Origin of the sequence: Edaphobacter aggregans DSM 19364 (genome assembly GCF_000745965.1) — a bacterium.
Classification (GTDB): domain Bacteria; phylum Acidobacteriota; class Terriglobia; order Terriglobales; family Acidobacteriaceae; genus Edaphobacter; species Edaphobacter aggregans.
Genome location: NZ_JQKI01000014.1, coordinates 57,672 through 163,579, shown reverse-complemented (window position 1 = coordinate 163,579; position 105,908 = coordinate 57,672). Strand labels below are relative to the sequence as shown.

Here is a 105,908-nt window from a genome sequence, read left to right as displayed (position 1 = left end):
GCGCGAACAGTCGGTCCGTGCTGAGTTACAGGCAATCACTGACCAGGCCGACGATAGAGCAACCTTCCTACGCCTCGCGGAGACCCTCACGGCGTTCCTCGCCCGCCTGCACGATGCTGCTGATACGCTGAGTATCGAGGAGCGCCAGCGAATCGTACGGCTTGTTGTGAAAGACGTCTTGATAGGAGAAGACACCATCACCATTCGCCATAGCATCCCAGTCCTGCAGAGCCCCCCGCGAGGCGGTTGCATACCGCCAAGCCAGACAGGCGACCCAAATTACCTTTTGTGTAAGGGGAGTGGCCGCGCCAATTTGGTGGAACTTGAGGCGGATGGCCCCGGAGGTCACTTCGAGGGTCTGAACCTGCGTCTATACAATCCCGTATCCCACCAGTGGAGCCTTAATTTCTCCGGCAGCAGTAGCGGCACCCTAAGCCAACCCACGATCGGCGAGTTCAAGAATGGGCGGGGTGAGTTTTTCGACCAGGAAACACTGAACGGGCGAGCGATTTTTGTTCGATTTGTGATATCGGACATCACCCCGAATTCGTGCCGCTTTGAACAGGCGTTTTCGGAAGATGGAGGCAAGACTTGGGAAGTCAACTGGGTGGCGACAGACACGCGGGTGAAAGACGAAGCTGATGAAGCGCATTGAACTCCACGGCAGACCGAACCGGGGATCGCGCGACTTGGGATACGACCAAGTTGCGTCTTGGAACACCTTGGGAGGTTGGTCTGCACGATGTGATTTCCGAAACCACGAACGCGGGGGCAAAGCAGGTTGATTTTCTCCAGGGCGAGTGGAACGCCCTCTGCCACTTTCCTCTGCCCGATGGATCCTGAGGATTACCGCAAATCGGGATTTGGGACAGCCCTTCGAAGCAGCCAGTAAAGCTTCATGTGTTCCGGCACATTTCGCGCGATGCCGCGGGCAGCAGGATACGAAACCGGAATAGATTTCGGGTTCCCGTGTCTTATCTTCAGAGACGCAAGATGTGCTAGAGCGGCCACCGATCGCATGCTGAAGTCGCTCTACGATTCCGTTGTGACGGCCGGCGATATGTCTGCACCACGTCATCGCGGCCGCTGGTTATATTCGGTCTCGCAGAGTCGCGACGCAGCTCGGCCAGACTTTGCACGGTGTCTACAGAGTTACAGTCTTTCGCAGGTAAGGAGTGAATCGGATGAATGCTGTGTCACAGTCGTACTCAGGGACTGAGGGCGAGACCGGAGGCAATTCGCAAGGGAATCTAGAAGCGCTTTCACGGTATCGTCGCGTTCTTTCTCTAGTCGCGTACCGTGTACTAGATAATTATGAGGAAGCCGAAGACGCCGTGCAGAACTGCTTACTGGCAGCATCCTGTAACGTTCCACAGTTCGAAAACGAAGGCGCTTTCCGAAACTGGCTGGTAAGAGTCCTTATCGACGAAGCTTTGGCTATTCGCTACAAGGATAGGATCGAGTCGACAACATTGTCAGAACCTATTCTGGACTCGCTCAACTTTTCACCACCCAAGAATGGAGAACAATGCACCTCAACAAGCGGAAACTGGCGATGGTAATTGCTTTCACCATCATCGGGACCAACGCGGCGCGCGGACAGGGCGCAATCGACCGGCTTCAGCCGCTGGTGGAGACATCGGCGCGCAGATTGCTCATCGCAGAACAAGTAGCACTAGCGAAATGGGACAGTGGAGCGTCGGTTGAGGATCTGCCTCGCGAGGCACAGGTCATAACGGGCGCGGTCAAGGACGGCGTTTCGAGAGGATTGGACCCGACATCGGTATCGAACTTCTTCAAAGCCCAGATCGAGGCTAATAAGGTCATTCAGTATTCGCTGCTAGCGGATTGGCGTCGTGCCGGCAGAGCGCCCGCCCACGCACCGATCGATTTAGTCGCCACGATCCGGCCGGAACTGGACCACGTGCAAGCAGCACTGATCGCAGAATTAGCGGACACGGTGGCCATCCGTGCAAGCACGACATGTCGTGCTGACGTTGCAAAGGCCATAGGCAAATACGTCTTAGCGCACAAGCGTGATGTCGTGCCTCTTCAGTCGATCGCGCTCGACCGCACTCTAGCTGCTAGCTGCACGCATGACTAGCTCATGGCAGGTCCCCCGGCCCCCTTGGGTAATTGCTGAGCTTTGTGGACAGGTGCGTTCACAACTAGCAAGATTAGTGGCGGACCAAAGAATCCGCGTTTGGCGTCATTTGTGACCATGTGTACGCCCTCACTTTACAGAAGGACAAACCTTGCCACCAGTGACCTGCTCATAGAAAACGCATTTGTGGTGATCCGCAACGAGCATAGCTAGCCAGACGAAACAAGAAGCACCGGAACGGTTCTTCATTTGCAGCCCTCCGTAGTAGGCGGATCTGTTCCATCAGCTATGAGGCGCCGGCCGAATGCATCGGAATCCGAGGTGGTTTGTGCCGGTGGTCACTTCGCCCTTGCCTCGCGTTCCAACCATGTAGCGAGAGCAGTACTGATCGGTGCACAGAAAGGAGCCGCCGCGCATCGTGCGCTTCTTGACGCCGGGTTCCTCAGGATCGAAGGGAGAGTCGGGGCCAATGGGATTGCGTGTTACGCCACCCTGCCTGGCGAGCATCCGGTAGTAGTCCGGACGATACCAGTCCGAAGTCCACTGCCACACATTGCCGGCCATGTCGTAGAGACCGTACCCGTTGGCAGGAAACTTTGTGACCGGCGAGGTCGTCGCATAACCATCAGTGACGCTATTCGAGTTCGGAAACTTTCCCTGGAAGGTGTTCGCCATGGACTTGCCGATCGGCTGAAAGCTGTCGCCCCACACGAACGGCTTGCCGGCGAGGCCACCTCGCGCCGCGAACTCCCACTCCGCCTCGGTGGGCAGCCGCTTCCCGGCCCACTTCGCGTAGGCGACAGCGTCGTCGTACGAGACCTGGACGACGGGATAGTTCTCCTTGCCCTTGATGTCGCTCCCCGGCCCTTCGGGATGGCGCCAGTTTGCGCCCTTGATGTACGTCCACCATTGAAGATGGTTATTGAGGGGGACTGGGTGATCGGGCGGGGCAAAGACTACTGATCCGGCGACCAGGTTCTCCGGCGGCGCATCGGGAAACTCTTCCGCGGTCGGCGTTCGTTCCGCCTGCGTGACGTAGTGCGTCGCGGCGACGAACCTTGCGAACTCAGCGTTGGTTACATCGGTCTTATCCATCCAGAAGCCATCGATGTAGACGCGGTGGATGGGTCGAGAGTCTACGGTTGCCTTCATCCCAACGTGATCGCGCTCCTTGTCAGGTGGGTCCTGGGCTCCCATCGAAAATTCGCCGCCCGGAATCCAGACCATCCCCACTGGAGTCTTGCCCGGTGCGGGTGACGAATTTGGCATCGTCGGCTCAAAGAGGCCCGCCGCGGTAGCCATGTGTCCAGCATGATCGGCCTCAGGCTCCGGAATCGCGACATTGGACGTTACAGGCGGCTCGACCACGGGAGCCGCGGCAGCCTTCGTTGCGGCGGGGGCCGAGGCAAGCTTCCACGCTACGACCGCGACTATGACTACGAGGAGAACGCCCGCCACGACAAAGCGCCGCAGATTGTATCTGCTGGATGGTGTGGGGACCGTTGCGGCTCTCTTCGCTTTTGGCATCAGGCACCTTTGACTGCGAGGCCCTTAGACGGAAACGGCGATCGTGCGTGCTGCGACCCGAGTGGATCGGCACTTAGAAACGTTCGCCAACGCTACCACATTGAATCAGAGCTTTCAAACCCTACCAAACCAATATTCACGAATCTGTAACTCATCCTTTGAGGCTACTCTCTAGACTTCGGGCATGGACGACGCACCACTGACATACAGCCGGGCCACCGGTGAACGGGAAGGCCTGGTCGTAATCAAGCTGACCGGACCGCTGACACTTAAGAACATCTTCGAGTTCCAGAAGAACCTTGCGGCAGACCCTCCACAACTCACCGTCTTTGACCTGAGCGATGTGCCGTACATGGATTCAGCGGGCATCGGGGTGCTGATCAATTACTACGTCTCGGCGGAGAAGCACGGTCGGCGCATGGCGCTGGCCGGCGTAAACGAACGGGTCGAGGCCCTGCTGGATATGACCAAGGTGCGCAACCTGCTGCGCAGCTTCCCAACTACGGCCGAGGCAGAGGCGCAGGTCTAAGAGAGCAACCGGGCACCTGACCGTTTCACCTGCTTCTGTGAACAAGCGGTCTTGCTCTATGCTGGGCGCGCACGAGGTGTTGAGCGAGATGTCGATTACCCGCAGAGAGTTCTCACGACTTGGAGCCCTGGCTCTTGCGGCACAGGCCTTTCCTTCTGTGTCCGGCGTTGCGCAAGGGGCAGATCGCAGGGTGGGATACTGCGTCATTGGACTGGGACGCATCGCGAATCACTTCCTGCGGGGCGTGGCGGAGAGTTCGACATCGAAGATCACCGGCCTGGTCAGCGGCCATCGCGGCAAGGCGGAGAGAATCGCCCAGCAGTACGGTGTGCCGAAGAGTTCCATCTACAGCTACGAGGAGATGGACCGGTTCCGGGACAACAAGTCGATCGACGCGGTCTACGTCGCGCTGCCCAACAGCATGCACGCGGAGTACACGATCCGGTCGGCCAAGGCAGGAAAGCATGTGCTCTGCGAGAAGCCGATGTCGGTCGCGGTGAGCGAGGCCGAGGCGATGATCGCTGCCTGCAAGGCGAATAACGTGAAGCTGATGATCGCGTACCGGCTGCACTACGAACCGATCACGCTGAAGACGATCAAGATGATTCGCGACGGAGCGATCGGAACGGTGCAAGCCTTCGACAGTTCGAACGGCTTCAACATCGCGCCGGGCGAGTGGCGCTCGACGAAGGCGCTGGGTGGCGGGGGGCCGCTGATGGACGTCGGCATCTATTCGCTGAACGCCGCGCGGTATCTGACTGGCGAGGAGCCGGAGAGGTTTACGGCAGTCGCTTCGACGATCGATCATGACGGCCGCTTCAACGATGTCGAGGAAAATCTCTCCTGGACGATGCGCTTCCCTTCCGGCGCGGTCGCGAGTTGCTCGACGACGTATGGAGCACCGATGCCTGGGTATTACAAGGTCTTCGGCTCGAAGGGGTGGCTGGAGGTGGCTTCGTTCGGCTACCAGGGCCAGCACCTCCGGGCGAGTTATTCGCCCGGAGGACGGGGGACGCCGGCGACTACGGTGGACGAGACGAATCCGGAGCAGGATCCGATGCACTTCGTTCGGCAGGCGGATCACTTCAGCCGCTGCATTCTGGAGAATCAAACTCCGGACACTCCGGGCGAGGAGGGCCTAAGGGACATGCAGCACATCCAGTCGATCTATCGCGCTGCCGGCATCTCTATGGGGTGACCGCTAGCTGGCCGGAGGCCAGAATGCGGGTTCCGGGGCGCACATTTTGCGGGGCGCGGACCTTTGTGCCGGGCAGGCTGGTTGAGAAGCGGATGTCGACGAGGTTCGAGCGCGAGCTTGCGTTGAAGGTGGCGACGTAGCTCTCCGCGATGGAGTTGCGGAACTCGGTGAGGAAGGGCGTGAGCGAGACGGGGCTGCCAGTGCCCTGGAAGTAGGCTCGTCCGCCTGTTGCTTCGGCGACCTGGGAGAGGTAGTTCTGTCCGCTGAAGCTGGCGGCTCCTCCGTGGAATCCGGCGTCGCCGTAGTAGATGGAGTAGACGGGAACGCCGGCGCGCTGGGCGTCGCGGATGGCGTTGTCGACGTAGACGCTGTTTTGATTCATTGGGCTGACGCTGCCGTTGTAGGGGTCAACTCCGTTGGTAAGCATCATGACGAAGCGAGCCTTCTGGGTGCCTCCGCCGGTGGCCTCCTCAGGCCACTTCTGGATGAAGTCGGAGAGGCAGAAGTAGGGGCTGGCACTTGCTCCCGGCGTTCCGAGCGGGATGCGGAGGTTCTGGGCGGCGGCGGCGTGATCGGTGGTGAAGTCCTGTCCGGAGTCGACGCGTCCGTTCTGCATGTAACCGACGAGGATCTCGGTGCCGGCGGGGAGCGAGGTGATGAAGTTCTTGAGGTCGTTGAGTTGGCGGGCGACGCTTGAGCGGAGGCCGTCGTCGATGAGCAGGGCGACCTGGGCTCCGTTGGACGGGACCTGTACGACGCTGGCGAGGGGTGTTTCGTGTCCGTTGACCTTGATCTTCAGGGTCTGGGCGGAGAGCTTCTGTGGGGTCTTCGAGTCGGCGGTGACGATAGTCTGGGTTGCGACTGGGCCCTCCTGCTGTGCGAGAACCGGGGAGGCAAAGAGAGCAACTGCAAGGAGAATCCTGGATTTGATCATTCGTTCCTTCCTTGCTGATTAGACTGTCCGTGACCTCCCCCCGGTACTTTTTTGTGCAAAGTCTTCGAAAGATTTTACTTAGCTTGGTACTTGGTACGCTCTAGGGCAAAAACTATGGGCTCCCTTGCGGGAGCCCCTCTTTGATTCTTAAGTTAATTGTAGCAGTTGGGTGGCAATTAATCGGCAACTCGTAAGCGTATTGTTTTCTGTTGTTTATGCAGCATTGGGGCTTGACAGTATTTGAACAGGCTTGCTGAAGGCGGTTCGAGCTTCGCTCGAATGAACCCACGTCTCAGGAGCGAGAGGTGGGGCACCCAGCTCTGTGGAACTGCGATCGAAATGCGGGGGTCCTTCGTTCGACCCACCCCCGATAAGACTGGGGGCGGGTCTCTCTCAGAATGACGTTGTAAGTATCAGCTCGCCTTAATCTCCTCCTACGCGGACTTTCAGGCCAGTGCGGAAGGTGAAGGGCAGGCCCGGGTAGCCGATGGGGCCGATGTGCTGTTGGCTCAGGAGATTGCCCAGTTCGGCGAAGACGGTGACGTGGTGGGTGGCGGCGTAGGTTCCGTAGGCGTCTAGCTTGGCATAGCCGAAGTCGAGGTTGCGGTTGGGGAGCAACAGGGTGTTGTCGCCGTTGATGTCGGAGTAGGAGAGGAAGGTGGAGTCGTCGGCGCGGCTGGAGAAGGCTCCCTTGAGCGTGGCAGACCACTTTCTGCCCTCGTAGAGCGCGGAGAAGAAGCCGGTCTGGGGCGGGCGGCGGAAGGGTCGCTGGCCGACGAGGGGGCTGGAGGCGCCGATGGGGATGCCGGGGAGGTTGGGGTTCTGGGCGGCGGTTCCGTTGGCGATGGCGTCGGTGGAGAAGGACTGCTCGACCAGCGAGGCGAGGTAGGTGTAGCCGCCGCGGACGAGGATGCGGGAGGTGGGGGCGTATTGCAGTTCGCCCTCGAAGCCCTGGGCGCGATAGGCGAGGGTGTTCAGGAGCGCGCCGTAGATGAAGGCGGTCGAGGTGTCGATGCCGAAGACGTGGAGGAGGGTTCCGGAGTCGACGAAGTCGAGTTGATGGGAGAACTGGTTGTGGAAGTAGCCGGCCTTGAGGATGAGCTTCTGGTTGAGGATGTTCTGATCGACGCCTACGTCGAAGGTGCGGGAGCGCAGGGCCCGGAGGGGCTGGACGTTGTAAGAGGCGATGAGATCGGGCCGGCCTGCGTCGGAGAGCTGCTTGTAGAGGGAGTTGAACTCGGAGAGGAGCGACGGCTCCTGCACGCCGGTGGCGGCGTTGGCGCGGAGTTTGGTTCCGTGGAAGAGCTGGTTGCCGGGGCGGACCGGGACCCAGGCGAGGCCGAAGCGCGGCGTGCCTGCGGTTCCGTAGAGGTCGTTGCGCTCGATGGCGCCGCCGACGGAGTAGAAGACGCGGTTGAAGAAGTCGCCCTGGAACTGGAGGGTGTACTGGTAGTTGGTGCGCTTGATCTTCTCGAACTGGAAGAAGGCGGGATTGTTGTAGGAGCCGCGTTCGTCCTCGTAGCGGAAGCCGAAGAGGGCGATGATGTGGGGCGAGAAGGTGTAGTCAGACTGGAAGTAGAGCTCGTCACGGAGCGAGGACTGGTCGTTGCCCTGCGGGTAAGTTCCGCCGTAGTTGATGGCGCCGCGGCCGGTGGCGGAGTAGCCGTTGGCTCCGCGGATAGTGACGGTTGAGCCGAAGTACTCATCGAAGCCGAAGACGGGAATCTTCTCGCCGACGGGATAGAACTGAGTGAACTGCTCACGCTTGCGGGCGATGCCGTAGCGGACGAGATTGTGCCACTTATTGTGACGATTTTCGAGCGTCGCGCCGGAGTAGAGGTTCTGGTCGGCCTGCTTGGCGGCGGCGGAGATTCCGAAGAAGTCGTGCGCGTTGGGAACGCCTGATGCAGAAACGGCGTTGCGGATGGTGAAGCGCAGCGAAGTGTTCCCGGTGATGTTGTAGCCGAGATTGGCTGCGCTGGTGGCGGAGTGGTAGCGGTCCATGGGGAGCGCGTTTGAGGAGTCGAAGCGGGAGAAGGCTCCGTAGTAGTCGAGGCGGTTGCGGGTTCCGCCAAGTGTGACTTCGTTGCGATACGTGTGGAAGTTGCCGGCATCGCCAGAGTAGTTGAGGACGGGGCGGAGGGATGCTCCGCGCGGGGTGGTGAAGTTGACGACGGAGGCTACAGCGTCGGAGCCGTAGAGGACGGAGTTGGGGCCGCGGTAGAGCTCGAAGCCATCGAGCGCAGTGGAGGAGACGGTTCCGAAGTCGAAGCGGCCGCCGACGTCTTCGGAGGTGACGCCGTCGATCATGACCTTGTTGGCATCGGAGTTTCCGCCGCGGACAAAGATGGAACCGACGCCGCCGTACTGACCTTGTTGAACGGCGTTGACGCCGGGGGACTGCCGGAGGTCGTCCATAACGCCGACGCGTTCCTGAAGGGCGCTGAAGGGGATCAGCGTGATGGCAGAGCTTGCCTGCTGGAGGGGCGTGGGGATTCCGGTGGCGGTGACGGTGACCTGAGTGACGACGGAGGCGATCTCGAGGGTGACGTTGCGGGTGACGAGGTCGGTGCGTCCGCCGTAGAAGTTCTGGCCGAAGTTGGGGGCGAAGGTGGCGGCGGAGGTGAGGAGGGTGAAGCGACCGGAGGCGGTGCTGCGGATCTCGAAGGAGCCGTCGGGGCCAGCGATGGCGGTGCCGGCGTTGGACTTGCCCTGAAGGAGAGTGACTCGGGCGCCGGGGACGGTTGCGCCGAGCGGATCGGTGACGGTTCCGCGAACGATGACGGCGTTGGCCTGTAAGCAGGCGAGCGTGAGAGCGACGGCTGAGAGAAGACGAAAGACTGGCGAGACCGCAGTGCGGCGCGCGAATGCGTGCATGTAGTTGAACTCCTCGTTCCCCCCTCGGGAACGTGGCTGATGTGCGACAACGAAACCGGTCTCCTGACTGTCGCGATGCATGCCTGCGTGTCGGCGGCTCTTCCCTTCCCGATGGTGTCAGTGGGAACGGCCTTGCGGGCATTCACGTCGCCTGGGGCGATGTGCGCGAATCACAGTTGCGGGGCAGTGGCGGAGTCTCACCGCGCTTCCCGAGCATTTCGTTGTGGAACAGCTGAGGTTGTACGGGCTTTGCGCTTCGAGGGGGAAGCTAGGCGTCCGCAGGTTTGGGGCGAGATTTAAGTGTGCGGCATGGAGGAGGCGAAGTCAAAGGAACGGCTCGTGTGCGCGGGGTCGGAGGTGTACTGCGGATGGCGTTAGGGGATGAGGAGGAGCTTGCCGGTGGTCTTGCGGCCTTCGAGGTCGCGGTGCGCGTGTGCGGCGTCGATGAGGGGGTAGATGTGCTCGATGCGGAGCTTGAGGGAGCCGTCGGCGACGGCGTTGAGGACGGCGGAGGCGCGGAGCTCGAGCTCGGCGCGTGTGGCGGTGTGGTCCTGGAGCTTGGGGCGGGTGACGTAGAGGGAGCCGAGCTGGGAGAGGCGGATGAGGTCGAAGGGAGGGACGGCGCCGGAGGAGCCTCCGAAGAGGACGACGATGCCGCGGCGGCGGAGGACCTCGAGGGACTTCTCGAAGGTGGTCTTGCCGACGGAGTCGTAGACGGCGTTGAGGCCGGAGGGGACGAGCTGCTTGATGCGGGCGGCGAAGTCTTCGTGGGTGTAAAGGATGACCTCGTCGGCTCCGGCGGAGCGGGCGAGGGCGGCCTTCTCGTCGTTGGAGACGGTGGTGAAGACGCGGGCGCCGAGGGACTTCGCCATCTGGATAAGGAGGAGGCCGACGCCGCCGGCGCCGGCGTGGACGAGGACCTGGTCGCCGGGCTGGATGGCGTAGCTGGAGTGAACGAGGTAGTGCGCGGTCATGCCCTGCAGCATGGCGGCGGCGGCCTGCTGCGAGGTGACGTGATCAGGAACGCGGATGAGAAGGGCGACGGGAGCGACGGCGAGCTGGGCGTAGGTTCCGGGAAAGCTGGTCCACGCGACGCGATCGCCGACCTTGAGGTCGCTGGAGGCGGTGTCGTCGCCGAGGGCGACGATGGTGCCGGCGGCCTCCTGGCCGAGGGTGAAGGGCAAGGGCGTGGGGTAACGGCCCTCGCGCTGGTAGACGTCGATGAAGTTGATGCCGGAGGCTTCGATGCGGACGAGGGCCTGATTGGGGCCGGGTGTTGGGGTTGGGAGGTCGCGGAGAGTGAGGGCTTCGGGGCCGCCTGGCTGGAGGATCTGGATCGCCTGCATGGGTGTTGGATGCCTCGGTTGGTCGTTTCGTCTCAGAAGGATAGCAGGAACGGTGCGAGGCACAGGTGTAGCGTCCCTGCTGCGCGCGGGTGGCTTGGCGTCAGGTGGGGATTTCGATACGGCTAGCTGATGTCGTTCGTGGTGGCGATGGGACCGTTCTTCTTAACCGACTCGATTCCCTTCTCCATGGCTCCGGCGGAGGTGTAGGTCTCGCTGCGGCCGATGATCTCGTAGTTCTTCGCCTTGAGTATGAAGTAGGGCTGGGAGGAGGTGGACGTCTTGCGTTCGAACTGTTCGTCGTGAGGAGAGTTCTTTTTGACGGACTCGATGCCGTTGAGCGCGGCAAATTTGGATTTGTAGGTTTCGCTGGTCAGGATGGTCTCGCCGTTAGCTGCCTTAAGGTTGAAGATGAACTGATTGTATGGTGCTGACTTCAATTCATAATGCGCAGACATAAGGTACTCCCGTTTCCCCAAGGTGATTGGACACCGGCTGGCCCGTAACGACACACGGCTTACGCCGTCTTGAAGGTGGCAACACTCTACCCGAAGTTGGAAGCGGTTGTGGGAGATTATTTTCGAGCGAAGAGAGCAGGCGCGGCGCGAGAGGTTTGTGGCGTCTGCGACGCGCAGTGAGGTCTACTGAAGAAGGCTTTCCTCGGAGCGAAGCCGAAGGATGCGATCGACGGCGTAGGGAGCACGATGCGAGGCAGTATGGAAGTGCCGGACCTGCAGCTCGCCGAGCAGCCCGATGCCGATCATCTGGACGCCGGCCAGGATGAGGACTCCGGCGACGACGAAGAGTGGGCCATGCTGGTCCATGACGTGCTGCCCGGTGAGGAGCTTGAGGATGAGCAGCCATGCCGCGAGTCCGGAGCCAGTAAAGGCGCTGACGGCGCCGATGGTACCGAAGAAGTGCAGGGGGCGGGTCATGTACTTCAGCAGGAAGCGAATAGTGAGCAGGTCAAAGAAGACCCGGAAGGTTCGCGAGATGCCATAGTGGCTCTTTCCGAACTGGCGGCTCGGGTTGGATATGGGAATCTCGCAGATGCTGGCGCCGTACCAGGATGCGAGGGCCGGGATGAAGCGGTGCATCTCACCGTAGAGCGGTATGTTCTGGATGACCTCGCGGCGGTAGGCCTTGAAGGTGGTTCCGAAGTCGTGGATGTCGACTCCGCTGAGCGTGGCCATGAGCCAGTTGGCTGCACGCGAGGGGATGCGGCGCATGATGAAGTTGTCGCCGCGCTGGGCGCGCCATCCACTGACAACGTCGTAGCCCTCCTCGAGCTTGGCGAGGAAGTTGGGGATCTCGTTGGGCGAGTGCTGGAGGTCGCCGTCCATAGCGAGGATGAACTCGCCTTGCGCGTGGTCGAAGCCTGCGGCGAGCGCGGAGGTCTGGCCGAAGTTGCGGCGGAGCTTGATGACGAGTACGCGGGAGTCGACGGCGGCGATCTCTTCGAGCAGACGGTAGGTGCGATCGCGCGAGCCATCGTCGACGAAGACGAGCTCGAAGGTTTCGCCGACCTGCTCCATGACGGCCTTCAGGCGGTCGTAGAGTGTGGTGACATTGTCTTCTTCGTTATGAAATGGGACGACGATAGTGTATTTCGGCACATCTCGATGATACTCCTGTTCGGGCCATGGTAACGAGATAGTAACGATGAAAGGGACACATTCTTTGGCCGAGCTGCCGGTTGGGAGCGATGATGGAGGTGTATCGAAAGCAGGATAGATTCATTTATACCATTGCCGGGCCGACGCTTATGATGTAGGCGAAGCACGAATGCAAAGCGTCGCTCGGGAAAGTGGATGGGCCAGAAAGGGAGTATGCGGAAAGGGGTCCTCGTAATCGTACTGCTGGCCGTGGTTGCCATGCTCGCTTATGTCGGCTATCACTCGGACGACAAGCGGCGCGCCGGGACTTCGGGAGAGGTGTTTTCCAACGATTCAGCCCTCGACCGGGCAAAGAGCGAGACGAGCCGGTCGTCCTCTGGCGCCGTACAGGCGGAGAGTGCGGCCCAGCCGCAGGGGAGCGAGACGATCGTGTACCCTGCTGCCGGATCGCACGCATCCTCCGCCGGTACGGATGGAACCGCACCGCTGGTGACGCAGTCGCAGCAGGCGGCCCCGGCGACGGCTCCGGGCGGCGACACGATCAGCCCGAATCCACCAAACGGCATGGCCTTCGCGGGAACGGGACGGTACCAGGTCTATCGGCAGGGCAACATCACCTGGCGACTCGACACAGAGACGGGCAGGAGTTGCATCCTGTTCGCCACCGACGAAGAGTGGAAGAAGCCTCGGGTGTATAAGGCCGGGTGCGGCCGAAGCTAGTCATCGCGGCTTCCCCGCGGGTCCTCTGGTACGGGCAAGAGTCTAAATAAAGTCTTCTGGGTCGATATATCGACGTGTGCTAACGGTCTTGTTATTGCGAGCGTTCCGACGAGCGGAAGGACGAGCGGTAAGCTCCGGAAAAATCTGCCTTTGGAATTCCCCGAGAAAGCCTCCAGGGAGATTCCAGGATTGGCAAACTACATTCCTCTGAAATATTATGCGCGTCGATTCAACGACGCGCCAAGGAGGTCTCATGAAGAAACTCAGAAGAATCATTCTCGGCTTGGCAATTGTGTGTCTCATGCCTACCATCCCGGCGCTGGCACAGATTGAGAACGGACTGGATTTCACAACATCCTTCCCCTTCTACGTCGGTAACGCAAAGATGCCAGCGGGCTCTTACAAGGTTACTCAGGCCGACATCGATGCCGAGACCCTGCTGATCGAAAGCACCAACGGATCACACTCCGCGTTGATCGCGTTCATTCCCACACAATCGTCTCAGCCCCACGCTAAATCGGATGTCACGTTCCATAAGTATGGAGATACTGAATATCTGAATCGGCTCTGGGTCGAGGGACAGAAGTTCGGAATGAAGCTCGAGCCCACTAAGGTCGAAAGCAAGTTCGCAGCAAAGTACAAGCCGGTGGAGCACTCTGTGACTGGTAAGAAGCACTAACTCCTGCGACTCCCCTGGGGCCGGGTGCCGCTGAAGCCGGGACCGATGTTTTATTGGGACACTATCCGGAAGATTTCACGGAGGGCGTAGACTGTCGCGGTGACGTCGGAGAGACGCGATGCGACTTGCTCCCACGGGGAAGAATCTCCGGTTTTACCAGCGACGGTTCCGGCAGGCGCGCATGGTGGCGCGGGCGATCCAGTCGAAGCATCATCCGGTGCTGGCGCACATCATTCCGATGCGGCGATGCAATCTGTCGTGCTCATACTGCAACGAGTACGACAAGGTCTCCGAGCCAGTGGCGACCGGGGAGATGCTGCGGCGAATCGAACTGCTGGCGCGGTTGGGGACGCAGATCATCACGATCAGCGGAGGCGAGCCTCTGCTGCATCCGGAGCTGGATGAGATCATTCGCGGGATACGGGCGCAGGGTGCGATTGCGACGATCATCACGAATGGATACCTGCTGACTCCGGAGAGGATCGCGCGGCTGAATCGCGCAGGGCTGGAGCAACTGCAGATCTCGATCGACAACGTGAACCCGGACGAGGTCTCGAAGAAGAGCCTGAAGGTACTGGATAAGAAGCTGGAGTGGCTGAAGGAGTACGCGGACTTCGACGTGAACATTAACTCGGTGGTGGGGGGAGGGATCACGCACCCCGAGGACGCGTTGACGATTACGCGGCGGGCGGTGGAGTTGGGATTCGAGACGACGGTGGGGGTGATCCACGACCATGGCGGGCAACTGGACCCGCTGAAGGCGGCGGAGCGGTCGGTGTACGACCAGATTCTGGCGGAGCGGAAGCCGGGGCTGTTCGCATTTGCCTACGACAATCTATTTCACCGGAATCTGATCCAGGGCCTGCCAAACGAGTGGCAGTGCGGCGCGGGAAGCCGATACCTGTACATCTGCGAGGACGGGCTGGTGCACTACTGCTCGCAGCAGCGCGGCTATCCGGCGATTCCGCTGGAGCAGTACACGCGGGAAGACATCGATCGGGAGTACTCGACGAAGAAGGAGTGCGCGCCCTTTTGTACGGTGTCGTGTGTTCATCGCGTGGCGATGATCGACATGATTCGCAATCAGCCGCGGGAGTCGCTGTTCCGGCTGTTTCCTCCGGAGCAGCCGGGTGGACCGCCTTCGCTTCCGCCCAGTGTGCGGTTGGCGACCTCAATCTTTCTTCCGGAGAACGGCCGGGAGGCCAGTGGGGCGCGGAGGCTGGTGCGGCGTGCGGCGATGCGTGTGCTTGGGCTGAGGCGCGGCGATGGCGGGACTCAGAGGTAGCGGTAGCTGGCGAAGAAGACGAGGAGCGGGACGAGGGCTCCGAAGAGGACGTCGAGCGCGTAGTGGTAGCGGCCGATGACGGCTCCGAGAGAGATGGCGATCGCAAGGAGCAGGAACAGCAGGCCTGCGGGAAGCGAGTAGCGAAGAAGAATGAATGCGATGGCGAAGGCGGAGGCTACGTGCGCGCTGGGGAAGGAGATGGCGTGGATGCTTCCGTGGCGGAGAATCCAACGGTTGAAGATACGGCCCTTGTTGGCTGATTTTGTTGGATTTGCTGGCGTGACTGGGTCGTTGACGAGAGAGCGTGGGGGGAGTGCAGGGACGAAGGGTGTGATGGCATAGCAGAGGTAGGTCGCGATGAGGACGATGAACCAGAATGCAGCGACGTGGGAGCGCTGGCCGGTGATGTAGATGGCGAGGAGGCCTAGGGGGACGAGCGGGTAGCAGGAGAGGTAGGCCATCTCGAGGATGAAGCCGACGCGGGTGCGATTGGTTCCGGAGGTTCGGGCGATGCCGGGGAGCAGGCGCTGGTCGAATGCGAGGAGACGGCGCTCGATCGCGGGATTGGGCTGAAGGAAGAACTGGCCGGTCTGCCAGTAGGGGATGAGGAAGAGCGCGACGGTGAGCCAGTCGCGGAAGACGGCGGCGACGGCCGGCGGGAGATGGGTGGAGATTTTGATGGCGCAGGCTACGGTTGCGGTGGCAATGAGGGCTAGAGCGGTGATGGTCCAGCGGCGGCGTGCTGGCAGGGAGGCGATCCAGGCGGCGAGGGCGAGGATGGCGGCGAAGCCGATCTGAATCCATTCGGAGGTTCGCATAATGGCTGTTTTGGCAGTCGCTAATGGAGGTCCCTGGACTTCTCCTTCGGCTCGCGTCGCTCGTCAGGATGACAGATTTTGGGTGCAGCGGAGATTGAGGAAGCGATAAAAAATCTTGCAGGTCGAACAATGAACAGGTCATTGGCTGGGCAGGTCGAAGATTGCGGGGAGGGTTTGGGCGGCTGTGCCGAGGATGATCTGGTTGAAGGATGCGGCGTTGGATGGCTCCTCGGGGCCGACATAGATGGTGCAGATGTGATGCTTGCGGGCGATGTCGACGAGGCCGGCAGCGGGGTAGACGGAACCTGAGGTTCCGACGACGAGGAGGGTGGTGGCGCGGGCGAGTTCGGCATAGATGTCGTCCATGTCGAGTGGGATCTCGCCGAACCAGACGATGTGGGGGCGGATGAGCGAGCCGCAGTCGCGACAGGTGGGGAGAGTGGCGGTTTCGTAGAAAGCACGGTCGGGAAAGGGCTGGTCGCAGCGGACGCAGCGGGATTCAAAGAGCGAGCCGTGCATGTGGTGGATGCGACGGGAGCCGGCGCGCTCGTGGAGGTCGTCGACGTTCTGGGTGCAGAGGTAGAAGCAGGTGGGATCGTTCTGGGTCAGGTGTTGTTCGATGCGGGCGAGGGCGAGGTGGGCGGGGTTGGGCTGGGCGGCGAGCGCGTTTCGGCGGCGCGCGGAGTAGAAGCGCCAGACGAAGGAGGGGTCGGCCTGCCAAGCCTCCGGAGTGGCAACCTCTTCGACGCGGTGGCCGTTCCAGAGACCACCTGAACCACGGAAGGTGGCGAGTCCGCTCTCGGCGGAGACTCCGGCGCCGGTGAGGACGAAGAGGCGGTCTTGAGGGGTGAGGTGCATGAAAGCATGAGACGCGAATACGGTCCAGAGAGTCGCAGAATACTGCAAATCCCTGCAGGAAGAGGGGCAGGTTATGTGCAGTCTTTTGCATATCTCAAGGGAACTCCCGGGGAGATAGGACGGGAGGTCAGGCAGAACTCGGGAGAGGAGGAAGCTGATTGCGGGGAGGTTAGCCACATTTGATGCAATTGGCAGGTGACTTGCAACCTTTTAGGATGCATCACATTGCTTACCGGAAAGGCCGTAGCTGGAAGGAGAGGACCACTCTTATGGCGTCGACATCACTGTTTACATGTGTGTGCGGAGTCCAAAAGAAGACGAGCAATCACTGGGTTCTGGCCAAAGTTGCACTAGGAGGGATTTGCTTCATGCCTTGGGACTCTGAGATGGCTCATCGTGACGACATCATCGTTCTCTGCGGCGAGGGATGCGCGACCGCTCTGCTGAGCCGTTCGCTTGGCGAGTGGAAGCAGGCAGAGGCTGTGGCTGAGGAGTTGACGGCGGCGTAACCGTCTCCGCGAAATTGGAATTTTCAAGCTGAGCATTGCCCATGACGCACGTGTGCGCTGGTGCGGAGGGCACTCACGTGGTTGCGGGTTGCGCGACAAAGTGAAGATTGTCCACAGCGTCGTTGATGGTGGATTGCCAACCTCCGGGTGGGGTGACGTTGGCCATGACCTGTGAGGGGGCGCCGAATAGTCCCCAGGTGTGGGGGTCGTAAGGGTAGACGGGCGTGTTTGCCTTGAGGACGGGGTCGACGATGCGCCAGGCCTCTTCGACGTAGTCCTGCCTTGCGAAGAGAGTGGCGTCGCCCGCCATGGCGTCGGTGAGGACGCGCTCGTAGGCTTCCATGTCCTGGGTGCGGGGATGACGGCAGGCCTCGAGCTCGACCTGTTGGCGCAGATCGTGGTCGTGGGGTCCGGCGACGGAGACGGCAAGGGCGATGGTCATCTCGGGGCTGACGCGGAAGCGCATGTAATTCTGCGGGGTATTGGGTTCGGTGATGTTGGTTGTGGGCGGCTTGCGGAAGCGGGCGATAACCTCGGTGCAGGTGGTGGGCAGGTTTTTGCCGGCACGGATGTAGAAGGGGACGCCGTCCCAGCGCCATGAGCGGATATCAAGGCGGAGAGCGGCGAAGGTCTCGATGGTGGAGTTGGGGGCGACGCCCTTTTCCTGGAGATAGCCACGGAACTGGCCGCGGACGAGGTGCGAGGGTTCGATGGGCGGGATGGCTTTGAGGACCTTGACCTTTTCGTCGCGGATGGACTCGGAGTCGGAGCGCGCGGGGCACTCCATGGCGAGGTTGCACATGACCTGAAAGATGTGGTTCTGGATCACGTCTCGTAAGGCCCCGGTCTGGTCGTAGAAGGAGCCGCGACCCTGGACGCCGAAGTCTTCGGCCATGGTGATCTGGACGCTTTCGACGTAATCACGGTGCCAGAGGGGTTCGAGGAAGGTGTTGGAGAAGCGGAAGGAGACCATGTTATGCACCGGACCCTTGGCGAGATAGTGGTCGATGCGGAAGATGGCCGACTCGGGGAAGGCGGAGAGCAGAATACGGTTGAGCTCCTGCGCGGAGGCGAGATCGTGCCCAAAGGGCTTTTCGACGATCATGCGGGCGCCCTGGGCAGAGCGCGATTTGACAAGCTGCTCGACGACGGTCTCGAAGAGCGAGGGTGGGATGGCGAGATAGTGCGCGGGGTGCTGGGCGGAGCCTAGCTGATTGCGGACGGCGGCGAAGGTGGCAGGGTCGGCATAGTCGCCGTCGACGTAGCGGAGGAGGGCGCAGAGCTTCTGGAAGGCTGCGGGGTCGAGGCCGCCGTGGTTTTCGAGCGAGTCCTGAGCGCGAGCCTTGAACTGGTCGAGGTTCCATCCGGCTTTGGCGACACCGATGACGGGGACGCTGAGCGTGCCTCGTTTGACCATGGCCTGAAGCGCGGGAAATATCTTCTTGTAGGCGAGGTCTCCGGTGGCTCCGAAGAAGACGAGGGCATCGGAGTGGGGAGGGGACTGGAGTGCGGTCGGTAGCGTCGTCAAAGGGATTGTCTCCTTCTCTGGTGCAGTTTACTTCGTGACGGGCTTTTCGAGATGGCCGCCGAACTCATAGCGCATGGCGGAGAGGAGCTTGTTGGCGAAGTCGGCGTCGCCGCGCGAGCTGAAACGCTCGTAGAGGGCTGTGGTGAGGACAGGGATGGGGACGCCCTCGTCGATGCCGGCCTTGACGGTCCAGCGGCCCTCGCCGGAGTCAGAGACGCGGCCGCTGAATTGAGAGAGCCGGGAGTCTTCCGCGAGAGCGGATGCGGTGAGATCGAGGAGCCAGGAGGCGATGACAGACCCACGACGCCAGACCTCGGCGACAGCGGCCAGGTTGAAGTCGAACTGGTAGTGCTCAGGATCGCGGAGAGGCGTGGTCTCGGCGTCGATCTCGGCGGTGTGCTTGCCGATGTTGGCTCCTTGCAGGACGGCGAGGCCTTCAGCGTAGGCGGCCATCATTCCGTACTCGATTCCGTTGTGCACCATCTTGACGAAGTGTCCGGCGCCGCTTGCGCCGCAGTGGAGGTAACCCTGCTCGGCGGTGCCGCCGACTTTATCCCAGCCGGGAGTGCGTGGGATGTCTCCGACGCCAGGGGCGATGGCCTGAAAGATGGGGTCGAGGTGCTGCACGGCAGAGTCGGGGCCCCCGATCATCAGGCAGTAGCCGCGCTCGAGTCCCCAGACGCCGCCGCTGGTGCCTACGTCGACGTAGTGGATACCTTTAGGAGAGAGATCGCTGGAGCGGCGGATGTCGTCGATGTAATAGGAGTTGCCACCGTCGATGAGGATGTCGCCGGATTTCAGAAGAGGGACGATCTGTGCGATGGTGTCGTCGACGACTCCGGCGGGAATCATCATCCAGATGGCGCATGGTCGTGCGAGTTTGCCGATCATGTCCTGAATAGAGGATGCGCCGGTGATTCCCTTCCCTTTCGCCAGCTCTGCGACGGCCTGCGAAGAGCGGTCGTAGACGACGCACTCGTGTCCGTGGGCTGCAAGCCGGCGAACCATGTTCGCGCCCATTCTGCCGAGACCTACCATTGCGAGCTGCATTGGACTGCTCCTTTAGCGTGCGGATAGCGGCGACGCGCTGCTGCTTATGTTGGAGGAGATACTACACTCCGGAGTGGACGGACTCACCCCCCATGTTTATGTGCATCATCTTTTCTCATTCTTGAGAAAACTCAGGGAAAGCTCCTATGTATTGAGGAGCCGTTTCCTTACGGGTCAACAGACCCCACTCGCGAAACAAGGTCGTCATGAGTGGGGTCTGTGAATCGCTGATGGCTACTCGCCAAAGTTGACGGATTCGAGGCCGAGGAATTCGGCCGCCTGACCCAGCTCTTCTTCGATGCGGAGGAGCTGATTGTACTTGGCGATGCGGTCGGTGCGCGAGGCGGAGCCGGTCTTGATCTGCCCGGCGCCGGTGGCGACAGCGAGGTCGGCGATGAAGGTGTCCTCGGTCTCACCGGAGCGGTGGCTGATGATGGAGGTGTAGCCGTAGCGGCGGGCGAGTTCGATCGCCTCGAGGGTCTCGGAGACGGTGCCGATCTGGTTGACCTTAATCAGGATGGAGTTGGCGACGTTCTCGTCGATACCTTGCTGCAGGCGCTGAGTGTTGGTGACGAAGAGATCGTCGCCGACGAGCTGGACGAAGTCACCGATCTGCTTGGTGAGGAGCTTCCAGCCGTCCCAGTCGTCTTCGGCGAGGCCGTCTTCGATGGAGACGATGGGGTACTGGCGGACCCATGACTCCCAGAAGGCGGCCATCTCGGCGGAGGTCTTCTCGGACTTGTCGGATTTCTTGAAGATGTACTTGCCGGAGGCCTTGTCGTAGAACTCGCTGGAGGCGGGGTCGAGGGCGATGGCGATGTCTTCGCCGGCTTTGTAGCCGGCCAGTGCGATGGCTTCGAGGATGAGCTCGATGGCCTCGGCGTTGGACTTGAGATTGGGGGCGAAGCCGCCTTCGTCACCAACGGCGGTGTTGTAGCCCTTCTTCTTGAGCACGCCCTTGAGGGTGTGGAAGGTCTCTGTTCCCCAGCGGAGGGCGTCGGAGAATGTCTCAGCTCCGACGGGCATGACCATGAACTCCTGGAAGTCGACGTTGGAGTCGGCGTGGGAGCCACCGTTGATGATGTTCATCATGGGCGTGGGGAGGATGTGCGCGTTGACTCCGCCGAGGTAGCGGTAGAGGGGGAGCTTGAGGGCCTCGGCGGAGGCGCGGGCGACGGCCATGGAGACGGCGAGGATGGCGTTGGCGCCGAGCTTGCCTTTGTTCTCGGTGCCGTCGATGGCGATCATGGTGGCGTCGATGAGGCGCTGGTTCGAGGCGTCCATGCCGGTGAGCTCGGGGGCGAGAATGGACTCGACGTTTTCGACGGCCTTGAGGACGCCCTTGCCGAGATAGTGCTCCTTGTCGCCGTCGCGCAGCTCGACGGCCTCGTGCTCGCCGGTGGAGGCTCCGGAGGGGACGGCGGCACGTCCTCGTGCTCCGCCGTCGAGGACGACGTCTGCTTCGACGGTGGGGTTTCCGCGTGAGTCGAGGATTTCGCGTGCGTGGATGGAGACGATCTCGGTCATGTTGCTCCTGTAGCTGGATGGTACGAAATGTTGTTGGACGACGCGATGGGCGAGGCGCTCGTTGAGCTTGGGGCGGCGATCGACAGGGACGGAGTGTCCGCTGGCTGCACCGATAGAGTGAACTATATTCGCGCCGGAAAGCTTCACCTGATGGATTTTAGCAAAGCGTTTCAGCTGCCAGCGCGAATGACGCATGAATGCGTCAAAAGGTTCGAGACCCGGTGCTCGGGCGTATAGTAGCAGGGTCGATTCCCTCCCCTAGAATTTGTCGTCGCGGCGGATGGGAGATTTTAGCCTTGAGTGAGGGTTGCGTGAGCGCCCGGAGGTTGTGATGAACAGACGGCTTTCTCGAGCAGCGATTTTTGTGTTGGCAACAGTTCCGATGGTTGCGCAGCAGCAGGGCGCGCGGACGGGGGTTTCGAACCCGGAGCCGGTGGCGATCGATGCGAATAACCAGGAGACGACTGCTACTCCAGCAGCGGAGACCACGCGACGGCCGATTACGGCAGCGAAGCCCTCGGCGGCGAAGACCGAAGACTCGGGCGAGGTTTATGGGGCTTATGTTCCGTACACGGGACCGGCTGCTCCGGGCGCTGCGCCGGTGACGGCTCCGCAGGCAGCGACGAAGGCCGATGCGGATGCGCAGATTGTGATGAGCGTGCCGGAGGTGGAAGGCGAGATCAGCGAAGGCACACTGCTGCGGGTGAAGATGCGCGATGAGCTTTCGACGGCGACGACCATGTCGGGAACGAAGTTCACCGCCGAAGTGATGGAGGCGATCACGAATAAGGGCAGGGTGATCATTCCGATCGGCAGCGTACTGGAGGGCCAGGTGACGGCGGTGCACGCGGGCAAGCGGATCTCGGGTGCGGCGTCGCTGCACCTGGAGCCGAGGAGCGTGACTCTGCCGGATGGAACGATGTATGTGATTCATGCGCAGCTGATCGATACGACGCTGAATAGCTTCAATGTGGACCGTGAAGGCACGCTCAAGCGCAGAGATCAGGTGAAGAAAGACCTGGCGGTGGCGGCGCTGACGACGGGAGGCGGCGCGGCTGCGGGAGCGCTGCTCGGTGGCGGCGTAGGCGCCGCTGTGGGCGCGGGCGTGGGCGCGGGCGCGAGCACGGTGATGTGGCTGAAGCAGGAGCGGCAGGCCAACCTGACTAAGGACTCGCGGCTTGTGTTCAGCCTGACGACTCCGCTGATCGTGAAACCGTTGCATGCGGGAGTGCGGACGGCGATGAAGGCTTCGGTCTCGGAGTAGATTTGGTGTTGTGCGTGAGGGGGCGGGCTTCGGCTCGCCCCTTTTTTATTTATGGGCTCGTCGAGAAGGCGCTTTTCAGGCCGTCGGCTGACAGTGGCGGCACAGACAAAATGCGGGATTCTTCTCCTCGCTCAGAATAACGGCAAAGGTTATTCGGACTTCGGCGCTTCAGTCGCGGACCTGAGCGAGGAGGCGCTTCCAGTTCTTCTGGTTGCGGCGGTAGCTCTTCTTGAGGTCTTCGAGAATGCGCTCGAAGTCGGCGTGACCGGAGAGCTTACGCCATGCGGGATTTTTGCTGAACCAGGGGTAGTTCTCGTTGCCGAGATAGATGGCGCGGCGGAGCCAGTGGAGGGCCTCGGACTCGTCGCCATCGAGGGCGAAATACGTGGCGAGGCGATAGGCCATCTCGGAGTCGGCCTCGGCTGCGGAGAGGGTCTCGTCGACGATGAAGGAGGCGGCCTTTTCGCGGTCGCCCAGCTGGACATAGCAGAGGGCAATGGTCGGGAAGACGATGCGCAGAGACTCTTCGTCCCGAATGACATTTTCGAGGGTCTCGATGGCGGCGGGGAGGTCGCCGGTGCGCATCTGCTGGTAGCCGAGAGAGATTCGGAGAAGCGGCTGGCGGGGCTCGAGGGTGAGGCCCTTTTCGATCTCGTCGGCGGCGAGCTCGAGCTGATTCTGATACTGGTAGACGCGGGCGCGGTGGTTGTAGATCATGGCGGCGTTCGAGGGGTTCATGCGCAACGAAGTACTGAACTGATCGAGAGCCTCTTCATACATGCCGTCGATGCGGAGGGTGATCCCGGCGACGAGGCGAACGTTCCAGTCGTTGCCGGCGGTCTGGAGGAGGTGCTCAATGCCGTGGCGGGCGGACTCCTTTTCGCCGCGGGAGAGGAGCATGTAGACGCGGTAGAGATTGGCTTCGACAGAGCCGGGATCGAGCTGGAGGGCTTTGTCGAAGGCGCGCCGGGCCTCGAGGACGTGCATCTGGCCGCCGAGGCCGTGGCGGGTGTACTGGAGATGCGTGATGCCGAGGCCGGACCAGGCCGGGGCGTAGTTCTCGTTGGCTTTGATGACGGAGTCGAAGAGCTCGCGGGCGCGATCGAGGTCGGAGCGGCTGCCGGTGCGGGTCATGAAGGAGGAGAGCAGGGCCCGGGCCTGGAGGTACTCCTCGGAGAGGTCCTGGCTGAGTGATGCCGCAGTGGGCGAGGTTGAGAGCGAAGACGCGCGATGGTTGTTGTCGTACCGGGAGCTAAGGCCGCCGGTTCCCTGGAGCGTGCTGAAGACCTCGTCGCAGATCTCGGTCTGGACTTGGACGAGATCGAAGGAGGCGACGTTGATGGCACCACCGGCGCGAACGCTTTGTCCAGGGACGTCGAGGAGCTGCCAGTTAAGGTCGAAGCCTTTCTCGGAACGGAGGAAGTTGCCTGCGAGGACGAAGTCGACGAGGAGTTTTTTGCCGACGCTCAGGGGGTCGAGCTGCTGGGTGGGGATGGACATCAGCGAGCTTGAGGGCCGAACCACGAGAGAGCTCATGCGAGCGAGGCGAGCGCCGATGGCGTCCGCCAGGGCGTAGCCGTAGAGGGGAGCAACGTCTGCGGGACCGTAGTTGATGAAGGGCAGAACGACGATGCTGTTGGCCTGTTTGCTGGAGGAGGAGCCGGACTCACGGAAGCGCTCGGCGAGCATGGAGAGGATTCCTGTGGTGCGCTTCTCTTCCTCGGGTGTCTCGAAGGCGCGGCGGCCCTGGGGCAGGAGCGAGAGCGACTCGCCGCCGGGCATGAGGGCGGAGTCGAGCTGCAGGGAGCGCATGATGATCTTGAGCGACTCGCGGACGTCGGCGGCGGTGGCGAAGCGTGCGGCGGGCTGCTTTTCGAGGCAGCGGAGGATGACACTTTCGAGCTCGACGGGGAGATCGGGTGCGATCTCGCGGAGCGCGGGCGGGTCGGCGAACTGGGTGGCGCGGATGGTCTGGAAGTCAGGAGCATCGGGCCGGTGGAAGGGATGGCGGCCGGTGGCAAGTTCGTAGAGGATGAGGCCGAGAGCGAAGATATCGGACTGGACGGAGGACTGGCCGGTGACGAACTGCTCGGGCGCCATATAGGCGATGGTGCCGCCGCGCGCGGTGTAGGTTGCCCCGAGAGGAGGAAGGTTACGAGCGTCTGCGGGGCCGGAGGGGTCGAAGTCTGTCTTGTCGAGGGAGAGACGCCGGGCGAGGCCGAAGTCGAGGATCTTGATGAGTCCACCGTCGGTGAGCATGACGTTGGCAGGCTTGAGGTCGCGATGGAAGATGCCGAGCGAGTGCGCGGCGGAGAGACCGTCGGCGACCTGGATGCCGGCGGAGAGGACGAGCTGGAGGCTGGAGGGTCCCTCGGCGATGAGCTTGTCGAGCGACTTGCCGGGGATGTACTGCATGACGATGTACGCCTCTTCCGAATCACCGGATTCGGATGGGGCTTCGCCGACGTCGTAGATGGCGCAGACGTTCGGGTGGTCGATGGCGGAGGCGAGACGGGCCTCGCGCAGCTGGGTGGCGCGCATCTGCTCGATGGTGAGGTTGCCGCGCTTGAGGAGCTTGATCACGACGGGGCGCTGGAGCAGGGTGTCGTTAGCGAGGAAGACGACTCCACTGCCGCCGGTGCCGATCTTGCGGACGAGCTCGTACTGCCTGATGATGCGGCGCTTCATATCTCCCATTATTGCAAGGGAGTGCGTTGGAAAGATTACGGAGGGGATTATTTGGGAGGCGCATGCGGAGTAGGCGTTCCCGAGTTGAGACGGCAGATCATATCGCGGCGTCTGAGCTATCGGCCCAGAGTGTAGCTGAGCCTGATGACCTGGTTGTCGACGCCGGGGTTCTGTTTTCCGGTCCAGGCATTGGACAGATGGTGAAGCTTGTACTCGGCCGACCAGGAGTGATGGCGGTCGTGGAAGAGCTCGATGCCCGCGCCGAACTCAAAGGTGAAGTTGAAGCGGGACGAGTCGTTGACGGGCACATCGCCCGGGGAGACGAGAAAGCCGGCGTTGAAGGCAACGAAGGGCTGGAGACGGTGGCGCGGTGCAAGGTTAATGCGCTGACCAAGTGGGCTGAGGCCTCCGGCGTAGGTCCAGCGAGCGCCGCAGGTGCGATCGATGACGACTCCGGAGAAGTGATTGGCGGGATCGGATGGAAAGACGATCCTGCTGGGGCGACACGCAGCAGCTGTAGGAGCGGAGAACGTACCTGTGGAGCTGCTGGAGACGATGGTGTAGTTATCGACCGGATCCTGAATGAAGACTAAGGGAAGGAGCTCGGGCGCGTAGTTCCAGTCGGCGTAGCGCGAGTGAAGGAGGCGGCGGGAGTAGGTCATCCCGAGAGCGACGAGGCGGCGATTCTGCGCGACGCCGAGGAAGATGTGGCTGGAGGTGTTCGAGTACTCGGAGAAGGCTGAGAAGGACTGGCGGAAGGAGTAAGGGTGCGATTCCTGCGCGTGCGACAGCTCTGCGCTTATGCCGAGGAGAAAGAGAGCCAGCAGACGGAGAGGGATCATTGGATGGGAGAGCTATCGGAGGGGGATGAAAAGGCGATTGACATGCGCGGCAAGCTAGTGCCTCGGCGCTCCGCCGCTGCGCTCCCAGGGACGAGGAGTGACGGGGTCATCCTGCCACTTCTGTCGCCGGCCGATGACGAGCATAATGAGGCCGAAGAGAAGCATGATGACGCCCCACACGAGGTTGAGGTTTACGTCGAGCGATTTCTCGTAGATGGCCGAGTGGCGGGTGAAGAGGCCGAAGAGGCTCATGATGCCGCCGATGATGAGGAAGATCAGGCCGAGGGGGATGCGAATGTCGAGTCCCATGTGTACTCCAGTTGCAGTTTGTCAGTTGCAGGTTGCTAGTCGTTGCTGATCGGTTGCTACCTACCAGCAGCTGACGGCTTTTCTTAGGCGAAGACCAGGTTGAGGATGACGAGCATGGCGAGGACCGCGACCGCGAGGGTCGAGGGCTTCTGGTACCAGCTCAGGTGGTGATCGAGGGGCTTGGGTGTGAGCGAGTAGACGAGTCCTACGAGCTCGTTTTCGTCGCGCGGCTTCGTCATGAGGCTGACGGCGATGGTGACGAGAAGGTTGACCGAGAAGGCGAAGATGGCAGTCCAGAAGTTCTGCGCCATGTCGCTGGGGTAGTGGTGGACGATAGTGATCCATCCCCCGTGGATGCCGGGGGCGGCATCCACGGGGAGGGTGAGGCCGTGGTGAAGCAGCGCCGCGAAGGTGCCGGAGAGGAGTCCGGTGAAGGCTCCGTGGCCGGTGGTCCGCTTCCAGAACATGCCGAGCAGGAAGGTGGCGAAGAGCGGCGCGTTGACGAAGGAGAAGACGAGCTGCAGGGCGTCCATGATGTTGTTGAAGCTGGTGGCGGCGTAGGCAGCGGCGATGGAGAGGGCGATGCCGCCGATGGTGGCCATGCGGCCCATCCAGAGGTAGTGAGCATCGGTGGCGCGCTTGTTGATGTAGGCCTGGTAGATGTCGTAGGTCCAGACGGTGTTGAAGGCGGTGACGTTGCCGGCCATTCCGGACATGAAGCTGGCGAGCAGTGCGGTGAGGCCGAGGCCGAGAATTCCGGTCGGGAAGAAGCGGAGGAGCATGACCGGAATGGCTAGGTCGTAGTTATAGACGGGCTGGCCGTTGGAGTCGAGGACGGGCTGGCCGTTGAGGGGGTTGGTCTTCTGGGGGATGATGCCGTGAGGATGCTCGTCGACGAGGGGGACCGAGCCTGAGGTGGAGGCAATGGCAGCGGCGGGATTGGGGGTGATGTGAGACGTGACGCTGACGGCGATGAGTCCCGGAAGAATGACGAGGAAAGGGAAGAACATCTTCGGGATGGCGGCGATGAGGGGGACGCGGCGGGCGGAGCTCTCGGAGTCGGCAGCCATGGCGCGCTGGATGACGAGGAAGTCGGTACACCAGTAGCCGAAGGAGAGAACGAAGCCGAGGCCCATGGCGAGGCCGACCCACTCGACGCCGAGGGTATTGGTGGACGCGTGGGTCATGCCGCGCCAGGAGTGAGTCATGGTCGCCGGGAGGGTTTGCTTGATTCCCTGCCAGCCGCCGACGTTGCGAAGGCCGATCCAGACGAGCGGGGCGAAGCCGGCGACGATGAGGAAGAATTGCAGTACCTCGTTATAGATCGCGCTGGTGAGACCACCGAGGAAGATATAGCCGAGGACGATGATGGCGGAGACGAAGACGGAGACGTGAAAGATGTAGGCGTCGGGGATGACTCCGCGGAAGAGCCCGAGGGTCTGGATGAGCAGCGCCATCGCGTACATCGAGATGCCGGAGGAGAGTACGGTCATGAAGGCGAAGGTGAAGGCGTTGACGGCGCGGGTCTTCTCGTCGAAGCGGAGGCGGAGGTACTCGGGGACGGAGCGGGCCTTGGATCCATAGTAGAAGGGCATCATGAAGATGCCGACGAAGACCATTGCGGGGATGGCGCCGATCCAGTAGAAGTGACTGGTATTAATGCCGTATTTGGCTCCCGAGGCGCCCATGCCGATGACCTCCTGCGCGCCCAGATTCGCGGAGATGAAGGCGAGCCCGCAGACCCAGGCGGGGATGGAGCGTCCGGCGAGGAAGAAGTCGTTCGAGGTGCGCATATAGCGCTTGAGGGCAAAACCTATCCCCAGAACGAAGGCGAAATAGACCAGCATGATCAGCCAGTCGACGATGGACAGAGTCACGGTTTGCCTTTGGTAATGCGTTCAGTGTTGACGTTCTTCGGCCAACTGTAAATCGTTTGTTCCCCTTCGTCTAGCGGGACGCGGGAGAGGGATGCGCGGGGAAGGGCACACCAAAGTGGGATGGAAGGAGAGATAGCCGCGAGCGTTTACTATGGCCGGAGAAAACTAAACGGCAGCATTGCAGCATCTATGAAGTCATACACTGCAGCGTCTGACTGTTTTGATGACAGGCATCCGAATAGCAAAACAGATGCTGATGATACACGGATCGCTCGCGCGAGCTTTACTTTTGCGGTCCGCTGACCGATTTTACGGGACCCTTTTTCTCCGTCTCAATCCGTAGATCTCGCTGGAGAAGAACGCGTCCGGATGCACGATGACTGGCCTTTCTCCCTGGAGTTGTAGATGCAGAGCACCCAAGCGATTCTTCTGGTAGACGACAATGCGGTACAGGCTGCTGTGCGACAGACGATTCTGCGGCGCTGCGGGTACTTCGTTATTACGGCTCTCAATCCTGCCCGTGCCCTTGAGCAACTTCGGCATGGGGACTTCCTGACGGAGGTTCGTCTGATCGTCACCGACCACATCATGCCCGGCATGAGCGGCAATCGGTTCGCCGGGGAGATTCGCAAGATCATGCCAAGTATCCCGATCCTGGTGATCAGTGGGTTGGAGGCCGAGGACGAGTACGAAGGCATGGATGTGGAGTTTCGACTGAAACCGCTTCACCCGGACTCTCTGTTGGCCTGTGTTCGCAATCTGATTGGGCCGCCAGCGACGTTTGAGCACGAAGAGGCCCAATCCGCTCTTCCGCCTGCGCGATAAAACGTCACGCTCTCTCTCCTGTTTGTTGCCGTTCCGGCGCGCCCTTGAGAGAATGGGAGAGAGGAATCCATGCGAAGCCATCCTATGCCCGAGTTTGGGAGTTTTGCGCTGCTCCTGGCTTTGGTCCTGAGCACTTATACGCTGATTATGGGGGCAGTTGCGCTCTGGCGATCCCGCTCGGCCGCGGGCATGACCGCTGGAGGCGATGGCGCCGGAAGGCTGGGCGAGACGGCGCGCCGGGCGGGCATTGCGAGCTTCATTGCGTTGAGTTTTTCCGCCTTTGCGCTGGTGTGGGCGGCGTTCACCAACGACTACTCGGTGAGCTACATCCTGCACCATACGAACCGGGATCTGAACACGGCCTATAAGTTTTCTGCGCTGTGGAGCGGGCAGGAAGGCTCGCTGCTGCTTTGGGCGTGGCTGCTGAGCGCGTACGGATTTGTGCTGCGGATGCGGCACAAGGTGGATGTGCGGCTGTCGGCGTTTGCCTCGACAATCCTTGCCGGGATTCAGGTGTTCTTTCTTTTGCTGCTGAACTTCGCGGCTCCTCCGTTTGCGATTCAGCCGGGGCCAGTGGCGCAGGATGGCTTCGGCCTGAATCCGCTGCTGCAGTATCCGGAGATGGTGATTCATCCTCCGATGCTGTATCTCGGCTATGTCGGGTTCTCGGTACCGTTCGCATTTGCGCTGGGTGCGCTGATGATGCGGTATCCGGGCGAGAAGTGGATTCACATCACACGGCGATGGACGATGGTGACGTGGCTGTTTCTGACCTGTGGAATCTTTCTGGGAGCGCACTGGGCTTATAGCGTGCTGGGCTGGGGAGGATATTGGGGGTGGGACCCGGTGGAGAACGCTTCGCTGATGCCATGGTTGACAGGCACGGCGTTTCTGCACTCGGTGATGATGCAGGAGAAGCGCGGGATGATGAAGACGTGGAACGTCTGGCTGATCTTCTCGACGTTCCTGCTGACGATTTTGGGGACCCTGCTGACTCGGTCAGGCATCGTGTCGAGCGTTCATGCGTTTGCGCAGTCTGCGATCGGAGGGTGGTTCTACGGGTTCATCCTGGCAGTGTTCGCGGTATGCCTGTTTACCTTCTTCAAGCAGAAGGACCACCTGAAGAGCGAGAATAGGCTGGAATCGCTGGTGAGCCGCGAGTCGAGTTTCCTGTTCAACAACCTGATCTTGCTGGTGGCCTGCTTCACGGTGCTTTGGGGAACGCTGTTCCCTGTTCTGAGCGAGTATGTGCAGGGCTCGAAGGTGACGGTGGGCGCTCCGTTCTACAACCGCGTGAACATTCCGATTGGGCTCTCTTTGCTGTTCCTAACCGGCATTGGGCCGATTCTGGCCTGGCGGGCGACGTCGCTGCGGTCGATACGGCGGAATTTTGTGCTGCCTTCGATGGCGATGGCGGTGGCGTTTGTGGTGGTGATTATCGCCGGAGTACGGCCGTGGAGCGCAGGCGATGACATGCATGCGGAGGTCTTCTCGCTGGTGACGTTTACGTTGGCGGCGGGGGTGATTACGGCGATCGGCTCGGAGTTTCTCCGCGGTGCCTCGGTGGTGCGGACGCAGACGGGCAAGAGCCTGTTCGCCTCGACCGTGATGCTGGTGCGACGAAACACACGCCGGTACGGCGGCTATATCGTTCACTTCGGCATTGTTGTGATGTTTATAGGGATTGCCGGAGGGGCTTTCAACCAGTCGCACGAGCAGGAGATGGGCTTTGGCGACGAGGTGAAGATGGGGCCGTACCGGCTGGTGTGCCAGAGCTTCTCGCAGGACTCGAATGCGAACTACGACACGGAGTTTGCGCTGCTGGACGTCTTCAAGGGCAACAAGAAGATTACACAGCTTGCGCCTGAACGCAGGTTCTACAACGCGAGCCAGACGACCTCGACGATGGTGGCGCTGCACTCGACGCTGGCGCAGGACTTGTACGTGATCTATGAGGGCAAGAACCCGGACACGGATAAGCCGATCATCAAGGTGTTCATCAATCCGCTGATGAACTGGATCTGGATCGGCGTGCTGATTGTGGTGCTGGGGACGTTTGTTGCGCTGGTTCCGGCCCTGACACCTGCTGCGGCACGGGCGCGGGCGGGGGTTCCCTCCCCTGTCGGTGTCGAGGTTGAGGTTCATCATGCTTAAGCGATGGTGGCAAGGCGCGGCGGTCTGCTTGGTTGCGCTCGTGATGCTGGGGGCGGATTCGAGTTCACGCTTCGGCAAGCTTGGCCACGAGATGATCTGCGTGTGCAGCTGCGGGCAGATTCTGCTGGAATGCAACCACGTGGGGTGCCCGGAGTCGGACCGGATGATTAGCGAGTTGCGTGCGCAATTGGCCGGCGGCGGAACGGATACAGCGATCCTGAATTGGTTTTCTGTGAAGTACGGGCCAACGGTGCTGGCTGCACCGATTCGCGGCGGATTCGATAATGCTGCGTGGATCGCGCCGATGGCGGTGTTTCTGCTGGCGATTGTGGGGACAGGTGTGCTGGTGGTGATGTGGCGGAAGCGCAGTGTGCCGCATCCTGTAGCCGGTATGCCGGCTGAGATGACGGGGCGCGATGACGCTCTGCGCGAACGAATCCGGCGGGAGACGGAGTACTGATGGGAACGATTGCGGGACTTCTGTTGACCGTGGCGCTGTTTGGGTTCATCTTCTGGCCGGAGAAGAATCCGTTCTTCCAGGCAGACAAGACGCGAGTGGACTATCTGCGCGAGCGCAAGGACGCGATCTACGAGAACCTTCGCGATCTGAACTTTGAGTACCTGGCGGGTAAGTACCCGGAACAGGACTACGCGGAGCAGCGGGCGGCGCTCGAAGACGAGGCGGCGCAGGTGATCGCCGAGATGGAGAGACTGGAGCGGCACGGGGTGCTGCGTGGTCGGACGTAATACCCTTTCAAACAAGACTGCCGAGAACAAGAAGGTATCTTCAGGGGATGAAGTCCCAGGCCTGCCTAGAAGCAAATGTTTCGTAAGTTGCGGCGGACGAGTCCGTGCGAAGAGTTCAGGCGACGCCGTTTGGCGTAGACTTAAGGCGTGATCTTATCCATCTTTACATTTACAGATTCGGGCGTACGACGTTTGGCAGCCCTTGCCGCTATGGCTGCTGCTCTCTCCGGTTTCGCAGCCGCGGAGTCCATTACCGGCACCGTCATCAACAAGACCAATAACAAGCCTGCGGCGGGCGATGATGTTGTGCTGATCCGTCTGGCGCAGGGCATGCAAGAGGCGACGCGCACGAAGACGGACGCGAAGGGGCGGTTCACCCTGGACGTGCCCGATGCTGGAGTCCATCTTGTTCGCGTTACCCATGACAAGGCGAACTACTTCCGGCCGGCGCCTCCGGGAACGCAGTCCGTTGACGTGGAGGTGTTCGACTCGGCGCCGAAGGTGGCCGGTGTGAGCAGCGAGGCCGACGTGATGCGCATTCAGACCGACGAGAGCGGGAAGTCGCTGCGTGTGGTGGAGAACTTCTTTGTGAAGAACGAGTCGAATCCGCCGAAGACGCAGTTTGGCGAGCGACCGTTTGAGTTCTATCTGCCGGCGGGTGCCGTGGTCGAAGGCTCGGCTGCGCTGGGACCGGGAGGAATGCCCGTGCAGGCGTCGCCAGTTCCGCTGGGAGATCCGAATCACTTTGCTTTCATCTTTCCGATTCGCCCGGGCGAGACGCGGTTTCAGATCACTTACCGTCTTCCCTATTCAGGCAACCTGAAGTTCGCTCCGAAGCCGACGATGGTGACCGATACGGTTGCGGTGATGATGCCGAAGAGCATGAGCTTCCAGGCTGGACCCTCGGCTCCGTATGCTCCCGCAACAGAGGAGACGACGGCGCAGACGTTCGTGGCGCGCAATGTTTCGCCCTCGCAGCCGCTGGAGTTCACGGTGTCCGGAGCAGGACAACTTCCGCGGGACAATGCTGCGGCCAGCGCGGGCGAGAGTGCTTCAGCAGGCGGACCGCAGGCCGGAGGCAATGCGTCTGCGGCAACGGATACGCGGCCAGGCGGAGGATTGGGAACCCCTATCGATCCGGAGGGGACGAACGATCCGTGGGCGAAGTATAAGTGGTGGATTATCGGCGGACTTGGGCTGGCTATGGCCGCGGGCGCCGGCGTGATGCTGAAAAACAGCAGCGGCCAGGCAACCACTGTGCTGCCCGCGGCTCAGGCGGTACAGGTTACGGGCCCAGCCGCATTGCTGGCCTCCCTGAAGGAAGAGCTGTTCGCCGTCGAGACAGACCGGCTGGAGGGCCGTCTGGACGAGGAGGAGTATGCTGAACAGAAGGCCGCGCTCGAGGTAGTTTTGAAGCGGGCACTCTCGCGAAGAGGCGGCAGCGAAGCCCCCGCAAAGGCAACCCAGGCAGGTCTCTAAAGGGGTTGAGCGATGAATACGTTCAAATCGACGCTTCTGCTGGTGGTGCTTACCGTATTCCTGATCTTCATCGGAGACTGGTTTGGCGGCCGCAACGGCATGGTGCTCGCGTTTGTGCTGTCCGTCGTCTTTAATTTCGGAACGTACTTCTTCTCGGATAAGCTGGCTCTCTCGATGTACCGCGCGCAGCCCGTAACGCGCGAGGAACTGCCGCGCGCCTACGAGGTGGTGGAGCGGCTGGCGGCGAAACAAGGTCTGCCGATGCCGAAGATCTATGTCATTCCAAGCGAGAGCCCGAATGCGTTTGCGACAGGACGGAATCCGAAGCACGCGTCCGTTGCCGTGACGCATGGGATTCTGCGGCTGCTCGACGACGAAGAGCTGGAGGGCGTGCTGGCGCATGAGTTAGGACATGTGCGAAACCGCGACATTCTTACCAGCTCGATTGCAGCCACACTAGCCGGCGCGATCACGATGGTAGCGCGCATGGGCTACTGGGCGTCTCTTTTCGGAGGATACGGTGGGCGCGATGAGCGGGATCGCGGAGGCGGGCTCGGCGGACTGTTAATGATCATCCTGGCGCCGATCGCAGCGTCGCTGATTCAACTGGCGATCTCCCGTTCGCGCGAGTATGAGGCGGACGTCACGGGAGCGCGGGAGACGGGCAATCCTTATGCGCTTGCCCGCGCGCTGCAGAAGCTGGATGACTACTCGCGGCGCATCCCGATGCAGGCCTCGCCGACGACGGCGCACCTGTTCATCGTGGCCCCCCTGCTGAGCAGCGGAGGCATTGCAAACCTGTTTTCGACGCATCCTCCGATCAAGGAACGGATACGACGGTTGATCGGGAGGGATCTGGTCTAGTGCTGGAAAAAGTTCTTCGGGCTGTGCGTTTGCTGGCGATGGTGGCATGGGTGGGCGGCCTCGCCTTCTTTGCATTTGTGCTGGCTCCGGTGGCGTTTCATCGGCTGCCGAGCGCGCATGAGGCGGGGCTGGTAGTGGGCGGAACGCTCAGCATCCTGCATGGGATCGGGCTGGTCGGCGGCGTTTTATTTTGCATCGCTACGGGGATTCTGTGGCTCCGCGCTGAGGTTCCCGCTCGCGTGGCCTTTGCGATTGAGATGGCATTGACCGGCGTGATGCTGGCGGCGACGGCGTACTCGCAACTTCGGGTACTCCCAGCGATGGAGCGGGACCGTGCGCAGGCCGGCGGGGCGATCGCGGCGGTCGATGTCGCGAACCCGGCGCGGGCGGACTTCGAACGTCTGCACGTTCTTTCCGAACGTCTGGAGGGCCTGGTGCTTCTCTGCGGTATCGGTGTGGTGCTGATGCTGGCGCGTGAGTCGCAGTGGCCGGAGACAGGTAAAATCAAGAGGATATGAGGATCGGACCTATCGCGACCTGGGCTCTTCGGCCCAGCCGCTTCCTTGTGAAGGGCGGCGGCACGCTTCGGCGCGCCCGGAACAGGTAGCCGATGACCTCACTATGGTTGAGTCTCACGCTGGGCGCGGTAGCGGCTCTGGCAGACTATGCGGGCGGAGTGCTGCTGGTGCGACGGTCGCCCTCGGCGCGCGCGCTGCGCTACTTCGTCGCGCTGGGTGCAGGCTTTATGCTGGCGGCCGCCGTTCTGGAGATGGTGCCGGAAGGCTTGGCGTTGAGTCCGCGATGGGCTCCGCTACTGGTGCTTGTAGGCTACTGCGGTGTGCACCTGCTGGAGCATACGCTGGTGCCGCACTTTCACTTCGGCGAAGAGACGCATCATCACGAGTTCCTCTCGGCGAGAACAAGCTACTCCGTGCTGCTGGGATTGGCAGCGCACACCTTCTTCGATGGCATTGCGATCGGGTCGGGCTTCGCGATCTCTCACTGGCTGGGCTGGATCATCTTCGTCGCGGTGTTCTTGCACAAGCTGCCGGAGGGTTTCACTGTGGCGAGTGTGATGTTGGCGGGCGGACGCAGCAGGAGCGCGGCGCTGAACTCGGCGATGTTCCTGGGCGCGACGACGCTGGCCGGCGTGCTGTTGATCAATCTGCAGCCGTCGTGGGTGCGAGCCGGACTGCCGTTGTCGGCGGGAGTGACGATCTACGTGGCCGCGACAGATCTCGTTCCCGAGGTGAATCGTGAACCGGGCATTCGCATGGCGCTGGTCTTCTTCGCGGGCGTTGTGGTGTTCTTTCTGCTGAAGCTGCTCAGCCCGTTTTAGCTTGGGGGCAGCACGACCAGCGTGACGGTCGCGGTGTGCTGAAGGGGTGTGCCGGTGGGGCTGGTCGCGGTTCCGGTGACGGTAATGGTATAGGTCTTCGAGGCATCCGTAGTGCGGCTGCCGGTGTAGATGCGATCGCCGCAACCTACGCAGAACAGAGGCGCCAGAAGAATCAGGACAGCGAGCAGTGAGCTGGGGCTGCTGGTTCGCGAACGACGGAGTACAAACGATCCCAGTGGGAAGAACAAGAACGCGAGAATCGCGTAGGTGGCTGGGTGGTTGATCTGCTGATCGAGTCGGGCCGTCTTAGGGGTTGTGATCGTTAGAGTGAACGTAGCTGATGCGGAGCCGGGCGGGATGTAGGCAGGGTTGAAGGACGCAGTCGCCAGGTTGGGGAGTCCGGACGCAGAGAGTGAGATGGGACTCGACAGGCCGTTCTGCATCGAGGTTCCGAATGTGAAGCTGGAAGAGGCCCCGGAGGCAATGCTCTGCGTTGTGGCACCGGTTGGGGTGAGGGTAAAGTCAGCGGGCGTCTGTGAACCGTTGACCGGGAGCGCCGCCGCGGACGAGGTGCTGGTTTTGAAGTTCGCGTCTCCGGAGTAGAACGCAGTGAAGCTGTGCGAACCTGCGGTGAGAGTACTGGCCGTGAAGACCACGTCGCCTGCCGAATCTACCTTGCCGGTAGCGAGCGTGGTGGAGCTATCCAGGATCGTTACCGAACCGGTTGGCGTGTTGGTAGTCTGGCTGGCGACATGCACGGTGAAAGTGACGGGATCGCCTGCGTTGACCGTTGTGGCAGGAACCAGAGGCGCCGTCGTGACCGAGAGTGTCGTGACGGTTGTGGCGGGTGTGATGGTGAAAGCCGGGGATGCGGCGATGGTGTAGTTTCCCTGCTGCCGCGCCTGCGAGCGTGACGGTAACCGGGTACGAGCCCGCGGGCGACAGCGCAGCCGCTGTTGTCGAGAAGGTCGCCGAGACCGAGGATTGGTCGCGCGGAAGGATACCGCTGAGGGAGCCGGCGATCGAGGAGATCGTCTCGCCATAGCTGATGGAGGATGGAGTGATGACGGCAGTGAGCGGGAGCGGGCTTACGGTGAAAGCGAAGACGGCGCTCTGCGCTGCACCGTGCGTGGAGTCGCCTGCGTAGGGTGCCGTGATGGCATGCCCGCCTGCGCTGAGTTGAGATGTGTCGAGGGCCGCACTGGTGCCTGCGAGCGGGATCGTGGCCGCCGTGGTCGACGAGCCAGCGTAGCTATCAAGGAAGGTAATGACTCCGGTGGCGCTTGACGCCGTCGTGAGCGTTGCGGTGATGTGGCCGGAGCCGTAAGAGACGACGGCGGGACCGCCGATAGTGAGCGCCCCAGAGATGGTTGTACCGAGGCCTCCGATGGTCTGGAGCGATCCGGCGGAGGCGATCTGGCGGAGGCGCTGGTTGCCGGTATCGGCGATGGTAGTGGAGCCTGTGGGAGAGACGGCCACGCCGCGTGGAGTGTCGAGGCTGGCCGATGTGGCAGCGCCGCCGTCGCCGGAAAAACTCTGGGTTCCTTCGCCCGCGATTGTCGTCATGTCTCCGGTAGCCGCGTCGATTCGGCGGATGCGGTGATTCGCGGTATCGGCGATGTAGAGGTTTCCCTCCGGATCGACCGAGATGCCGTGCGGGAGAGCGCGGCTTGAGGTGGCCGCTGCGTTCGAGTCTCCGGCGAATCCGAGCGCGCCGGTGCCCGCTACCGTGGTGATGGCTCCCGTCGTGGAGTCGATGCGGCGGATGCGGTGGTTGTGGGTGTCGGCGAGGTAGAGGTTGCCGTTTGCATCAACGGCGAGTCCTTGAGGGGAGTCTATCAGCGCGGCGGTAGCGGCTGCGCCGTCGCCTCCGAAGCCCTGCGTGCCGGTTCCCGCCACGGTTGTGATGATGGCTGTGACAGCGTCGATACGGCGAATACGGTGAGCTCTCACGTCGGCGAAGTAGAGGTTGCCCTTGCTGTCGAGGGCGAGGGCCGTTGGAGCATCGAGAGTCGCGGCGGCCGCGGGACCGTTGTCACACTGAAGACCCGGCGAAGGAAGTTCCTGCGATGGTCGTTATGATGCTGGTGGCGAGCTGAATTCTGCGGATGCGATGGTTGTGGGTGTCGGCGATGTAGAGGTTCGCGGCGTTGACGGCGAGTCCCTGAGGGGAATCGAGCAGCGCGGACGCGGCGGCTCCGCCGTCGCCGGAGAATCCCTGCGTGCCAGTACCTGCAACCGTGGTGATGTAGCTTGAAGCGTCGACTTTGCGGATGATGTGGTTGGCGGTCTCAGCGAAGTAGAGATTGCCCTGATTATCGAAGGCAATGGCGGATGGAAGTACGAGGGGAACTGTGGTCGCAAGTGTCTGCCCACGGATCGTTGCGGCAAGCAGCAGCGCCGTCAGGAGGACGAGCAGCGGGCGGGCGGAGACACCGCGACGGGGTTGAAGAGTGCTGCGAACCCATGGGGAGTCACCGCTGAGATTACACGATGAGAAGCCGCTTGCGTACTGTACGAGAGTTGCAGAACGTTGCCGCGCTACGCCATTGTCCGATGGCGCGGCGCGGCGACCGGGGCGGCGCTGAAGGACTACTCGGCTACTGTGGGGTTGCGCAGCCTGCCGAGCTTTTCAATGGTGATGACCATCTCTTCGTTCGGCTTGAGCCAACGCTGCGGGGTGCGGCCGAGACCCACACCCTCAGGGGTTCCGGTGCTGATGACGTCGCCAGCTTCAATCGATGTGAGGCTCGAGATGTATTCGATGAGCGCGGGAATCTTGAAGATAAGGTCGCGGGTGTTCGATGACTGCATCGTCTCGCCGTTGATGGTAAGGGAGATGTCGAGCGCGTGCGGATCGGGAACTTCGTCAGCCGTGACGATCGCGGGGCCGAGGGGGGAGAAGGTGGGGAAAGATTTGCCGAGAGTCCATTGCGAGGTGGCAAGTTGGATGTCACGCGCGCTGACGTCGTTCACGATGGTGTAGCCGAAGACGTACTCCTGCCAGTCAGAGGCGGGAATCTGGTAGCCAGGCTTGCCGATGACGACGGCGAACTCAGCCTCATAGTCGGGCTGTGTGCTGACCTTGGGAAGGATGACTGCGGTGTCAGGCCCGACGACGGAGCTTGAGAGCTTCATGAAGACGGTCGGGACTTTCTGGACTGCCATCTTCGACTCCGCGGCATGGCTGGCGTAGTTGAGGCCGACGGCGAAGATGCGCGGGGGACGAATCGGCGCGTGGAGGGTGACGTCAGCGAGAGCGATGTGAGGCGCCTTGTCTAGTTTGTCGGCGACTTCCTTGAGCGCGAGCTGCCCGCCTTCGATGATCGCGAGAACGCTGGAGTGGGCGAGGCCGGTGAGGCCAATAACCTCATCGCCGATGAGCACGCCCGGAGTGGGGATGTCGCGGCTAAGAACGGCCGAAGGGTTCAGCGTTGAGGATTTCTTTCCGGAAAATGTAACGAACTTCATGCCTTCGTGCTCCAGGCCTCGCCCTCTGGATAGGCGAAGCGGTTAAGAGACTCTCTACGAATCTCGATGCTGTATCCCGGCTCGGTCGGCACAAGGTAGTGGCCGTTGCGGATGTGGACGGGGGTGACGAAGTGATCGTGCAGATGATCGACGAACTCGATCACGCGACTCTCCATCGTCGCCGATACGCAGAGAAAGTCGAAGATCGAGAGATGCTGGACGTACTCGCAGAGTCCAACCCCGCCTGCGTGGGGGCAGACGGGCTTGCCGAACTTCGCTGCCAGCAGAAGAATGGCGAGGTTCTCGTTGACACCGGCTACGCGGCAGCTATCGAGCTGTACGACGTCGATGGCGTCGGCCTGAAGGAACTGCTTGAACATGACGCGGTTGTGACAGTGCTCGCCGGTGGCGATGCGGACCTGGGGGACCTCACGGCGGATGCGGGCGTGGCCGAGGATGTCGTCGGGGTTGGTGGGCTCCTCCATCCACCAGGGCTTTAGCTCGGCGAGCTGACGGGTGCGGTCGATGGCCTCGAGGACGCCCCACTTCTGGTTGGCGTCCACCATGAGCTTGTTCGTCCAGCCGATCTCACTACGCACAATGTGGCCGCGGCGGAGGTCTTCAGCAGGTTCGCCGCCCACCTTGAGCTTGAAGTGCGTCCAGCCTTCGGCAAGGGCTTCGTGGCAGAGGCCGCGAATCTTATCGTCGGAGTAGCCGAACCAGCCGACCGAGGTAGTGTAGGCGGGATAGCCTTTCTCGCGAAGCTGTGCGAAGCGCTCCGCCTGGCCGGTACTGCGCGCCTTCTCGAGGATCGCGCGGGCCTCCTCCGGGGTTAGGGCGTCGTCGATGTAGCGGAAGTCAACCGCCTTGAGGATTTCGCAGGGATCCAGATCCGCAAGCAGCTGCCAGAGAGGCTTGTTCTCCGCGCGGGCGTAAAGGTCCCAGACGGCGTTGATGAGAGCGCCGGCCGCGAGGTGGATGACACCCTTCTCCGGGCCAAGCCAACGGAACTGGGATTCGTCGGTAAGCTGGCGCGAGAAGGCGCCGAGATCGTCCGTAAGCGAGCTGAGTGTGCGATTGGCGACGTAGCGCGAGAGGTGTCGCGCGGCCTGCACGACGAGATCGGTGCCACGGCCGAGGGTGAAGGTGAGACCGTGACCCTCGAGGCCGGAGTTCGTCTCAAGAATGCAGTAGGCGGCCGAGTAATCGGGATCTCTGTTGACGGCGTCCGAACCGATATGTTCGCGCGATGTGGGGAAGCGCAGATCGATGACACGAACACCAGTGATGAGAATTTCGTTCAAGGCTGGTAAGGATTCCCTTCGTCAGTAGTGAGCGGTGCGTTTTAAGAGTGGTTCAGGCGGCCGTCCATCCGCCGTCGATAGGAAGAACAGCGCCGTTGATGAACTCTGCCTCCTGCGAGCAGAGAAACCGGATCAGGGAGGCGATGTCCTCGGGAGTGCCGAGGCGGCCGATGGGCTGTCGAGCTACTAACTCGGCCCGGATCTTCTCCTTTTCATGAGCGTGATACTTCTCAAGATAGCCCTCGACGAATGGCGTCTGCACGGTTCCGGGGGCGATGCAGTTGACGCGCAACTCTTTGGGATAGTCGACGGCGAGCTGGCGCGTCATGGCCTGAACGGCTCCTTTGCTGGCGCAGTAGGCGAAGCGCTGCTTGACGCCGACCGATCCTGCGACCGAGCCGATGTTGACGATGGATCCGCGCGTGGCAAGCAGAAGCGGGAGAGCCGCCTTCGTCACCAGGAAGACGCTGTTCACGTTGACCCGCATCAGGCGCTCGAAGTCCTCTTCAGCGGTATGGGCGATGTCGCCGACCAGACCGATGCCCGCGTTGTTGACGAGAATGTCGAGCCGCTGGACGCCATCGAGCGCGAGCGCGATCGAGGCAGAGTCGGTAACGTCCATCCTGACAGCGCGCGCGTGGGGCAGCTCGGCTGCGAGCGTTTCGCCGGCGACGAGATTCAGATCAGCGATGATCACGTGCGCTCCGGCGCGCGCAAGCTCACGGGAGGTCGCGGCGCCGATTCCGCTGGCTCCTCCAGTGATCAAGGCAACTTTGTTTTCCAGGTGAAAAGCGTCACTCATAGGTTGAAATCCGGTTTCTATAAAGAAGGATACCTCTTTTTTTCTTCCGGATCTGAAGCAACCTGAGATTAGGAGACTGCCGGTACACTGGAAGGCACTCAAACGGCAGAGGATTGGGTCGCAGGGACGATTTGTTCACGTCATCTCGTCTGCGCGGTTCTATATAGGATGCCGAGAGAACTAGCGGAGGAAGCATGCCACGACATTGTCTTACGCTCGATCTGAAGGATGATGCAACTGCGATTGCCGAGTACAAGCGGTATCACGTAAAGATTTGGCCTGAGGTCCGGCAGAGCCTGCTCGATGCCGGGATCATCGACATGGAGATCTACCTCGCGGGGACGCGATTGTTCATGATCATGGACGTCAACGATTCCTTCTCGCTCGCAGCGAAGGCGGCCGCGGATGCGGCCAATGCGAAGGTACAGGAGTGGGAGGCGATCATGGGACAGTTCCAGCAACCACTGCCGGAGTCGCAACCAGGCCAGCGCTGGGTGGTGATGGAGCGCGTCTTCAATCTCGCCGAGCAGTAGCTGGCGGAGCGACGTACAGGTGGAGGGCATTCTAAGTCTGGCTGCCGATTCAAAAACGAAGAGCCCCGGATATCTCCGGGGCTCTTCATTTTGGTTTGCAGTGATGCGTTAGGGCAGGCGTTGGAAGCGGCCGTTGGAGAGACCGAGCGCGTAGGGTTGATAGATGGGTACGGCAGCGCCGACGATCTCGGTGATGGAGTTGCCCGATGCGCCGTCTCCAGCAACCCAGACGTTGCCGGAGAGATCGATGACGGCTGCGCGGCCGCCGGAGAGGAAGTTCGACGCGAACTGCCTTCCCCCGGCAGTAGTGCCGCTCGGCATAATGGCGTTGCCGAGATAGCTGACTGCGCTGACGCTATCCAGGCCGCTGCCAGAGTTTACAGTATTATTGGTCGCCCAGACGTTCGCACGGCCGTCCAATGCGATCGCAGTGGGGTTATTCAGTCCCGCGAGTCCTGCCGAAGTTGGCCAACCCGCAGCGACCGAGAAGCTGTTGCCACTGCCGGTGAGATAGGTGATGCCGCTGTTGGCGCCGTTTGAAGTGACATAGACGCCGGTGCCCAGCGAGTTCACAGCGAGACCATAGCTATCGGTCGGCACCGAGAACTGCGTGGTCGTGTAGCCGTTGAGATAGTTCGGATCGCCTGCTGTTCCAGGAGCGATATGTGAGATAAAGTTGGTTCCCGAGGTGACCCAGACCGCTCCGGTCGGGTCGACCATGAGGTGAGAGGGGCTGGGGCCTACGATCGAGGAAATCTGGACGGGGGCGGTAGGTGTCATTGCCGTCGCCGTCGCTCCCTGGGGGATCATGTAGACCGAGGTGTCTGCATCGCTGGTGAAGAAGATGCTGCTGTTCTTATTCCCGGCCACACCGCCGTCGGCGAAGATAGCCACCGGAGCCGCACCTGCAACGGTGAAGCTCAGCACGCTCTGGTCCGTCGGCTTGTAGCGGTAGACGCTGTTGGTGGAGTGAGAGGCGTACCAGATGTTGCCAAGCGCGTCGACGATGACGCCGTGTGAGTTTCCTCCGCCGAGGAAGACGCAGGAGACCGGCGCTCCGCTGAGGCTGATGGCGGAGAGATTTCCGGTGGCGTCCTGACCGTTGCCGATCCACACGTTGCCAAGACCATCGAGGTTGATGTCCTGGGCCTGGTCGATGAAGTTGCCGCTGCTCGATCCGCAGGTGTCGCTGCTCTTGTAGTTAATCGCTACTGTCCAGTCGGTAGGAGCGGAGGTAAGCGTCGGCTGGAAGGCTGCGCCCACGGTGGGGATCAGGTTGTAGAGGTTCTGCAGGTTCGTGGTGCTTCCATTGGTCGGGTTGGAGAGCATGTAATAGAGCGCCTGCAGGACATCGGTCGGAGCCGAGAAGGGCGAGGAGCGATACGGCCGGCCGGTCAGATTGACGTCGGGCGGAGTTGCATTCGCAAACAGCCTATTGCACGGCGAAGCGGTTGCGGCGGTGTTGTTGACGCACGAGGCGATGATGTTGGCTAGTGCGTTGATCTTCTCCGTCTCGGGTGTCGCCGTCACGCTGACGCCGCTTACGCTGCCGGTAATCACCTTCGAGGTGATCGCGTTGCCATGAGACATATCCGCCAGATTGGAGATCGTATCAAGCGCTTTCATCAGCGAGTACTTGTGCACACCGATGCCGTCGGCGCCGACGCTCTCGGTGACGGGATTGAAGTACTGCTGCAACGCGACCATGGTCGCCACGGTTGTGGCTTCGTTCATGACGACAATGTTGCCGGCGGAGACCTGACTGCAGAGTCCATACATCGCGATGAAGGCTGCGGCGGAGTTGTTGACGGCAGGATCGTGCGTGTTGAGCGTGTTGCCGCCGCGAGCGACGACGTAGACCAGAGGGTCGGTTGCGGTGGGGCAGGAGAACTGATTGCCGGAGGAGGGCTGGTCGTTCACGGGGTTCTTCTGAAAGGAGAAGGAACCGTTACCGTCGTCGGCGGAGGTAGTGACGGCAGCGACGATCGGCGCACCCAGGCTCGGGCCGGCAGCGAAATCGCCGGAACCTACACCGTTCTGACCGGCGTAATAGAGCGTGACGGTGGAGAAGGCAACAGGCTGGCTGCCACCATGCACCGAACCGCTGATGGAACCCCCAGTGCTTTGAGGCGCCACCGTCGGAGCTGTCGTCGCCAGGTTCGAGCAGCCGGCCATGAAGACCGCGCTTGATGCCAGCAAGGCAAGCAGGTTCCGCCCTGAGCCTGGCCGTCGAGCAATGTGGTTGCCGTTCATCAGATAATCCCTCCGAAAGGTAAATGGCGCTGGAGTGCGCTCAAAAAGACTGGTTGCTGGAGATCCATGCCCACCAAAAGGTTCATGTAGGAGAAACAGTAAAGGAGGTGGCCTCTGCTGGACCGCTGAGAAGAGTTATCTCGGCCTCGGTGGAAACGCAGGCCGGGGTTGCGGCAGACGACTCCTTCAAGCGATGCAGCCATATCCAGCAGGAAGCGTTCATAAGCTCAGGAGGAGCATACCCGCCGCGCCTTGAAATCCTCATGGCACTTTTGGGTCATCGGCGGCACTAAAAGGAATCACGTGCCACGTGCTGCTGTGGGCTGATATCGTGATCTCGGATTCAATATCTATGATGAAGACCACAGCCAGCCCAATCGGCGCCTCCGCGATTGACGGGGCGAATCGCAGTTACAACCGGTTTCTTCTTCTGGTGGCAGGACTGGGCGGCCTGTTGTATGGGGTCGATGTCGGCATCATCGGCGGCGCGCTTCCCTACCTGGAAGCGACGTCGCGTCTCAACGCGGGGCAGCTCTCGATTATCGTTGCGGCCGTATTGCTGGGCAGCGTCATCTCAACGCTGTTTGCCGGTCTGCTCGCCGACTGGATGGGACGCAAGCCGCTGATGGTTCTCAGCGGCCTCACCTTCGTGCTCAGCATACCGATGATTGCGCTCGCTCATGGTTATGGGCCGCTCTTCTTCGGGCGGCTGCTGCAGGGCATCAGCGGCGGACTGATTGGAGTGGTCGTGCCGCTATATCTCGCGGAGTGCCTTTCGGCGTCGCATCGCGGCAAGGGCACAGGTGTCTTCCAGTGGCTGCTGACCCTGGGCATCGTCTCGGCCGCAGTCATCGGAATCTATTACAGTTATCGCGTGGAGGCCGTCGCGAGGAGTGCCGACGCGGCCGCGGTGTTTACATTCAAGGACCAGGCGTGGCGCCGTATATTCTGGGTGTCGCTGCCCCCGGGTGTCCTCTTCGTGCTGGGCAGCCTGTTTGTGGCCGAGTCGCCTAGATGGTTGTTTCTGCGCGGTAAGCAGGACCGGGCACTCGCCTCGTTGCTGCGGTCCCGTTCTCCGCAACAGGCAGAGATTGAGCTTAAGGAGATGGATCAGATCGCGGTTGCGGCCAATGCGGGGCCAGGGAGGGCGGTCAAGGACTCTCTGCTGCGGCGGAAGTACGTGATTCCCTTCCTTCTGGCCTGTGTGATTCTCTTCTGCAACACGGCGACTGGAATCAACTCCATTATTGGATACAACACCAGCATCCTGCTGCAGAGCGGGCTGTCCGATCTACATGCGCACTGGGGCTACGTTGTGTTCACCTTCGTCAACTTTCTGATGACGATCGGCGGAATGTCTCTCGTGGATCGCAAGGGACGGAAGTTTCTGTTCATCCTAGGAACTTCGGGGATCGTCATCTCGCTTGTCTTCGTGGGCCTGCTGTTTCTGTCGACCGAGAAGATGAACCGGGACTGCCAGGGTGCCGTGCAGGCGATGGTCGAGCCGGACCAGACTCTCACTCTCCCCTTTCATCCCGCCGAGGCCAAGCAGCTGTTGAGCGCCGCGGGCTACCAGGGAACCGAGATCGAGAGCGACCGTGCCTCGCTCGCCGTGATCTATTCGTACGGCGACTTCACTGCGGCGACAAGCTTCGTCCGTTCGGACGACCCGTCCGCCGCTCCCATCCGGATTACACGGGAGAGCGCTGTGCCGGCGAATAAGGTCGAAGCCTTTTTCAAGAACCCGTTCGGCAATCTCGACGCCGCCCGTACGGCGCCGCTGAGGATCGAACGAGCCGTCGTGGGGCGCGTTCCGAATGCCAGCCACGGCTGGCTGGTCGCCATCGGGCTGTACCTGTTTATGTCGTCGTTTGCCATCGGACCGGGGGTATGCGTTTGGCTAGCGCTGTCGGAGCTGATGCCGACGCGCATTCGATCAAACGGCATGAGCATTGCACTGGTCATCAACCAGATGGTTTCGACAACGCTGGCGGGAATCTTTCTTCCCTTCGTCAGTAAATATGGTTACTCATCGATCTTCTTCCTCTTTGCAGGCTTTACCGTGATCTACCTGACGGTGGTGACCTTCTTCCTTCCTGAAACCAAGGGAAAGACTCTGGAGGAGATCGAACAGTACTTTGAGACAGGCGGAAAGAAGGCTGAGCCTGTCCGGTAGTTGCATTACGCGTAAACTCGGGACGGGGAGACGAGCGAGACAACTCTGCCCAGCCAAAGCCAGTCTATGGGGAGTATATTTCTAGCCAAACTTTCAGCCTGCACATCCGGAGACGACCCACAATGCGTGTAAAGCAATTAAATCTCGCAGCAATCCTCACACTAACGACGGCTCTTGTCCTCGGCGGTTGCAAGAGCTCGACGCCTGCGGCCCCCGCCAGCGATGCAACTGCATCTCAATCGGCCCCGGCTGCTCCTCCGCCGGCAACTGCTCCGGCTGATCAACCTGCTGCTGCTCCCGCACCAGCTTCCACTCCGGCGACGGCTCCTGCCGCGGCCCCGGCTCCGGCGCCTGTCGCAACTGCGCCGGCCGCACCGCCAGCACCTAAGGTAGTCAAGCTGACGGCACCTGTCGGTGCGACGGTTTCGGTGACGATCACCCAGCAGCTCAGCGCCAAGAACAATAGTGTCGGTGACGGATTCTCGGGCGAACTGGCTGCTCCGGTGTCGACCTCGAGCGGCGCAACCGTCTTTCCGCGCGGCGCTCATGTCGTGGGAACCGTCACGGCCGCCAAAGGCCGCGGCAAGTTCAAGGGCGAGGGCAACCTTGCAATCCAGGTGACGGAGATCTCCGGGCACCCTGTGACGACCAGCGATTACCTGAAGCAGGAGAAGGGTAAGGGCAAGCGCACGGCTGGCCTGATCGGCGGCGGAGCGGGTGCGGGTGCCCTGATCGGCGGCCTGGCGGGCGGCGGTAAGGGCGCGGCGATCGGCGCACTAGCCGGCGCGGGCGCGGGTACGGCAGGCGCGGCGCTTACCGGGAATAAGGACATCGTGATTCCGGCGGAGTCGGTCGTGGCCTTCAAGCTGGCTGCTCCCGTGACGGTCACCAAGGAGACCAAGCAGTAGCTGCTTCTTGGATCGATTGGAGGCGTTCGCTTGCGGCGGCGCCTCCTTTGTCTTTCCGGGCGGATAGACTGGAGTCATGCGGCTGCAACCGGTCTTTCTGCTCTCTGCTACTGACGCCTCGCACTTTCCTTTTGAGTCGAAGACTCATGGAGCGCCGGAGATCGCGTTTCTGGGGCGGTCAAACGTCGGCAAGTCTTCGCTGATTAATGCCTTGCTGGGGTCGAAGGAGGCCCGGGTGTCTTCGACGCCGGGGCGGACGCGAGCTATCAATTTCTTTGCCCTGCACGAAGTGGCCGGGGGGAAGCCTAGAGTTGTGCCGGCGATGATCTTTGCCGACCTGCCTGGGTACGGGTACGCAAAGATCTCGAAGTCGATCTCGGCGGAGTGGCCGAAGTTTATCGAGCCCTATCTGGCAGAGCGGGAGACGCTGGCGCTGTGCGTCTGCCTGGTGGATACGAACATCCCTCCGCAGCCGAGCGATGGGCAGTTGATTACTTATCTGAAGCAGACCCAGCGGCCCTTTGTGGTGGTGGGGACCAAGGCGGACCGGCTATCGAACAATGTTCTGGCGAAGAATCTGGCGGCGCTCAAACGGGAGCACGGGGTGGAGGAGATCCTGCCGGTGTCGTCGAAGACGGAGGCTGGAGTGAAGGTTCTATGGCAGCGGCTGATGACTGCTGCGGAGTGACCCTCCCCCGTACTTATTTTGCGCAAAGTCTTCGAAACAGGATGGTTAGGTGGGTACTTCCCTGCTGCTTCGGGTTTTTTGCTGTGGCCGTTTTTGCCACTATTTTCTACTGTAGAGAACCGAAGGTAATTAATCGGCAACTTGTATTTCTTTTGGTTTGAGTAATTTAGGCCGAAATGGGGCTTGACAGGCTTTTTCCCGCTTAGAAAAGCGCAAGCTTCTTGCCTGCCACGGTCAAACCGCAGATCCTTCGACTCCGCGCTGCGCGCTCCGCTCAGGATGACACGTGGAAAGACAACATGGGTCGATTCATGCTGTGGGCGGGCAGTTTGTCATTCCTGCGACTGTTTGAGCACTGCTATCTCGGGTTCAGTGAGCCAGAGGGTGCGGTGTGGGGGGCGCTGGCGCTGGAGGATGCGAGGGGCGGCTTCGAGCCAGCGGCGGCGGAGGGTGTCCGGGTCGTCGGGCGTGGGGGTGGGTGGCAGGAGGGCCAGGGCTTCGGCGTCGAAGTGGCGGAGTGTGGCGGGGGTGTCGAAGGTGAAGGTCTGTAGGGTCCAGCCACGGGCTTCGAGGAGTGGGGTGAGGAGGGATTGGCTGGGCTGGAATTCGGGCTGGGGGGCGGTGGTTTCGGAGAAGTCGATGAGGGCGGCACCGAGGGAGCGGAGAGTGGCGGCGGCCTGGGTGATGCGGAGGTGTGGCGGTAGGAAGATGGTGAAGAGTTGCGGGGCGAGGCCGCGCTCGAGAATCTCGTCGAGGGTGAGGATGGGGTCGGCGGAGAGGGCGACCGCGAGCGGGGTGTGTTTGCGGACCTCGTTCTTCATGGCGCGGATGGCCTCGTCGAGGGTGTTGACGGTGAAGTCGACGGCGCCGGAGAGGGCGGCTTCGCGGAGGTGGGTGGGGTCTTTGTCGATGGCGAGGGAGACGGCTCCGGCGATGTTGGCGGCGATGGAGAGGGCGGAACCTGCGGGGTCGAGACCGAGGGAGAGGATGAGTGCGCCTCCCCAGGCTGGGCGGAGCTGATGAAGGGTGGTGAAGGTGCGGAGGATGCGGGGTTGGGTTTCGTTGGGATTGGATTGAGGAGGCATTCGAAGACGATCGTATCAAGTGGCCTGGTCCAGGGTGTCGTTTCCCACCCTTCGCGATGAAACTGCGAAGGAATGGGGCACCCGAGAGACTCCGGTCGGGAAAGAAAGACGGATTGGATTTCGTGCATTGCTCACCTCAGCGACAGAAGCGTCGCGAAGAGGCACCGAGGCATCTTAGCGAGAAGCTGAATTTGGATTATATTTTTACGTTTCACTGACACCGGCCCCGTTTGGCAAGTTCAAGCTCTGTGCGAAGGAGGTGTTGTATGGAACACATGTGGATCAACATGAAAACCGCAACTAACCGGCGTTCGTTCCTGAGGAACGGGCTAACTGCAGCGGGGGCCGCAACCGCTGGGATGGGACTCCTGGCCAATAGCTCGTTGGCTTCGGCGCAAGGTCGATTTGACGACGATCGCAGTGGTCATCTCACTCGGGGAGACGCAGCCTTGCTTCGGTTCGCCGCAGCAGCAGAGATACTAGAGACGGACTTCTGGGTGCAGTACAACGAGCTGGCGGGAATTCAGGACAAGGAAGTCCCAGATGGAAGCGGGAATCCAGCCTTCAAGGAAGCTCTTGCCACGCTTGATGAAGACATGGACCAGTACATCCACGACAATACCGACGACGAATTTACCCACCAGAACTTCCTCAACGCGTATCTGGCCTCTAACTAAGGGAGCAGCGACAGTAGACCTTGAGCAATTTCGCACTCTGCAGGGCAGCACTGCGAAAGGCTCCAGCGGAAAGCTACGGCTTACAAACCTGATGCAACTCACGCTGGACACCAGTTGGTGGACTCGCTACCGCGACGACAGTCATAACCCGGACCTCGATCCGAACTTTACCTTTCCGCAGGCGATCCCGACTTTAGCCACGGGGGAGCATACGGCAATTCCCAGGACGGATGCCGATACCACCGACCCAAACTTTCTTCAGGCGATCGCCAATACTGCAGCCTTCCACTTCCCCACGATTGAACAAGGTGGGAACAGCCTTTATCCCGCGATGGCGCAGAGAGCCACAAGTGTGGAGGTCCTGCGAATTCTGATCAGCATTGGCCCCACGGAGACGATGCATTTTCAAACCTGGTCGGACAAGGCGGGCAACGCACCTTCCTTGACTGCAAAGGATCCCGTTACCGGAGTATCGGTGACCTTTCCAGATTTAAACTCTCCACCGTTCGGTGGCGAGGAGTTCCAAACGAACCTGATCATGCCTGAGCCGTGCCCGTTCCTGAGCCGCAGGCTTCCGCCATGCTCGATCATCCGACCTACAGAGACGAGAGGAATTGCGATGGGCGTGGTCAATTTCCTGACAGCGATGGGTCTCTTCAAAGGTCAATCGGCGGCGTTCTTCAATGTGCTTAAAGACCTGGCGCAGGATGCGGATGCAGCCAGGCGCGGGCTGTTATTCTGATTCGCTTTCGTCCGGCGATACTTTGACAAGAAGACAAGGGCGGTTGCAAGTTCTGTACTCGCAACCGCACCGTCGCAGTGTGTGTGCGACCGGGGCACCCGGCTTTTGATTGTCCCAGGCTGCCTTTCCTACTGCACTTTTTTGAAGAGAATCGTATCGTAGCGCAGGCCGTTCCAATTAAAACCGGGATGCATACATAGTCGAGGTTCTCAGCGAAGAGTGCTGCGTGGGGGAGGTGCAAGACTTTGTAGAAAAAATTCCAAGGGATCTTTATTTCTGAGTTATACTTCCGGGCAACACCACTGGGCCCCACTACCCAGACAAGTATTCAAGCAGTCTCCTCGATTTCCGACGAAGGAAACGTTTGTTTAAGGAACCAGGTTTCTTAGGCCACGCACGTTTGAGGGGGTTCACATGAAGTGTGTTCTTGCGACGTTGCTGCTGTTTCTGCCTGCTTCGCTTGCTGCAGGTGCGGAGCAATTGATTCCAGCCGGTTCGGTGATGCAGTGCATGGTGTCCGAACCCAATCTCTCATCGAAGACAGCACACATCGGCGATCCGGTGCTCTGCCAGGTGAGCCGCAGCGAGATGTACGGCCGATCCGTGTTTCCGTACGGGAGCTACATGGTTGGCCGCTTTGAAGACTACAAAGATCCGGGGCACTTTGTTGGCAAGGGCTGGATCGAGTTGAAGTTTGACCGGATGGTTGTGGGGAACGATACGGTGATCCCCATTTCGACTCGTGTCGTGGCAACCTCGGCCAAGTATCCCGTGGACCGGGATGGGAAGATTCATGGGACAGGACACCCGACTCGTGATGCCATCACGTGGATGATTCCGTTGCTGTGGCCGATTGACCTGGTCAACCTGCCGCGGCGTGGACCGTATCCGGTGCTGAAGCCGGAGACGCGCCTGACTGTCATGCTGCTGGACGACATCGGGATTCCGACAAAGAGCGAGGTACAGCATCAACCGCAGATGATCTCCCGGTATAACTATGCGGAGTCGGAGCCGCCGCCGCAGCCGATTGAACGGGCGCAGCCAGCCCCGATCGAACGGATGCAGCCGGTGGCGGCCGAACGGGCGTATGCGCAGCCGGCGCCGATTCAGCAGGCATATGCCCAGCCGAGTCCGACGGTGGTTGTCGTACAGGCTGCGGCACCGGCTCCAGTCGTGATGCAGCAGCCTCCGGTGATTTACGGGTATCCACCGGCTTACGCGTATCCTCCGCCTCCTCCGGCCTATGGGTATCCGCCGGTCGCATACCGGTACTATTACCCGCCCTACTAGCAGGAGCGGCTGAGCAATGAGGGGGCAGCGGGGGTTGTCCTAGGCTGCCTCTCTTATTGCGCGGTCCTGATTCTGCGAGCCTGCGTGGCGCACTCCTAGCAGGTTGAGGATCGGCGTGGTCATCATGGTCGTGATCAAGGCCATCACGACGAGCATGGAGAAGAGCGTTGGCGAGAAGACGCCGGCGTTGTATGCGATGTTCAACACGATGAGCTCGACGAGGCCCCGTGTGTTGAGCAGAGCACCGAGGGCGAGGGCGTTCTTCCAGGACTCTCCCGTCCAGCGCGCCGCCAATACCGCGCCTCCCATCTTTCCGGCAACGGCAACGGCGAGAACGACGGCGGTCCAGAACCAGATCCTGGTGCCGCTGAGCAGGTCCAGACGGGTCCGCATTCCTGTTAGCGCGAAGAACAAGGGCAGGAGGAGGACGGAGACGATCATTTCGAGATGAGCGCGAAGCTTGCCCTGCCAATGCTGCACGCGGGGGAAGCATACTCCTGCGAGAAAGGCCCCGAAGAGCGGGTGCACCCCGATGGCCTCGGTCGCTGCTGCGGACGCCAGGGTCACGGCGACGATGATCCCGAGAAGTTCATACGAGAGTGAAAATCTGCTGTTGTGCCTGACGAGCCGTTTCCCGAGCGGGCGAACGACGCCCACCATGAAGATGAGGTAGATGCCGAGCCAGAGGAGCCTGTAGGGCAGGACCATGGAGGAGGCGCTGTGGGGGATCAGCGCGAGGGCGACCGCGAGGAGAGTCCATGCGCTTACATCGTCCACCGCCGCACACATGAGAGCCGTTGTTCCGAGAGAGGTGGACTGCATCTGGCGCTCTTCGAGGATGCGGGCGAGCACGGGAAAGGCAGTAATGCTTATGGATACGCCGAGGAAGAGGGCGAAGGGGAGGGCTCCCACGCCGTCCGGAACGAATCTGCTGCGGAGCGAAGGGGCGAGGGCAGCCGCCATGAGGAACGGAAGCAGGATGCTCAATCCGCTGGCGAGCGTAGCCGTGGACTTGTTCCGGCGAAGGTGCTCCACGTCGAGTTGGCTGCCAATGAGAAAGAGGAACAGGATGAGGCCGACGGTGCTCAGTACGTCGAACGGTCCGAGAGAGCTCGGCGGGAACAGGAGGGCCGAAGCGTGGGGGGCGATCCGGCCAAAGACCGAGGGACCGAGAAGAATGCCACCTGCAATCTCACCGATGACTCTGGCCTGGCCCAGCCTGCGAGCGATCCAACCGCAGAGCAGTGTGATCAGCAGGACGACTGTCATCTGCAGAAGCAACAGTGTCATATCACTCTCTTGACCTGATGATGAGGAGATTCACGCCTGGAGATGATGATGATCACTGCTTCCGTGACGAGCAGGATAAGGCCAGGAATGAGCATGCGTGTTCCGAGCATCGCAGGCCACGAGAGTCTGAAGTCCGTGCTCCAATCGACGAAGGTGAGCGCGAGACCGCCAAAGAAGAGGATTGAGCCAGTCCATCTGCGGAAACGCGGAGAGAGGTCGCTCTCGCCGACGTACTCACGCCCCTGAATCTCGCGGATTGGCGATCCAACGAAGCCGTGGTGATCGTAGATGCGACAGCGAAGGCCCGGGCGAAGCGTGACCTGCTCGGTAGCGTATTGCTCTGCCTCGACGAGCGAGCCGAAGATGGTGCAGGTGGGACCGGAGCCGCGTGCGCTGCTCTCGAAGCTGGAATAGTGCACGGCATAATCGCCGGGGCTCATGCGCTCATTCCAGGAGCCGGGGTGTACTCCGGAGTCAAAGAGCGGCAGCGTACGTGGGTGACTCATACGTCAAGTATAGTTGTGAGTTTTTGCGACGGATGCCCCGCACGTGAGCCGCTGGCGCTACGCGGGCCACGTGCTCGGGACCCCTCAAATCGTCGTCCCTTTTGCCGAGGTGACACCAAAGGGCAAAGACGGTGGCCGCGAGACTAAGTTCGCGGCCGCCGTTATTTACGCTGAGGGCTACTCGCCGTAGTAGTCCAGGCCGAGGTGGGTGATGAGGCCTTCGCCCATGATGTGGCGTAGGGTGTTTTTGAGCTTCATGTTCTGGATGAAGAGATCGTGCTCGGGGTAAACGCCGGGGGCGGAGTCGGGGTCCTTGAAGTAGAAGCTGAGCCACTCTTGAATGCCGAGGCCTTTCAGGCCTGGTGTGCGCGCGGCGAGGTCCATGAAGAGGACGAGGTCGAGCGCGAGCGGAGCGGCGAGGATGGAGTCGCGGCAGAGGAAGTCGACCTTGAGCTGCATGGGATAGCCGAGCCAGCCGAAGATGTCGATGTTGTCCCAGCCCTCTTTGTTGTCGCCGCGCGGCGGGTAGTAGTTGATGCGGACCTTGTGGTAGAGGTCCTTGTAGAGCTCAGGGTGCAGGTGGGGCTGGAAGATGTACTCGAGGACGCCGAGCTTGGAGACTTCCTTGGTCTTGAAGGAGTCGGGATCGTCAAGGACCTCGCCGTCGCGGTTGCCGAGGATGTTGGTGGAGTACCAGCCGGAGACGCCGATGTTGCGGACCTTGAAGGCGGGCGCGAGGACGGTCTTGATGAAGGTCTGGCCGGTCTTGAAGTCCTTGCCGGCGATGGGCGCATTCATCTTGCGGGAGAGCTCGTTGAGCGCGGGGATGTCGACGGTGAGGTTGGGGGCTCCGTTGATGAAAGCAATTCCCTCTTTGAGCGCGGCCCAGGCGTAGAGCATGGATGGGGAGATGTTGGGGTCGTCTTCGACGAGGCCTTTTTCGAAGGCGGCGAGGGACTGGTGGACGGCGGTCTGCTCGAGGTAGATCTCGGTGGAGCCGCACCAGATCATGACCTGGCGATCGGTCTTGGTCTTGAACTCGGCGATGTCGTTGCGGATCTGGTTGGCGAGGTCGCACTTGTTCTTGCCCGTCTTGATCTTCTTGCCTTCGAGACGCTTGACGTAGTGCTGGTTGAAGGCGGCAGGGAGGGGCTCAATTGACTCGAGGAAGGGGCGAATCTGGTCGAGTTGGTCGCGGTCGAGGACCTGCGCGGTCTTGGCAGCGTCGTAGAGGTTGCCGCCGAAGATGTCCCAGCCGGTGAAGACGAGGTCGTCGAGCGAGGCGAGGGGGACGAAGTCTTTGATGAGGGGCGAGCGGCCTTCGGTGCGCTTGCCGAGTCGGATGGTTCCCATCTGAGAGGTGGAGCCGATGGGCCTGGCGAGTCCGCGACGGATGGCTTCGACGCCGGCGATGAGCGTGGTGGCGACGGCTCCCATGCCGGGGATCATGACACCTAGTTTTCCCTGGGCTGGCTTGATGCTGGAGGCCGCTTCGTTCGGTGCGGCTGAGGTGTTGGACATTTCTACGCGATACCCTTCTATGCTGCGATTTTTCCGCGTAGGCGGAAGGGTCAGTATCAAATAGCGGAGAAGAGGGATGCAAACAGAGTGGGCGATTTTACAGGCGTAAACGGTAAAGGAGGGTTAGCGGTTACGCGGATTTGTCGAGAGGCGTCGAGTGACAGGAGCTTTCGCTTGAATGATTCCGTCTGATACGTAAGCCAGTTGTCCGACAACCATGTCGACGGTCCAGTAATATTACGGAAACCGGAGCAGTTGAAGACTACTAGGGGAGCACCGTGGCCGCAAGCAAGTGGAGGGTAGGGGACGAGGATGAGCCGTCGGGGGGGCCGAAGTGGTTTCAAGAAAAGCCCGGCGCACTGAGGGCAGCGGGTAAGTGGTTATTTTTGTCCTTGACTTGCGGTTATTTCGCTCTAAGCTATGCTTCGCTACCGAACTTTCTGAATCTTGGGCTGTATACACAAGGACTAGAGCGCACGCCGTATCAATATCGGGTACTGCAGATGTTCGTCTTTCGTGTGCTGATGCGTATGCGGATAGTGGTATATGCCGGGACGCATCTTGCCGCGCTTTGGAATGACCCATACAGACTGGTTATGGTGGGGATTGCGTTTGTGAGCCTGTTGGTTGCCGTGCTGGCCACTGCGGCGACGATTCGCTGGCTCACTGGGGACGGGGTGTTTTCGTTCTGGGCAGCAATGCTAGTGCCTTTGATGGCACAATTCACTCTCGCGTACGCATGGGACAACCCGTTTACAACACCTTACGATGTGCCATCTGTCATGTTTTTTGCTCTGGCGATGTATTTGGTGCTGCGGCGCAGTTGGTGGGCGTATTATCCAATTTTCGTGCTCGCCGTGGTGAACCGGGAGACAGCGTGTTTCATAACGGTATTCTTTGCAGTATGGGAGTGGGTCCGGCTCGGGGGTACGGACCTAGATACGAGGACGAGACTGCGATGGATTGTTCCGCACGTGGCGGTGCAAGCCGCAATCTGGATCGCGATCAAGGTGACATTGGCACGGCACTTTGCGAACAATGTGCATGACGGAGCGTACATGGGTGGCCTGTTCATGACGCATTTCCGCTTTAACCTGAGCGAGTTGCTAAAGCCACAGCAGTGGCCACTGATGCTTAGCGTGTGTTGCTTCTCGTTGCCGTTCATTTGGATGCAGCGGCGGTATATCAGTTCAAAAGGACTGAGATGGGCGCTTGCGGTGATTCTTCCGCTGTACTTTGCATGTCTGGTCGTCGTGGGGATCGTGGTAGAGATTCGGATATTCGCGGACTGGATCGCGCTCGTTGTGCCAGCAGTTGCTCTGATCGTGTGGAACCGCTTTCGGCCTGTCGAGAGACCTCAGCAGAAACCTGAGGACTGCTACGAACTCAGCTGTTGAGGTAGACAGTGCCTGGCGTGGAGTTGATTCTACCCGCCTACGAGGGCAGGCAGGCCAGAGACCGGAATCATGAGCGTCTGACTATGCTTCTTCGATGCGGATGCGGTTCTTCCAGTGCGTGTAGACGAACCATATGATTCCGGCGACGAGGACGAGTTCGACGGCGAGATGGAAGCGGTGGAAGATCTCCTTGAAGCGCGGGTCGGTCTCCCAGTGGTCGCCGAGCTTCATGCCGACGTAGGCGAGGACGTAGCACCAGGGCCAGGAGCCGATAAAGGTGTAGGCGTGGAAGCGGAGCCGCGGCATCTTTGCGATGCCGGCGGGAAGAGCGATGAAGGTGCGGACGACGGGAAGCAGACGGCCGATGAGGACGGTGATTCCGCCGAAGCGCTGGAAGAAGTGCTCGACGCGATCGAGGTCGTGGCGGTTGAGAAGGATGTATTTGCCGAAGCGCTCGACGGCGGGGCGGCCACCCCAGGCTCCGAGCCAGTAGGCGGGGATGGAGCCGAGGTTGCAGCCGATCGCTCCAGCGGTGGCGACCCAGAGGAGCTTGAGCTGGCCGGTGTGCACGAGGTAGCCGGCGAAGGGCATGATGATCTCCGACGGCAGCGGGATGCAGGCTGACTCGATGCCCATGAGGAGGGCGATGCCGATGTAGCCTCCGGCGGAGATAACGGCGATGATGAAGCTGGCAAGGGCTGCGATGATCGTCTCGGACATGCAGGTTTGAGTATAGCCGCCGGGCGCGCCGGGGTCTGATGCGCTAGCATTAAGTTTTGAGGAGAAGACCATGTCAGAGAGCACAGTCACGCGGGCCACGGAGAAGAGTGCAGCAGCAACGGAAAGCGCCACGGCGCCAGTTTCGAGCGGACGTCCGGCTTCGAGCTACGGGGCTGGATCTCAGCCGCAGCCGCAGCCACACGATCCTTCGAAGCCTGCGGTGAAGCGGCAGATTGTGTGTTTCAGCTTCTACAAGGTGATGCCGGAGTGGCGGCGGCTGCCGGCGGAGGAGCGCGCGAAGCATAAGGAGGCGTTTGCCGAGGTGCTGGCGAAGTGGAACAAGCCGGGAGAGTTTTTGTCGCTGACGTACTCGACCATGGGGACGCGCGGCGATGTAGATATGTGCGTGTGGTCGATCGGTTATGCGGTGGAGGAGCTGAATCGGATGCGGAGCGAGTTGATGGCGACTCCGCTGGGCGGATACCTGACGACGCCGCATAACTTTCTGGCGATGACGAAGCGATCGCAGTACCAGATCGACCGGCCGGATGAGAGCGAGGGCGAGGGACGTGGAGCGATTCGTCCGGGTGGACAGAAGTACATCTTCATCTATCCGTTCTGGAAGACGCGGCCGTGGTATTTGCTGCCGATGGATGAGCGGAAGCGGCTGATGGACGAGCATATTCGCGTGGGATTGAGCTATCCGCGGGTGAAGCTGAATACGACCTACTCGTTCGGGATCGACGATCAGGAGTTTGTGGTGGCGTTCGAGACGAACTTCCCGGAGGACTTCCTGGACCTGGTGCAGCAGCTTCGCGAGACGGAGATCAGCATGTACACGCTCAAGGACACGCCGATCTTCAGCTGCGTACGCCTTAGCCCGGAAGAGATGCTGAACCGGCTGGGATAGCGCATGACGAAGACGGCGGCTGTGGGGACGAAGCGTGCGGTGAAGAAGGCTGCGAAGCGCAATCCGCTGGCACCGGAGCGCATTGCCGCGATTCTGGATGTGCTGGCGAAGACGTATCCCGGCGTGGTGTGTGCGCTGAACCATCGCAATGGGTGGGAGCTCACGGTCGCCACCATACTTTCGGCGCAATGCACAGATGTGCGGGTGAATCTAGTCACTCCGGCGCTGTTCAAGGCGTTTCCTACGCCGAAGGCGATGGCTTCTGCTTCCCTTCCCGAGCTTGAGGAGTTGATTCGGACGACGGGGTTCTTTCGCAACAAGGCGAAGTCGATCAAAGGGGCGGCGCAGGCTGTCGTCGATGAGTTTGGCGGCGAGGTCCCGCGGACGATGGAGGAGATTCTGCGGCTGCCGGGCGTGGCACGGAAGACGGGCAACGTTGTGCTGGGGTCGTGGTACGGGATTGCCGTGGGCGTGGTAGTGGACACGCACGTGATGCGGCTTTCGCAGCGGCTGGAGCTGACGAAGGAGACGGCTCCGGAGAAGATCGAGCGCGACCTGATGAAGATCATCCCGCAGGACCGGTGGATCAACTTCTCGCATGAGCTGATTCATCACGGGAGGCAGGTGTGCGTTGCGAGGAAGCCTCGGTGCGCGGACTGCACTCTGGAGAAGCTGTGCTACTCGCGAGACAAGACGTGGAGCTCGCACCCGTCGTAGAAGCCTAGCGGGTGAAGTGATCGGCGAGAGCCGCGACGAGGGCGGGGATTGTGGGCTCGGGGGCTTCGATTGTTGGCTGGTGGCCGAGTTCACGGAGCGCCTCGGAGGTGATGGGGCCGATGGAGGCGAGTGTAATTCCTTCAGACAGGGTGAGGTCTGCGGCATCGAGAAGCGCGATGAGATTTCGTGCGGTGGAGGCGCTGGTGAAGGTGATGGCGTCGGGGCCAGCGGTGGAGTTTGCGAAGAGGGTTTGAAGCGCGGAGATGGAGCCTGAGGGGATTCGGTTGCTGTAGGCAGGGGCGATGGTGAGGTCGGTTCCGGCCTGGGTGAGGGTGGTGGGAAGGACGTCGCGAGCGTCCTCTGCTCGGATGAGAAGCATGCGGCTGCCTGGGGCGTGGGGTGCGAGGGATTCGGCGAGGGATTCGGCGAGGTAGCGCGGGGGAAGAAGCGCCACGGGCAGACCGACGGCTTCGACTGCGCGGGCTGTTGCGGGGCCGACGACTGCGATCTTCGGCGTGCGGGCGTTCGATGGGTGGAGGCTGCGGCGCTGGGCGAAGGCTTCGACGGCGTTGGCGCTGGTGAAGAGGAGCCAGTCGAAGGTGTCGAGCCGGGTGAGAGCTTCGTCGAGCGAAGCGTAAGTTTGCGGGGGGATGATCTCGATGGTTGGGATGAGGATGGTGGCGGCGCCGAGGGCCTCGAGTTGGGCGGCGAGATCGGAGGCTTGCTTGCGGGTTCGCGTGATGAGGATGCGCCGGTTTTGGAGAGGAAGCATCTTTGAAGATTTTAGCTGGGCGGGATTTTAGCTGGTTACAGACTCGGAAGCCCCGGCGAGTGCCGGGGCCTTCGAGCTATTCCGTGGTTCTGCGGACCGTGCTCTTGCGGGATTTCTTGATGGGCGGCGCCGCACTGGGGGGATGAACCTTGCCGTTTCCGTTGGTGTGCTTCTGGCCCGGCGTCTCGACGACGGCACGCATCCAGTAGTTGCCCTGCTCGTCGACCTCGATGCCGTGGACCTCGCGCTCGAAGCCTGGGAAGCGCTTGCCGAACTCCTCGGTGGCGAGGATGAGGCGGATGACGGGGCTTTCCGGGCCGCCGAGCCGCTCGCCGGGCATGCACATGGGGATGCCGGGAGGATACGGCACGAGCATGACGGCTCCGATGCGACCGTGCATCTGGGTGAAGCGGATTTTTTCGGTCTCGTTGCGCAGGAGCTTCTGATAAGTCTGCGATGGCGTGAGGACGGGGTCGAAGTCTTCGTCGCAGGCATCGCCGACCAGCGTGGGCAGGTTGAGCTCGATCATTGCGGCGTGCATCTGGTCGGAGAGCTCTTTGAGCGTGACGTTGCGGTAGCGCTGAGGGTACTTGGCCAACAGTTCAGGGAGTGCCTCTTCGAGCGGAGCGTCGTTGTCGTAGAGGCGCTTGAACTCGAAGAGATTTTCGAGCAGCGATCCCCACTTGCCCTTGGAGGTTCCGACGGAGAAGAGGACGAGGACGGTGTAGTCGCCGGTGCGGGCGATCTCGACGCGGCGGGAGTCGAGGAACTCGGTGAGGATGGCGGCGGGGATGCCCCAGTCGCTGACCCTTCCCTGCGCGTTGACGCCTGGCATGAGGATGGTGACCTTGGTGGGGTCGAGCATGCAGTAGCCGTCGGCGATGTCTTCGTCGTTGAAGCCGTGCCAATCCTCGCCGAGCTTGAGGGTCCAGCAGGCGGGGTTGGAGCCGAGAAGACCGTCGGGAGTCTCCTCAAAGACATGCGTCTCACCGGTATGCGGATCGGTGACCTGCTCCGGCTGAAAGAGACGGAAGAACCAGCCTTCGCCGTTTTCGGCACGGCGGAGACGATGCGCGACCGACGACATTGCCTTGCGGAAGCTGATGGCGTCGTGAATGGTCTCGTACATCAGCGTGGGGCCGGCGGGCTCGTCCATCATGGCGGCGGCGACGTCGAGCGAGGCGATCAGCGGATAGAACGGCGAAGTGGTGCCGTGCATCATGAACGACTCATTGAACTGGTCGAACTCGAGCGGAGCGCGCGGGCTGAGCTTGATGTGGACCATGGAGCCCATGGAGAAGGCTGCGAGCATCTTATGCGTGGACTGCACGGAGAAGATGGTGGGGCGCTCGGGCAGGTCGTCGGGCACGTCCATGGCGAAGCGTCCGCGATAGATCTTGTGGAATTTGGCGTAGGCGTACCAAGCCTCGTCGAAGTGCACGCGGGGGACGGACTTCGAGAGCTCTTCAACGACGCGGTTGACGTCGTAGCAGAGTCCGTCGTAGGTGGAGTTGGTGACGACGGCGTAGGTGGGATTCTGGTTGGCAACGCCCTTCGTGAGGGGGCTCTTGTCGATGAGGCCGCGGATGAACTCGGGGCAGAAGCGCTTGAGGGGGACGAGGCCGATCATGCCGTAACCGTTGCGCGTGGGCTTCATGTAGACGGGGCGCGCGCCGGTGACGGTGAGCGAGTGACAGATGGACTTGTGACAGTTCGCGTCGGCGAGGACGATGTCGTCCTGCGCGATGACGCCGTGGCCGATGATCTGGTTGGAGGTTGAGGAGCCGCCGAGGACGAAGAACGTCCAGTCGGCGCCGAAGATGCGCGCGGCGTTGCGTTCGGACTCGCCCGGAGGTCCGAGGTGATCGAGCCATGAGCCGAGCTGCGCGGTGGAGATGCCGAGGTCGGAGCGGAGGAGATTTTCGCCGAAGAAGCGCTGGAACTCCATGCCGACGGGATGCTTGAGATAGGCAACGCCGCCCATGTGGCCGGGCGCGTCCCAGGAGTAGGCACCCTGGTCGGTGTACTTCTTCAATTCGCGGAAGTAGGGCGGGAGGAGTTGCTCGTGGTAGCGCTCGACGGCGAAGTCGACGCGGTTGGCGATGAAGGCGGGGGTGTCGCCGAAGAGGTGGATGTACTCGTGGACCTGCTTGACGACCTCGAGCGGAAGCTCACTGACGAGCGTGCGGTCCGCGATGAGGAAGATCGGGACTTTCTTGTTGCGGTGGCGGACGGCGCGGAGGATCTTCAGCGCGGCGCGCTCGTCGAACTGGCTCTCACCTTCGAGGTCCCAGTCCAGGAGGATCGCAGAGTGCGAAGGATCGGAGGTGACGAGCGACAGGCCGTCCTCCGGAGTGGACGTCCGGATGACCTCGTAGCCCTCTTCCTTGATGGCCTCGACAAGTCGTTCCATGGCTCGGTCTGAGACCGATTCTGTTCCACCCACTTCGCTCGCAATCAGCAGTACCCAACGACCTTCGTTCATTCCACCTCACAACTTCCAGTTAAGCAGTTTATAGCGATTTTCGACGCGCGAATGTGAACGCCCGGAGTATTCGACCCAGGCGCAGAGACAGAGCGAGTTAGACGATGGAGGAGGCCAGCAGATCGAGCGCGCCTTTGGATTTGAGGTCCTCGGCCACCCAGCGGCCGAGAGTCTCGGCGTCGGTAGAGGGGGAGGCTTCGGTGTCGATCTGGACCATAGATTCTCCGTCGGGAGCGATGACCTGGGCGAACATGCGCCACTTGCCGAAATCAGGGATGCAGTGGGCGCCGATGGGGAGAGAGCAGCCTCCGCCGAGGGCATCGAGGGTAATTCGCTCGGCCTCGACGCAGAAGCGCGTCTCGGAGTCATCGAGCTCCGTGACTGCTTGACGGACGTAGAGGTCGCGCGCCTCGTCGAGGACGTGACTGCAGCTGCGCGTCTCGATCGCCAGCGCGCCCTGGCCGGGGGCGGGACAGAGTTCGTCGGGAGAGAAGCGCTGGTGGACCCACTCGGTGCGGCCGATGCGGTCGAGACCTGCGGCGGCGAGCACCAGGGCGTCGCACTCGCCGGCGGCCAGCTTCTTCAGACGAGTGTCGATGTTGCCGCGGACGTCGACGAAGTGAACGTCGGGACGAAGCGCGAGAATCTGCGCCTTGCGGCGCGGACTGGTGGTGCCGATGCGGCCTCCCATCGGCAGCGTGTGCAGGCCCCAGTAGGGCTCGCAGACCCAGGCGTCCCGGGCGTCTGCGCGTTTGGGGATTGCCGCAAGAGTGAAGCGCGGCGAGAGCTTGGTGGGCAGGTCCTTGAGCGAGTGCACGGCGAGATCGATGCGGCCTTCGGCGAGCGCCTCCTCGATTTCCTTGATGAAGATGCCCTTGCCGTCGAGGTCGGCGGGAGGCACGAATCCGGGTTGCTGCATGCGGTCGCCGGTGGTGCGGATGACCTCGATCTCGGCGGCGTGGCCGGCGCTGCGGAGGGCCTCGAGGATATGGTTGGCCTGCCACAGCGCGAGCTGCGAACCGCGGGAGCCGATGCGGATGGGGGCCTGATCTTTTTTGGATGTGGTGCTCATATCCTGTCTCTAGGATACGGGATGATCCGGTGAATTTGGGATGAGGAGAAGAGGTTTTGAGCGCCCACACAAAGAAGCCATCCCGGCCGCGATGATCCGCCGCGCCGGGATGGCTTCAGTAGACGAGGCTAGCCTTAGCGGCGACCGCCGCCACCGCCGCGGAAGCCGCCTACGGCTCCATGGTAGCCGCCGGCGTAACCTCCGGCGCGATAGCCGTATCCACCACGGTAGCCGTAACCGCCACGGTAGCCGTAGAAGCCTCGGCCGTACCCGTAGATGGGGCCTCCGCCGTAGATGTAATAGGGCGAGTAGAAGCCGTAGCCGTAGGGGCTCCAGAACAGTCCGTTGCCTGGCAGCCAGGTGTAGCCGTAGGGGCCGCCGGCCCAGTACCAGCCGGGGTAGAAGCCGGACGCCCCAGCATACGTAGAGGCGAGGTTCAGGTTGGCCGTACCGAGGTACTGTGAGCGGAGGCTGCTCCACTTGTAGAGATCGTCCTCGGCCTTGTCTTTATCGAAGTGCTGCGGTGTGCCGCCATCACCCGTGAGGACGAGCTGATGGCCGCCCTTGACGGCGATGGGCTTCACCGCCGCCTGGAGGTCTTTGCCAGGAAAGACATCGGCCTCGCCGTCGAAGACGCGGACGGTCGAATTGCCCACGTCGAAGGTATAGAGGCCATGCTTGAGCAGCTGAGTCTGACCGCTCGGCAGATCGATCAGGATGGTGTTCTGCTTGTATATCTGGTCAACTTCGACGTTGGCGATGCCATGATCGAGCCGGACCTCGGTGTGGGTCAGGTTGGAAGAGATCATCTGGGCGGCGCTATTATCTCCGAGCCGGAGAAAGACGCCGGGAGTGAGGAGGATCTCCGTCTTTCCGTTGGTGGTGACGAGAATCTGTCCTGTTTGCAGTGTGGTGTTATTGGCAGAGCCGGGATCAAGCTGTCGCCCTTCGATGGACGCCTGACCTTCGACGTAATTGAGAGTCCCTGGACGGGCCGAGACCGTAGTCGTCTGTGCAAAGACTGCTGCGGAAAGAGTCGCCAGGGAAAGCAGAACAAGCGTTTTTACTTTCGACCTTGGCATTGTGGTACCTCTCTTGTTGTTTAGATGCACTAAAGATAGAAATGTCACACCCGTAACTGTTGCAGTGAATAGAGATGCGGGCGACTCGCGACACAACTATTTTGACGCTTCCGTGTTGCGTGCCTCACTCGGACGGTGTGAACTGCCGCACGCAAAGACGCACGGCTGACTCCCTCGGCTGTGCTCCGGAAGAGGTGCGATCTCAAGAAGCTACTTGTTGGATGAAGTCTCGGGCTTACTGCGCGACTGATTGGTGTAGAGGGACTCGAGCTCGGCAAGCGTCTGCGCGTCGCCTTCGCGTGCGGCCTCGCGGAGTGCGGTCATGGGAGCGTGAAGGAACTTGTTGATGAGCGAGCGAGTGAGCGCGTCGACGGCGGCCTGCTGCTCGGAGGTGAGGCCGGAGAGCCGTGCGGCGCTGCGGCGCAGCTCGGCCTGGCGAAGAGCCTCGGCGTGCTCCTGAAGACTGCGGATGGCGGGCGCGGCGTCGAGCGACTGAACACGCTGCTGGTACTTGTCGACCTCGCGGGTGACGATGTTCTCCGCGGCCTGCGCTTCCCTGCTGCGGTCGGCGAGGTTGGCGGCGGCGACCTGCTGCAGGTCGTCGATGTCGTAGACGAAGCAGCCCTCGACCTCGTTCATGCGCGGGTCAACGTCGCGGGGCACGGCGATGTCGATGAAGAACATGGGCCGGTTGCGGCGGCTGTGCAGGAAGTGCTGGCCGTGGGAGGGACCGAAGATCTTCTGCGGCGCTCCGGTGGAGGTGATGACGATGTCGGCGCGAGCTGCCTGATCGTAGAGCGCGTCGAAGGGGATGACGGTGCCGCTGAACTGAGCAGCGATCTTTTCAGCGCGCTCAAGGGTACGGTTGGCGACGAGGATGTTCGACGCTCCCTGCTGGATGAGGTGGCGGGCGGCGAGCTCGGACATCTTGCCGGCGCCGACGAGCAGAACGCTCTTGCCCTGGAGCGAGCCAAAGATTTTGCGGGCGAGGTCGACGGCGACGGAGGCGATGGAGACAGAGCTTGAGCCGATCTGGGTCTCGGAGCGGACCTTCTTGGCGACGGTGAAGGCGCGCTGAATGAGCGAGTCGAGCGAGCCGGAGACGGCGCCGACTTCACGCGCGACGGTGTAGGACTCTTTGACCTGGCCGAGAATCTGCGGCTCCCCGACGACCATCGAATCCAAGGAGCTCGCGACACGGAAGAGATGACGGACGGCCTCGCGCTCGCGGTACTCGTAGAGATGCGGCGTGACTGTGGCGGGCGCAACGGCGAAGTACTCCTCGAGAAAGCGGAGGAGGTCGGGCCCCGCAGAAGAGTTGTCTTCCTGCAGCGTGAGGAGCTCGACGCGATTGCAGGTGGAGAGGATGAGGCCCTCGCGAATGCCGGGCTGATGGACGAGGGTGCGGGTGGCGTCGGCGAGCCGGCCTGCGGGGATCGCGAGGCGCTCGCGGACCTCGATTGGGGCCGTGGTGTGGTTGATGCCGATGAGGACGAGATGGTGATTGCGGCTCATGGCGTTGTAAACCTGTGGACTGCGGAGAACTGATTGGCCGACCAGACGGCAAGCACAACCAGGAGCACGAAGGCGGAGAGATAGATTGCGCGGCGACCGCGGAGGCCGGAGTGGCGGCGGATGTAGATCATGCCGACGTAGGCGATCCACATCCCGAATGAGAGCAGAACCTTGGAATCGAGAAAGTAGCTGGGGCCAAAGAGCTGCTGGGCAATCCACGAACCGATGAGCAGACCGGCGGTCATGCAAGGCAGGCCGAAGAGCAGCGATCTGAGCGCGATCTGGTCAGTGGTCTCAAGCGGCGGAAGCCACGCGGTGGCGGGGGTCGTGTGCTTGGACTTGAGGCGGCGCTCCTGGATGAGGTAGAGCACCGAGGCCAGAAGCGAGAGCAGCAGCGCAGCGTACGCTGCAAGAAGAAGCGCGATGTGCAGAAAGATCCAGCCGGTGTGGAGTTGCGAGAAGGGCGTGGTCTCCTGGCCGGGAAGCACCGCCGGCACGAGGCTCAGCAGGAAGCAGATGGGCAGCACGAAGACGCCGAGCGAGACGGTCCGGTAGCGCCAGTAGACGATGAGAAAGGCACCGCCGAGCAGCAGTCCAAGCAGTGACAGCGTCTCGTACATATCCACGGGCAGGCGGTGGTGCGCGGCGTTGAGCATCTCAGCCAGCGAGACGAAGTGAAAGAGCAACGCAGCCACCATGGCCGGGATGGCGATGTGACGCCAGCGGGGACGCTCGTAGAGCGCAGCGGGCAGCACCGCGAGAGCGGCGATGCCGTAGAGAAGAACTGCGACTCTGAGCCAGAGGAGCGACATGAGAGTAGATTTCAGCGGTGCAGATGTGCTGAATCTTCAGTATATCGGGTGTGGACAAACGGATGGGGCGGGTTACGGTATTCTGCGGTTCTGCGATGACACAGGAGACAATGACGGGCCTGAGCGGCGAGATGGCCAGCCTTTCGCCGGCGATGCGACAGTATCGTGCGGCAAAGGATGCACACCCGGATACGCTGCTGTTCTTCCGAATGGGCGACTTCTACGAGCTGTTCTTCGAGGACGCCGTAGTGGCCGCGCGTGAGTTGCAGCTAACCCTGACGGCTCGCGATAAGGCGAAGAGCGTACCGATGTGCGGCGTGCCCTACCACGCCGCCGAGAGCTATCTGCAGCGACTGCTGCGCAAGGGCTATCGGGTCGCCATCTGCGAGCAGATGGAGGACCCGAAGCTCGCCAAGGGCGTCGTGAAGCGCGAGGTGACGCGTGTACTGACGCCGGGAACGGCGATCGACCCATCGCTGGGAGCGGAGCAGAGCAACTATCTGGTAAGCGTGGCGATGAGCGGATTGGGCGCTGCCACGGTCTGTGGGCTGGGACTGCTCGATCTCTCGACCGGAGAGTTTCGCGCAACGGAGTTCAGCGGCACAACGGCGTGGTCGCTGATGGCTGATGAGTTGGGCCGCTTGCGGCCGGTGGAGTTGCTGTACGGTGCCGGTCTGCTGGGCGGGGCGAACCTTGCGGGCGAATCGGTCGAGGAGGACGGCGCTGGCTTCGATGGCATTCGCACGAAGACCGCGGTGGAGGAGTGGGTCTTCAGCGCTGAGTATGCTCTTCCCCTGCTACGCAATCACCTGAAGCTTCACTCGCTCGATGGCGTGGGGCTGGGAGGTCATGAGACGGCGGCGATTGCTGCCGGCGCTCTGCTGCACTACATGAAGGCGACCAAGCAGGGCGGTCTGGAGCATGTGGACGGGCTGCGATTCTACGAGCGCTCGTCTTCGCTGGAGCTGGATGCGGTCAGCGTGCGCAATCTGGAATTGGTGGACCCGCTGTTCTCGGGGGAGACAGCGCAGACGACGCTGTTTTACACGCTCGATGCATGCTGCACGCCGATGGGAAAGCGCCTGCTGCGCGCGACGCTGCTACGGCCCTCGAGCGACCTTGCCGAGATCGAAGCGCGACTGGAGGCCGTGGCTGAGGCTGTGGGCGATCTGCGCCGACGCGAGGCCGTCCGGCAGGCAATGCATGGCGTGCTCGATCTTGAGCGCCTGTTGGGGCGCGTGGCGCTGGATTCAGCCGGGCCGCGCGAGGTGATCGCGCTGGGCGCGACGATTGCGTGCCTGCCGGGAGTTCTTGGCGCCGTGCGGGAACTCTCTGCTTCGAGGTGGCAATCGCTGGCGTCGGGCTTCGATGCTCTTGAAGACCTGCACGAGAGGATTGCGAAGACGATCGTGGAGGAGCCACCGGTCTCACTCGCCGATGGCGGGGTGATTCGCGCAGGGGTGAATGAGGAGCTGGACGAACTGCGCGAGCTGAGCCGAAGTGGCAGGCAAGCGCTGGCAGCAATCGAAGAGCGAGAGCGGGAGCGCACGGGGATCGGATCGCTGAAGGTGCGGTTCAACAACGTCTTCGGCTACTACATCGAGGTCACCAAGGCCAATGCGAAGGCTGCGCCTGCCGACTACGAGCGCAAGCAGACGCTGGTGAATGCTGAACGTTTCACAACGCCGGAGCTGAAGGAGTACGAGACGAAGATTCTGACCGCGCAGGAGCGGTCAGGCGAGATCGAGCGGCGCATCTTCGCGGAGCTGCGACGCGAACTGCTGGATGCCGCAAGACGCACGCGCGAGACGGCGCGTCGCGTGGCGGAGATCGATCTGCTGGCCTGCTTTGCGCACGTGGCGTCGCTGCGCGGATGGGTTCGCCCGCAGGTGGATGCGAGCGGACTGCTGGAGTTTATCGGTGCGCGCCACCCGGTGGTGGAGCGGCGGCTGGAGGAGTCGGGCGCGGGAAGGTTCGTGCCGAACTCGGTTCATCTCGATGCCGATGCAGGACCATCCGTGCTTTTGATTACAGGGCCGAACATGGGAGGCAAGAGCACTTACCTACGGCAAGCTGCACTGCTGGTCATCATGGCGCAGTGCGGCTGCTTTGTGCCTGCGGAGCAGATGAGGCTGGGACTGGTGGACCGAATCTACACACGCATCGGCGCAAGCGACAACGTTGCGCGCGGCAGGTCGACCTTCATGGTGGAGATGACCGAGACCGCGGCCATCCTGAATACGGCAACGAATCGTTCGCTGGTGCTGCTGGATGAGATGGGGCGCGGAACCGCGACCTATGACGGGCTGTCGCTGGCGTGGGCGACGGTGGAGCATCTGCACAACCGGATCGGCGCGCGGACGCTGTTTGCGACACACTATCACGAGTTGACGCTGCTCTCCGAACGGCTGGAGCGGTTGAGGAATCTGCGCGTCACCGTGAAGGAGACTGCGGCGGGAATTGTGTTTCTGCACGCGGTTGAAGCGGGGCCTGCGAGCAAGAGTTACGGCATTGAAGTCGCGCGACTGGCCGGGCTTCCGGCCGGAGTGATTGCGCGAGCCCGCGAGGTGCTGAAGCTGCACGAGCGCGCGGAGAGTCAGCAGGTTCGCGAGGCTGCGACGGATTATGCTCCGGCGATGCAGATGACGATGTTCACACCGCTGTCGCAGCGAATCGTGGACCGCATTGCGGAGGTGGACGTGGATGGCCTCACGCCGCGCGAGGCGTTGCATCTGCTGGCGGAGTTGCAGCAGGAGCTAAAGGGATGACGAAGCCGAAGAGCATGATCGTAGCTGGAGTGATGAGCGGGACTTCGGCCGATGGAGTGGACGTTGCGTTGTGCAAAATTCGTCCTTCTCCTGCTGAGAATGGACCACCTCGTGTGAGTCTGATCGGCGCCGCGGGATTTCACTATCCGAAGGCTCTGCGAAACGCTGTGCTTGCCGCGATGGATGCGAAGGCGATGGCGGTGGCCGATATGTCGCGGCTTCACTGGCGGCTCGGCGAGGTCTATGCGGACGCGGTTGCGGGCGCGGCGGAGCAGTTCGGGGTGAAGGTGGACCTGGTGGGGTGCCACGGACAGACGGTGTATCACCAGGGCTCGGCGTCGAAGTATCTCGGTGGCGATGTGCGGTGCACGTGGCAGCTCGGAGAGGCCTCGGTGATCGCGGAACGGTTGCGGATTCCTGTGGTGAGCGACTTTCGTCCTGCCGACCTGGCCGCAGGTGGACAGGGCGCTCCGCTGGTTCCGATGCTGGACTATTGCATGTTTCGCTCTGACAAGGTGAGCCGCGTGCTGCAGAACCTGGGTGGTATCGCAAACATGACTGCGATTCCTGCTGGCGGTGCCGTAGGCGATGTGCTGGCCTTTGATTCAGGGCCGGCAAATATGGTGATCGACGCGTGCATGGCGCGGCTGTTCGGCAAGGGTTTCGATCACGGCGGCGTTGTGGCTCGGCGTGGCGTGGCGATTCGCCGCGTGGTGGATCGGCTGCTGCGCGAGCGGTACTTCCTTGCCGCTCCGCCGAAGAGCTGCGGGCGTGAGGAGTTCGGTGACGCGTTCGTCGATCGGTTTCTTGCGACGTGCCGTAAGGCGGGCGCCACCGAGGCGGATGTTGTCGCTACAGCCACGGCGCTGACTGCGGCCTCCATTCTGGAGGCCTATCGCATGTTCGTGCGGAGGCATCTGGAGCGGAAAGCATCGGCGCAGGACGTGGAGTACGTCGTCGCGGGTGGAGGCGCGCAGAACGCGACGCTGATGACGATGCTGCGAGCGGGACTGGAACCCATGGGTGTGAGAGTTCGTGCGATGGATGAGCTTGGCATTCCGGCGCAGGCGAAGGAGGCTGTGGCGTTCGCACTGCTGGCGTGGCTGACGTGGTCCGGATTGCGGGGCAATATTCCGAGTGCTACCGGTGCACGTCGTCCGGTTGTGCTGGGGAAGGTCACCCGCGGATGAGCCATCGCTGGAGACTGCATTCGATGTTTCTGTTGCTTCTCTGCGTGTGCGCGCTTGCTGGATGCCGCGGCCGCGTGAGGGATCCGCGCATGGTGGTGATGATCATCGAGAGCAGCCCGAACAACCTCGATCTGCGCCAGGGGACGGATGCGCAGTCGGAGCGCGTGGGCGGCGTCATCTTTGATGCTCTGGTGAAGAAGGATGAGCACTACAACCTGAAGCCGTGGCTGGCGACGAGTTGGGAGCAGCCTGATCCGCTAACGCTGGTGATCCATCTGCGCGATGGAGTGCGGTTTCATGATGGGCGGCCGCTCGAAGCTGAAGATGCGGCGTGGACGATTCGCAGCATGATCGACGGGACGCTGATCACGGCGAAGGGTGGGGCGTTTGCTGCGGTCGAGCGCGTGGAGGTTCGGGATCGGCTTACGCTGATGGTTCGATTGAAGCGTCCGGATGCAGGCTTACTGTTCAACATGAGTGACGGGCTGTTCGGCGTGGTCCCGCGCGGCGCGGGCCGGGACTTCGGGCTGCATCCGGTGGGGACGGGACCGTTCCGGTTTGTGAGTGCGGTGCAGGACAAGGAGGTGGTGGTTGCTAGGAACCCGGACTACTGGGCCGGGGCACCGAAGATCGACGGGGTCCGGTTTGCGGTGGTTCCGGATGCGATTACGAGTGCGCTGGAGCTACGGAAGGGCTCCGCGGATCTCGCGAGCAACGTGCTGACGTTCGATATGCTGCACACGCTTGAGGAGGCTCCGAACGTGGCCGTGGAGTCTGGACCGAGTTCGGTCGCGATCTATACGAACTTCAACGTGAACGATCCGCTGCTGCGCGACCGGCGCGTGCGGCAGGCGATCGCGTGTGCGATGGACCGGCAGGCGATCGTGGATGCGATCTGGCGCGGACAGGCACGGCTGGCGAGTACGCTGCTGCCTGCGGGCCACTGGGCCGCGGCGAGTGACGCGGAGATGGTGCAGTATCCGCACGATGTGGCGCGGGCCGAGCGGCTGCTCGAGGAGGCGGGCTTTCACCGGGGCGCGGACGGCGTTCGGCTGCGGATTACGCTGAAGACGTCGACGGACGAGACAACTCGGCTGATGGCTGCGGTGCTGCAGCAGCAGCTTCGAGCGGCAGGCATCCGGCTGGAGATCCGGTCCGCGGAGTTCGGGACGTTTTACTCGGATGTGACGCGCGGTGCGTTCCAGATGTATGCGTTGCGCTGGATCGGGTCGAACGAGGACCCGGACATCTTCCGCTATGCGTATGCGACGAACTCGTTTCCTCCGAAGGGAGCGAATCGCGGACGGTACTCGAATGCTCACGTGGATGCGCTGCTGGCCTCAGCGGGCGGCGAGACGGACCAGGCGAACCGGCGCGCGGAGTATGTCGAGGTGCAGAAGATTCTTGCGGAGGACCTGCCGGGAATTCCGCTGTGGTATCCGAACAACGAGGTGGTGCATTCGCGGCGGATTGAGGGGGTCCGGCCGACGGGTTCGGGGACATTTGATTATCTGCGGGAGATTACCGTGCGGTAGCTATTGGTAGCGGTGCTTGCAGCGGTGGTAGAGAAGCAGGTTCTCCGCTCCGCGCTCCGGTCAAAATAACACCCCTTGTGAGCGCCGAGTGCCTTGGCGCCACTGGAAAATGCGGGGGTTCTTCCCCATTCGAGTTCGCTCAGGGTCAGAATGACGGCAAAAGTTATGGTGTGAGCGTTTGTGGTTGCCTCCCAGGGATTCGAACCCCGATTGATCGGTTCAGAGCCGACTGTCCTACCATTGAACGAGGAGGCAACAGGTTGGTGTGGGAGCCGCAGATTTGCTTGCCCTTCAGGCTGCAGATTTCTGCTGACGTCCGACTCTTTCGAGTTTACGGGTTGAGGACGTTTCGGTCAAACCGAAGCGGTCTAGAATGCTTGCATGGACAACGAGATCGGTGTTTTGTTTCTGAAGAGCTCGAGCACGAAACTGGAGCAGATGACGGGCTACCTGAAGACTTGTCTCGGGAAGCTTTCTGATGAGCAGATCTGGGAGCGGCATGGAGCGCATGAGAACGCGGTCGGAAATTTGGTGCTGCATGTCTGCGGCAACATGCGGCAGTGGATCATGCACGGCTGCGCGGGCGCGTCTGATGTCCGGGTGAGGGACAAGGAGTTCGCTGCGGGCGGCGGGCTGACGGCGGGGGAGCTGACCGAACACCTGGAGGCGACGGTTTCTGAGGCTCGCGAGGTGATCGATTCCCTTCCCTCGGCACGGCTGGTGGAGAGGACGACTCCGCAGGGCCGGGAGGTCTCGGTGCTGGAGGCAATCTACCAGGTTGTGGGTCATGTGCAGCAACACACGGGACAGATCATTCTGCTGACCAAGCAGATGACAGGCAAGGACCTGGACCTGACGTCGCCTCGGCCGCGGTGACCCCCTCCCCCTGAATTCGCGCAAAGTCTTCTATTCATTGGGGTTAGGTTGGTACTTCGGTTGCAAGTTTTTGATAATGCGTTACTGCACTTCGTAAACTATTGAAGATATGGCGATTAGATAAAGGAAGAGGCCCGGGATGCTGCCGGGCCTCTTCCCTTTGTCTCTGTTTCTATTGTAGCGGGTGGGTGGAATTAATCGGCACTTTATATTTCGTTTGTTTTGTGTGGGTTATGGGGTTTTGGGGCTTGACAGGATTTGAACTTCTTCCGGGGGAGGATGGTGGCGACACAAGCAAAATGCGGGGGTTCTTCGCCTTCGGCTCAGAATGACGAGCGTTGTTTAATGGCATGACGGCGTTGGCATAACGAGCATCGCTGGCGGCACGAGAACACTGGATGGAGTGGGTAGCTACTCCACCTCGTTTTTGGCGCGATAGCCGTCGCGGGCGACTACGGAGTACTTGAGGGGTTTGTGCTTTTCGTCCTGCATCTGGAGGGGGTGGCCCTCGTTGTCGACGAGCTTGACCTGGATGCGGCGGTAGCTGCCGTCGTTCTTGTTGTTGGTGGGCCGGTAGGTGAGGACGTACTGGTTGCGGATGGAGTCGTTGATCTGAGCGAAGACGTCGGGCAGGGCTCCCTGGAACATGGGGTTGAAGCTGAGGCCGCCGGTCATGCGGGCGAAGGTCTTCATCTGGTTGTCGGCCTGGAGGTAGTCGAGGCGGGCGATGGAGCCCATTCCGCCCCGGGCGTCGACCATCTCGCGGACAAGGGCGCCGGTTCCGATGGTGAAGATGGTGACGTTCTGCGTGGCTTTAACCTTGGCGAGGATCTTGTCGAGGGTGATGCGGGAGAAGGTGTCGCGTCCGGTCCCGATGAGGATGATGTACTTGCGGCCCTCGATGCGGCTGGTGCGGTCGAGCGTCTCGTAGAGGGCGTCGAAGAGGTTGGTGTCGGAGAAGCCGGGGATCATGAGTGAGGAGAGCGCGCCGCCCACGACGTTCTTGTCGTTGGTGAAGTCGGTGAGGATGTGGGTGCGGAGATCGTAGGTGATGACGGCGATGTAGTCTTCGGGCCGGAGGGTCTGGAAGAAGCTGAAGGACGCGTTCTGCATGTCCTGTATGAAGTAGTAGCTGTTGGCCGCGAACTCAAGCAGCATGACGGCGGTGATGGGGGCCTGGGCCATGCGGACGCTCTGGACCTGCTGCGGGACTCCGTCCTCGAGGACGAGGAAGTTGGGGGCCTTGAGGCCGGGGACGAACTGGTGGGTCTTGTCGAGGATGACGTTGACGTCGAGGTTGACGATGGGGACGTCGACGCGGATGGAGTAGGTCTCGTTGTTGGGGTTCTTGACCTTGGGCTCAACTGGAGCGGCGGGGGCGGGCGGAGGGGTATTACTGTCGTCGGTTTCCTTCTTCTTTTTGAGGATGATGGTGCCGGTATCGGTGTCTGGGCCGGCGGAGTCGTCGGCGGGTTTCTGTTGCTGGGGCGGGGTTTGCGGCTGCTGCGCGAGGGCGGCAGGAGGCAGAAGCGACAGGCCGAGGGCGAGGAGAACAATGGGAACCGGAAGATGAATTCGTGAGGGAAGGGTCATCATCTGCAACTTTACTCCGTCCTGTTGGACGCGGGATGGCATTGTTCGGGAGCCCTTTGTCGTGCGGGTACGTCCAAGAGGCAAGTTTCCCCGCTGGCGTTGCGGGCGGGGACGCTCTAGTCTTGTAGACGTGACGACAGCGAGAAAGACGCGGCGGCTGGCATGCAGCCTTGTGATGGCGGGCTGGGTGGCGTCGTGTTGCCCGGTGGTGCAAGGCTGGGCACAGACGGTTGGGGTCGCGAGCGTGGGTGCGGTCGCGCTGCCTCCTACGGCTGCGGCGGCGATGGGCGGGTCGGGGGAGACGAAGATCTTTCCGCTGGCCGAGGTGAAGCGCGGGATGCAGGGGGTTGCCTACACGGTCTTCGAGGGAGTGAACCCGGAGCCGATGCAGGTGGAGATTCTGGGCGTGCTGAAGGATGCGCTGGGGCCGGGGCAGGACATGATCCTGGCGCGGCTGCATGGGACGAAGCCGGAGTTTACGGGCGTGGTGGCGGGGATGAGCGGGAGCCCGGTTTATATCGACGGCAAGCTGGTGGGTGCGCTGAGCTATCGGATCGGACAGTTCAGCAAAGAGCCGATTGCAGGGATTACGCCGATCGAGCAGATGCTGGAGGTGCGGGACGGCGAGGTGCGGCCCGCTGCGGCTCGCGGAGAGAAGCGGGCGGGGCCGGCTGAGGTGAGCGCGGGCGGGATGCCTCAAGTGGGTGCGGGCTCGGGCGTGGAGATGCAGGCGATGGAGACTCCGCTGGTGTTCAGCGGCTTCTCGCAGGAGGCGGTGGAGCGGTTCGCGGATCGTTTCCGGGCGATGGGACTGACGCCGGTGGCGGGGCTGGGGAGTGCGGACGCAACGGCGAAGCAGCCGGAGCCGCTGGTTCCGGGTTCGGCGGTGAGCGCGGTACTTGTGCGCGGGGATCTTTCGGTGGCGGGGACGTGCACGGTGACGTATGTGGACCCGACTCGGCTGCTGGCGTGCGGCCATCCGATTACGCAGTATGGGCCGGTGGACATGCCGATGACGAAGGCTGCAGTGATCGCGACGCTTCCCTCTCCGCTGAACGCCTTCAAGATTGTGAACACGACGGAGACGGTGGGAGCGTTCACGGAGGATCGGGCCTCGGCGGTGATGGGGCGGTTCGGCGAGAAGGCGCGGATGATTCCGGTGACCGTGGAAGTGGTGCAGCCAGCGGTGCCGGGCGCGATGGGTTCGCAGGGCGCGACGGGCGCGGCGAAGGCGAAGACGTTTCACTTTGAGGTGCTGGACAACCGGCAGCTGACGCCTTCGGCGATGCTGGTGTCGGTGTATCAGAGTTTGCAGGGAACGAACGCAGCGGCGGCGGAGATGAGCTACCGGCTGACGGGAGAGATCGGTGTGACAGGACTGCCGCCGGTGAAGATGGCGGGGATTGTGGCGCAGAACGATCTGAATCCGGCGGCGATCAATGCGGCGCTGTTTGTGAATGATCGTCTGGCGCGAGTGTATGGAAATGCGCTGGAGCAGCCGGTGCTGACAGGTCTGAAGCTGCGGGTGCAGGGTATTCCGGAGCGGAAGACGGCGGTGCTGGAGTCGGCGCGGCTGGGGTCGATTGAGGCGCGGCCGGGCGAGACGGTGGACGTGGAGGCGACGATCGATCCTTACCGGGCGGATGCGCGAGTGATGCGGATGAAGGTGAAGCTGCCGGATGATCTGAGCCCAGGGCCGGTGCGGGTACTGGTGAGCGACGGGGCGACGGTGGACCGGCTGACGACGCCTTCGGGGGCATCGCAGCGGGCGATGGGGCTGGCCGATGCGGTGGCGCAGATGAACCGGCAGCACGCGAACGACAGGATCTACGTGACGCTGCTGAACCGGACGGCGCAGGCGGTTCTGGAGGGAGAGGCGCTGCCGGGAGTGCCGCTGTCGATGGCGAACGTGCTGGGGCCGCTGAAGGACGCTCAGAGGATGCAGCTGAACGGAGAGAGCCTGGAGGAGATGGGCTCACTCGGGACGGGGTACGCGGTGAGCGGGTCACAGGTGCTGAACCTGACGATCCGGTGAGGCTGAACGTCAAGGAATATTGAGGACGGAGCGGGTAAGAACGGGGTCTGACTCACGGAATGATGTTGTAGCATCAAACAGAGTCGCCGGCGGGGATGCCGCGCGCGAAAAGGATCCGATTCCTGATGAGTGAGATTCATGGTTTGGCTGTGCATGCGGCCGGTGCTCAACTTCTGCCTTACAAATTTGACCCAGGCGAGTTGAAGGCGAATGAGGTCGAGATCAAGATCTCGCACTGCGGGATTTGCCACAGCGACATCTACCTGATCGATAACGACTGGGGGATGAGCAAGTACCCGTTTATTCCGGGGCACGAGATTGTCGGCACGGTGGTCGCGGCGGGCGACGGGGTGAAGGACGTGGCGGTTGGTGAGCGAGTTGGGGTGGGCTGGCAGGCAGATAGCTGCGGGATCTGCGAGTGGTGCAGGCAGGGCGATGAGCACCTGTGTGCGGCGGCGCAGCCGACCTGCGTTGGACGTAACGGGGGCTTCGCGGAGAAGGTGAGGGTGAACTCCCGGTTCGCCATTCCTCTGCCGAGGGTGCTCGAGAGCGAGAATGCGGCTCCGCTGCTTTGCGGGGGGATTACGGTTTACAACCCGCTGCGGAACCATGGGGTGCGGCCGTCGTCGCGGGTGGGGATCATCGGGATCGGCGGTCTGGGGCACCTTGGGATTCAGTTCGCGAAGGCCTTCGGCGCTGAGGTGACGGCGTTCTCGACCTCGAAGGACAAAGAGACTGAGGCCAGGGACCTTGGGGCGCACAACTTTGTGAATACACGCGATACGGGCGCGCTGAAGAAGGTGGCGGGATCGTTCGACCTGCTGCTTTCGACTGCGGGCGCAGACCAGGACTGGGGAGCGTATGTGAATGCTCTGCGGCCGAAGGGATCGCTGTGCTTTGTGGGCGTGCCTCCGTCGGGCATTCAGGTGCAGGTGTTTCCGCTGATCAGCGGGCAAAAGGCGATCTCGGGTTCGACGACAGGAAGTCCGAGAGACCTTTACGAGATGCTGGATGTCGCGGCCCGGCACAACATCAAGGCAGTGACGGAGCGGTTTGCCATGGCGAAGGCGAATGACGCGGTGGCGAAGGTGAAGAAGAATCAAGTGCGGTATCGCGCGGTGCTGACGAATTAGCAGCGCGAGACTGGCAACCACGGATCGTCACGGACAGCACGGATTGAAAGCGGCGACGGATATAAAGGTGCGGGGCGGAGGCTGCGGTCTCCGCCTTCTCGCGTTCGCGTGCTTTAGACTCAGGGGACGATGATGCAACGGGAATTTGTTCTGGGATGGGTGATGGCTGCAGCTCTTCCGGCTGCGGCGTGGGCGCAGGGCACGAAGCTTTGGACGGTGGACCGCTACGACACAATGGAGCGCGGAACGCTGGACGGAGTGGCGATTCGCAACGATGGCCGGCTGGAGACGGGGCCGTCGAAGTCGCAGGTGTACGACACGGGCAAGAGCTACGTGTGGTCTCTGGGGAGCGATGCGGCGGGCAATGGTTATGTGGGGCTGGGGGGAAGCTCTGCGGGCTCGGCAGCGGTGATGCGGGTGTCGCCGGATGGCAAGGCGACGAAGATGCTGGAGGCCAAGGAGCTGGCGGTACAGGCGCTGGCAGTGACTGCGGACGGGGCGGTGATTGCGGCGACGTCTCCCGATGGGAAAGTGTACCGGGTGCAGAGCGGAGCGGCGGGCAGCGCGGGGACGGTGATCTTCGATCCTGCGACGACGGAGGAGAAGCCGAAGTACCTGTGGGACGTCGCGGTGGGCAAGGGCGGCGAGGTGTATGTGGCGGCGGGGGCTCCGGCCGTGGTGTATCGGGTGCCGGCGGGCGGAGGCAAGGCGGAGGTGCTGTTCAAGACGGCGGACCAGCATATCCGGTGCCTGATGATGGCGGCAGATGGGACGCTGTGGGCAGGATCGGATGGGGCCGGCGTGATCTACAGGATGGACACGAAGGCGGCGGGGGCGAAGCCGTTTGCGGCCTATGCGGCTCCGCGGAAGGAGATCACCGCACTGGCGATGGATACGGAGGGCAATGTATATGCGGCGGGCGTGGGGACAAAGGGAGCGATGCCGCTGCCTCCGCTGCCGGTGACGGGCAATGTGGGGGTGACGATTACGTTTGCGCAGCCGGGGTCGTCGACGGCGGCAGGGGCGAACTCTCTGGTGCCGGAGGGCAGCGAGATCTACCGGATCGCAAAGGATGGGACTCCGCAGCGGCTGGTAACGATGAAGGACGACGTGGTGTATGCGCTGTCGTTTCGCAACGGAGCGCTGACGGCGGCGACGGGCAATCGCGGACGGGTGTATCGCGTGGACGTGAAGATGCCGGGACGATTTACGGACGTGGCGCATCTGGATGCAGCGCAGGGGATGGCGTTTGCTCCGGTGAAGGACGGGCTGCTGGTGGCGACGAGCAACAGCGGCAAGCTGTTCCAGCTGAGCGATGCGGCGGCGAAGGAGTCGACGTACACGAGCGAGGTGTTCGACGCGCAGGGCTACGCGCAGTGGGGCCGGGTGGAGACGCGGGCCGATGGGCAGGGTTTCGAGTTGTGGATACGGAGCGGCAACGTGGAGAGTCCGCTGATGGGCTGGAGCGACTGGGCTCGCGTGGGGGCGGACGGCGCAGTCGCCGTGCCTGCGGGACGCTTTGCGCAGTGGAAGGCGGTGCTGCGGCCGGGCGTTGCCGATGCGGGCATCGATGCCGTGGGGTTTAACTACCTGACGAGGAACGTTGCTCCGGTGGTGGATGAGATTGTGGTACAGCCCGGCGCGAAGGTGGCGGCGGGTGGCGGGACGCCGCCGAACACGACGGTGCAGGTGGCGTTTCCGCAGGCTGCGAGCGCGTCACCGGTGGTGAGCTTTCAGCCGGATGCGAGTACGACTCCGCTGACGGCGCAGAAGGACAGAACTTCTGTGACGGCGCGATGGCTGGCGCATGACGACAACGGCGACGACCTGATGTTTGCCGTTTGGTATCGCGGGGTGGACGAGAAGAACTGGAGGCTGCTGAAGGACAAGATCACCGACCGCTTTCTGAGCTTCGACGCTTCCCTGCTGCCGGATGGGCAGTATGAGCTGAAGGTGGTGGCGAGCGATGCTCCGGTGCACACGGATTCGGAGGCGCTGACGGGCGAGCGTGTGGGGCCGGTGTTTGTGGTGGATTCGACGCCGCCGGTTCCGGGCGTGCTGACGGCGACGTTGGCTCCGACGCCGGCGGGAGCGGCGCAGAAGATTCATGCGACGCTGGAGGCTCATGATGCGACCTCGCCGATAGCGCATGCGGAGTACTCAGTGGATGCGGGGCCGTGGCAGTACCTGGAGCCGGTGGGACAGGTCTCGGACTCGCAGACGGAGCGGTACGACTTCACAGCGGATGTACCGTCTGCGACGACGCCGGTGACGGATGCGAAGGAGCATGTGATTGCGGTGCGGGTGTACGACCGCTACGAGAACATGGCGGCGGTGAAGGCGGTGGTTCGTTGACCCAGGAGATCGCGGAGCAGACGTTTGAAGGCAGGGAGTAGGGTTTAGGGAGTAGAAGGGCACGACTCGATGCGATTTGAGCTTTTCATTGCGGCGCGGTATCTGCGGGCGAAGCGGCGGCAGGCTGTTGTGGGAGTGATTACCGCGATCTCGGTCATCGGAGTTGCGGCGGGCGTGGCTTCGCTGATTCTTGCGCTGGCGATTACGAACGGGATGAGGAGGGACCTGCAGGACAGGCTGCTGGGTTCGACTGCGCATGTGGAGCTGATGCGGGTGGCGGCGGATGGGATACGCGACTGGCGGCCTCTGCTGGAGCGGCTGCGCAAGGTGCCGCATGTGACGGCGGCGGCTCCGGGGCTGTATGGGCAGGTGCTGATCTCGCGCGGGGCGCGGAGCGGTGGCGGGCTGATCAAGGGTGTGATTCCGGCGGATGAGAGGACGGTTGGGGATCTGCTGCAGAAGGTGACGGAGGGGTCGGCGGAGGCTTTGGAGCCGGTGATGGAGCAAGTCAGCAAGTCAGCGAGTCAGCGAGTCAGCGCTGCTCTTCCTCCGATTGTGATTGGCAAGGACCTGTCCGATACGATTGGGGCGAAGGTGGGGGATACGGTGCTGGTGACGAGTCCGCAGGGCGAGCTGACGCCGCTGGGGCTGGTGCCGAAGTATCAGCGGTGCTCGGTGGTGGGGATCTTCAAGTCGGGGTTCTATCAGTACGATTCCAGCTATGCGTTTCTGCGGCTGAAGGATGCGCAGCGGCTGTTCTCGGAGCCGGACCTGATCTCGGTAATCAGCTTCAAGGTGGATGATCTGTACAAGGCGGACAAGATTGGGCGCGTGATCGAACTGGAAGCCGGCCAGGGATTTCAGACGACGAGCTGGATGGAGCAGAACCGCGAGCTGTTTCGCGCGCTGAAGCTGGAGCAGATTGTGACGTTCATCGTGCTGGCGCTGATTGTGTGCGTGGCGGCGCTGAATATTCTGATTGCCCTGACCATGATGGTGATGGAGAAGACTCGGGATATCGCGGTGATGATGAGCTTTGGCGTGACCGAGATGCAGGTGCGGAGGATCTTTCTGCTGCAGGGCCTGCTGATCTCAGTGATCGGGACGGTGCTGGGGCTGATCGTCGGCTATGGGCTGAGCTGGGTGGGCGGGCACTACCGGTTCATTCACCTGGATGCCTCGGTGTACTCGATCGACTACCTGCCGTTCGCGCCGCGGGTGTGGGATGCGGCGATTGTGGCGGCGGTGTCGCTGGGGGTGAGTCTGGTGGCTACGATTTATCCGAGTGGGAGTGCGGCGAAGGTATTGCCGGCGGAGGCGCTGAGGTATGAGTGATCAGGCACGTCGGCGCTGCATCAGCATGATGATGTGCGTGATGAGCAGCCATGGGACAAAGAAGCAAGGAATGAGGACGAAGGGCAGCCGTTGCATGAGGGAGCTAACGATTGCGGGTTGAAAGGCCGGGAGAATGCCCTGATCGAGAGTGCCCATTGCGACGGCAACGACAAAGTCCGTGATACCGAAGATGTTCCAGGCCAGGAAAAGCGGGTTGTGAATAAAGCTTCTGTCCGTGGCCAGCCGCAGCACGATCCATGGAGCGAAGATGCCGGCGGTGAGATCTCCGAGACCGGCTGGCCATGCAAAGCTGCCGTCCAGAAGATGTTCGCAGTAGGCCATGATGAAGCCGAGGCCGATGAATCGCCATCCGTGAAGCGCAGCGAGGAAGATGGGGTTAATCTTCAGGACATAGTCAACGAAGGAGGGCGCCAGTCGAATCGCTCCCAGGAAAAGAAGAACAGGAGCGACGAAGGCCAGACCAACAGCCGCGGGTGGTGTTCCTGGGGGGCTGATGAACTTGTGGTTCGCCGCAAGAAGCAGGATGAGCAGAAACCACGCAACGACGAGAGAACGGACGGCAAGTCGCATCGGAGCTCCGATGTTCGTGCAGTTGTTGGATGAACCGTGCGTTAGGAAGGAGCAGGTTTCTTTCGAGCTCCATTGCTCTGTCGCGAGGAGCTGCGAACCCGATAGACTGCTGGCTATGGGAGAGCGATTGAAGGATGGAGAAGCTGCTCGCTGGAAGCGCGCAGGTGAGGGAGAAAGTTGAACGAGCGAGAGGTTCAATTCGAGGACAGCGGTTCCCTGCAGCCGTTTCCTGAGGCGCGGGGGCCGAGGGTGGTGCTGCGGGCGCAGGGGCTGACGAAGGTGTATCCGGCGGTCGCAGGTGCGGCGGCGGGAGAGGTGGAGCTGTTTCGCGGGCTGGACCTGGAGGTGCGGGCCGGGGAGATGGTGGCGATTGTGGGGGAGAGCGGCGCGGGCAAGAGCACGCTGCTGCATCTGTTGGCGGCGCTCGATAAGCCGACGGCGGGCGAGGTGTACTGCGGGGAGGCTCGGCTGAGCCGGTTTACTTCGAAGCAGGCTTCGGAGTTTCGGAATCGGGACGTGGGGTATGTCTGGCAGTTTCACTACCTGCTGCCGGAGTTTACGGCTGTGGAGAACGCGGCTATGCCTCTGCTGGCGAGGGGGATGGAGCGAGGGGCGGCGCTGCAGCGGGCGGAGTACTGGCTGGGCGAGGTCGGCCTAGGGTCTCGGGGGCACCACCGATCGGGCGAGCTGAGCGGCGGGGAGCAGCAGAGGGTTTCGTTGGCGCGGGCGCTGGTGCCGGAGCCGAAGATTCTGCTGGCGGACGAGCCGACGGGGGATCTGGACTCGAAGACCGGCGAGGCGGTGTTCGAATTGATTCAGGGGCTACACCGGGCGCATGGGCTGACGAGTGTTCTAGTAACGCATAATACTGATTTTGCAGGGAGATGCGACCGGATGCTGCGGCTGAAGGGCGGGCGGCTGGAGGAGCTAAAGCAGGCAGATTGAATGGTTTCGCGGACAATCTAAGGGTATCGGACGAGAGTTAAGCCGAACCGTGGAGGGGTTGCGGCTGGTTTCGCTCCGATTTCGAACTCTTGAAGGCTTACAGTGGCCGAATCTAATCAGGTTCGACCCTCTTGCCCCTTATCAGTTCCGAACCTCTTGACGATAGCGAGCTCGGAGACGGGTGGCCGAACCTAATCAGTTTCGAACTCTTTTTTCACATAGTGCGTCGAATGAGTATTGATGTAGTGTAAGCAGTAACTTTTGCGGGATAGAGCTTAAGTTGACGCGGCGACTACACTAGAAGCAGTGGATGGATGCGCCGTCGAAAGCGGTCGCACCCGATGTGTTCTCTTGGCGGGCAGGTTGACGCAGGGAATGGTAGTGGTAATGGCGCCATTGACGGCTCCCAGGGCCGTTGGTGGAGGCCGGGTTCGAAAGGGAGAACATGTTCGAACGCTACACAGAGAAGGCGCGACGAGTGATCTTCTTCGCGCGCTACGAGGCAAGTCAGTTCGGGTCACCGTATATCGAAACAGAACACCTGCTGCTGGGGCTGCTCCGGGAAGATAAGGCGCTGACGAACCGCTTTTTGCGGTCGCATGCGTCGGTGGAGTCGATCCGGAAGCAGATCGAGGGGCATACGACGATCCGGGAGAAGGTGTCGACCTCGGTCGACCTTCCGCTGTCGAACGAGTGCAAGCGTGTGCTGGCGTATGCGGCCGAGGAGGCCGAGAGGCTCTCGCACAAGCACATCGGCACGGAGCACCTGCTGCTGGGCCTGCTGCGCGAGGAGAAGTGCTTCGCGGCGGAGATCCTGACGGAGCGCGGACTCAGGCTTCCGGCGATCCGCGAGGAGTTGCAGCGCACGACGCAGGAGAAGGCGCCGGCGTCGCAGTCCAGCAAATCGCAGCGCGGTGAGCAGAGCATGCTGGCGGAGTTTTCGCGGGACCTCACACAGAGCGCTTTAGATCAGCAGCTTGATCCGCTCGTTGGGCGCGATGCCGAGGTCGATCGCGTGATCCAGATCCTGTGCCGCCGGACGAAGAACAATCCTGTGCTGATCGGCGAACCGGGCGTTGGTAAGACGGCGATTGTCGAAGGACTGGCGCAGAAGATTGCCGATGGCGAGGTTCCCAGCTTCCTGGCGGACAAGCGCGTGCTCGCTCTCGATCTGTCGCTGATCGTTGCGGGGACGAAGTATCGCGGCCAATTTGAGGAGCGGCTGAAGACGATCATGAAGGAGCTGATGGAGAACCAGAACTCCATCGTGTTCATCGACGAACTGCACACGCTGGTGGGCGCGGGGTCGGCGGAGGGATCGCTCGATGCGGCGAACATCCTGAAGCCGGCGTTGAGCCGCGGCGAGATTCAGTGCATTGGCGCAACGACTCCGGGCGAGTACCGGAAGTCGATCGAGAAGGACCGGTCGCTGGAGCGCCGCTTCCAGGCCGTGAAGGTTCCGCCCCCGAACGAAGAGGACGCGGTGAAGATCATCATGGGGATCAAGGACAAGTATGAGAAGTTTCATGCTGTCAGCTACACGGACGATGCGATTACGTTTTCGGTGTCGCACTCGAGCCGGTACATCCCCGACCGCTTCCTTCCGGACAAGGCGATCGACCTGATCGACGAGGCTGGGGCGCGGGTGAAACTGCGGCAGACTTCCCTTCCTGAAGAGCTGACCGAGGTCCAGAAGCGGATCAAGTTCATCGTGCACCGCATGGAGAACGCGATCGCGAATCACGAGTTCGAGAAGGCGCGGTTCTACTCGGACGAGGAGCGCAAGGAGCGGGAGAACCTGCGGGCGCTGCGCGACAAATATCACCTCGACGATTCTTCGGCGGGCATTGTGACGCGGGAGGACATCGAGGACGTGGTGAGCCGCTGGACTGGCGTTCCGGTGACGTCGCTGAAGGAGGAAGAGACGCAGCGGCTTATGCGTGTGGAGGAGGAGCTGCACAAGCGCGTGATCTCGCAGGAGAAGGCGATCTCGGCGCTGGCGCGGGCGATTCGCCGCTCGCGCGCCGGCCTGAAGAACCCGGCGCGTCCGATTGGAAGCTTCCTGTTCCTGGGGCCCACGGGCGTCGGCAAGACGGAGATGGCGCGCACGCTCGCGCATTTCCTGTTTGGAAGCGAGAAGTCGCTGATCCGGTTCGATATGTCGGAGTTCATGGAGAAGCACTCCGTATCGAAGCTGATCGGCTCGCCTCCGGGATATGTCGGCTACGAGGAGGGCGGACAGCTGACGGAGCGCGTGAAGCGCAATCCGTACTGCGTGGTGCTGCTGGATGAGATCGAGAAGGCGCATCCGGATGTCTTCAACCTGCTGCTGCAGGTCTTTGAAGACGGACAGCTGACGGATGGGCTGGGCAATACGGTCGACTACAAGAACACGATCATCATCATGACCTCGAACATCGGGGCCAAGCACCTGCAGAAGCGGCAGGGGCTGGGCTTCCAGAGCGAGAAGGAAGACATGGTAATGGACAAGATGGAGGAGCTGGTTAAGGGCGAGGTCAAGCGCACCTTCAATCCGGAGTTCCTGAACCGTCTGGACGAGATCATCATCTTCACCTCGCTGAACGATCATGATCTGATGCAGATTCTGGAGCTGCTGGTGCAGCAGCTGAACGTGAACCTGGTACACAAGGCGATCACGATCTCGGTCGCGGACGAGGCGAAGAGATGGATCATCGAGAAGACGGCATCGGATCGCACGTACGGTGCACGACCTCTGCGGAGGGCGCTGCAGAAGTATGTGGAGGATCCGCTGTCGGAGGCGCTAATTGCAGGTGGCATCGCGCAGCGGCCGGCGTTCCTCGAGGTGTACATGGAGAACAATCAGCTGTTCTACCGGCCGATCTCGAACGACGGCGAGGAGAAGGTTGCGGGTTTTGCCTTGTCGACGGTGTAGGGATCTGAGTGACGTTGTAAATTAATCTGCCCCGGCTGCAAGGTCGGGGCATGTTGTTTAACCGCGTTGGATTTTGCGATTTGCATGGGAGAACGCTGGAGTTGACGGTCAACGGTGTGGCTCATCGCATGGAGGCGGGGGATATCGGAATCGTCGTCGCGGGTGACAAACACTATCTCCAGAATGCCGGAGACACGCCTGCGACCTACTTCGTGGTGGCCATTAGCCCCGGGAGCAGGTCGCGGAGTGCATAAAAAACAGATGTGGTGAGTTAGACGAGGGCTTTGGCGGATTTTACTGCATCAGCCACTCGATCGGAGACCGACTCGACGACATTGCTGGCCCGGTCTCCGGCGTTGTCGACTAAACGGGAGGCTTGCCCACGGGCGCGCTTGATGGCGTCCTGTGCCTCGTCGGTGAAGCGCTCAGCCTGAGCTTTGAGGTAATCGCCGGCGTCCTTGAGGTGTTCACTGGCGTCATCGACGGCGTTCTCGACGCCCCTGCGGAGCTTCTTGCGGGTGCGTTCCCCGCTCTGCGGGGCATAAAGGAGGGCGATCGCCGCTCCAGCGGCAACGCCAATGCCAAAGGCCAGCCAGTAGTTATTTGCTCTCATGTAGGAACCCTCTTTCGGCGCGACTAAAGTACGCACTTGTTTTTAAGATTCCCGGCTCCAGGCTTTGGTTGGTTTTGCGAGTGAATCAGCGGGGGTAATGACGAGGAGCATTCAGGGCGTCAAAACGGTTCGGAGTGAATGACTTGCTCAGGCTAGAGTCAGTTGAGAGGTGTCGTGTGAAGACTTTTCTGATTATTGGTGCCTTTATCGCAATGGCCGTGGCTCCTGCCTTTGCCGCGCTGAATGTGTTTACCGAGAAGAACCGGCTTTAGTGGTCTTTTGTCTTCAGCGATTCTGTCTTCAGCGATTCTGCCTTCAGCGATCGAGGCCAGCCAGTTCCCTTGCCTGAACGAAGATGCGGGTGAACATGGCGCGATCGAGGCGTCCAGTATTGGTGTTGCGCAGCGAGGGGTGGTAGCTGCAGAGCAGATGAATTCTATTGGGGAGCGTGTAGCTGACGCCGTGGGCGAAGCGGTAGGCGGACTTGCGCTCGATGATGCCCTGCGCGACGAGATGGGCGAGGTAGCCGTCGAAGGCGATCTTGCCGAGGCAGACGACGACGCGAATGCGCGTGAGTTGGCCGATCTCGGCGGCGAGATGGGTGGAGCAGTTGCGAATCTCCTGCGGAGTGGGCTTGTCGCCGGGCGGAGCGCACCGGACAACGGAGGCGATCCAGGCATTGCGGAGGCGGAGGCCGTCGTCGCGCGAGGCGCCCTCGGGCTGGCTGGCGAAGCCGGTCTCGTGGAGGACAGGGTACATGAAGTAGCCGGAGCCGTCGCCGGTGAAGGGGCGGCCGGTGCGGTTGGCACCATGTGCGCCTGGAGCGAGTCCAAGGATAAGGACGCGGGCGTGGGGATCGCCGAAGCCGGGAACGGGGCGGGCCCAGTATGTCTGGTCCTGATAGGCGCGACGTTTGGTTTCACCGATTCCTCTGCAGTAGGTTCGGAGACGCGTGCAGCGTTCGCAGGCGATGATGGATTCACGGACCCGGAGCAGGGGGAGAGGGAGGGGTTTGGCGGCGCGGCGTGTCACTTTATCCCATGATAGTGGCAGCGGACTATGACGCGCAGGCCTGCGCGGAAGGCGATGGTTTCCGTAGAATCTCTTCGGGCGGAAGAATACTGAACAGGTGGTGTGTTGGAAGATCCGAGACTGAGTCGAATGTATGTGGCGCTGGCGAAACAGCGCTTCAACGAATGGTGCATCCGCGTCTGGCAGGCCACCGTGGTGCGTTCCGGGGTAGTAACGATGGCCGTGCTGGCTCTGCTGCTGGTGGGGCTGGCTTTTGTATGGCGCGAGCATAAGAGAGGACGCTTTGCACTGCTGAAGGCTGAGATGAAGCGGCCAGTGCCTCCTCGCGTGCCGCCTCCTCCGCAGCCCGGCGGACAGGACGCGATCGTTCTGGAGCGTTCGCAGATCGAGGGCGGGACGCAGCCGGAGTTTCTTTCGGCGACGCTGCTGCCAGGACGGGGCATGAATGTGCTGCAGATCAAGGCCTTCGTCCCGCAGAAGGGCGAGGTGCAGCTGCTGGCCTCGCCAGCGATGGACGAGGCAGCCAAGCGGATGAGCGGCAAAGGTGCGGACGCGAACGGCTGGGCGAGCCTGGCGATGGGAGGGGCGATCGAGGCGCCGTGGGCGGGCAGAATCTTTGGGACCCCCACGGACGGTGGACTGAGCGTGATGTGGAATGGGCAAACGCTTCATCTGCCTGCGGAGCGGTCCAACGGCGCAGCAGTCGCGCGTGGAGGCCTGCTGCTGCGGCGCGCTTCGACGACGGTGAAGACAACGGCGATGCCGGATGGCGGCGAGGCGGACGCGGTCTACGATACGGGCAGCTTTGATGGAGACTGGCCGTCGGGAATGCAGCTGGCGACGACAGTGCAGTTGAGCAGCCGCGCGCTGGAGATGCGAGTCGTCGCTCATAACACGGGCCGGGAGCCTCAGCCCGTGGGAATCGGCTGGCGGCCACGCTTCGCAGTGCTGAATGGAGACCGGGGAGGCCTGATGCTGCGACTTCCCAGCGCGACACGCACCGAGATTCGTGACCGGCACACTGGCCTTCCGAGTGGAAGGCTGCTCCCTGTGGCCGGGACCGAGTACGACTTCAGCGGGCGGACGGGAGCGGCGCTGGGCGGGCTGAGTCTGGATGATACGTTCGTTCACCTGCGGCAGGCACTGCTCGATAGCGGCCCGGTGGCCGAGCTGCGGGATCCAACAGACAACTACGGGCTGCGCATCACGATGCTGAGCTCGTCGATCAAGGCGGTGCACGTCGAAGCTCCGGCGGGCGCCGATTTCATCACGATTGCGCCCCGGCTCAACTACGATGACCCCTTCGGCCGGGAGTGGCCTAAGGACGAAGATACCGGGATGGCAGTGCTGCAGCCGGGCCAGTCGGCGCAGTGGAGGATACGGCTGGAGATCTTTTCGCTGACCTCGAGCGGCGGGGATCGGCTTTGAGGCCGCCGGGAAGGATTGATGCCGCGACCGAGACTTGTCCGGGCTGTTTGACCCTCCGCAACGAAGCCTCGTACAGTAGTAAGGAGGCGCGTGCCGCGCGGTCCCGGGCAAGACGAGCGACCGCGGCATAATTTCGCGCGACCCATTGGAAGGCATGGATTTGACCCCGACAGAGACGACAGAGACGAAGACGACTGCCGAACAGCAGTCGGAAGCAGCACACACGCACGCCCACGACCATGAGCACGACCACGAGCACACGCACGGCCCGACGCTGAACCCGGAGTTGACGCGCGAGATTGAGGTGGAGGTGACCGCGGATGAGGTCTCGAAGACCTTCAAGGGCGTGGTGAAGCGGTACCAGAAGCTGGCTCGGATTCCCGGCTTCCGCGCGGGCAAGGTTCCGGAGTCGCTGGTGCGCTCGAAGTTCGCCAAGGAGCTGCGGCAGGAGGTTCTGGAGAGCCTGGTGTCGGAGCGATTCCGCAAGGCGATCGACGAGCAGCAGCTGCGTCCGATCTCGGAGCCCCAACTGCTCGACCTCCAGCTTCACGACGGGCAGCCCCTGAAGTTCAAAGCAGCCTTTGAGGTTGCTCCTGAGATCAACATCTCCGGCTACGACGACGTGAAGGTGACGCGGCCTGAAGTCACGCTGACCGAGGACGAGTATCAGGCTGAGCTGAGCCGCATCCTGGATAGCCACGCGACGGTCGAGCCCATTGAGGAAGAGCGCGCACTGGTCGATGGAGACTGGGCAGAGATCCAGTTCAAGGGAGAGGTGAAAGACCTGGCCCAGACGGTGACCGAGCAGGGCGTTGAGAGCGTGAGCAAGCACGAGCCGATTACGGGCGAGGATGTTCTGGTCGAGATCGGCGGTAAGAACACGCTGCCGGCGTTCAACGATTCTCTGCGCGGAGCGAAGCCGGGACAGGAGATGACCTTTGAGGTGACGTATCCGGCCGAGTTTGGCGAGCCCCGCCTTGCCGGCCAGACTGTGAGCTACGACGTGACCGTCAAGGCCATCAAGAAGAAGATCTTCCCGGAGCGCAACGAGGAGTTCGCCAGGCAGCTGGGCAACTACGAGAGCTGGGAAGAGTTTGAGACGAAGCTGCGGGAGATGGCCGCGGACCGCAAGAAGAGCGCGCTCGAGAGCCAGGCCCGCGACCGGATGCTGGACGAGCTGGTGCAGAGGTTCCAATTCCCTGTTCCCGAGTCGTTCGTGCAGCAACAGGTGGATGCGCGGCTGGACCGCGGCCTGCGTGCGCTGGCCCAGCAGGGCATGACCGCCGAGGCGATGCGCCGGCTGGACTTCGGCAGCCTGCGCGCAGCCCAGCGCGACCAGGCGCTGAACGAGGTGAAGGCATCGATGCTGCTAGACAAGATCGGCGAGGCCGAGAAGATCGAGATCTCGGGCGACGATCTGGATCGCGAGCTGCTGATGCTTTCGCTTCAGTCGCGCGAGCCGCTGGAGGCATTGCGCGAGCGGCTGCAGAAGGACGGGGGTCTTGATAGGATTCGTGAGCAGATGCGCCGCGAGAAGACTGCAAGCGTGCTCTACGAGAAGCTGGCCTCGTAAGAGTAATCCCCTCAGCTCACAACCTTGGTTCAACGACACGGTTCAACGATTAAAAGAAAGAGAGCGTTATGGGACTGGTACCGATGGTGATCGAGCAGACGAGCCGGGGCGAACGCGCCTACGACATCTACAGCCGTCTGCTGCGCGACAACATCATTTTCCTGGGAACTCCGATCGACGACAACATTGCCAATGTCATCATCGCGCAGATGCTGTTTCTGAGCGGCGAAGATCCGGAGAAGGACATTCAGCTGTACATCAACTCGCCGGGCGGCTCGATCACGGCGGGACTGGCGATCTACGACACGATGCAGTACATCAAGAACGATGTGGTGACGTTCTGCATCGGCCAGGCCGCTTCAATGGGTGCCTTCCTGCTGATGGCGGGCAAGAAGAACAAGCGGTTTGCGCTGCCGAACTCGCGCATCCTGATTCATCAACCGTCGATGGGTGGATTGAGCGGACAGGCAACGGACATCGACATTCATGCGCGCGAGATTCTGCGCATACGCGAGATCACGAACAAGCTGATGAGCGCCAGCACGGGCCAGACGCTGGAGCGGATCGAGCGGGACGTCGAGCGCGACTTCATCATGACGGCTCCCCAGGCTAAGGAGTACGGCATCATCGACGACATCATCGACCGCCCGCGCACGTAGGCGGCTGTTCGGAGACAAAGAGTGAGCCCGGGCTGCGGTCCGGGCTTTCGCTTCTGTGAAGCTCTTTGCACGTTTCGTAATCAGGTTGGATACTGCCGTAACGTATGCCGCCGGGCTTATCGTTACAAACGGGTGTAAACTGATATCAGTCATCGCACCACCAGGAGTCGTCGCAACTATGAAAACATCACGGGGCTCGGAAGAATCGCTTCGCTGCTCGTTTTGCCATAAGTCGCAGGATGCTGTTGCCAAGCTAATCTCTTCTCCGTCCGACTATCCCCGGGCCTACATCTGCGACGAATGCGTGGCAGTGTGCAACTCGATTCTTGAGGACGACCGTACGGAGGCGCAGCCTGGCGCCGCGCCGGCTCACCTTCCGAAGCCCCAGGAGGTGAAGGCGTTCCTGGACGAGTACGTGATTGGGCAGGACACCACGAAGAAGAAGCTGGCAGTTGCGGTCTACAACCACTACAAGCGCATTCAGATGAACAAGACGCGCGGCAATGAAGTGGAGCTGGCGAAGTCGAACATCCTTCTGGTGGGGCCGACGGGCTCGGGCAAGACGCTGCTCGCGCATACGCTGGCCAAGATGCTGGACGTGCCGTTTGCCATCGTCGACGCGACGACGCTGACCGAGGCCGGCTATGTGGGTGAAGACGTCGAGAACATCATCCTGAAGCTGCTGCAAGCCGCCGACGGCGACGTGGCGCGAGCGCAGTGCGGGATCATCTACATCGACGAGATCGACAAGATCGGACGCAAGGACGAGAACCCCTCCATTACCCGCGACGTCTCGGGCGAGGGCGTGCAGCAGGCGCTGCTGAAGATTCTCGAAGGCACTGTTGCCAACGTTCCGCCGCAGGGCGGACGCAAGCATCCGCACCAGGAGTTTACGGCGGTCGATACCACGAACATCCTGTTCATCTGTGGTGGCGCGTTTGTGGGACTTGAGAAGGTCATCGGGCGGCGCGTGGGCAAGAAGGCACTGGGCTTCCGAGCAGTGGCCGATCCCGACGTGAAGGACGGCGACGTGACGCCGATCCGCGCGCAGCGCGACTCTGAACTGCTGCGTCAGGCTGAGCCGCAGGATCTTCTGAAGTATGGCCTGATTCCGGAGTTCGTCGGACGTCTGCCGGTGATGGGGATTCTGGATGAGTTGGACGAGGCGGCGCTGATCGAGATCCTGACCAAGCCTCGGAACGCCATTCTGAAGCAGTATGCGAAGCTGTTCGACTTCGAGGGCGTGAAGGTGACCTTCTCCGACGAGGCTGCGCGGGCGATCGCTCGCGAGGCGCTGATGCGGAAGGTGGGCGCTCGCGGCCTGCGGATGATCATCGAGGAGCTGATGCTCGACCTGATGTACCACGTGCCGGGTAACAAGAAGGTCAAGGAGATCGTGATCACCGAACCGATGGTGAAGAACCGCGACCTGACGCTGCCGATGCTTCTTGAAAAGGCCGGCTAAGGCACGAGGGATTCCGCAGCTTCTGTCCGCATCTCTAACACCCGATATCGTCAGCAGGGGACATGAGAGATTTACATCGAACGCTGAGGACGATCCTTCGGCATCCGCTCAATGAATCCGATAAACGTGCGGCGCTGACGCGATACCTTCGATGGCAGCTTGGTAGCCGGCTGGTGCCTGGCCCCGTACTTGTTCCGTTTGTCAATCAAACGAAGTTAATCGCCGCTCCCGGAATGACTGGCATAACGCAGAATATCTACTCCGGTCTAAGTGATTTCGTCGAGTGCGGGTTCCTGCTCCACGTTTTGCGAGAGAGCGATCTGTTTGTAGACGTCGGCGCCAATGCCGGCGTTTATACGGTGCTGGCCTCCGGAGCTGTGGGCGCCTCCGCCGTGACCATCGAACCGGTTCCCGAGACCTTTGCCCGGCTTACCGCAAACCTTCGAGTAAACAATATCTGCGACAAAGTCGAAGCCCACAATATCGGGTTGGCCCGCGAAGAGGCTATGCTGCGTTTCACCGCCGAGCACGACACCATGAATCACATTATCAATGATGAAAACTGGACAGGTCCTTCGATCGACGTTCCGGTCTCGACCCTGGACAAAGTTCTGAACCAGCGTGGACCGAAGCTCATTAAGATTGATGTGGAAGGCTGGGAGGCCGAGGTGCTTGCGGGGGCAACGAGTACCTTGCGTCATCCTTCTCTGCTGGCTTGGATCGTTGAGATGAACAGCTCCGAGGAACAATTCAGCGCAAACGAGCTTGCAGTCCATAACTGCCTGGGTGAAAGCGGCTTTTTACCGCACTCGTACGATCCCAGGACACGCAAGCTGGAGTTGTTGCCCTCAAAGAGCCGTGAGACCTGCAATACAATCTACGTCCGCGACGTTCAGCAGGTCGCTGACCTTGTTGCCTCCGGAGCGTCCTTCCAACTCGGGAACAGAACGTTCTAATCGATTGATTCCCGGGCACCCCTGTCCTGCTTTCGCCACAGCACCGGTATGCCATTTTGGTTCGTTGAAGTTGTGGTGTTGGAAGGTAATTAAAAGCATTACAATCACCTGAAACCGGACGCGTGCATCATTGTCGCGATTCGAGCGTCTAATCGGGGAGAACTATGACGAATCCATCCAAAGAAACGTTGAGCGGCGGCACACTGAAGCTTCCGATGATGCCCATCCGCGACATGGTCATCTTCCCCTACATGATGACGCCGTTCGTTGTCGGCCGCGAATCGAGCGTCCGGGCGCTGGAGGAGGCGCTCTCCGGCGACCGGAAGATCTTCCTGGCGACGCAGCATGATGCTTCAGTGGACGAGCCGAACGCAGAGGACATCTACGCGACGGGCACGATCGGCAACATCGTGCAGAGCGTAAAGATGCCGGACGGCAACATCAAGGTTCTGGTGGAAGGCGTCGAGCGTGCGCGCGCGACTGAGATTAACGACTCCGACGGCTTCTTCGTGGCGACAGTGCGCACCGGAAAGACTCAGCTTGAGTTGACCCCGCAGGTAGAGCAGTTGATGCAGCGGGTTCACTCGCTGTTTGAGCAGTACGTGAAGCTGCAGCAGTCGTTGAACTACGAGACGATGGCCGCAAGCGTTCGCTCGGATGAGCCGGCGAAGCTGGCCGACACAATTGCAGCTAACCTGCAGCTTCCGATCGAAGAGAAGCAACAGCTCCTTGAGGTCTTCGATCCGGAGCAGCGGTTGGCGCGCGTGGGCGACGTGCTGGACCTGGCGATCGAAAAGCTGAACATGGACCGCACCATCCAGTCACGCGTGAAGCGGCAGATGGAGAAGGCGCAGAAGGAGTACTACCTCAACGAGAAGATCAAGGCCATCCAGAAGGAGCTGGGCCGCGGCGAGAAGTCGGAGTTCGACGAGCTGAAGAAGAAGATCGAGGCCGCCGGAATGCCGAAGGACGTGCTAGACAAGTCGCTTCAGGAGCTGAAGAAGCTCGAGGCGATGCCTCCGATGTCGGCCGAATCGACGGTCTCTCGCAACTACCTGGACTGGCTGCTCGCCGTGCCGTGGAAGAAGCGCTCCAAGGAGATTCGCTCGATCGAGCACGCCGAAACGATCCTGAACGAAGATCATTATGGGCTCGAGAAGATCAAGGAGCGCATCCTCGAGTTCCTCGCGGTACGTCAGCTGGTGAAGAATCCGAAGGGCTCGATTCTCTGCTTTGTCGGGCCTCCTGGCGTGGGCAAGACTTCGCTGGGCATGTCGATCGCGAAGGCGACCGGACGCAAGTTCGTCCGCATGTCGCTGGGCGGCGTTCGCGACGAGGCTGAGATTCGCGGCCACCGGCGTACCTACATCGGCGCCCTGCCTGGTCAGATCATCCAGTCGATGAAGAAGGCGGGGACGAAGAACCCGGTCTTCATGCTGGACGAGATCGACAAGATGGCCTCGGACTTCCGCGGCGACCCCGCGAGTGCCCTGCTTGAGGTGCTGGACCCGGAGCAGAACACCTCGTTCCAGGACCACTATCTGGACGTGGAGTACGACCTCTCGCAGGTGCTGTTTGTCGCGACCGCGAATGTGCTGCATACGATCCCCGGCCCGCTGCAGGACCGCATGGAGATCCTGCGGCTGCACGGGTACACGGAGCTTGAAAAGCTGGAGATCGCCAAGCAGTATCTTGTGAAGAAGCAGCGCGAGGCGACGGGACTGAGCGAGGAGCAAATCGTCTTTGAGAACGATGCGCTCAAGCAGATGATTCGCTCGTACACCCGCGAGGCCGGCGTGAGAAACCTGGAACGCGAGATCGGCAACGTTTGCCGCAAGGTGGCTCGACGCGTTGTGAAGAACGGGCCCAATCACCAGGAGAGCGTGACGCCGGACAATCTCACGGAGCTTCTGGGCGTGGCCAAGTTCCGCGACTCGCAGGTCCACGAGAAGAGCGAGGTCGGGCTGGTGACGGGCCTTGCATGGACGGAGGTTGGTGGTTCGATCCTGCAGACAGAGGTTCAGGTGCTGGACGGCAAGGGCAAGCTGACGACGACAGGACAGTTGGGCGACGTGATGCAGGAGTCGGCCCATGCCGCACTGAGCTACATTCGCTCGCGCGCGCACCAGCTTGGGCTTGCGAAGGACTTCTATCGCAACGTGGATATTCATGTGCACGTGCCGGAGGGAGCGATTCCGAAGGACGGTCCGTCGGCCGGCATTACGCTTGCCACCGGGCTTGCCAGCGCGCTAACCAAGATCAAGGTGCGGCGCGATATCGCAATGACCGGCGAGGTGACGCTGCGCGGCAAGGTGCTGCCGATCGGTGGTCTAAAAGAAAAGCTGCTGGCGGCGCATCGCGCGGGAATCTTCGAGGCGGTTCTTCCCGAAGAGAACAAGAAGGACCTGGCCGATCTGCCGGAACTTTTGAAGACAAGCATGAAGCTGCACTTCGTCGAAGACATGGACCAGGTTCTGCAGATCGCGCTCGAGGGCAAGCTGCCGGAGTTGAAGGAAGAGGCGCCGGAGGCTCTGCTTACGAGCAACATCGACCTGCCGCAGCCGGCTGCACACCAGCACCAGTAGAGCCATCAATCTCATCTCGAAGAAGGGCGAGTCACGGGCTCGCCCTTCTTTATTGCTATGGCCGCAGTTCGAGGGAGCCGCTTCGGTTGGCGACTAAACTGCGCGCTTGCCGCTGATGAAGTGCATGACGATGGAGAGGATCGCAAACAACAGCAGGAGGTGAATCAGGAGTCCAGCCGTCTTGAACATCAAAAAGCTACAGATCCAGACGATGAAGAGAACGACAGCGAGGATGAGAAACATTGCAGATTCCTCTTTCTGAGAGGGTGCCCAGAACTCTTCTAACAGGTGGCAGAACGCCTCTCGATAAGAGACGAAGGAGCCACGATTCGTTGCCCCGGCCAATCCAGTGCTCTGAGGCTCGAGAGATAACGCCCTCTCCTCGACAGGCATCTACTGAAAAGAGAGGTTTGGATTACGATCTTGCGAACACGAGGATAATTTCATGCTAATTCTGCTTATTATTCTGCTCGTGCTTGCCTTTGGGGCATTTCCGACGTGGCCATACAGTCGTAGCTGGGGATACTATCCCAGCGGCGGATTGGGACTCATTCTACTGATCGTGTTGATCTACATGCTCTTGAACCGCGGCTTCTGATTCGGGGTCGGCGGCAAGGGTATCCCTGCTGCAAATGACAAGGCGCACCTCGCGCGAGGTGCGCCTTTACTCTTCCAGGAATTAACGCGATCCGCCGGCGATCGATGGGATGAGCATGACCTCATCGCCGTCCTGGAAGGCGTAGGTCTCGCCGCCGAGAAAGCGGATGTCCTCATCGTTGACGTAGATGTTGATAAAGCGGCGCAGCTTGCCGTCTTCGCCCTTTATCTGTGTTGCGAGCGCCGGGAAGGTCTTGTCGATGTCGGCGAGGAGACCGGGAAGGTTTTCGGCAAGGGAGTCGAACTGCTTGCGTCCAGCGGTGTGACGAGTGAAGGCGGTCGGGAGCGTTACTTTGATTGACATGAATTAATTTCCTCCTGCTGCTACCAGCTCGGTCTCTGCTATGCCGTCGAGTTCGCGAAGGTAAGAATCGAAGTCGGCGAGACGCGGCCGGACGGCCCGCTGCTGCTCGTAGTGTCCCTGGAGCGCGTCGGTGGTTTTGAGACCGTTGCCGGTTATGCAGCTTACGGTGAGTTCGTCGGGCGAGATGCGGCCGTGCGCGTAGAGGCGTGCCGTGACTGCCGTGGTGACGCCGCCGGCGGTCTCGGTGAAGATGCCCTCGGTCTCGGCGAGCTCCTGGATACCGGAGACGATCTCGACGTCAGAAACATCCTCGGCCCATCCGCCGGTCTGTTGAATCATCTTTGCGGCGGCGGGGCCGTCCGCGGGGTTGCCGATGGCGAGCGAGCGGGCGATGGTGTTCGGGCGCTGCGGCTCGATGAAGTCGAGGCCGTGCTTGACCGCCTGCGAGATGGGGGAGCAGCCGGTGGCCTGCGCTCCGAAGAAGCGAACCGGCTTGTCCTCGACGAGGCCGAGGTAGATGAGCTCCTGGAATGCCTTGCGGATCTTGCGAATGAGCGAGCCACCGGCCATTGGGACAACGACGTTGTCGGGAAGCCTCCAGCCGAGTTGCTCGGCGATCTCGTAGCCGACGGTCTTTGAACCTTCCGCGTAGTAGGGCCGTAGATTCACGTTGACGAAGCCCCAGTTGTACTCGTCGGCGACGAGCGTGCAGAGGCGGTTGACGTGATCGTAGTTGCCGTCGATACGGACGAGCCGCGCGCCGTAGACCTGGGTGTTGAGAATCTTCGCGGCCTCGAGATCGGCGGGAACCAGGATGCATGCCTTGAGGCCGAGACGCACAGCCTGCGCGGCAACCGAGTTGGCGAGATTGCCGGTGGAGGAGCAGCCGACGGTCTCAAAGCCGAAGCCCTGAGCGTTGGCGAGAGCGACCGAGACCACGCGATCCTTGAAGCTGAGTGTCGGGAAACAGACGGCGTCGTTCTTGACGTAGAGATTGGAGGCGCCGATGCGCTTGCCGAGATTCCTTGCCTTGACCAGTGGGGTGAAGCCAACGGGAAGATCCGGTTCAAAGCCCCTGGGAAGCGGAAGCAGCGCTGCGTAACGCCAGATGTTCGCCGGGCCGGAAGCGATGGCCTCGCGCGTGAAGATGCCGCGTGCGGAGTCCAGGTCGTAGACCACTTCGAGGGGAGCCAGGCAGTCCGGGCAGGCTGAAAGCGGCTGGTTGCCGAATCTCTTGCCGCACTCGTTGCACTTAAGCTCGTATGCTGTCGAGGTACAGGAATAGCTCATTACGCTCTCTCCAGTGTGGAGGAGGAATGAAATCTGTGACGTCTCTCGATGGAATAACTACATATGCGTCGGCATATGCAGTCCGGGTGGACTGAGGATCGCGGGGCTACATGGGGTATGCCCCTCGAATCTCATGTTCCCTGTTTCCAGGAGAGAGTTGACACCGGTCGCCCGAAATAATGGTTTCAGGCCGGTTGTCGTGGCGTCACAGGGCTCGTCCCTCAACCACTCTTCATGAAATTCGCGCCTGGGAGGGAAGATAGTCTTCCGCCAGACTGAATGTATCAGTTTTAGCACATGCTTGGGCCCACCGCAAGGATGTCCGGGTCATGATTCGTGGCTACCGTTGCCCGTTGAATATCTCACGCACGCCGCCTACAAACGCGGCCGGATCAAACTCGGTACGGAGAATTTCGTCAGGGCAATCGGTCTCGATGGCAACGCGCCAGTTGCAGACGAACGCTACGCGTTGGCCGGGTTGCGCTGTCTTGATCTCGGAGCAGATGTGCTCGGCATCGGGAATTCCGGAGACTCCCTCAACGTCGATGAGCACCAGATCGTACGGCTTGGCCCAGAACATATTAAGGCCTTCTGTGGTGCTTAGAGTTGAGTCGACGTCGAATCCCGAGATGCGAAGAATCTGATCGCGCAAGGGCCTTAACATCTCGCGGTGACACACGTGAAGGATTGAGGGTTTGGCAGAGTTCGTTTCCATGTGAGGCCGCCGCGAATCGTCGCGCTTGGCCATTATTTCACCAATCCGTTGCCGGCGCGGCGGGAGTTATGCCCCATCCAACCGGCAGCCGGAGAAGTCATTCCGGGTCGTAGTTCAGGTTCGGCCCCAGCCATCGCTCGACCTCGGCCACAGTCATCCCCTTGCGTTCGTGGTAGTCGGCGACCTGATCGCGATCGATCTTGCCCAGGCTGAAGTAGCGCGACTCCGGGTGCGCGAAGTAGAGGCCGCTGACGCTCGATCCGGGCCACATCGCAAATGACTCGGTGAGCATCATTCCGGTGTTGGCCTGCACATCGAGCAGGCGCCAGATCGTTCCCTTTTCAGTGTGGTCCGGGCACGCCGGGTAGCCCGGAGCAGGCCGGATTCCCCGATACTTCTCCTGGATCAGCTCTTCTGGGGTAAGGTTCTCCTGGCAGCCGTAACCCCACTCATCGCGCACGCGCTTGTGCAGGCACTCGGCAAAGGCTTCGGCGAGACGATCGGCGAGCGCCTCGGCCATGATGGCGTTGTAGTCGTCGTTCTGGGCCCGGAAGCGGTCACAGAGCTCCTTCAGGCCGATCCCGCTGGTCACCGCGAAGGCGCCGATGGAATCCGGCAGGCCAGTCTCCTTCGGCGCGATGAAGTCGGTCAGCGACCGGCAGGGCTCATTCCCTTCCCTGTTCGCCTGCTGACGCAGGAAGTGGAACCGATCGAGAACCTTTTCGCGCGCCCCGTCCATATATAGCTCGACATCGTCGCCGACGGCGTTGGCGGGAAAGAAGCCGTAGACGCCGCGCGCCGCGATCATCTTCTCCGCAATGATGCGATCCAGGAGCGTGTTGGCATCGGCGAGGATCTGGCGTGCCTGTTCGCCCTGCTCCTCGTGGTCGAGAATGCGCGGGTATACACCCTTCAGTCCCCAGGCGTGGAAGAGCGGCGACCAGTCGATGAACTCGCGCAACGTCTCGAGCGGGAAGTTGTCGAGAACGCGCACACCGGTAAAAGCGGGCACGGCAAGGTCTTCGGCACGCCATTCGATCGGGGTACGTCTTGCGCGAGCGGTCTCAAGCGGGACGACTGTCTGACGCGGCGCAGCGTGGGCCTTGCGAAGCGCCTCGTACTCGGCCTGATGTTGTGCTACGAACTCCTGTTTCCCTTCCTCGCTTAGAAGGCTTGTGGTCACTGGCACAGCGCGGCTGGCGTCGAGGACGTGAACCACCGGCTCGCTGTAGTGGGGCGCAATCTTGACGGCTGTATGCCTGCGGCTGGTGGTCGCTCCGCCGATGAGCAGCGGTAGCTTGAAGCCCTGCCGCTCCATCTCGCGAGCCACGTGCATCATCTCGTCGAGTGATGGTGTGATCAGGCCGCTGAGACCGATCAGATCGACCTTCTCAGCCCTCGCGCGTTCGAGGATCTTCTCGCTGGGGACCATGACCCCCATGTCGATGACCTCGTAGTTGTTGCAGGCAAGCACGACGCCGACGATGTTTTTACCGATGTCGTGCACGTCGCCCTTGACTGTGGCGAGCAGGATCTTGCCCTGCGCCTTCACCTCGTGGCCGGCCGCCTCCAAAGCGGCCTTCTCGGCTTCCATGTACGGCGTCAGATGCGCCACGGCTTTCTTCATCACGCGGGCCGATTTGACCACCTGAGGCAGGAACATCTTGCCGGCTCCGAAGAGATCGCCTACAACGCTCATGCCGGCCATCAGGGGGCCTTCGATCACCTGGAGCGGGCGGCCCAGCTTGACGCGAGCCTCTTCGGTGTCGATCTCGATGTATGTGTCGATTCCCTTGACCAGCGCGTGCGAGAGGCGCTCCTCGACCGTGCCGCTGCGCCACTCTTCGGCCTTCTTCTCGCTGGCTGCCGAACTGGTACCCTTTAGCGTCTCGCCGAGCTCCACCAGGCGCTCAGTCGCGTCGGGGCGCCGGTTGAGCAGAACGTCTTCGACCAGTTCCTTTAGTTCCGGCTCAATCTCCTCGTACACCTCGAGCATGCCGGCATTGACGATGCCCATGTCCATGCCCGCCGCGATGGCGTGGTAGAGGAATGCCGAGTGCATGGCCTCGCGAACCTTGTTGTTGCCTCGAAAGCTGAACGAGATGTTTGAGACGCCGCCGGAGACCTTTGCGTGGGGCAGGTTGGCCTTGATCCAGCGCGTGGCGTTGATGAAGTCGACCGCGTAGTTGTTGTGCTCCTCCATGCCGGTGGCGACGGTGAGGATGTTAGGGTCGAAGATGATGTCCTCAGGCGGAAAGCCGACCTCATCAACCAGGATGCGGTAGGCACGCTCGCAGATGCGGATCTTGTCCTCGTAGCTGGCGGCCTGACCCTGCTCGTCGAAGGCCATCACTACCACCGCAGCGCCGTACTTCAGCACGGTGGCTGCGCTCTGGCGGAACTTCGCTTCGCCTTCCTTCAGCGAGATGGAGTTGACGATGCCTTTGCCCTGGAGGCACTTGAGCCCCGCCTCGATGACCTCCCACTTCGAGGAGTCGACCATGAAGGGGACCTTGGCAACCTCGGGCTCGCTGGCCAGAAGCTGCAGGTAGCGCGTCATGGCGGCGACGCCGTCGATCATGCCCTCGTCCATGCAGATGTCGAGGATGTTGGCGCCGTTCTCGACCTGCTGGCGGGCGACGCTGACCGCCTCTTCGTACTTGCCTTCCTTGACCAGCTTGGCGAACTTCGGCGACCCGGCGACGTTGGTGCGCTCGCCGATGACGATGTAGACGCTGCGCTGCTGAGTGAAGGGCTGCGATCCAGACAGGCGGAGCGGCTTCGTCTCAGCAACTGCGGCTGCGGTCTCGATTACGCTCACGCTGCGACCTCGATCTTGCCGAGCTTGCGCGGGGCCTTGCCTTCGAGCGCCTTCGCGATTGCAGCAATGTGCTCGGGCGTATTGCCGCAGCAGCCGCCGGCAATGTTGATCAGGCCGCCCCGTGCGAAGTCGCCCAGGTAGCGGGCCATGTCCGCAGGTCCCAGATCGAAGCCCGTCTCCGACAGGGGGTTTGGCAGGCCGGCGTTCGGGTAGCAGGAGATCGCTACGTTCGCCTTCTCGGAGAGTTCTTCAAGGAACGGATACATCAGATCGGGGCCGAGAGAGCAGTTGAGTCCCACCGACAGCGGCTTCACGTGCTGAACGGCGTTCCAGAAGGCTTCGGTGGTCTGCGCGGAGATCAGCGTCTCGCCGCCACGGCCTACCGCGGCGGAGATCATCACCGGCAGCTTCTGGTTGTCCTGGTCAAACACCTCGCGGATAGCGACAAGCGCTGCCTTGGCGTTCAGCGAGTCGAAGATCGTCTCGACCAGAAGCACGTCCACGCCGCCGGCGATCAGCGCGCGCACCTGTTGCGCGTAGGCCGCCTTCACCTGATCGAAGGTCACCACACGGAAGCCCGGGTCATCGGCGTCGGGCGAGTTCGAGAGAGAGACGGTCAGCGGCCCGATTGCTCCAGCGACGAAGCGCTGCTGCCCTGTCTCGTTCGCAATGCGGTCAGCCCACTCGCGGCACTGTTGCGCCGATTTTTCATTGATCTCCCATGCCAGGTTGTTGAGGAACGGGTCTTCAACGATCTTCTGGTAAAACTCAGGATTCTTGCGCCCGCCGTGCTCGCGCGGATCGTCCACGAAGAACTCGCTCTGCGTGATGCTGGTCGCGCCGAAGGTGTTCGTCTCGATGATGTCCGCACCGGCCTCCAGGAACCGCCGATGGATATCGCAGATCATCTTCGGCTGCGTCAGCGAGAATAGGTCGCCGTTGTTCAGCAGGTCCTTGGTCGAGTCCTTGAATCGCTCGCCACGGATGTCGGCTTCCTTCATCCCGTAGGTGCGGATGGTCGTGCCCATCGCTCCATCGATGATGGCAATCCGCTGCTGGAGCAGGGCTTCAAGGGGATGTTGGCGAGGTGTCGTCATCTCGTATTGGATGTCCTTCCGTCATTGCGTGGTGCACTCGCGCGCCACCAGCTGGGCGACGAGTTCAGGCTCATGCCGTCAGCGTCCACTCTGCAACCGTCCTCTTCTACGCGAGAATCTCGGCTTCGTCCTTGTCCGAGAGCACGGCGTCAGGCAGCTTATGTGTGTGAAGGGGAACCAGCAGATCTTCCTTGCGCATCACCAGCGAGGTCGCGTTCAGCGAGGCGAGTTCGAAACCGTGGCCGTGGGTGATGGCATCGGTCGGGCAGGCCTCAACACAGTAGCCGCAGAAAATGCAGCGGTTGTAGTCGATGTTGTAGACCTTGGCGTAACGCTCGGCGCCGGAAATGCGCTGCTCGGCGGTGTTCTCCGCAGCCTCGATGTAGATGCAGTTGGAGGGGCAGGCGGCCGCGCACAGGAAGCAGGCGACGCACTTCTCAAGGCCATTCTCGTCGCGCTGAAGCTGGTGCTTCCCGCGGAAGCGCTCCTGGAACTTTGCGCCCCGCATGGGGCCTTTGCCGTCGGGATAGTTCTCGACTTCGGTCGGCTGAAAGGCCTCTTTCAGAGTGACGCTCATTCCCTTGACGATGGCGGCAGCGTTGCGAACGATGGACATGGGTTAAGTATAGCGTGAGGCAAAGCGCGAACGAGAGCTGGCTCGGTTTGCCCTCCCGCTCGACGGCGCCGCTCCCGTTTAGGATATTTGCATGACGACCAGGTCAGTAACCCTGATGTTGGCACTTGCCCTAATTGGCGGCAGTTCCTATCTCTCAGCCCAGACAGAGCCGGAGCATGCCCATGCAAAGGCCGCTCCTTCGACGCATCTTCAACTTACGGTCGAGGGCAAGACGTCGACGGTGACGCTGAACGATCTTGCGTCGCTGCCTCAGAAGACCGTGACCGTCCATAACGAACACACAAAGAAAGACGAATCGTATACGGGGGTTGCGCTGGGCGATCTGCTCGCGAAGTACGGGTTTGCCGTGGGCCAGCCGACCCATCGAAAGATGCTGCACAGCTACATCGTCGCTGAAGGAACCGATAAGTACTGGGTGCTCTACTCGGCTACGGAGATCGAAGGCTCCGAGCACGCGGCCGACGTGGTCGTAGCGACCAGCGTGGACGGTAAACCGCTGGGCGAGGACGGCAAGCTGAAGCTGGTGGCAAGTGCCGACAAGAAGCCAAAGCGCTGGGTGCGAAACCTTTCGGCGATCCGGTTGGTCACCGTCGGCGAGTAGGCCGGTTCAGCGAAGAATCCCCTTCGCGGCGAGGATCGATTCGGCGCGCTCTAGGATAAGTCCTACCTGGCGGTCGTTGTAGTAGCCGTCGCGATGGGCGCGGGCCTGGCCGGCGGCGGCGATTCGGGCGCGGGCAGCTTCGTCAGGAAGATAGCGGCGAATCTTGGCAGCAAGCTCGTCATAGCCGGTGAAGAAGACGGCCTCCTCGTCCTCGCGGAAGCGATCGAGGTGGCCCGCGGAGCGCTCGGCGAGCAGGAAACCGCCGCAGCCGGCGATCTCGAAGCTCTTATGGACGAACTCGTCCAGGTTGGAGTGGGTGATGAAGCTGAGGTTGATCTTCGAGCGCCAGAGGGCCTCACGATACTGCTGCCGGTAGAGTTCTCCCTCACGGTAGAGCTTTGAGAAGGATGCGGGCGCAAGCGCGCGCCGCCAGGAGCGGTCGTTGCCGGAGATGGTGACGCCGAACTCCTCCGAGAGCCGTGTAAGAACGGCGGCGCGGTCGTCATACGGCGTTCCGACGAAGGAGACCTCCCGGTCGCGATTGCGGTCCGACCAGCCTTCGGGCGGCGGGAAATGGAGCGTGGGCTCATAGGCTGTCTGAATCTTGATGACGTCGCGTGCACCGCGCTGACGATAGTCGGCGATGTTCTTGTCGCGTTGCACGACATGAAGATCGTAGTGCGGAATGCCCTTCATGTAGAGCCGCCAGCCAGGATCGCGGCGAGGGCCGAAGGGATTGTCGATCATGTAGCTGACAGTGGTGACACCGAGCGAGCGCAGATGGTCGAGCGTACGCGGCTTCATCCAGAGAATCTTATCGGCCCACAACAGGTCGGGCTTCTCGCGCTCGGCCAGCTGGATGAGGTCGCGATTGAAACGCTCGACGTGAGGACCTGCGGCGAGCCGATAGACGATCCTGTGCACGATGGGGTTTGACGCTTCATAGGACAGATAGTCGAGGGGAACGACTTGTTGGCCGAGGCGCTCGAGGGCCCAGAGACGATAAAGTGCGGAGTCGTTCGGCGACAGCGCCGCCGCGTAGAGGATCTTCATTCAGGTCTGATTATCCGATGAGTTGGGCTGCCGGCCAAAGCGGCAATCCGCAATCGATAGCTCAGTGACTGGCGCGGAGCAGCGCGATGACCTGCTCGGCGTGAACCACGCCGACGAGCTTGCCGTCCGCATCGATCACGGGCAGCGAGCGCAGATTGTACTTGTCGAACAGCTCGGCTACCTTGCGTCCGCCAGCATCGACATGGCAGGTGACGAGGTGCCCATGAGGCAGATCGGATAACGGCGTCTCGGCGCCAGCAAGCAGGATGCGCACAACCGGAATCAGACCGGTGAGCTTGCCCTCCTCGCCGGTCAGATAGATGTCGGTGATCAGCTCGATGTCGCCCTCGAAGGCGCGCAGAGCGGCGTGGACATCGGCGACCCGGGCGGTCTCGGGAAGCTCGAGGTACTCGGTCGTCATGCGGCCGGCAGCGGAGTCTTGCGAGAACTCAAGCAGATCTTCGACTTCCTGCCGCTCCTCGGGGGCCATCTCTTCGAGGATCTCCTCGGACTTTTCTTCGGGGAGTTCGGCGAGCAGGTCGGCGGCTGCTCCGGGGTCCATCTCTTCCACGATCCCTGCGACGTGCTCGGAGTCGAGCGCCTGGACGAGGGACTTTTGCAGCTTGGGCTGGACCTCTTCGAGGGTCTCGGCCGCGACCTCCTCGTCCAGACTCTCGAACAGCGCCTGCCGTTCCGGCGGGGCCAACTCTTCGAGGATGTCGGCCAGGTCCGAGGGATGCATCTCCGAGAGCCGGTCCTGGTCTACCTTGAGGCGGACGCGGCGGGAGGGGTCGATAAGATCCACGAACTCCCACGGAATGACGCTGGGAGTGAAGCGGGAGGCGATGGCTTCGACGGTGCTTGAGGGAAGGCCCTTGATGAGACGGCGGACAGCTCCGCGGAGACCAACTTCCACCTCGGCGATGCGCAGGTT

At 61.6% G+C, this 105,908-nt stretch carries 95 protein-coding genes, 1 tRNA gene, 1 pseudogene and 2 riboswitches (1 of these 99 only partly in view); of the genes and pseudogenes, 50 read left to right on the top strand and 47 right to left on the bottom strand.

The features are described 5' to 3' along the window. The 3 genes and pseudogenes from Q363_RS42670 to Q363_RS07235 all read left to right on the top strand — a co-directional run. Positions 1 to 655, top strand: a pseudogene (locus Q363_RS42670) (hypothetical protein); the annotation flags it as partial. A 529-nt stretch (positions 656 to 1,184) separates the two neighbouring features. After that, entirely contained in the window at positions 1,185 to 1,562 is a 378-nt protein-coding gene (locus Q363_RS46120; protein ID WP_084080106.1) for an RNA polymerase sigma factor, read from the top strand. Then, positions 1,529 to 2,104 (top strand): chorismate mutase, encoded by a 576-nt coding sequence (locus tag Q363_RS07235; RefSeq protein ID WP_035348986.1) that lies wholly within the window; start codon positions 1,529 to 1,531, stop codon positions 2,102 to 2,104. Before Q363_RS46120 ends, Q363_RS07235 begins: the two co-directional genes overlap by 34 nt. A 282-nt stretch (positions 2,105 to 2,386) precedes the next feature. Here the strand turns inward: Q363_RS07235 and Q363_RS07230 are convergent, their stop codons facing one another. Then, on the bottom strand, positions 2,387 to 3,631 hold the full coding sequence (locus Q363_RS07230) for a formylglycine-generating enzyme family protein (RefSeq protein ID WP_084080105.1): 1,245 nt from the start codon (positions 3,629 to 3,631) through the stop codon (positions 2,387 to 2,389). 184 nt (positions 3,632 to 3,815) lie between these two features. Here Q363_RS07230 and Q363_RS07225 point away from each other — a divergent pair, with 184 nt between their 5' ends. Together Q363_RS07225 and Q363_RS07220 are read left to right on the top strand one after the other, a co-directional pair. Next, positions 3,816 to 4,160, top strand: a complete 345-nt coding sequence (locus Q363_RS07225) for an STAS domain-containing protein (RefSeq protein WP_035348983.1) — start codon at positions 3,816 to 3,818, stop codon at positions 4,158 to 4,160. 88 nt (positions 4,161 to 4,248) lie between these two features. Further along, entirely contained in the window at positions 4,249 to 5,358 is a 1,110-nt protein-coding gene (locus tag Q363_RS07220; protein ID WP_035349036.1) for a Gfo/Idh/MocA family protein, read from the top strand. Here Q363_RS07220 and Q363_RS07215 read toward each other — a convergent pair. The 5 genes from Q363_RS07215 to Q363_RS07195 form a co-directional block, all read right to left on the bottom strand. Next, the gene (locus Q363_RS07215) at positions 5,348 to 6,292 is read right to left on the bottom strand and encodes a vWA domain-containing protein (RefSeq protein WP_051978491.1); all 945 of its coding nucleotides are present in this window, start codon (positions 6,290 to 6,292) and stop codon (positions 5,348 to 5,350) included. The two genes, Q363_RS07220 and Q363_RS07215, sit on opposite strands and share 11 nt — an antisense overlap. Before the next feature lie 423 nt (positions 6,293 to 6,715). After that, positions 6,716 to 9,169, bottom strand: a complete 2,454-nt coding sequence (locus Q363_RS07210) for a TonB-dependent receptor (RefSeq protein WP_035349034.1) — start codon at positions 9,167 to 9,169, stop codon at positions 6,716 to 6,718. Positions 9,170 to 9,205: 36 nt separating this feature from the next. Further along, a riboswitch (cobalamin riboswitch) is annotated at positions 9,206 to 9,405 on the bottom strand. 138 nt (positions 9,406 to 9,543) lie between these two features. After that, positions 9,544 to 10,515 (bottom strand): quinone oxidoreductase family protein, encoded by a 972-nt coding sequence (locus Q363_RS07205; protein ID WP_035348982.1) that lies wholly within the window; start codon positions 10,513 to 10,515, stop codon positions 9,544 to 9,546. Between the two features lie 122 nt (positions 10,516 to 10,637). Continuing rightward, a complete protein-coding gene (locus Q363_RS07200) occupies positions 10,638 to 10,970 on the bottom strand; it encodes a YegP family protein (RefSeq protein ID WP_035348981.1) in 333 nt (110 codons plus the stop codon). A gap of 183 nt (positions 10,971 to 11,153) precedes the next feature. After that, positions 11,154 to 12,128, bottom strand: a complete 975-nt coding sequence (locus tag Q363_RS07195; protein ID WP_035348980.1) for a glycosyltransferase family 2 protein — start codon at positions 12,126 to 12,128, stop codon at positions 11,154 to 11,156. Between the two features lie 213 nt (positions 12,129 to 12,341). Here Q363_RS07195 and Q363_RS07190 point away from each other — a divergent pair, with 213 nt between their 5' ends. The 3 genes from Q363_RS07190 to Q363_RS07180 all read left to right on the top strand — a co-directional run bounded on the left by Q363_RS07190 (position 12,342) and on the right by Q363_RS07180 (position 14,812). After that, the gene (locus Q363_RS07190; protein ID WP_035348979.1) at positions 12,342 to 12,848 is read left to right on the top strand and encodes a hypothetical protein; all 507 of its coding nucleotides are present in this window, start codon (positions 12,342 to 12,344) and stop codon (positions 12,846 to 12,848) included. A 253-nt stretch (positions 12,849 to 13,101) separates the two neighbouring features. Beyond that, complete coding sequence (locus tag Q363_RS07185; protein WP_035348978.1) at positions 13,102 to 13,527, top strand: hypothetical protein; 426 nt, start codon at positions 13,102 to 13,104, stop codon at positions 13,525 to 13,527. Between the two features lie 118 nt (positions 13,528 to 13,645). After that, entirely contained in the window at positions 13,646 to 14,812 is a 1,167-nt protein-coding gene (locus Q363_RS07180) for a radical SAM protein (protein ID WP_051978490.1), read from the top strand. Here the strand turns inward: Q363_RS07180 and Q363_RS35805 are convergent. Next, positions 14,803 to 15,630: a phosphatase PAP2 family protein gene (locus Q363_RS35805; RefSeq protein ID WP_051978489.1), complete on the bottom strand. Its 828-nt coding sequence runs from the start codon at positions 15,628 to 15,630 to the stop codon at positions 14,803 to 14,805. The genes Q363_RS07180 and Q363_RS35805 overlap by 10 nt on opposite strands. A gap of 138 nt (positions 15,631 to 15,768) precedes the next feature. Next, positions 15,769 to 16,488, bottom strand: coding sequence for an SIR2 family NAD-dependent protein deacylase (locus Q363_RS07170; RefSeq protein ID WP_035349030.1), 720 nt, complete (start codon positions 16,486 to 16,488; stop codon positions 15,769 to 15,771). Positions 16,489 to 16,856: 368 nt separating this feature from the next. On the opposite strand from Q363_RS07170, the gene Q363_RS40250 reads away from it, so the two are divergent. Further along, on the top strand, positions 16,857 to 16,997 hold the full coding sequence (locus tag Q363_RS40250; RefSeq protein WP_157466595.1) for a hypothetical protein: 141 nt from the start codon (positions 16,857 to 16,859) through the stop codon (positions 16,995 to 16,997). Positions 16,998 to 17,070: 73 nt separating this feature from the next. Here Q363_RS40250 and zwf read toward each other — a convergent pair whose 3' ends face one another. From zwf to eno, 3 genes are all read right to left on the bottom strand, one after another. Continuing rightward, positions 17,071 to 18,525 (bottom strand): glucose-6-phosphate dehydrogenase, encoded by a 1,455-nt coding sequence (zwf, locus tag Q363_RS07160; RefSeq protein WP_051978488.1) that lies wholly within the window; start codon positions 18,523 to 18,525, stop codon positions 17,071 to 17,073. 27 nt (positions 18,526 to 18,552) lie between these two features. Further along, on the bottom strand, positions 18,553 to 19,575 hold the full coding sequence (gene gnd, locus Q363_RS07155) for a phosphogluconate dehydrogenase (NAD(+)-dependent, decarboxylating) (RefSeq protein ID WP_035348975.1): 1,023 nt from the start codon (positions 19,573 to 19,575) through the stop codon (positions 18,553 to 18,555). A 234-nt stretch (positions 19,576 to 19,809) separates the two neighbouring features. Then, positions 19,810 to 21,297 (bottom strand): phosphopyruvate hydratase, encoded by a 1,488-nt coding sequence (eno, locus tag Q363_RS07150; protein WP_483782886.1) that lies wholly within the window; start codon positions 21,295 to 21,297, stop codon positions 19,810 to 19,812. 136 nt (positions 21,298 to 21,433) lie between these two features. On the opposite strand from eno, the gene Q363_RS07140 reads away from it, so the two are divergent. After that, positions 21,434 to 22,366, top strand: a complete 933-nt coding sequence (locus Q363_RS07140; protein WP_035348970.1) for a hypothetical protein — start codon at positions 21,434 to 21,436, stop codon at positions 22,364 to 22,366. Positions 22,367 to 22,534: 168 nt separating this feature from the next. Here the strand turns inward: Q363_RS07140 and Q363_RS07135 are convergent, their stop codons facing one another. The 4 genes from Q363_RS07135 to Q363_RS07120 all read right to left on the bottom strand — a co-directional run bounded on the left by Q363_RS07135 (position 22,535) and on the right by Q363_RS07120 (position 28,082). Further along, the gene (locus Q363_RS07135) at positions 22,535 to 25,054 is read right to left on the bottom strand and encodes a serine/threonine-protein kinase (protein WP_035348968.1); all 2,520 of its coding nucleotides are present in this window, start codon (positions 25,052 to 25,054) and stop codon (positions 22,535 to 22,537) included. Positions 25,055 to 25,170: 116 nt separating this feature from the next. Continuing rightward, positions 25,171 to 25,896, bottom strand: coding sequence for an acyloxyacyl hydrolase (locus Q363_RS07130; RefSeq protein ID WP_035348966.1), 726 nt, complete (start codon positions 25,894 to 25,896; stop codon positions 25,171 to 25,173). A gap of 54 nt (positions 25,897 to 25,950) precedes the next feature. Then, positions 25,951 to 26,205, bottom strand: coding sequence for a hypothetical protein (locus Q363_RS07125; protein ID WP_035348964.1), 255 nt, complete (start codon positions 26,203 to 26,205; stop codon positions 25,951 to 25,953). Between the two features lie 83 nt (positions 26,206 to 26,288). After that, positions 26,289 to 28,082 carry a sodium:solute symporter family protein gene (locus Q363_RS07120; protein ID WP_035348963.1) on the bottom strand — a complete coding sequence of 598 codons (1,794 nt, stop codon included), beginning with the start codon at positions 28,080 to 28,082 and terminating at the stop codon, positions 26,289 to 26,291. Positions 28,083 to 28,487: 405 nt separating this feature from the next. Here Q363_RS07120 and Q363_RS07115 point away from each other — a divergent pair, with 405 nt between their 5' ends. From Q363_RS07115 to Q363_RS07080, 8 genes are all read left to right on the top strand, one after another. Beyond that, the gene (locus Q363_RS07115; protein WP_051978487.1) at positions 28,488 to 28,907 is read left to right on the top strand and encodes a response regulator; all 420 of its coding nucleotides are present in this window, start codon (positions 28,488 to 28,490) and stop codon (positions 28,905 to 28,907) included. A gap of 69 nt (positions 28,908 to 28,976) precedes the next feature. Then, on the top strand, positions 28,977 to 31,061 hold the full coding sequence (locus Q363_RS07110; RefSeq protein WP_245632077.1) for a heme lyase CcmF/NrfE family subunit: 2,085 nt from the start codon (positions 28,977 to 28,979) through the stop codon (positions 31,059 to 31,061). Further along, positions 31,054 to 31,521, top strand: a complete 468-nt coding sequence (locus tag Q363_RS07105; RefSeq protein ID WP_035348959.1) for a cytochrome c-type biogenesis protein — start codon at positions 31,054 to 31,056, stop codon at positions 31,519 to 31,521. The genes Q363_RS07110 and Q363_RS07105 overlap by 8 nt, the downstream gene beginning before the upstream one ends. Then, a complete protein-coding gene (locus Q363_RS07100) occupies positions 31,521 to 31,808 on the top strand; it encodes a hypothetical protein (protein ID WP_035348958.1) in 288 nt (95 codons plus the stop codon). Before Q363_RS07105 ends, Q363_RS07100 begins: the two co-directional genes overlap by 1 nt. A 192-nt stretch (positions 31,809 to 32,000) precedes the next feature. After that, a complete protein-coding gene (locus Q363_RS07095) occupies positions 32,001 to 33,287 on the top strand; it encodes a carboxypeptidase-like regulatory domain-containing protein (protein WP_245632076.1) in 1,287 nt (428 codons plus the stop codon). A gap of 12 nt (positions 33,288 to 33,299) precedes the next feature. Beyond that, on the top strand, positions 33,300 to 34,151 hold the full coding sequence (locus Q363_RS07090; protein ID WP_035348955.1) for a zinc metalloprotease HtpX: 852 nt from the start codon (positions 33,300 to 33,302) through the stop codon (positions 34,149 to 34,151). Then, the gene (locus tag Q363_RS07085; protein WP_051978485.1) at positions 34,151 to 34,669 is read left to right on the top strand and encodes a DUF4149 domain-containing protein; all 519 of its coding nucleotides are present in this window, start codon (positions 34,151 to 34,153) and stop codon (positions 34,667 to 34,669) included. Before Q363_RS07090 ends, Q363_RS07085 begins: the two co-directional genes overlap by 1 nt. 92 nt (positions 34,670 to 34,761) lie before the next feature. Next, positions 34,762 to 35,490 (top strand): ZIP family metal transporter, encoded by a 729-nt coding sequence (locus Q363_RS07080; protein WP_035348954.1) that lies wholly within the window; start codon positions 34,762 to 34,764, stop codon positions 35,488 to 35,490. Here the strand turns inward: Q363_RS07080 and Q363_RS40245 are convergent. From Q363_RS40245 to Q363_RS46115, 3 genes are all read right to left on the bottom strand, one after another. Further along, positions 35,487 to 36,248 (bottom strand): Ig-like domain-containing protein, encoded by a 762-nt coding sequence (locus Q363_RS40245; RefSeq protein ID WP_035348953.1) that lies wholly within the window; start codon positions 36,246 to 36,248, stop codon positions 35,487 to 35,489. The genes Q363_RS07080 and Q363_RS40245 overlap by 4 nt on opposite strands. Next, positions 36,190 to 37,443 (bottom strand): NHL domain-containing protein, encoded by a 1,254-nt coding sequence (locus Q363_RS40240; RefSeq protein WP_157466591.1) that lies wholly within the window; start codon positions 37,441 to 37,443, stop codon positions 36,190 to 36,192. The genes Q363_RS40245 and Q363_RS40240 overlap by 59 nt, the downstream gene beginning before the upstream one ends. An 82-nt stretch (positions 37,444 to 37,525) precedes the next feature. Further along, positions 37,526 to 37,672: a hypothetical protein gene (locus tag Q363_RS46115; RefSeq protein WP_245632078.1), complete on the bottom strand. Its 147-nt coding sequence runs from the start codon at positions 37,670 to 37,672 to the stop codon at positions 37,526 to 37,528. On the opposite strand from Q363_RS46115, the gene Q363_RS43775 reads away from it, so the two are divergent. Together Q363_RS43775 and Q363_RS43770 are read left to right on the top strand one after the other, a co-directional pair. Next, the gene (locus Q363_RS43775) at positions 37,604 to 37,747 is read left to right on the top strand and encodes a hypothetical protein (RefSeq protein ID WP_245632075.1); all 144 of its coding nucleotides are present in this window, start codon (positions 37,604 to 37,606) and stop codon (positions 37,745 to 37,747) included. The genes Q363_RS46115 and Q363_RS43775 overlap by 69 nt on opposite strands. Before the next feature lie 21 nt (positions 37,748 to 37,768). Beyond that, complete coding sequence (locus Q363_RS43770; RefSeq protein WP_035348952.1) at positions 37,769 to 37,987, top strand: hypothetical protein; 219 nt, start codon at positions 37,769 to 37,771, stop codon at positions 37,985 to 37,987. Between the two features lie 95 nt (positions 37,988 to 38,082). Here the strand turns inward: Q363_RS43770 and Q363_RS07060 are convergent, their stop codons facing one another. From Q363_RS07060 to Q363_RS07050, 3 genes are read right to left on the bottom strand one after another with little or no spacing between them, the layout of a single operon-like run. Next, entirely contained in the window at positions 38,083 to 38,961 is an 879-nt protein-coding gene (locus tag Q363_RS07060; RefSeq protein ID WP_035348950.1) for a fumarylacetoacetate hydrolase family protein, read from the bottom strand. Beyond that, positions 38,958 to 40,265, bottom strand: a complete 1,308-nt coding sequence (locus Q363_RS07055) for an enolase C-terminal domain-like protein (RefSeq protein ID WP_035348948.1) — start codon at positions 40,263 to 40,265, stop codon at positions 38,958 to 38,960. The genes Q363_RS07060 and Q363_RS07055 overlap by 4 nt, the downstream gene beginning before the upstream one ends. Positions 40,266 to 40,317: 52 nt before the next feature. Further along, positions 40,318 to 41,067 (bottom strand): SDR family NAD(P)-dependent oxidoreductase, encoded by a 750-nt coding sequence (locus tag Q363_RS07050; protein ID WP_035348946.1) that lies wholly within the window; start codon positions 41,065 to 41,067, stop codon positions 40,318 to 40,320. Between the two features lie 194 nt (positions 41,068 to 41,261). Between Q363_RS07050 and Q363_RS07045 the strand changes: the two genes are divergently transcribed. Then, entirely contained in the window at positions 41,262 to 41,600 is a 339-nt protein-coding gene (locus tag Q363_RS07045; protein WP_035348944.1) for an L-rhamnose mutarotase, read from the top strand. 108 nt (positions 41,601 to 41,708) lie between these two features. Here the strand turns inward: Q363_RS07045 and Q363_RS07040 are convergent, their stop codons facing one another. Further along, positions 41,709 to 43,853, bottom strand: coding sequence for an NHL repeat-containing protein (locus tag Q363_RS07040; protein WP_035348942.1), 2,145 nt, complete (start codon positions 43,851 to 43,853; stop codon positions 41,709 to 41,711). Positions 43,854 to 43,876: 23 nt separating this feature from the next. Here Q363_RS07040 and Q363_RS42665 point away from each other — a divergent pair, with 23 nt between their 5' ends. The 4 genes from Q363_RS42665 (at position 43,877) to yihA (ending at position 47,625) form a co-directional block, all read left to right on the top strand. Beyond that, complete coding sequence (locus Q363_RS42665) at positions 43,877 to 44,146, top strand: hypothetical protein (protein ID WP_035348941.1); 270 nt, start codon at positions 43,877 to 43,879, stop codon at positions 44,144 to 44,146. Positions 44,147 to 44,205: 59 nt separating this feature from the next. Then, positions 44,206 to 46,029: an MFS transporter gene (locus tag Q363_RS07030; protein WP_245632074.1), complete on the top strand. Its 1,824-nt coding sequence runs from the start codon at positions 44,206 to 44,208 to the stop codon at positions 46,027 to 46,029. A 122-nt stretch (positions 46,030 to 46,151) separates the two neighbouring features. Continuing rightward, on the top strand, positions 46,152 to 46,937 hold the full coding sequence (locus Q363_RS40230; RefSeq protein ID WP_051978484.1) for a hypothetical protein: 786 nt from the start codon (positions 46,152 to 46,154) through the stop codon (positions 46,935 to 46,937). 76 nt (positions 46,938 to 47,013) lie between these two features. After that, positions 47,014 to 47,625 (top strand): ribosome biogenesis GTP-binding protein YihA/YsxC, encoded by a 612-nt coding sequence (yihA, locus tag Q363_RS07020; protein ID WP_035348939.1) that lies wholly within the window; start codon positions 47,014 to 47,016, stop codon positions 47,623 to 47,625. A 332-nt stretch (positions 47,626 to 47,957) separates the two neighbouring features. Here the strand turns inward: yihA and Q363_RS07015 are convergent, their stop codons facing one another. Further along, positions 47,958 to 48,710: a hypothetical protein gene (locus tag Q363_RS07015; RefSeq protein ID WP_035348937.1), complete on the bottom strand. Its 753-nt coding sequence runs from the start codon at positions 48,708 to 48,710 to the stop codon at positions 47,958 to 47,960. A gap of 266 nt (positions 48,711 to 48,976) precedes the next feature. Between Q363_RS07015 and Q363_RS43765 the strand changes: the two genes are divergently transcribed. From Q363_RS43765 to Q363_RS07005, 3 genes are all read left to right on the top strand, one after another. Then, positions 48,977 to 49,387, top strand: coding sequence for a hypothetical protein (locus Q363_RS43765; RefSeq protein ID WP_245632073.1), 411 nt, complete (start codon positions 48,977 to 48,979; stop codon positions 49,385 to 49,387). 91 nt (positions 49,388 to 49,478) lie between these two features. After that, entirely contained in the window at positions 49,479 to 50,129 is a 651-nt protein-coding gene (locus Q363_RS43760; RefSeq protein ID WP_245632072.1) for a hypothetical protein, read from the top strand. Positions 50,130 to 50,543: 414 nt separating this feature from the next. After that, positions 50,544 to 51,419, top strand: a complete 876-nt coding sequence (locus Q363_RS07005) for a hypothetical protein (RefSeq protein ID WP_035348936.1) — start codon at positions 50,544 to 50,546, stop codon at positions 51,417 to 51,419. Between the two features lie 39 nt (positions 51,420 to 51,458). On the opposite strand, the gene Q363_RS07000 is transcribed toward Q363_RS07005, so the two are convergent. The 3 genes from Q363_RS07000 to Q363_RS06990 form a co-directional block, all read right to left on the bottom strand. Next, a complete protein-coding gene (locus Q363_RS07000; RefSeq protein ID WP_051978483.1) occupies positions 51,459 to 52,709 on the bottom strand; it encodes a cation:proton antiporter in 1,251 nt (416 codons plus the stop codon). Next, on the bottom strand, positions 52,706 to 53,215 hold the full coding sequence (locus Q363_RS06995; protein ID WP_035348935.1) for a hypothetical protein: 510 nt from the start codon (positions 53,213 to 53,215) through the stop codon (positions 52,706 to 52,708). Before Q363_RS06995 ends, Q363_RS07000 begins: the two co-directional genes overlap by 4 nt. Positions 53,216 to 53,392: 177 nt before the next feature. After that, positions 53,393 to 54,736, bottom strand: a complete 1,344-nt coding sequence (locus tag Q363_RS06990; RefSeq protein WP_051978481.1) for an inositol-3-phosphate synthase — start codon at positions 54,734 to 54,736, stop codon at positions 53,393 to 53,395. 278 nt (positions 54,737 to 55,014) lie between these two features. On the opposite strand from Q363_RS06990, the gene Q363_RS06985 reads away from it, so the two are divergent. Then, entirely contained in the window at positions 55,015 to 56,133 is a 1,119-nt protein-coding gene (locus Q363_RS06985) for a hypothetical protein (protein WP_035348934.1), read from the top strand. An 81-nt stretch (positions 56,134 to 56,214) separates the two neighbouring features. Here Q363_RS06985 and Q363_RS06980 read toward each other — a convergent pair whose 3' ends face one another. Then, positions 56,215 to 56,853 (bottom strand): DedA family protein, encoded by a 639-nt coding sequence (locus Q363_RS06980; RefSeq protein WP_035348933.1) that lies wholly within the window; start codon positions 56,851 to 56,853, stop codon positions 56,215 to 56,217. 70 nt (positions 56,854 to 56,923) lie between these two features. On the opposite strand from Q363_RS06980, the gene Q363_RS06975 reads away from it, so the two are divergent. Together Q363_RS06975 and nth are read left to right on the top strand one after the other, a co-directional pair. Beyond that, positions 56,924 to 57,763, top strand: coding sequence for a chlorite dismutase family protein (locus Q363_RS06975; RefSeq protein ID WP_035348932.1), 840 nt, complete (start codon positions 56,924 to 56,926; stop codon positions 57,761 to 57,763). Between the two features lie 3 nt (positions 57,764 to 57,766). After that, entirely contained in the window at positions 57,767 to 58,480 is a 714-nt protein-coding gene (gene nth / locus Q363_RS06970) for an endonuclease III (protein WP_051978480.1), read from the top strand. Positions 58,481 to 58,484: 4 nt separating this feature from the next. Here the strand turns inward: nth and Q363_RS06965 are convergent, their stop codons facing one another. The 6 genes from Q363_RS06965 to Q363_RS06940 form a co-directional block, all read right to left on the bottom strand. After that, a complete protein-coding gene (locus Q363_RS06965; protein WP_035348931.1) occupies positions 58,485 to 59,252 on the bottom strand; it encodes a uroporphyrinogen-III synthase in 768 nt (255 codons plus the stop codon). Positions 59,253 to 59,328: 76 nt separating this feature from the next. Beyond that, positions 59,329 to 61,737, bottom strand: a complete 2,409-nt coding sequence (locus tag Q363_RS06960; RefSeq protein ID WP_051978479.1) for an Orn/Lys/Arg family decarboxylase — start codon at positions 61,735 to 61,737, stop codon at positions 59,329 to 59,331. 97 nt (positions 61,738 to 61,834) lie between these two features. Next, positions 61,835 to 62,809, bottom strand: a complete 975-nt coding sequence (gene hemC / locus Q363_RS06955) for a hydroxymethylbilane synthase (protein ID WP_035348929.1) — start codon at positions 62,807 to 62,809, stop codon at positions 61,835 to 61,837. Positions 62,810 to 62,943: 134 nt separating this feature from the next. Beyond that, positions 62,944 to 63,891, bottom strand: a complete 948-nt coding sequence (locus tag Q363_RS40225; protein ID WP_035348928.1) for a FecR domain-containing protein — start codon at positions 63,889 to 63,891, stop codon at positions 62,944 to 62,946. Positions 63,892 to 64,101: 210 nt separating this feature from the next. Next, positions 64,102 to 65,406, bottom strand: a complete 1,305-nt coding sequence (gene hemA / locus Q363_RS06945; protein WP_035348926.1) for a glutamyl-tRNA reductase — start codon at positions 65,404 to 65,406, stop codon at positions 64,102 to 64,104. Next, positions 65,403 to 66,218, bottom strand: a complete 816-nt coding sequence (locus Q363_RS06940) for a cytochrome C assembly family protein (protein ID WP_035348925.1) — start codon at positions 66,216 to 66,218, stop codon at positions 65,403 to 65,405. The genes hemA and Q363_RS06940 overlap by 4 nt, the downstream gene beginning before the upstream one ends. 110 nt (positions 66,219 to 66,328) lie before the next feature. Here Q363_RS06940 and mutS point away from each other — a divergent pair, with 110 nt between their 5' ends. The 3 genes from mutS to Q363_RS06925 are packed head-to-tail and all read left to right on the top strand — an operon-like array spanning position 66,329 to position 71,711. Then, positions 66,329 to 68,986, top strand: a complete 2,658-nt coding sequence (mutS, locus tag Q363_RS06935; protein WP_035348923.1) for a DNA mismatch repair protein MutS — start codon at positions 66,329 to 66,331, stop codon at positions 68,984 to 68,986. Then, positions 68,983 to 70,176, top strand: coding sequence for an anhydro-N-acetylmuramic acid kinase (locus Q363_RS06930; protein WP_035348922.1), 1,194 nt, complete (start codon positions 68,983 to 68,985; stop codon positions 70,174 to 70,176). Before mutS ends, Q363_RS06930 begins: the two co-directional genes overlap by 4 nt. 23 nt (positions 70,177 to 70,199) lie before the next feature. Beyond that, the gene (locus Q363_RS06925; RefSeq protein ID WP_245632071.1) at positions 70,200 to 71,711 is read left to right on the top strand and encodes an ABC transporter substrate-binding protein; all 1,512 of its coding nucleotides are present in this window, start codon (positions 70,200 to 70,202) and stop codon (positions 71,709 to 71,711) included. 181 nt (positions 71,712 to 71,892) lie between these two features. On the opposite strand, the gene Q363_RS06920 is transcribed toward Q363_RS06925, so the two are convergent. Continuing rightward, a tRNA-Gln gene (locus tag Q363_RS06920) sits at positions 71,893 to 71,966 on the bottom strand. A 126-nt stretch (positions 71,967 to 72,092) separates the two neighbouring features. On the opposite strand from Q363_RS06920, the gene Q363_RS06915 reads away from it, so the two are divergent. Beyond that, positions 72,093 to 72,587 carry a DinB family protein gene (locus Q363_RS06915; protein ID WP_051978477.1) on the top strand — a complete coding sequence of 165 codons (495 nt, stop codon included), beginning with the start codon at positions 72,093 to 72,095 and terminating at the stop codon, positions 72,585 to 72,587. A gap of 411 nt (positions 72,588 to 72,998) precedes the next feature. Here the strand turns inward: Q363_RS06915 and Q363_RS06910 are convergent, their stop codons facing one another. Next, positions 72,999 to 74,183, bottom strand: a complete 1,185-nt coding sequence (locus Q363_RS06910) for a VWA domain-containing protein (RefSeq protein WP_051978476.1) — start codon at positions 74,181 to 74,183, stop codon at positions 72,999 to 73,001. A gap of 127 nt (positions 74,184 to 74,310) precedes the next feature. Between Q363_RS06910 and Q363_RS06905 the strand changes: the two genes are divergently transcribed. From Q363_RS06905 to Q363_RS06890, 4 genes are all read left to right on the top strand, one after another. Next, positions 74,311 to 76,215: a SpoIVB peptidase S55 domain-containing protein gene (locus tag Q363_RS06905; protein ID WP_245632070.1), complete on the top strand. Its 1,905-nt coding sequence runs from the start codon at positions 74,311 to 74,313 to the stop codon at positions 76,213 to 76,215. A 125-nt stretch (positions 76,216 to 76,340) separates the two neighbouring features. Continuing rightward, positions 76,341 to 77,348 carry an NAD(P)-dependent alcohol dehydrogenase gene (locus tag Q363_RS06900; RefSeq protein WP_051978496.1) on the top strand — a complete coding sequence of 336 codons (1,008 nt, stop codon included), beginning with the start codon at positions 76,341 to 76,343 and terminating at the stop codon, positions 77,346 to 77,348. A 162-nt stretch (positions 77,349 to 77,510) separates the two neighbouring features. Beyond that, positions 77,511 to 79,703, top strand: coding sequence for an NHL repeat-containing protein (locus tag Q363_RS06895; RefSeq protein ID WP_051978495.1), 2,193 nt, complete (start codon positions 77,511 to 77,513; stop codon positions 79,701 to 79,703). Between the two features lie 69 nt (positions 79,704 to 79,772). Beyond that, entirely contained in the window at positions 79,773 to 81,038 is a 1,266-nt protein-coding gene (locus Q363_RS06890) for an FtsX-like permease family protein (RefSeq protein WP_035348920.1), read from the top strand. On the opposite strand, the gene Q363_RS06885 is transcribed toward Q363_RS06890, so the two are convergent. Then, positions 81,039 to 81,629, bottom strand: coding sequence for a hypothetical protein (locus tag Q363_RS06885; RefSeq protein ID WP_035348919.1), 591 nt, complete (start codon positions 81,627 to 81,629; stop codon positions 81,039 to 81,041). Between the two features lie 216 nt (positions 81,630 to 81,845). Between Q363_RS06885 and Q363_RS06880 the strand changes: the two genes are divergently transcribed. From Q363_RS06880 to Q363_RS06870, 3 genes are all read left to right on the top strand, one after another. Continuing rightward, positions 81,846 to 82,574 carry an ABC transporter ATP-binding protein gene (locus Q363_RS06880; protein ID WP_051978494.1) on the top strand — a complete coding sequence of 243 codons (729 nt, stop codon included), beginning with the start codon at positions 81,846 to 81,848 and terminating at the stop codon, positions 82,572 to 82,574. Between the two features lie 445 nt (positions 82,575 to 83,019). Beyond that, a complete protein-coding gene (locus Q363_RS06875) occupies positions 83,020 to 85,488 on the top strand; it encodes an ATP-dependent Clp protease ATP-binding subunit (protein WP_035348916.1) in 2,469 nt (822 codons plus the stop codon). A gap of 50 nt (positions 85,489 to 85,538) precedes the next feature. Beyond that, positions 85,539 to 85,742, top strand: a complete 204-nt coding sequence (locus Q363_RS06870) for a cupin domain-containing protein (RefSeq protein ID WP_035348914.1) — start codon at positions 85,539 to 85,541, stop codon at positions 85,740 to 85,742. A 17-nt stretch (positions 85,743 to 85,759) separates the two neighbouring features. Here Q363_RS06870 and Q363_RS06865 read toward each other — a convergent pair whose 3' ends face one another. Together Q363_RS06865 and Q363_RS06860 are read right to left on the bottom strand one after the other, a co-directional pair. Continuing rightward, entirely contained in the window at positions 85,760 to 86,101 is a 342-nt protein-coding gene (locus Q363_RS06865; protein ID WP_035348912.1) for a YtxH domain-containing protein, read from the bottom strand. 315 nt (positions 86,102 to 86,416) lie between these two features. Continuing rightward, on the bottom strand, positions 86,417 to 87,133 hold the full coding sequence (locus Q363_RS06860; RefSeq protein WP_051978475.1) for a uracil-DNA glycosylase: 717 nt from the start codon (positions 87,131 to 87,133) through the stop codon (positions 86,417 to 86,419). A gap of 105 nt (positions 87,134 to 87,238) precedes the next feature. Between Q363_RS06860 and Q363_RS06855 the strand changes: the two genes are divergently transcribed. From Q363_RS06855 to lon, 6 genes are all read left to right on the top strand, one after another. Next, positions 87,239 to 88,561 carry an aldose epimerase family protein gene (locus Q363_RS06855; RefSeq protein ID WP_245632068.1) on the top strand — a complete coding sequence of 441 codons (1,323 nt, stop codon included), beginning with the start codon at positions 87,239 to 87,241 and terminating at the stop codon, positions 88,559 to 88,561. Positions 88,562 to 88,715: 154 nt separating this feature from the next. Next, positions 88,716 to 90,134, top strand: a complete 1,419-nt coding sequence (tig, locus tag Q363_RS06850) for a trigger factor (protein WP_051978474.1) — start codon at positions 88,716 to 88,718, stop codon at positions 90,132 to 90,134. 68 nt (positions 90,135 to 90,202) lie between these two features. After that, a complete protein-coding gene (clpP, locus tag Q363_RS06845; RefSeq protein ID WP_035348909.1) occupies positions 90,203 to 90,793 on the top strand; it encodes an ATP-dependent Clp endopeptidase proteolytic subunit ClpP in 591 nt (196 codons plus the stop codon). A 178-nt stretch (positions 90,794 to 90,971) separates the two neighbouring features. Next, positions 90,972 to 92,258 carry an ATP-dependent Clp protease ATP-binding subunit ClpX gene (gene clpX, locus Q363_RS06840; protein ID WP_035348908.1) on the top strand — a complete coding sequence of 429 codons (1,287 nt, stop codon included), beginning with the start codon at positions 90,972 to 90,974 and terminating at the stop codon, positions 92,256 to 92,258. Between the two features lie 62 nt (positions 92,259 to 92,320). Beyond that, the gene (locus Q363_RS06835; RefSeq protein ID WP_035348906.1) at positions 92,321 to 93,214 is read left to right on the top strand and encodes an FkbM family methyltransferase; all 894 of its coding nucleotides are present in this window, start codon (positions 92,321 to 92,323) and stop codon (positions 93,212 to 93,214) included. A 164-nt stretch (positions 93,215 to 93,378) separates the two neighbouring features. Next, the gene (lon, locus tag Q363_RS06830) at positions 93,379 to 95,799 is read left to right on the top strand and encodes an endopeptidase La (RefSeq protein ID WP_035348905.1); all 2,421 of its coding nucleotides are present in this window, start codon (positions 93,379 to 93,381) and stop codon (positions 95,797 to 95,799) included. A 93-nt stretch (positions 95,800 to 95,892) separates the two neighbouring features. On the opposite strand, the gene Q363_RS40220 is transcribed toward lon, so the two are convergent. Beyond that, positions 95,893 to 96,042 (bottom strand): lmo0937 family membrane protein, encoded by a 150-nt coding sequence (locus Q363_RS40220; protein WP_157466590.1) that lies wholly within the window; start codon positions 96,040 to 96,042, stop codon positions 95,893 to 95,895. Between the two features lie 202 nt (positions 96,043 to 96,244). On the opposite strand from Q363_RS40220, the gene Q363_RS37865 reads away from it, so the two are divergent. Next, a complete protein-coding gene (locus Q363_RS37865; protein ID WP_035348904.1) occupies positions 96,245 to 96,397 on the top strand; it encodes a DUF3309 domain-containing protein in 153 nt (50 codons plus the stop codon). A gap of 81 nt (positions 96,398 to 96,478) precedes the next feature. Here Q363_RS37865 and Q363_RS06820 read toward each other — a convergent pair whose 3' ends face one another. The 6 genes from Q363_RS06820 to nuoI all read right to left on the bottom strand — a co-directional run bounded on the left by Q363_RS06820 (position 96,479) and on the right by nuoI (position 103,299). Beyond that, entirely contained in the window at positions 96,479 to 96,760 is a 282-nt protein-coding gene (locus tag Q363_RS06820) for a MoaD/ThiS family protein (RefSeq protein ID WP_035348903.1), read from the bottom strand. A 3-nt stretch (positions 96,761 to 96,763) separates the two neighbouring features. Next, positions 96,764 to 98,050, bottom strand: coding sequence for a threonine synthase (gene thrC / locus Q363_RS06815; protein WP_035348902.1), 1,287 nt, complete (start codon positions 98,048 to 98,050; stop codon positions 96,764 to 96,766). A gap of 128 nt (positions 98,051 to 98,178) precedes the next feature. Continuing rightward, a riboswitch (SAM riboswitch) is annotated at positions 98,179 to 98,291 on the bottom strand. 99 nt (positions 98,292 to 98,390) lie between these two features. Further along, positions 98,391 to 98,702: a response regulator gene (locus Q363_RS06810; RefSeq protein ID WP_245632067.1), complete on the bottom strand. Its 312-nt coding sequence runs from the start codon at positions 98,700 to 98,702 to the stop codon at positions 98,391 to 98,393. A gap of 160 nt (positions 98,703 to 98,862) precedes the next feature. Next, complete coding sequence (gene metH, locus Q363_RS06805) at positions 98,863 to 101,586, bottom strand: methionine synthase (protein ID WP_035348901.1); 2,724 nt, start codon at positions 101,584 to 101,586, stop codon at positions 98,863 to 98,865. Further along, the gene (locus tag Q363_RS06800; protein ID WP_035348899.1) at positions 101,583 to 102,683 is read right to left on the bottom strand and encodes a homocysteine S-methyltransferase family protein; all 1,101 of its coding nucleotides are present in this window, start codon (positions 102,681 to 102,683) and stop codon (positions 101,583 to 101,585) included. Before Q363_RS06800 ends, metH begins: the two co-directional genes overlap by 4 nt. Before the next feature lie 106 nt (positions 102,684 to 102,789). Further along, positions 102,790 to 103,299, bottom strand: a complete 510-nt coding sequence (gene nuoI / locus Q363_RS06795; RefSeq protein WP_035348898.1) for an NADH-quinone oxidoreductase subunit NuoI — start codon at positions 103,297 to 103,299, stop codon at positions 102,790 to 102,792. 91 nt (positions 103,300 to 103,390) lie between these two features. Here nuoI and Q363_RS06790 point away from each other — a divergent pair, with 91 nt between their 5' ends. Then, on the top strand, positions 103,391 to 103,921 hold the full coding sequence (locus Q363_RS06790; RefSeq protein WP_035348896.1) for a molybdopterin-dependent oxidoreductase: 531 nt from the start codon (positions 103,391 to 103,393) through the stop codon (positions 103,919 to 103,921). 6 nt (positions 103,922 to 103,927) lie between these two features. On the opposite strand, the gene Q363_RS06785 is transcribed toward Q363_RS06790, so the two are convergent. Together Q363_RS06785 and Q363_RS06780 are read right to left on the bottom strand one after the other, a co-directional pair. Further along, the gene (locus tag Q363_RS06785; RefSeq protein ID WP_035348895.1) at positions 103,928 to 104,974 is read right to left on the bottom strand and encodes a CgeB family protein; all 1,047 of its coding nucleotides are present in this window, start codon (positions 104,972 to 104,974) and stop codon (positions 103,928 to 103,930) included. 61 nt (positions 104,975 to 105,035) lie between these two features. Then, positions 105,036 to 105,908 carry the 3' portion of a magnesium transporter MgtE N-terminal domain-containing protein gene (locus tag Q363_RS06780; protein ID WP_035348894.1) on the bottom strand. The gene runs 390 nt beyond the window's last position, so 873 of the gene's 1,263 nt are visible here — the last part of the coding sequence; its start codon lies off the right edge, out of view — the gene reads right to left on this strand; its stop codon occupies positions 105,036 to 105,038.

What these genes read in the sequence shown, in the direction of transcription:
- Q363_RS46120 (WP_084080106.1), top strand. Translation starts at nt 1,185, where the DNA reads ATGAATGCTGTGTCACAGTCGTACTCAGGGACTGAGGGCGAGACCGGA.
- Q363_RS07235 (WP_035348986.1), top strand. Translation starts at nt 1,529, where the DNA reads ATGCACCTCAACAAGCGGAAACTGGCGATGGTAATTGCTTTCACCATC.
- Q363_RS07230 (WP_084080105.1), bottom strand. Translation starts at nt 3,631, where the DNA reads ATGCCAAAAGCGAAGAGAGCCGCAACGGTCCCCACACCATCCAGCAGA.
- Q363_RS07225 (WP_035348983.1), top strand. Translation starts at nt 3,816, where the DNA reads ATGGACGACGCACCACTGACATACAGCCGGGCCACCGGTGAACGGGAA.
- Q363_RS07220 (WP_035349036.1), top strand. Translation starts at nt 4,249, where the DNA reads ATGTCGATTACCCGCAGAGAGTTCTCACGACTTGGAGCCCTGGCTCTT.
- Q363_RS07215 (WP_051978491.1), bottom strand. Translation starts at nt 6,292, where the DNA reads ATGATCAAATCCAGGATTCTCCTTGCAGTTGCTCTCTTTGCCTCCCCG.
- Q363_RS07210 (WP_035349034.1), bottom strand. Translation starts at nt 9,169, where the DNA reads ATGCACGCATTCGCGCGCCGCACTGCGGTCTCGCCAGTCTTTCGTCTT.
- Q363_RS07205 (WP_035348982.1), bottom strand. Translation starts at nt 10,515, where the DNA reads ATGCAGGCGATCCAGATCCTCCAGCCAGGCGGCCCCGAAGCCCTCACT.
- Q363_RS07200 (WP_035348981.1), bottom strand. Translation starts at nt 10,970, where the DNA reads ATGTCTGCGCATTATGAATTGAAGTCAGCACCATACAATCAGTTCATC.
- Q363_RS07190 (WP_035348979.1), top strand. Translation starts at nt 12,342, where the DNA reads ATGCGGAAAGGGGTCCTCGTAATCGTACTGCTGGCCGTGGTTGCCATG.
- Q363_RS07185 (WP_035348978.1), top strand. Translation starts at nt 13,102, where the DNA reads ATGAAGAAACTCAGAAGAATCATTCTCGGCTTGGCAATTGTGTGTCTC.
- Q363_RS07180 (WP_051978490.1), top strand. Translation starts at nt 13,646, where the DNA reads ATGCGACTTGCTCCCACGGGGAAGAATCTCCGGTTTTACCAGCGACGG.
- Q363_RS35805 (WP_051978489.1), bottom strand. Translation starts at nt 15,630, where the DNA reads ATGCGAACCTCCGAATGGATTCAGATCGGCTTCGCCGCCATCCTCGCC.
- Q363_RS07170 (WP_035349030.1), bottom strand. Translation starts at nt 16,488, where the DNA reads ATGCACCTCACCCCTCAAGACCGCCTCTTCGTCCTCACCGGCGCCGGA.
- Q363_RS40250 (WP_157466595.1), top strand. Translation starts at nt 16,857, where the DNA reads ATGCCTTGGGACTCTGAGATGGCTCATCGTGACGACATCATCGTTCTC.
- gnd (WP_035348975.1), bottom strand. Translation starts at nt 19,575, where the DNA reads ATGCAGCTCGCAATGGTAGGTCTCGGCAGAATGGGCGCGAACATGGTT.
- eno (WP_483782886.1), bottom strand. Translation starts at nt 21,297, where the DNA reads ATGCGTCATTCGCGCTGGCAGCTGAAACGCTTTGCTAAAATCCATCAG.
- Q363_RS07140 (WP_035348970.1), top strand. Translation starts at nt 21,434, where the DNA reads ATGAACAGACGGCTTTCTCGAGCAGCGATTTTTGTGTTGGCAACAGTT.
- Q363_RS07135 (WP_035348968.1), bottom strand. Translation starts at nt 25,054, where the DNA reads ATGAAGCGCCGCATCATCAGGCAGTACGAGCTCGTCCGCAAGATCGGC.
- Q363_RS07130 (WP_035348966.1), bottom strand. Translation starts at nt 25,896, where the DNA reads ATGATCCCTCTCCGTCTGCTGGCTCTCTTTCTCCTCGGCATAAGCGCA.
- Q363_RS07125 (WP_035348964.1), bottom strand. Translation starts at nt 26,205, where the DNA reads ATGGGACTCGACATTCGCATCCCCCTCGGCCTGATCTTCCTCATCATC.
- Q363_RS07115 (WP_051978487.1), top strand. Translation starts at nt 28,488, where the DNA reads ATGCAGAGCACCCAAGCGATTCTTCTGGTAGACGACAATGCGGTACAG.
- Q363_RS07110 (WP_245632077.1), top strand. Translation starts at nt 28,977, where the DNA reads ATGCGAAGCCATCCTATGCCCGAGTTTGGGAGTTTTGCGCTGCTCCTG.
- Q363_RS07105 (WP_035348959.1), top strand. Translation starts at nt 31,054, where the DNA reads ATGCTTAAGCGATGGTGGCAAGGCGCGGCGGTCTGCTTGGTTGCGCTC.
- Q363_RS07100 (WP_035348958.1), top strand. Translation starts at nt 31,521, where the DNA reads ATGGGAACGATTGCGGGACTTCTGTTGACCGTGGCGCTGTTTGGGTTC.
- Q363_RS07090 (WP_035348955.1), top strand. Translation starts at nt 33,300, where the DNA reads ATGAATACGTTCAAATCGACGCTTCTGCTGGTGGTGCTTACCGTATTC.
- Q363_RS07080 (WP_035348954.1), top strand. Translation starts at nt 34,762, where the DNA reads ATGACCTCACTATGGTTGAGTCTCACGCTGGGCGCGGTAGCGGCTCTG.
- Q363_RS43775 (WP_245632075.1), top strand. Translation starts at nt 37,604, where the DNA reads ATGGTTGTGGGTGTCGGCGATGTAGAGGTTCGCGGCGTTGACGGCGAG.
- Q363_RS07060 (WP_035348950.1), bottom strand. Translation starts at nt 38,961, where the DNA reads ATGAAGTTCGTTACATTTTCCGGAAAGAAATCCTCAACGCTGAACCCT.
- Q363_RS07050 (WP_035348946.1), bottom strand. Translation starts at nt 41,067, where the DNA reads ATGAGTGACGCTTTTCACCTGGAAAACAAAGTTGCCTTGATCACTGGA.
- Q363_RS07045 (WP_035348944.1), top strand. Translation starts at nt 41,262, where the DNA reads ATGCCACGACATTGTCTTACGCTCGATCTGAAGGATGATGCAACTGCG.
- Q363_RS07040 (WP_035348942.1), bottom strand. Translation starts at nt 43,853, where the DNA reads ATGAACGGCAACCACATTGCTCGACGGCCAGGCTCAGGGCGGAACCTG.
- Q363_RS42665 (WP_035348941.1), top strand. Translation starts at nt 43,877, where the DNA reads ATGGCGCTGGAGTGCGCTCAAAAAGACTGGTTGCTGGAGATCCATGCC.
- Q363_RS07030 (WP_245632074.1), top strand. Translation starts at nt 44,206, where the DNA reads ATGATGAAGACCACAGCCAGCCCAATCGGCGCCTCCGCGATTGACGGG.
- Q363_RS40230 (WP_051978484.1), top strand. Translation starts at nt 46,152, where the DNA reads ATGCGTGTAAAGCAATTAAATCTCGCAGCAATCCTCACACTAACGACG.
- yihA (WP_035348939.1), top strand. Translation starts at nt 47,014, where the DNA reads ATGCGGCTGCAACCGGTCTTTCTGCTCTCTGCTACTGACGCCTCGCAC.
- Q363_RS07015 (WP_035348937.1), bottom strand. Translation starts at nt 48,710, where the DNA reads ATGCCTCCTCAATCCAATCCCAACGAAACCCAACCCCGCATCCTCCGC.
- Q363_RS43765 (WP_245632073.1), top strand. Translation starts at nt 48,977, where the DNA reads ATGGAACACATGTGGATCAACATGAAAACCGCAACTAACCGGCGTTCG.
- Q363_RS43760 (WP_245632072.1), top strand. Translation starts at nt 49,479, where the DNA reads ATGCAACTCACGCTGGACACCAGTTGGTGGACTCGCTACCGCGACGAC.
- Q363_RS07005 (WP_035348936.1), top strand. Translation starts at nt 50,544, where the DNA reads ATGAAGTGTGTTCTTGCGACGTTGCTGCTGTTTCTGCCTGCTTCGCTT.
- Q363_RS07000 (WP_051978483.1), bottom strand. Translation starts at nt 52,709, where the DNA reads ATGACACTGTTGCTTCTGCAGATGACAGTCGTCCTGCTGATCACACTG.
- Q363_RS06995 (WP_035348935.1), bottom strand. Translation starts at nt 53,215, where the DNA reads ATGAGTCACCCACGTACGCTGCCGCTCTTTGACTCCGGAGTACACCCC.
- Q363_RS06990 (WP_051978481.1), bottom strand. Translation starts at nt 54,736, where the DNA reads ATGTCCAACACCTCAGCCGCACCGAACGAAGCGGCCTCCAGCATCAAG.
- Q363_RS06980 (WP_035348933.1), bottom strand. Translation starts at nt 56,853, where the DNA reads ATGTCCGAGACGATCATCGCAGCCCTTGCCAGCTTCATCATCGCCGTT.
- Q363_RS06975 (WP_035348932.1), top strand. Translation starts at nt 56,924, where the DNA reads ATGTCAGAGAGCACAGTCACGCGGGCCACGGAGAAGAGTGCAGCAGCA.
- nth (WP_051978480.1), top strand. Translation starts at nt 57,767, where the DNA reads ATGACGAAGACGGCGGCTGTGGGGACGAAGCGTGCGGTGAAGAAGGCT.
- Q363_RS06965 (WP_035348931.1), bottom strand. Translation starts at nt 59,252, where the DNA reads ATGCTTCCTCTCCAAAACCGGCGCATCCTCATCACGCGAACCCGCAAG.
- Q363_RS06960 (WP_051978479.1), bottom strand. Translation starts at nt 61,737, where the DNA reads ATGAACGAAGGTCGTTGGGTACTGCTGATTGCGAGCGAAGTGGGTGGA.
- hemC (WP_035348929.1), bottom strand. Translation starts at nt 62,809, where the DNA reads ATGAGCACCACATCCAAAAAAGATCAGGCCCCCATCCGCATCGGCTCC.
- Q363_RS40225 (WP_035348928.1), bottom strand. Translation starts at nt 63,891, where the DNA reads ATGCCAAGGTCGAAAGTAAAAACGCTTGTTCTGCTTTCCCTGGCGACT.
- hemA (WP_035348926.1), bottom strand. Translation starts at nt 65,406, where the DNA reads ATGAGCCGCAATCACCATCTCGTCCTCATCGGCATCAACCACACCACG.
- Q363_RS06940 (WP_035348925.1), bottom strand. Translation starts at nt 66,218, where the DNA reads ATGTCGCTCCTCTGGCTCAGAGTCGCAGTTCTTCTCTACGGCATCGCC.
- mutS (WP_035348923.1), top strand. Translation starts at nt 66,329, where the DNA reads ATGACGGGCCTGAGCGGCGAGATGGCCAGCCTTTCGCCGGCGATGCGA.
- Q363_RS06930 (WP_035348922.1), top strand. Translation starts at nt 68,983, where the DNA reads ATGACGAAGCCGAAGAGCATGATCGTAGCTGGAGTGATGAGCGGGACT.
- Q363_RS06925 (WP_245632071.1), top strand. Translation starts at nt 70,200, where the DNA reads ATGTTTCTGTTGCTTCTCTGCGTGTGCGCGCTTGCTGGATGCCGCGGC.
- Q363_RS06915 (WP_051978477.1), top strand. Translation starts at nt 72,093, where the DNA reads ATGGACAACGAGATCGGTGTTTTGTTTCTGAAGAGCTCGAGCACGAAA.
- Q363_RS06910 (WP_051978476.1), bottom strand. Translation starts at nt 74,183, where the DNA reads ATGATGACCCTTCCCTCACGAATTCATCTTCCGGTTCCCATTGTTCTC.
- Q363_RS06900 (WP_051978496.1), top strand. Translation starts at nt 76,341, where the DNA reads ATGAGTGAGATTCATGGTTTGGCTGTGCATGCGGCCGGTGCTCAACTT.
- Q363_RS06895 (WP_051978495.1), top strand. Translation starts at nt 77,511, where the DNA reads ATGGCTGCAGCTCTTCCGGCTGCGGCGTGGGCGCAGGGCACGAAGCTT.
- Q363_RS06890 (WP_035348920.1), top strand. Translation starts at nt 79,773, where the DNA reads ATGCGATTTGAGCTTTTCATTGCGGCGCGGTATCTGCGGGCGAAGCGG.
- Q363_RS06885 (WP_035348919.1), bottom strand. Translation starts at nt 81,629, where the DNA reads ATGCGACTTGCCGTCCGTTCTCTCGTCGTTGCGTGGTTTCTGCTCATC.
- Q363_RS06875 (WP_035348916.1), top strand. Translation starts at nt 83,020, where the DNA reads ATGTTCGAACGCTACACAGAGAAGGCGCGACGAGTGATCTTCTTCGCG.
- Q363_RS06870 (WP_035348914.1), top strand. Translation starts at nt 85,539, where the DNA reads ATGTTGTTTAACCGCGTTGGATTTTGCGATTTGCATGGGAGAACGCTG.
- Q363_RS06865 (WP_035348912.1), bottom strand. Translation starts at nt 86,101, where the DNA reads ATGAGAGCAAATAACTACTGGCTGGCCTTTGGCATTGGCGTTGCCGCT.
- tig (WP_051978474.1), top strand. Translation starts at nt 88,716, where the DNA reads ATGGATTTGACCCCGACAGAGACGACAGAGACGAAGACGACTGCCGAA.
- clpP (WP_035348909.1), top strand. Translation starts at nt 90,203, where the DNA reads ATGGGACTGGTACCGATGGTGATCGAGCAGACGAGCCGGGGCGAACGC.
- clpX (WP_035348908.1), top strand. Translation starts at nt 90,972, where the DNA reads ATGAAAACATCACGGGGCTCGGAAGAATCGCTTCGCTGCTCGTTTTGC.
- Q363_RS06835 (WP_035348906.1), top strand. Translation starts at nt 92,321, where the DNA reads ATGAGAGATTTACATCGAACGCTGAGGACGATCCTTCGGCATCCGCTC.
- lon (WP_035348905.1), top strand. Translation starts at nt 93,379, where the DNA reads ATGACGAATCCATCCAAAGAAACGTTGAGCGGCGGCACACTGAAGCTT.
- Q363_RS40220 (WP_157466590.1), bottom strand. Translation starts at nt 96,042, where the DNA reads ATGTTTCTCATCCTCGCTGTCGTTCTCTTCATCGTCTGGATCTGTAGC.
- Q363_RS37865 (WP_035348904.1), top strand. Translation starts at nt 96,245, where the DNA reads ATGCTAATTCTGCTTATTATTCTGCTCGTGCTTGCCTTTGGGGCATTT.
- Q363_RS06820 (WP_035348903.1), bottom strand. Translation starts at nt 96,760, where the DNA reads ATGTCAATCAAAGTAACGCTCCCGACCGCCTTCACTCGTCACACCGCT.
- thrC (WP_035348902.1), bottom strand. Translation starts at nt 98,050, where the DNA reads ATGAGCTATTCCTGTACCTCGACAGCATACGAGCTTAAGTGCAACGAG.
- Q363_RS06800 (WP_035348899.1), bottom strand. Translation starts at nt 102,683, where the DNA reads ATGACGACACCTCGCCAACATCCCCTTGAAGCCCTGCTCCAGCAGCGG.
- nuoI (WP_035348898.1), bottom strand. Translation starts at nt 103,299, where the DNA reads ATGTCCATCGTTCGCAACGCTGCCGCCATCGTCAAGGGAATGAGCGTC.
- Q363_RS06790 (WP_035348896.1), top strand. Translation starts at nt 103,391, where the DNA reads ATGACGACCAGGTCAGTAACCCTGATGTTGGCACTTGCCCTAATTGGC.
- Q363_RS06785 (WP_035348895.1), bottom strand. Translation starts at nt 104,974, where the DNA reads ATGAAGATCCTCTACGCGGCGGCGCTGTCGCCGAACGACTCCGCACTT.